Origin of the sequence: Larkinella punicea (assembly GCF_003334855.1) — a bacterium.
GTDB lineage: Bacteria > Bacteroidota > Bacteroidia > Cytophagales > Spirosomataceae > Larkinella > Larkinella punicea.
In genome coordinates, this window is sequence record NZ_QOWE01000003.1 from 171,540 (window position 1) to 286,882 (window position 115,343).

Annotated in this window: 97 protein-coding genes and 1 pseudogene (2 of these 98 cut by a window edge); 52 read left to right on the plus strand and 46 right to left on the minus strand. The window is 51.2% G+C overall.

Going from position 1 to position 115,343, the window contains the following annotated elements; genetic code table 11:
- Nucleotides 1–270: the 5' portion of a murein L,D-transpeptidase catalytic domain family protein gene (locus DUE52_RS04325; protein ID WP_114404741.1), read on the minus strand. The gene continues 411 nt to the left of window position 1, outside the view; the window shows 270 of its 681 coding nt (coding positions 1–270); its start codon is at nt 268–270; its stop codon lies off the left edge, out of view.
- A gap of 129 nt (nt 271–399) precedes the next feature.
- On the opposite strand from DUE52_RS04325, the gene DUE52_RS04330 reads away from it, so the two are divergent.
- Entirely contained in the window at nt 400–1,806 is a 1,407-nt protein-coding gene (locus tag DUE52_RS04330; RefSeq protein WP_114404742.1) for a hypothetical protein, read from the plus strand.
- A 21-nt stretch (nt 1,807–1,827) separates the two neighbouring features.
- Nucleotides 1,828–2,571, plus strand: a complete 744-nt coding sequence (locus tag DUE52_RS04335) for an EcsC family protein (protein WP_114404743.1) — start codon at nt 1,828–1,830, stop codon at nt 2,569–2,571.
- Between the two features lie 128 nt (nt 2,572–2,699).
- Here DUE52_RS04335 and DUE52_RS04340 read toward each other — a convergent pair whose 3' ends face one another.
- Nucleotides 2,700–3,290 (minus strand): hypothetical protein, encoded by a 591-nt coding sequence (locus tag DUE52_RS04340; RefSeq protein WP_114404744.1) that lies wholly within the window; start codon nt 3,288–3,290, stop codon nt 2,700–2,702.
- A gap of 108 nt (nt 3,291–3,398) precedes the next feature.
- A complete protein-coding gene (locus tag DUE52_RS04345) occupies nt 3,399–3,869 on the minus strand; it encodes an FKBP-type peptidyl-prolyl cis-trans isomerase (protein ID WP_114404928.1) in 471 nt (156 codons plus the stop codon).
- 224 nt (nt 3,870–4,093) lie between these two features.
- Between DUE52_RS04345 and DUE52_RS04350 the strand changes: the two genes are divergently transcribed.
- Nucleotides 4,094–4,759, plus strand: coding sequence for a fasciclin domain-containing protein (locus DUE52_RS04350; RefSeq protein ID WP_114404929.1), 666 nt, complete (start codon nt 4,094–4,096; stop codon nt 4,757–4,759).
- Between the two features lie 327 nt (nt 4,760–5,086).
- Here the strand turns inward: DUE52_RS04350 and DUE52_RS04355 are convergent, their stop codons facing one another.
- Together DUE52_RS04355 and ric are read right to left on the minus strand one after the other, a co-directional pair.
- The gene (locus DUE52_RS04355) at nt 5,087–5,548 is read right to left on the minus strand and encodes an RrF2 family transcriptional regulator (RefSeq protein ID WP_114404745.1); all 462 of its coding nucleotides are present in this window, start codon (nt 5,546–5,548) and stop codon (nt 5,087–5,089) included.
- A 95-nt stretch (nt 5,549–5,643) separates the two neighbouring features.
- Nucleotides 5,644–6,372: an iron-sulfur cluster repair di-iron protein gene (gene ric / locus DUE52_RS04360; RefSeq protein ID WP_114404746.1), complete on the minus strand. Its 729-nt coding sequence runs from the start codon at nt 6,370–6,372 to the stop codon at nt 5,644–5,646.
- Between the two features lie 203 nt (nt 6,373–6,575).
- Here ric and DUE52_RS04365 point away from each other — a divergent pair, with 203 nt between their 5' ends.
- The 9 genes from DUE52_RS04365 (at nt 6,576) to DUE52_RS04405 (ending at nt 16,983) form a co-directional block, all read left to right on the plus strand.
- Nucleotides 6,576–7,040 (plus strand): c-type cytochrome, encoded by a 465-nt coding sequence (locus tag DUE52_RS04365; RefSeq protein ID WP_114404930.1) that lies wholly within the window; start codon nt 6,576–6,578, stop codon nt 7,038–7,040.
- Nucleotides 7,041–7,070: 30 nt separating this feature from the next.
- Nucleotides 7,071–9,065, plus strand: a complete 1,995-nt coding sequence (gene nosZ / locus DUE52_RS04370; protein WP_114404747.1) for a Sec-dependent nitrous-oxide reductase — start codon at nt 7,071–7,073, stop codon at nt 9,063–9,065.
- 60 nt (nt 9,066–9,125) lie between these two features.
- On the plus strand, nt 9,126–10,157 hold the full coding sequence (locus DUE52_RS04375; protein WP_114404748.1) for a nitrous oxide reductase accessory protein NosL: 1,032 nt from the start codon (nt 9,126–9,128) through the stop codon (nt 10,155–10,157).
- Nucleotides 10,158–10,169: 12 nt separating this feature from the next.
- A complete protein-coding gene (locus DUE52_RS04380) occupies nt 10,170–11,387 on the plus strand; it encodes a nitrous oxide reductase family maturation protein NosD (protein WP_114404749.1) in 1,218 nt (405 codons plus the stop codon).
- The gene (locus tag DUE52_RS04385) at nt 11,384–12,187 is read left to right on the plus strand and encodes an ABC transporter ATP-binding protein (RefSeq protein WP_114404750.1); all 804 of its coding nucleotides are present in this window, start codon (nt 11,384–11,386) and stop codon (nt 12,185–12,187) included. The genes DUE52_RS04380 and DUE52_RS04385 overlap by 4 nt, the downstream gene beginning before the upstream one ends.
- On the plus strand, nt 12,184–12,951 hold the full coding sequence (locus tag DUE52_RS04390; RefSeq protein WP_114404751.1) for an ABC transporter permease subunit: 768 nt from the start codon (nt 12,184–12,186) through the stop codon (nt 12,949–12,951). Before DUE52_RS04385 ends, DUE52_RS04390 begins: the two co-directional genes overlap by 4 nt.
- A gap of 29 nt (nt 12,952–12,980) precedes the next feature.
- Nucleotides 12,981–14,018, plus strand: coding sequence for a DUF8744 domain-containing protein (locus DUE52_RS04395; protein ID WP_229312061.1), 1,038 nt, complete (start codon nt 12,981–12,983; stop codon nt 14,016–14,018).
- A gap of 144 nt (nt 14,019–14,162) precedes the next feature.
- On the plus strand, nt 14,163–15,068 hold the full coding sequence (locus DUE52_RS04400) for an EamA/RhaT family transporter (protein WP_114404753.1): 906 nt from the start codon (nt 14,163–14,165) through the stop codon (nt 15,066–15,068).
- Nucleotides 15,069–15,222: 154 nt separating this feature from the next.
- On the plus strand, nt 15,223–16,983 hold the full coding sequence (locus tag DUE52_RS04405; RefSeq protein WP_114404754.1) for an ABC transporter ATP-binding protein: 1,761 nt from the start codon (nt 15,223–15,225) through the stop codon (nt 16,981–16,983).
- 56 nt (nt 16,984–17,039) lie between these two features.
- Here the strand turns inward: DUE52_RS04405 and DUE52_RS04410 are convergent, their stop codons facing one another.
- From DUE52_RS04410 to DUE52_RS32035, 7 genes are all read right to left on the minus strand, one after another.
- Nucleotides 17,040–17,315, minus strand: coding sequence for a hypothetical protein (locus DUE52_RS04410; protein ID WP_133299755.1), 276 nt, complete (start codon nt 17,313–17,315; stop codon nt 17,040–17,042).
- Nucleotides 17,316–17,418: 103 nt separating this feature from the next.
- Entirely contained in the window at nt 17,419–19,992 is a 2,574-nt protein-coding gene (locus DUE52_RS04415; protein ID WP_114404756.1) for a penicillin-binding protein 1A, read from the minus strand.
- Between the two features lie 234 nt (nt 19,993–20,226).
- Nucleotides 20,227–20,715 carry a peptide-methionine (R)-S-oxide reductase MsrB gene (msrB, locus tag DUE52_RS04420; protein ID WP_114404757.1) on the minus strand — a complete coding sequence of 163 codons (489 nt, stop codon included), beginning with the start codon at nt 20,713–20,715 and terminating at the stop codon, nt 20,227–20,229.
- Between the two features lie 97 nt (nt 20,716–20,812).
- Nucleotides 20,813–21,367 (minus strand): fasciclin domain-containing protein, encoded by a 555-nt coding sequence (locus DUE52_RS04425; RefSeq protein ID WP_114404758.1) that lies wholly within the window; start codon nt 21,365–21,367, stop codon nt 20,813–20,815.
- Between the two features lie 374 nt (nt 21,368–21,741).
- Nucleotides 21,742–22,617: an anti-sigma factor gene (locus DUE52_RS04430; protein ID WP_114404759.1), complete on the minus strand. Its 876-nt coding sequence runs from the start codon at nt 22,615–22,617 to the stop codon at nt 21,742–21,744.
- The gene (locus tag DUE52_RS04435) at nt 22,614–23,162 is read right to left on the minus strand and encodes an RNA polymerase sigma factor (protein WP_114404760.1); all 549 of its coding nucleotides are present in this window, start codon (nt 23,160–23,162) and stop codon (nt 22,614–22,616) included. Before DUE52_RS04435 ends, DUE52_RS04430 begins: the two co-directional genes overlap by 4 nt.
- Before the next feature lie 167 nt (nt 23,163–23,329).
- The gene (locus tag DUE52_RS32035; protein WP_133299756.1) at nt 23,330–23,608 is read right to left on the minus strand and encodes a hypothetical protein; all 279 of its coding nucleotides are present in this window, start codon (nt 23,606–23,608) and stop codon (nt 23,330–23,332) included.
- 202 nt (nt 23,609–23,810) lie between these two features.
- Here DUE52_RS32035 and lysA point away from each other — a divergent pair, with 202 nt between their 5' ends.
- Together lysA and DUE52_RS04450 are read left to right on the plus strand one after the other, a co-directional pair.
- Nucleotides 23,811–25,070 carry a diaminopimelate decarboxylase gene (gene lysA, locus DUE52_RS04445; protein WP_114404762.1) on the plus strand — a complete coding sequence of 420 codons (1,260 nt, stop codon included), beginning with the start codon at nt 23,811–23,813 and terminating at the stop codon, nt 25,068–25,070.
- 77 nt (nt 25,071–25,147) lie between these two features.
- Complete coding sequence (locus tag DUE52_RS04450) at nt 25,148–25,861, plus strand: YebC/PmpR family DNA-binding transcriptional regulator (protein WP_114404763.1); 714 nt, start codon at nt 25,148–25,150, stop codon at nt 25,859–25,861.
- Between the two features lie 34 nt (nt 25,862–25,895).
- Here the strand turns inward: DUE52_RS04450 and DUE52_RS04455 are convergent, their stop codons facing one another.
- The 3 genes from DUE52_RS04455 to DUE52_RS04465 form a co-directional block, all read right to left on the minus strand.
- A complete protein-coding gene (locus DUE52_RS04455; protein ID WP_114404764.1) occupies nt 25,896–26,135 on the minus strand; it encodes a hypothetical protein in 240 nt (79 codons plus the stop codon).
- A 137-nt stretch (nt 26,136–26,272) separates the two neighbouring features.
- The gene (locus DUE52_RS04460) at nt 26,273–29,149 is read right to left on the minus strand and encodes a T9SS type B sorting domain-containing protein (RefSeq protein ID WP_114404765.1); all 2,877 of its coding nucleotides are present in this window, start codon (nt 29,147–29,149) and stop codon (nt 26,273–26,275) included.
- A gap of 201 nt (nt 29,150–29,350) precedes the next feature.
- Entirely contained in the window at nt 29,351–30,337 is a 987-nt protein-coding gene (locus tag DUE52_RS04465) for a glycosyltransferase family 2 protein (RefSeq protein WP_114404931.1), read from the minus strand.
- Between the two features lie 858 nt (nt 30,338–31,195).
- On the opposite strand from DUE52_RS04465, the gene DUE52_RS04470 reads away from it, so the two are divergent.
- The 12 genes from DUE52_RS04470 (at nt 31,196) to DUE52_RS04525 (ending at nt 44,972) form a co-directional block, all read left to right on the plus strand.
- Nucleotides 31,196–31,855, plus strand: coding sequence for a sugar transferase (locus tag DUE52_RS04470; protein WP_114404766.1), 660 nt, complete (start codon nt 31,196–31,198; stop codon nt 31,853–31,855).
- Between the two features lie 138 nt (nt 31,856–31,993).
- Nucleotides 31,994–34,291, plus strand: a complete 2,298-nt coding sequence (locus DUE52_RS04475; protein ID WP_114404767.1) for a GumC family protein — start codon at nt 31,994–31,996, stop codon at nt 34,289–34,291.
- Nucleotides 34,292–34,347: 56 nt separating this feature from the next.
- Complete coding sequence (locus DUE52_RS04480; protein ID WP_114404768.1) at nt 34,348–35,277, plus strand: nucleotide-diphospho-sugar transferase; 930 nt, start codon at nt 34,348–34,350, stop codon at nt 35,275–35,277.
- Between the two features lie 41 nt (nt 35,278–35,318).
- A complete protein-coding gene (locus DUE52_RS04485; RefSeq protein ID WP_165840861.1) occupies nt 35,319–36,587 on the plus strand; it encodes a lipopolysaccharide biosynthesis protein in 1,269 nt (422 codons plus the stop codon).
- Nucleotides 36,584–37,747: a glycosyltransferase family 4 protein gene (locus DUE52_RS04490; protein ID WP_114404770.1), complete on the plus strand. Its 1,164-nt coding sequence runs from the start codon at nt 36,584–36,586 to the stop codon at nt 37,745–37,747. Before DUE52_RS04485 ends, DUE52_RS04490 begins: the two co-directional genes overlap by 4 nt.
- A 7-nt stretch (nt 37,748–37,754) precedes the next feature.
- Nucleotides 37,755–39,278 (plus strand): O-antigen ligase family protein, encoded by a 1,524-nt coding sequence (locus DUE52_RS04495; RefSeq protein WP_165840862.1) that lies wholly within the window; start codon nt 37,755–37,757, stop codon nt 39,276–39,278.
- Nucleotides 39,279–39,290: 12 nt separating this feature from the next.
- Nucleotides 39,291–40,169, plus strand: a complete 879-nt coding sequence (locus DUE52_RS04500; protein WP_114404772.1) for a glycosyltransferase family 2 protein — start codon at nt 39,291–39,293, stop codon at nt 40,167–40,169.
- Nucleotides 40,170–40,547: 378 nt separating this feature from the next.
- A complete protein-coding gene (locus DUE52_RS04505; protein WP_165840863.1) occupies nt 40,548–41,315 on the plus strand; it encodes a glycosyltransferase family 4 protein in 768 nt (255 codons plus the stop codon).
- 7 nt (nt 41,316–41,322) lie between these two features.
- Nucleotides 41,323–42,111 (plus strand): WecB/TagA/CpsF family glycosyltransferase, encoded by a 789-nt coding sequence (locus DUE52_RS04510; protein WP_114404774.1) that lies wholly within the window; start codon nt 41,323–41,325, stop codon nt 42,109–42,111.
- Nucleotides 42,104–43,126 (plus strand): Gfo/Idh/MocA family protein, encoded by a 1,023-nt coding sequence (locus DUE52_RS04515; protein WP_114404775.1) that lies wholly within the window; start codon nt 42,104–42,106, stop codon nt 43,124–43,126. The genes DUE52_RS04510 and DUE52_RS04515 overlap by 8 nt, the downstream gene beginning before the upstream one ends.
- Nucleotides 43,127–43,138: 12 nt before the next feature.
- Nucleotides 43,139–44,020 carry an aldo-keto reductase family protein gene (locus DUE52_RS04520; protein ID WP_114404776.1) on the plus strand — a complete coding sequence of 294 codons (882 nt, stop codon included), beginning with the start codon at nt 43,139–43,141 and terminating at the stop codon, nt 44,018–44,020.
- A 52-nt stretch (nt 44,021–44,072) separates the two neighbouring features.
- The gene (locus DUE52_RS04525; RefSeq protein ID WP_114404932.1) at nt 44,073–44,972 is read left to right on the plus strand and encodes a glycosyltransferase; all 900 of its coding nucleotides are present in this window, start codon (nt 44,073–44,075) and stop codon (nt 44,970–44,972) included.
- A 252-nt stretch (nt 44,973–45,224) separates the two neighbouring features.
- Here DUE52_RS04525 and DUE52_RS04530 read toward each other — a convergent pair whose 3' ends face one another.
- Nucleotides 45,225–48,566 carry a right-handed parallel beta-helix repeat-containing protein gene (locus DUE52_RS04530; protein ID WP_114404777.1) on the minus strand — a complete coding sequence of 1,114 codons (3,342 nt, stop codon included), beginning with the start codon at nt 48,564–48,566 and terminating at the stop codon, nt 45,225–45,227.
- 241 nt (nt 48,567–48,807) lie between these two features.
- Nucleotides 48,808–50,292, minus strand: coding sequence for a circularly permuted type 2 ATP-grasp protein (locus DUE52_RS04535; RefSeq protein WP_114404778.1), 1,485 nt, complete (start codon nt 50,290–50,292; stop codon nt 48,808–48,810).
- Nucleotides 50,293–50,509: 217 nt separating this feature from the next.
- Between DUE52_RS04535 and DUE52_RS04540 the strand changes: the two genes are divergently transcribed.
- Nucleotides 50,510–52,066, plus strand: a complete 1,557-nt coding sequence (locus tag DUE52_RS04540) for a DUF5723 family protein (RefSeq protein WP_133299757.1) — start codon at nt 50,510–50,512, stop codon at nt 52,064–52,066.
- Nucleotides 52,067–52,070: 4 nt separating this feature from the next.
- Here the strand turns inward: DUE52_RS04540 and DUE52_RS04545 are convergent, their stop codons facing one another.
- Nucleotides 52,071–53,636, minus strand: a complete 1,566-nt coding sequence (locus DUE52_RS04545) for a hypothetical protein (RefSeq protein WP_114404780.1) — start codon at nt 53,634–53,636, stop codon at nt 52,071–52,073.
- A gap of 110 nt (nt 53,637–53,746) precedes the next feature.
- Here DUE52_RS04545 and DUE52_RS04550 point away from each other — a divergent pair, with 110 nt between their 5' ends.
- Nucleotides 53,747–54,301: a Uma2 family endonuclease gene (locus DUE52_RS04550; protein ID WP_114404933.1), complete on the plus strand. Its 555-nt coding sequence runs from the start codon at nt 53,747–53,749 to the stop codon at nt 54,299–54,301.
- A 63-nt stretch (nt 54,302–54,364) separates the two neighbouring features.
- Here the strand turns inward: DUE52_RS04550 and hslU are convergent, their stop codons facing one another.
- A complete protein-coding gene (gene hslU, locus DUE52_RS04555) occupies nt 54,365–55,762 on the minus strand; it encodes an ATP-dependent protease ATPase subunit HslU (protein WP_114404781.1) in 1,398 nt (465 codons plus the stop codon).
- Nucleotides 55,763–55,901: 139 nt separating this feature from the next.
- Entirely contained in the window at nt 55,902–56,939 is a 1,038-nt protein-coding gene (porQ, locus tag DUE52_RS04560; RefSeq protein ID WP_133299758.1) for a type IX secretion system protein PorQ, read from the minus strand.
- A gap of 540 nt (nt 56,940–57,479) precedes the next feature.
- Between porQ and DUE52_RS04565 the strand changes: the two genes are divergently transcribed.
- Nucleotides 57,480–58,328, plus strand: a complete 849-nt coding sequence (locus tag DUE52_RS04565) for an NHL repeat-containing protein (protein WP_114404782.1) — start codon at nt 57,480–57,482, stop codon at nt 58,326–58,328.
- Between the two features lie 162 nt (nt 58,329–58,490).
- Here DUE52_RS04565 and DUE52_RS04570 read toward each other — a convergent pair whose 3' ends face one another.
- From DUE52_RS04570 to DUE52_RS04580, 3 genes are read right to left on the minus strand one after another with little or no spacing between them, the layout of a single operon-like run.
- Nucleotides 58,491–59,225, minus strand: coding sequence for a hypothetical protein (locus tag DUE52_RS04570; RefSeq protein WP_114404783.1), 735 nt, complete (start codon nt 59,223–59,225; stop codon nt 58,491–58,493).
- Nucleotides 59,225–59,983, minus strand: coding sequence for an LVIVD repeat-containing protein (locus tag DUE52_RS04575; RefSeq protein ID WP_114404784.1), 759 nt, complete (start codon nt 59,981–59,983; stop codon nt 59,225–59,227). Before DUE52_RS04575 ends, DUE52_RS04570 begins: the two co-directional genes overlap by 1 nt.
- An 11-nt stretch (nt 59,984–59,994) precedes the next feature.
- Nucleotides 59,995–60,543 (minus strand): LVIVD repeat-containing protein, encoded by a 549-nt coding sequence (locus tag DUE52_RS04580; protein ID WP_114404785.1) that lies wholly within the window; start codon nt 60,541–60,543, stop codon nt 59,995–59,997.
- Nucleotides 60,544–60,645: 102 nt separating this feature from the next.
- Between DUE52_RS04580 and DUE52_RS04585 the strand changes: the two genes are divergently transcribed.
- The 6 genes from DUE52_RS04585 (at nt 60,646) to DUE52_RS04610 (ending at nt 68,019) form a co-directional block, all read left to right on the plus strand.
- Entirely contained in the window at nt 60,646–62,202 is a 1,557-nt protein-coding gene (locus DUE52_RS04585; protein WP_114404786.1) for an acyl-CoA carboxylase subunit beta, read from the plus strand.
- Nucleotides 62,203–62,220: 18 nt separating this feature from the next.
- Complete coding sequence (locus DUE52_RS04590) at nt 62,221–63,342, plus strand: AAA family ATPase (RefSeq protein ID WP_114404787.1); 1,122 nt, start codon at nt 62,221–62,223, stop codon at nt 63,340–63,342.
- On the plus strand, nt 63,339–63,941 hold the full coding sequence (locus DUE52_RS04595) for a DUF3226 domain-containing protein (protein WP_114404788.1): 603 nt from the start codon (nt 63,339–63,341) through the stop codon (nt 63,939–63,941). The genes DUE52_RS04590 and DUE52_RS04595 overlap by 4 nt, the downstream gene beginning before the upstream one ends.
- 220 nt (nt 63,942–64,161) lie before the next feature.
- Nucleotides 64,162–64,767, plus strand: a complete 606-nt coding sequence (locus tag DUE52_RS04600; RefSeq protein ID WP_229312062.1) for an RNA polymerase sigma-70 factor — start codon at nt 64,162–64,164, stop codon at nt 64,765–64,767.
- Nucleotides 64,768–64,872: 105 nt separating this feature from the next.
- The gene (locus tag DUE52_RS04605; protein ID WP_114404789.1) at nt 64,873–65,970 is read left to right on the plus strand and encodes a FecR domain-containing protein; all 1,098 of its coding nucleotides are present in this window, start codon (nt 64,873–64,875) and stop codon (nt 65,968–65,970) included.
- Nucleotides 65,971–66,042: 72 nt separating this feature from the next.
- Nucleotides 66,043–68,019 (plus strand): STN and carboxypeptidase regulatory-like domain-containing protein, encoded by a 1,977-nt coding sequence (locus tag DUE52_RS04610; protein ID WP_133299759.1) that lies wholly within the window; start codon nt 66,043–66,045, stop codon nt 68,017–68,019.
- A 3-nt stretch (nt 68,020–68,022) separates the two neighbouring features.
- Here the strand turns inward: DUE52_RS04610 and DUE52_RS04615 are convergent.
- Nucleotides 68,023–68,184, minus strand: a pseudogene (locus DUE52_RS04615) (LytTR family transcriptional regulator DNA-binding domain-containing protein); the annotation flags it as partial.
- A gap of 251 nt (nt 68,185–68,435) precedes the next feature.
- Here DUE52_RS04615 and DUE52_RS04620 point away from each other — a divergent pair.
- The 3 genes from DUE52_RS04620 to DUE52_RS04630 all read left to right on the plus strand — a co-directional run bounded on the left by DUE52_RS04620 (nt 68,436) and on the right by DUE52_RS04630 (nt 73,336).
- Nucleotides 68,436–69,626, plus strand: coding sequence for a thioredoxin family protein (locus tag DUE52_RS04620; RefSeq protein WP_114404792.1), 1,191 nt, complete (start codon nt 68,436–68,438; stop codon nt 69,624–69,626).
- Nucleotides 69,627–69,725: 99 nt separating this feature from the next.
- Entirely contained in the window at nt 69,726–72,077 is a 2,352-nt protein-coding gene (locus DUE52_RS04625; RefSeq protein ID WP_114404793.1) for a TonB-dependent receptor, read from the plus strand.
- A 173-nt stretch (nt 72,078–72,250) separates the two neighbouring features.
- Nucleotides 72,251–73,336 (plus strand): M20/M25/M40 family metallo-hydrolase, encoded by a 1,086-nt coding sequence (locus DUE52_RS04630; RefSeq protein ID WP_114404794.1) that lies wholly within the window; start codon nt 72,251–72,253, stop codon nt 73,334–73,336.
- A gap of 188 nt (nt 73,337–73,524) precedes the next feature.
- Here DUE52_RS04630 and DUE52_RS04635 read toward each other — a convergent pair whose 3' ends face one another.
- The 4 genes from DUE52_RS04635 to DUE52_RS04650 all read right to left on the minus strand — a co-directional run bounded on the left by DUE52_RS04635 (nt 73,525) and on the right by DUE52_RS04650 (nt 78,809).
- Nucleotides 73,525–74,436, minus strand: a complete 912-nt coding sequence (locus DUE52_RS04635; protein ID WP_114404795.1) for a DUF4249 domain-containing protein — start codon at nt 74,434–74,436, stop codon at nt 73,525–73,527.
- Between the two features lie 5 nt (nt 74,437–74,441).
- Nucleotides 74,442–77,129, minus strand: coding sequence for a TonB-dependent receptor (locus tag DUE52_RS04640; RefSeq protein WP_114404796.1), 2,688 nt, complete (start codon nt 77,127–77,129; stop codon nt 74,442–74,444).
- The gene (locus DUE52_RS04645) at nt 77,126–78,130 is read right to left on the minus strand and encodes a FecR family protein (RefSeq protein WP_165840864.1); all 1,005 of its coding nucleotides are present in this window, start codon (nt 78,128–78,130) and stop codon (nt 77,126–77,128) included. Before DUE52_RS04645 ends, DUE52_RS04640 begins: the two co-directional genes overlap by 4 nt.
- Before the next feature lie 73 nt (nt 78,131–78,203).
- Nucleotides 78,204–78,809 (minus strand): RNA polymerase sigma factor, encoded by a 606-nt coding sequence (locus DUE52_RS04650; protein WP_114404798.1) that lies wholly within the window; start codon nt 78,807–78,809, stop codon nt 78,204–78,206.
- Between the two features lie 465 nt (nt 78,810–79,274).
- Here DUE52_RS04650 and DUE52_RS04655 point away from each other — a divergent pair, with 465 nt between their 5' ends.
- A complete protein-coding gene (locus DUE52_RS04655; protein ID WP_114404799.1) occupies nt 79,275–80,240 on the plus strand; it encodes a fasciclin domain-containing protein in 966 nt (321 codons plus the stop codon).
- An 85-nt stretch (nt 80,241–80,325) separates the two neighbouring features.
- Here the strand turns inward: DUE52_RS04655 and DUE52_RS04660 are convergent, their stop codons facing one another.
- From DUE52_RS04660 to DUE52_RS04675, 4 genes are all read right to left on the minus strand, one after another.
- Nucleotides 80,326–81,765 carry a DUF1501 domain-containing protein gene (locus DUE52_RS04660; protein WP_114404800.1) on the minus strand — a complete coding sequence of 480 codons (1,440 nt, stop codon included), beginning with the start codon at nt 81,763–81,765 and terminating at the stop codon, nt 80,326–80,328.
- A 91-nt stretch (nt 81,766–81,856) separates the two neighbouring features.
- Entirely contained in the window at nt 81,857–85,201 is a 3,345-nt protein-coding gene (locus DUE52_RS04665; protein WP_114404801.1) for a DUF1553 domain-containing protein, read from the minus strand.
- Between the two features lie 198 nt (nt 85,202–85,399).
- A complete protein-coding gene (locus DUE52_RS04670; protein WP_114404802.1) occupies nt 85,400–88,273 on the minus strand; it encodes an outer membrane beta-barrel protein in 2,874 nt (957 codons plus the stop codon).
- A gap of 9 nt (nt 88,274–88,282) precedes the next feature.
- Nucleotides 88,283–89,128 (minus strand): GLPGLI family protein, encoded by an 846-nt coding sequence (locus tag DUE52_RS04675; protein ID WP_114404803.1) that lies wholly within the window; start codon nt 89,126–89,128, stop codon nt 88,283–88,285.
- A gap of 105 nt (nt 89,129–89,233) precedes the next feature.
- Here DUE52_RS04675 and DUE52_RS04680 point away from each other — a divergent pair, with 105 nt between their 5' ends.
- Both DUE52_RS04680 and DUE52_RS04685 read left to right on the plus strand, forming a co-directional pair.
- Entirely contained in the window at nt 89,234–90,748 is a 1,515-nt protein-coding gene (locus DUE52_RS04680) for a sensor histidine kinase (protein WP_229312064.1), read from the plus strand.
- A gap of 123 nt (nt 90,749–90,871) precedes the next feature.
- A complete protein-coding gene (locus DUE52_RS04685) occupies nt 90,872–91,549 on the plus strand; it encodes a response regulator transcription factor (RefSeq protein ID WP_114404804.1) in 678 nt (225 codons plus the stop codon).
- Nucleotides 91,550–91,599: 50 nt separating this feature from the next.
- Here the strand turns inward: DUE52_RS04685 and DUE52_RS04690 are convergent, their stop codons facing one another.
- From DUE52_RS04690 to DUE52_RS04700, 3 genes are all read right to left on the minus strand, one after another.
- Nucleotides 91,600–92,010, minus strand: a complete 411-nt coding sequence (locus tag DUE52_RS04690) for a type II toxin-antitoxin system VapC family toxin (protein WP_114404805.1) — start codon at nt 92,008–92,010, stop codon at nt 91,600–91,602.
- A gap of 325 nt (nt 92,011–92,335) precedes the next feature.
- Nucleotides 92,336–93,172, minus strand: coding sequence for a recombination directionality factor (locus DUE52_RS04695; RefSeq protein ID WP_133299760.1), 837 nt, complete (start codon nt 93,170–93,172; stop codon nt 92,336–92,338).
- 32 nt (nt 93,173–93,204) lie between these two features.
- Nucleotides 93,205–94,887 (minus strand): ELWxxDGT repeat protein, encoded by a 1,683-nt coding sequence (locus tag DUE52_RS04700; protein ID WP_114404807.1) that lies wholly within the window; start codon nt 94,885–94,887, stop codon nt 93,205–93,207.
- A 227-nt stretch (nt 94,888–95,114) separates the two neighbouring features.
- Between DUE52_RS04700 and DUE52_RS04705 the strand changes: the two genes are divergently transcribed.
- Nucleotides 95,115–95,864 carry an ABC transporter substrate-binding protein gene (locus DUE52_RS04705; RefSeq protein WP_114404808.1) on the plus strand — a complete coding sequence of 250 codons (750 nt, stop codon included), beginning with the start codon at nt 95,115–95,117 and terminating at the stop codon, nt 95,862–95,864.
- Here DUE52_RS04705 and DUE52_RS04710 read toward each other — a convergent pair.
- Nucleotides 95,856–97,124: a hypothetical protein gene (locus DUE52_RS04710; RefSeq protein WP_114404809.1), complete on the minus strand. Its 1,269-nt coding sequence runs from the start codon at nt 97,122–97,124 to the stop codon at nt 95,856–95,858. The genes DUE52_RS04705 and DUE52_RS04710 overlap by 9 nt on opposite strands.
- Before the next feature lie 120 nt (nt 97,125–97,244).
- Between DUE52_RS04710 and DUE52_RS04715 the strand changes: the two genes are divergently transcribed.
- The 3 genes from DUE52_RS04715 (at nt 97,245) to DUE52_RS04725 (ending at nt 99,701) form a co-directional block, all read left to right on the plus strand.
- Entirely contained in the window at nt 97,245–97,760 is a 516-nt protein-coding gene (locus DUE52_RS04715; RefSeq protein ID WP_114404810.1) for a DUF2911 domain-containing protein, read from the plus strand.
- Nucleotides 97,761–97,984: 224 nt separating this feature from the next.
- Nucleotides 97,985–98,623 carry a 3-keto-alpha-glucoside-1,2-lyase-like domain-containing protein gene (locus DUE52_RS04720; RefSeq protein WP_133299761.1) on the plus strand — a complete coding sequence of 213 codons (639 nt, stop codon included), beginning with the start codon at nt 97,985–97,987 and terminating at the stop codon, nt 98,621–98,623.
- 40 nt (nt 98,624–98,663) lie between these two features.
- Nucleotides 98,664–99,701 carry an AraC family transcriptional regulator gene (locus DUE52_RS04725; protein WP_114404812.1) on the plus strand — a complete coding sequence of 346 codons (1,038 nt, stop codon included), beginning with the start codon at nt 98,664–98,666 and terminating at the stop codon, nt 99,699–99,701.
- On the opposite strand, the gene DUE52_RS04730 is transcribed toward DUE52_RS04725, so the two are convergent.
- The 9 genes from DUE52_RS04730 to DUE52_RS04765 all read right to left on the minus strand — a co-directional run bounded on the left by DUE52_RS04730 (nt 99,637) and on the right by DUE52_RS04765 (nt 107,860).
- Nucleotides 99,637–100,056 carry a DUF4260 domain-containing protein gene (locus DUE52_RS04730; RefSeq protein WP_114404813.1) on the minus strand — a complete coding sequence of 140 codons (420 nt, stop codon included), beginning with the start codon at nt 100,054–100,056 and terminating at the stop codon, nt 99,637–99,639. The two genes, DUE52_RS04725 and DUE52_RS04730, sit on opposite strands and share 65 nt — an antisense overlap.
- 114 nt (nt 100,057–100,170) lie before the next feature.
- Nucleotides 100,171–100,629, minus strand: a complete 459-nt coding sequence (locus DUE52_RS04735; RefSeq protein ID WP_114404814.1) for a DUF1569 domain-containing protein — start codon at nt 100,627–100,629, stop codon at nt 100,171–100,173.
- Between the two features lie 57 nt (nt 100,630–100,686).
- Nucleotides 100,687–101,043, minus strand: a complete 357-nt coding sequence (locus DUE52_RS04740; RefSeq protein WP_114404815.1) for a DUF4180 domain-containing protein — start codon at nt 101,041–101,043, stop codon at nt 100,687–100,689.
- Between the two features lie 18 nt (nt 101,044–101,061).
- Nucleotides 101,062–101,982 (minus strand): NAD-dependent epimerase/dehydratase family protein, encoded by a 921-nt coding sequence (locus DUE52_RS04745; RefSeq protein ID WP_114404816.1) that lies wholly within the window; start codon nt 101,980–101,982, stop codon nt 101,062–101,064.
- 12 nt (nt 101,983–101,994) lie between these two features.
- Complete coding sequence (locus tag DUE52_RS32040; protein ID WP_133299762.1) at nt 101,995–102,306, minus strand: hypothetical protein; 312 nt, start codon at nt 102,304–102,306, stop codon at nt 101,995–101,997.
- Between the two features lie 135 nt (nt 102,307–102,441).
- Nucleotides 102,442–103,980 (minus strand): FMN-binding glutamate synthase family protein, encoded by a 1,539-nt coding sequence (locus tag DUE52_RS04750; RefSeq protein WP_114404817.1) that lies wholly within the window; start codon nt 103,978–103,980, stop codon nt 102,442–102,444.
- 97 nt (nt 103,981–104,077) lie between these two features.
- Nucleotides 104,078–105,316, minus strand: coding sequence for a 3-phosphoshikimate 1-carboxyvinyltransferase (locus tag DUE52_RS04755; protein ID WP_114404818.1), 1,239 nt, complete (start codon nt 105,314–105,316; stop codon nt 104,078–104,080).
- Nucleotides 105,317–105,512: 196 nt separating this feature from the next.
- Nucleotides 105,513–106,106, minus strand: coding sequence for a hypothetical protein (locus DUE52_RS04760; protein WP_114404819.1), 594 nt, complete (start codon nt 106,104–106,106; stop codon nt 105,513–105,515).
- 134 nt (nt 106,107–106,240) lie between these two features.
- On the minus strand, nt 106,241–107,860 hold the full coding sequence (locus DUE52_RS04765; RefSeq protein WP_114404820.1) for a DUF4139 domain-containing protein: 1,620 nt from the start codon (nt 107,858–107,860) through the stop codon (nt 106,241–106,243).
- A gap of 175 nt (nt 107,861–108,035) precedes the next feature.
- On the opposite strand from DUE52_RS04765, the gene DUE52_RS04770 reads away from it, so the two are divergent.
- The 7 genes from DUE52_RS04770 (at nt 108,036) to DUE52_RS04800 (ending at nt 115,027) form a co-directional block, all read left to right on the plus strand.
- The gene (locus tag DUE52_RS04770; protein WP_114404821.1) at nt 108,036–109,106 is read left to right on the plus strand and encodes an Ldh family oxidoreductase; all 1,071 of its coding nucleotides are present in this window, start codon (nt 108,036–108,038) and stop codon (nt 109,104–109,106) included.
- Nucleotides 109,107–109,148: 42 nt separating this feature from the next.
- A complete protein-coding gene (gene mltG, locus DUE52_RS04775) occupies nt 109,149–110,186 on the plus strand; it encodes an endolytic transglycosylase MltG (RefSeq protein ID WP_114404822.1) in 1,038 nt (345 codons plus the stop codon).
- Nucleotides 110,187–110,271: 85 nt separating this feature from the next.
- Nucleotides 110,272–110,691: an acyl-CoA thioesterase gene (locus DUE52_RS04780; protein WP_114404823.1), complete on the plus strand. Its 420-nt coding sequence runs from the start codon at nt 110,272–110,274 to the stop codon at nt 110,689–110,691.
- A gap of 26 nt (nt 110,692–110,717) precedes the next feature.
- On the plus strand, nt 110,718–111,671 hold the full coding sequence (locus tag DUE52_RS04785) for a YihY/virulence factor BrkB family protein (RefSeq protein ID WP_114404824.1): 954 nt from the start codon (nt 110,718–110,720) through the stop codon (nt 111,669–111,671).
- Nucleotides 111,672–111,930: 259 nt separating this feature from the next.
- Nucleotides 111,931–112,977 carry a glycosyltransferase family 2 protein gene (locus DUE52_RS04790; protein WP_114404937.1) on the plus strand — a complete coding sequence of 349 codons (1,047 nt, stop codon included), beginning with the start codon at nt 111,931–111,933 and terminating at the stop codon, nt 112,975–112,977.
- A gap of 168 nt (nt 112,978–113,145) precedes the next feature.
- On the plus strand, nt 113,146–113,766 hold the full coding sequence (locus DUE52_RS04795) for an L-threonylcarbamoyladenylate synthase (RefSeq protein WP_114404825.1): 621 nt from the start codon (nt 113,146–113,148) through the stop codon (nt 113,764–113,766).
- 265 nt (nt 113,767–114,031) lie between these two features.
- Nucleotides 114,032–115,027 (plus strand): hypothetical protein, encoded by a 996-nt coding sequence (locus DUE52_RS04800; protein WP_229312065.1) that lies wholly within the window; start codon nt 114,032–114,034, stop codon nt 115,025–115,027.
- Nucleotides 115,028–115,338: 311 nt separating this feature from the next.
- On the opposite strand, the gene DUE52_RS04805 is transcribed toward DUE52_RS04800, so the two are convergent.
- Nucleotides 115,339–115,343, minus strand: partial view of a lysophospholipid acyltransferase family protein gene (locus tag DUE52_RS04805; RefSeq protein WP_114404826.1) — the final stretch only. It continues 871 nt past the right edge of the window; only the last 5 of its 876 coding nucleotides appear in the window; its start codon lies beyond the right edge, outside the window; its stop codon occupies nt 115,339–115,341.

The following is a 115,343-nucleotide window of genomic DNA, read 5'->3' on the forward strand; positions in this document are numbered from 1 at the left end:
AATGACATACAGCCGCTTCTTGTTCGACGGCTGGCTCAGGTCAACGATACTCAGAATGGATTTTGCAAACTTGGTTTTCTGTAAACCACGCAGGGCGTAGTCGAAGACTTCTTTTTGAAGTCCCATGCGTTCCAGGTTCAACCCGTCGTAAACCCCCGCCCAGAGACTGGTTTTGTCGGCCTTAACGTGGGTATTGGCTTTCACCGTGGTGCCAACACTGGCAAGGCTGAGCGGGAGAATGGCAAGGAGAATCAGCAGCGCTTTTTTCATAAAACGTTGGTTAACTGGTTAGTATGTAAAAAGAGATGTACGTAATTAACGCCAGTACTACCATAATAATTCGATAGACCCATGAATTTCTGCCTTATGTCTCGCCATTCCATTTTCATTTTAGTCCTTATGTTCTGGGGGTCAGCGACTTTGGCACTGCCGGTTGTTTCCATTGTAAAGTACAAAAAAAACGGCGAAACTGATTATACACCGGCGGCAGTCCGGGCAATCGCCGATCTAAAAAGGCAGGGTGGCGGCACACTGACTTACCCCGCCGGGCAATTTGTGCAGGGGCCGGTCGAAATCACCGGATCGCACATCAGCATTCAGGGGGCCGGTATGGGCCGGACATTCCTCATCCGGAATTCCCAGCGCGGTTATGCGTTCTGGGCCAACCGAAAGCAGCGGGTTTTTATTCGGGATCTGTCCATCGACTGCGACAAAAGTCCGATTGAGGGCGGTATTTATTTCGGCGGCTGTACGGCCAGCGGGGCTGATCGGGTTTCCGTTCAAAATGCCGATGCCAGCACGTTTGTCGTTGAAAATCAACTGTTCAATGCCGGAAACTCAACTGCGGTTTCGGATCGTAATGTGTTTCGAAACTGCCGGGCCAGTGGCCAGAAACGGTATCACGAGGTCGGCGGAAAATCGCCTTTTATTGCCGGTGGCTACGCCCGAAACACGCGTTTTGAATCCTGCACCGTTACCGACTGTGTGGGCGATGCCTTCGACAGTGACAATGCACCCGGCACCGTGTTTGTGCGTTGTGTGGCCCGAAACAGCAAAGGAATCAGTCCCTATGCCGGTTTCTGGTCGGAGGGCGAGCAAACCGATTCGGACCACCGCGTGACCTGGAACGCTTGCAAGGCGGTCGGCTACCGGGTGGGTTTTGGCGTTTCGGAGCGCGTAAAAGCCACCATTCAAAACGGAGAGGCCGAAAATTGCGTGAATGCCGTAAAAGGGTTACATTACCAATACCGCATTGCGATCACCAATTTTACGGCCCGGAATTGTGGCAAAGGGCTGGAAGCGACCGACACCGATGGCGTTTTGACGTTTAGCGGTCCGGTAACGCTAACCAAAGTCCGCACCCTGAATACCGTCGCCCGAAATTCATTTTCCAACTACGGCGGAGGAACTTCCACCAACGAGGAAACCATCATCGGTCCCGGTTGTGATTTTGACCGGGATGCCTACATCAGTTACGAAAATTCCGGTTCGCGCCGGATTACAGTCGACGGCGTCACTTTTCGGGGCAGCAACATCCGGTACTACAACGGGCAGTTGACCGAGTTGCTGGTGAAAAATAGCCAGTTTATCAACGGTGGCATTGTGGGCGCCCGAATCAAACAAAGCCGGATTACCGCCGGTAGTCGGTTCAGTACGACCGACAGTACCAAAACGGCCATTCAATTGAGTCTGGATTCGTATAATACCACTGTCGATAACGCAACCTTTGAAGGGTATAACCGGGTGTCGAACAACGCAAAAATGGGAACCGGTGTCCGGCAAACGAACCGTCGGCAACCGCGATGAGCCTGAAACCAACCAACAACTATGTCCCCTTACGAAGACGCCGTGGTGCGTGAATTGAATGTCTGGCGACAGAAAATGATGCGCAGACCGTCGGCCGTCAACCGGCTTTCGAAGAATCTGCAAACGCGGATGAATAAGTTCATTCCCGAAAAAGTGCATCAGGCCATTACGGCAATGATCAAACAAATGACGCGGGCGGTGTTGTTTGGTGCGGAGTTTCTGACCCGGCAGCCGGTGCTGGAACCGCTGTCGCTGGAAGAACGGGAGGAGCGGGTTCGGGATCGCATTGCGTTCTACAAAACCGCCGGAGCGGCAGAGGGGGGCGTCACCGGCGCGGGCGGCATTCTGCTGGGGCTGGCGGATTTTCCGTTGTTACTGGCTCTGAAAATGAAGCTGTTGTTCGAAATTGCCGCCATTTACGGCTATCCGGTCAACGAATACAAGGAACGGCTTTACATCATGCACATCTTCCAACTGGCGTTTTCGAGCCAGGAGCGTCGGCAGTTCGTTTATCAGCAGATGCTCAACTGGCAGGCCAAAAGCCAGCAACTTCCCGACGACATCGACCAGTTCGACTGGCGCACCTTTCAGCAGGAATACCGGGACTACATCGATCTGGTCAAAATGGCCCAATTGGTTCCCGGCATCGGGGCCGCTGTCGGTTTGGTGGCCAACTATCGTCTGCTGGATTCGCTTGGCAAAACCGCCATGAACGCCTACCGGATGCGGTGGGCGGAGAGGAGGGAGTTGGGCATGAAGAGTTAAATGGTTTGGGATGGTTTTGATGGTTAAATGGCTCTGATGGTTAAATGGTTGGCTGACGCATTATTTTTCGTGCGTCAGCCAACCATTTAACCATCAGAGCCATTCTGAACCATTTAACAATAATGAACTTACTTCCTTGCCGGATTGATCATGATATGCGCCCGGTGGGTGCCGGGGTCCATGATCCAGGGCATGCCGGGTGCTTCGGCTTTCAGGGGTAGACCGGTGCTCTCGGAGGTGGCATACGGAATGTAGACGACCGACCGGAGGTAGCCATTTTTTACTTCGCCCGTTGCCGCATTGTAGCTGGAGTCGGGGGCCGAATAAACGAAGAGGGAAGATGGCTGTTTGGGCATTTTCCACTTGCCGGCTTTTTCTTCTTCTTCCCGGATTTTCATGATTTCAGCCGGAGATTTTCCTTCTTTTTTCAATTCCCGACCACGGGCCATGAACGGTTCCAGACCCTGGTGGTAGCAGGAAACGTTGAGTCCTTTTTGCGTCGGGTCATCCGCCAGACAGACGTAATCGTTCGTTCCTTTACGAAGCACAATCATTTCATTTTTACCCGAATAACCCAAAACCGTTGCACCGTCGCGTTTGTCGGAGGGAGCGGCCAGTACGGCGGTTTTGATTTGCAGATCGGGCGTCGGAGCGGTCGTCTGGGCCAGGGCATTGAAAGCGCAAAAGCCCGAAAGTAGAAAGAAGGTAAATTTTTTCATGGGATTAAAAAGAGAGGGTTTGTCAGCCATAAATCGATCGATCACCGGCAGTAATTCAAATTTATGAAAAAATACCGGTGATCGACAGACTATTTACGCGGGATAGGATCAGTGATGATGTCCACCCGGTCCGTGTACGTGTTTGTGCGTCACCTCTTCTGCCGTGGCGTCCCGAACGTCGATGATTTCGACATCGAAGTTCAGCTCCTGACCGGCAAGCGGGTGGTTGGCATCGATCATCACCTGATCGTCGTTCACTTCCGTAACCGTTACCACCTGCCCCTGATTGGTCTGAAACTGCATTCCGATCTGCACCGGCTGACCGCCAAAGGCGCTGATGGGAACCGCCTGAATCATTTGCGGATCCGGAACACCGTAGCCATCTTCGGCAGGCACCTTGATCTGAAATTTGTCGCCGACGGATTTTCCGGCCAGTCCGTTTTCCATACCCGGGATGAGGTTCCCCTCGCCGTGGAGATAATATAATGGATCCCGTCCTTCGCTGGAGTCGAGAATATTGCCGTCGTTGTCGCGCAACGTGTAGTGTATGCCGGCAACTTTGTGTTTGGAAATTTGCATGTTTAAAATATTGAATAGAAAAACAAAGGTGATATAGTTTGAGAAAGGATGCAACTAATTGCCCGATTCTACGCTAAGATTACGGTTGTAAGATGACCCAAAATGAAATATTCACTGGTCATGCCCCGTTAACCCAACTACATTTAGACAACAAAAGGAAGGCTGAATGTGTTAAAAAGGGATAGTAAATTCTCGACGTTTTGTTTAACAAACTAATTTTCATCATGCAGAAAAAAGCAGTTTTCGCAGTGGCAGTGGCACTAGGCCTGCTGGTTGGTGCCCACAAAACCGTGGTTGCTCAAACGGTTCAGGACACTACTTCGCGCCCCGCATCGCAATCGAATCCGCTGGGAAGCAGCACGTCGGTTTCGACCCAAAGCAGCGCCAACGCCTACGGGCCGATGGGCGCAGGCCGGGAATCGCGGGGTGGCATGGCTCCCGGTGGCTCAACGGGCCGCGATCTGGCCATCAGCGCGGCCAAATCCGCCGATCATACGGTTTTATTCCGGGCGATGCGGGTTTCCGGATTGTCGGAACAGGCAGCGGGAAAAGGCCCTTACACGGTTTTTGCGCCCACCAACGAAGCGTTTGATAAGCTCCCGGCCGGAACGCTCGACGGGTTATTGCAGCCCGCTTCCAAATCAAAACTGGTGAAGCTGTTGTCGTATCACGTTGTCAAAGGCAACTACACCTCCGATCAGTTGCAGGACGGACAGAAACTGAAAACCGTTACGGGTGGAACACTGACCGTCGGCAAGCAGGGTGACGCCATCACCATTACGGATGGACAAGGCAATGCCGCTACCATCAACCGCGCCGATCTGGAAGCGACGAACGGGGTTATTCACTCGGTGGATGCGGTGCTGATGCCCGCTGAAAAAGGGAAATAGAGGAAGTTTAGCATTTTTTAGTGAGGACTTTCGCTTTCTGCCCCTGAATCCCGGAGTGTAGGCCCGGCCTAAAGGGGACCTGGACACGAATCCTACGGATGCTAAAAATCCGGCACCGGCCTTTAGGGGCAGAAAGCGAAAGTTCGAATGCGTTGTTGATCCTCATAAAGGCTCTGTCCATAGGGCCGACAAAGACAGTGTTCCGAAGGCAGCTAGCGCCATCGCAAGCACAAAACGGTGATCAGCACGCCAATGACACCGGCCACCACCCACCAGCCGTGGGCGGTTTTCCAGACGCCCGGCACCGTTGGTGTGCTAAAAAAAGCTTCATGAAACCAGCGAGGATGGCGTGCCGGGTATTCGTTTCAATACCGAAAAGCCTTCTTCCACATCTGTCACCATAGTTTGAACCGTCAACGTTTCAAACAAATGCTGGAGTGAATTCCGAAAACCAATGACATGATGGTGCATGGGGCAGGGCTTTTCACTATTGCAATCGTGCAATCCCAGAAAACACCGGTGAAATATGGACAGGCCGTCGATCGCATTCACTACGTCGATAATGGGGGTCGCCAGGGTCCGATCGTTGATGAAAAAACCTCCGTTTCGACCTTTGGTCGAGTTGATGATGTCATGTCGAACCAGCCCTTGCATGATTTTTCCCAGAAACGGTTGGGGAACGTTCAGTTCAGCCGCCAGTTCATGAATACCAACTTTGTATGCGTCCGAACTTTTCAGGGCCAGGTACACCAATCCCCGAATTGCATAGCCACTCGTTTTCGAAATCATAGCAGTAAATCAAATTGTTGTTCGATGTTTTTGAAAGACCGCCCAAACGGTTTTTGGCTAAAATAAGCATGCGGAGCCAAAAACAACGATTCATTTCAGTTTCCAAAGGCTAAAGCCTTTGGAAACAGGATGTTATTTTCGAGGTGGATATGCTGCATCAAATCAGCTTCCAGCTCAGCGAGTTTGGCCAGCATCAGGCGGTGGGAGTTGCAGGCATCCGCCGGGGGACTGTATTCATCGGTCAATTCCCGGAGTTGGAACAGCAGCAATCCGGCATCCTGGTGTTCATGTTCCATACAGTCGATGGGAGCCTTAATGGATAAAGGTCGCCCGGCCCCGGCTATAGCCGGATTTCCCTTTGCAGCGGCCAACTCTTTAATGATTGGGAAAAGGGCTATCTCCTCTTTCTGTAGATGCGACAGTAAATCGGCCTTCAAGGCCACGTATGCCTGCTGAACAAGATGCAGTTTTGGGTACCGGTCGCCGTGTTTAGCGGCTACTTTCAACACGAGTTCTTCGATGAGCGGCAGATTATCGTAGAGGTATCCGTGGTGTACGGTTAAGACATAATCAGCCAGAAAACCCAATTCCCATTCATCGAATTTTTCTGAAGAACGGCGCGCTTCGGCGGGCAGTTTGTGCAGGGCTTCCACAACCGTCTCTATTGGTAAGTTGGCCCGCCCACAGGCTTCAACCAGGGTACGTTTGCCATTGCAGCAAAAATCAATACCCAGGCGTTTGAATACTTCGGCCGTCCGAATGTCAGCAGCCACTATTTCGCCTACCGTTAAGGCAGGGGTCTCATCATCAAAAGCCATTTTCATGCTATTTAAAGAAATTATCGGTCAAAAATGTATTCACTAATCCGGATATAAAGATAATTGGGTCTTTTATTCTGATTATTGACAAAGAAGGGTTGACTGGCTGATTTTTATCAGGATTCAGGCAGTAGAGAAGATGTTACTTTGAGCCAAAGATAAAAAGATGATTTACTCTTATTAACCACAGGAACAAAAACAGGATGATCATGAAAAAGACGGTTACAATGCTGGTAGTGGCACTCTCAGTCGGCTGGTACGGGTGTTCATCAGATGGCGCTAAAAAACGGGCCGACGAAGCGCCCACCGACCCGGCTGCGGTTGTATCGCAGGATGAGGTTCACGGAACGGAAGTGAAAGAAGTAACCTTATCGACTCCTCTTGATGGCGCGATGGTAAAACAGGGGCAGGGAATTTATGAAATGAAGTGCAGTTCATGCCACAAACTCGATGAGACGAGACTGGTCGGACCGGGCTGGAAAGGGGTGATGAGCCGGCGTAAACCCGAATGGATCATGAATATGATCCTGAATGTGGACATGATGCTGGAAAAAGATGCCGAAGCCCAGAAAATGCTCGAACTCTGTCTGGTTCGGATGCCAAACCAAAACCTGTCGGAACCTGATGCCCGCTCCATACTGGAATTCATGCGCATGAACGACGGAGAAAAATAAGATCATCCACCCATTTCAACAATTACGAAAATGCAATTAAAATTCCTGACAACCCTTGTCGCCGTTGTGGCAATCGGCATCAACCTAACGGGTTGTAAACCAAAAGATGCGGGTTCGGCCGTATCGGGCGATGCCGCCGAAAAAGTGTATGTAGCTCCCGGAAAGCATGATGAATTTTACAATTTTCTGTCGGGCGGGTTCAACGGGCAGATGTCCGTATACGGCATACCGTCTGGTCGGATGTTGAAAATTATTCCGGTTTTTTCGGTTTTCCCGGAAAATGGCTGGGGCTACAGTGAAGAGACCAAACCGATGCTCAACACCTCCCACGGTTTTATTCCCTGGGACGACCTTCACCATATTTCACTCTCCCAAACCAAGGGTGAACACGATGGCCGCTGGGCGTTCGGGAACGCCAACAACACACCCCGTGTAGCCCGGATTAGCCTCTCGACTTTCCGAACGGAAGAGATCATTGAATTACCCAATTCGGGTGGTAATCACTCGTCTCCTTTTATTACTGAAAATACGGAATACGTGGTTGCGAGTACGCGGTTTTCCGTTCCGGTTGATAATCAGGGTGATGTGCCCATTAGCTCGTTTAAGAAAAACTTTAAAGGCTATATCAGCTTTATCAGCGTGGAGCCAAAAACGGGCCGCCTGGGCATCAAGTTTCAGTTAAAAATGCCGGGTATCAGCTTCGATCTGGCGCGGGCCGGGAAAGGCAAATCACACGGATGGTTCTTTTTCTCCTGCTACAACACCGAACAGGCGAATACCCTTTTGGAGGTAAATGCCTCCCAGAAAGATAAAGACTTTATTCTGGCGGTAAACTGGAAAAAAGCCGAAGAATATCTCAAACAGGGGAAGGGGAAAAAGGTTCCGGCCCAATACGCCCATAATGTGTATGACGAAAGCACGCATTCGGCCAGCTCAACCATCATCAACGAAGTCATGACGCTTGACCCGAAAGAATGTCCTGATCTGGTGTACTTTATGCCCTGCCCTAAATCTCCACACGGTTGCGATGTGGATCCAACCGGCGAATTCATTGTTGGATCGGGCAAACTGGCGGCCGTCATTCCGGTCTTCTCCTTCGATAAGATCCAGAAAGCCATTGCCAACAAAAGCTACGACGGCAGTTTTGACAGAATTCCTGTTTTAAAATACGAAAGCGTATTGTACGGCGAAGTGCAGAAACCGGGTCTGGGACCGTTGCACACCGAATTTGACGGACGCGGCAATGCCATAACGTCGTTCTTCGTATCGTCGGAACTGGTGAAGTGGAACATCAAAGACCTGAAAGTCCTCGATCGGGTACCGACCTATTATTCGCCGGGTCACTTGAGCATTCCCGGTGGACCAACCAGCAAACCGCACGGTAAATACGTGATCGCCTACAACAAAATCACGAAAGACCGCTACCTGCCAACGGGTCCGGAATTAGCGCAATCAGCGCAGCTCTATGACATTTCGGGTGAAAAAATGAAGCTACTTCTCGACTTTCCAACGGTGGGCGAACCGCACTACGCGGAAGCCCTTCCGGCAGCTTTGATTGAGAAAAACTCGAAGAAGATCTTCAAAATTGAAGACAACCACCATCAATACGTAGCGAAAGGCGAGAAGGAAGCCAAAGTGATTCGCGAAGGCAACAAGGTGCATGTGTACATGACTGCCATCCGGTCGCACTTTATGCCCGATAATATCGAAGGCATTCGCATGGGGGATGAGGTGTATTTCCACCTGACGAACCTCGAGCAGGATTGGGATGTGCCCCACGGTTTTGCCGTAAAAGGCAGTAGCAACGCCGAGATTCTGATTATGCCGGGCGAAACACAGACGTTGAAATGGGTGCCTGACCGTGTGGGTGTCATCCCCATTTACTGCACCGATTTCTGTTCGGCACTCCACCAGGAAATGCAGGGATATGTTCGGGTGTCATCCGCTGGCAGTACCGTTCCGCTGACATTCAGCACCGGTAAAGTGAATGCTCCGGAAGTAGGGGAGAAGGTCGTTAAGAAGTAATTGTATGAGTTTCCCGGACGCGCAACAACGTCCGGGAAGCTTATTTTTAAATGAAAAATCATGAAAACGTTTTCGCGCCTGGTCGTTTTGCTGGCCACCCTGTCACTGATCGGTACCTACTTTCTGCCGCTATGGCGGATAGACCTGTGGGCTCCCCAATATCCCGAAGGGCTGGTGATGCATATCTGGCTCAATAAACTCTCGGGTGATGTGGAAATTATCAACGGTCTCAATCACTACATTGGCATGGCACACATCAAGGAATCCATGTTCCCTGAGTTTACCTACATGCCGTATCTGGTCGGGTTTTTCATTGCCTTCGGCCTGCTGACGGTCGCTTTGAAAAACCGCACCCTCTTACTCTTAAATCTAAGCCTGTTTGTGCTGGCGGGTATTCTGGCATTGTACGACTTCTGGAAATGGGGCTACGAGTACGGCCATAACCTCGACCCTAAAGCGCCAATTCGGGTGCCCGGCATGTCGTATCAACCCCCCATTCTGGGTTATAAAGCCCTGCTCAACTTCGGCGCTTTTTCGATCCCGGACTGGGGAGGCTGGCTATTTCTGGTCGCTGGTCTGCTGGTGGCCGGGGCGGTGGTCTATGAGTGGTTTTTGCGTGGCAAAGCTTCATTGACGACGAAGAAAAGCGTTTCAGGCCCCATCGTTTCAGCCCTGTTCCTGGCGGGCGTTGTGACGCAGGGATGTCGTGTTCAGCCTGAACCAATCCACTACGGAAAGGACGCCTGTGAACATTGCAAAATGACCATCGTCGATCAGAAGTTTGCGGCCGAAATCGTCACCCAAAAAGGCAAATCGTTCAAGTTCGATGATGTGGCTTGCCTGGTCAACTACCTGACCGAAAGCAAGGTTTCTGAAGCCGATCTGGCGTTCATCCTCGTAGATCAGTACAACAAACCGGGCGAACTGGTGGATGCCCGTCAGGCCGTTTATGTATCCGGCGACGGAATTCGCAGCCCCATGATGGGCAATACCGCTGCTTTTCCGGATGCCGAAGCCGCCCGCGCTGCCCGAACTGAGTTGGCGGCTGCCAAACTACGTACGTGGCACGACCTGTTGCACAAAATCCGTTAATCAAATCGTCTTATGAAAGTCTGTTGGCTTCTGCTGTTGCCGTTGCTGTCGTCGGCCAAAACGATTGTGGTTGGCCCTGCCGAATCCATTCGGACCGTGCGGCAGGCACTGTTTGTTGCGGCTGATTATGACACCATTCTGGTGCGTCGGGGACTCTACCGTGAGCGAAATTTGCTGGTCGAAAAGCCACTGGTGATTCGGGGCGAGAACTTTCCGATTATTGACGGACAAATGAAGGGCGAACTTTTTACGGTTCGCGCCAGCAACGTTACCATTCAGGGCTTCGATTTGCGCAATGTGGGCATGACCAGCACCATCGACTGGGCCGCGGTAAAAGTGCTCGAAGCCCGGCAGGTTCGGGTGATTGGTAACCGAATCCGCAATGCTTATTTTGGCGTCTATTTTTCGGCCTCGGATCATTGCCTGGTCAGCCGCAACGACATCAAGGGCAATCCCCACGAAGAGCAAACGACCGGCAATGGCATACACGCCTGGAAATGTGACAGCATCCGGGTGGAAAACAACCGGATTAGCGGCCACCGCGACGGGATCTATTTCGAGTTCGTCACCCATTCGACCGTTCAGCGAAACAGGAGTTTCGGAAACATTCGCTATGGGCTTCACTTCATGTTTTCGCACGAAAATAGCTATTTCTACAACACCTTTCAGCACAATGGCGCGGGGGTGGCCGTGATGTACACCCGCAAGGTGATTATGCGGCACAACATTTTCGAAAACAACTGGGGCAGCGCTGCCTACGGGATGCTGCTGAAAGATATATCGGACAGTAAAATTGAGGATAACATCTTCCGCCGGAATACCATTGGTATTCATATGGAAGGCACCAGCCGGATTATGACGCAGCGCAATCTGTTCATTGATAACGGGTGGGGGATGCGGATTCAGGCGAGTTGCAACGACAACACCTTCACCCGGAATACTTTCCAATCCAACACCTTCGACGTGGCCACCAATGGACAAACCGTTCTGAACACCTTTGACCGCAATTACTGGGACAAATATGAAGGCTACGACCTGAACCGTGACGGCACCGGTGATGTGCCCTTTCATCCGGTAAGTCTGTATTCGATGATTATCGAGAAGATTCCCTACGGAGTCGTGCTGCTGCACAGCTTCATGGTCACCCTGCTCGACCGGGCCGAAAAAGTAATGCCCAGCCTGACTCCCGAAGCCCTTGTCGATGCCAAACCCTTAATGAAACCACGATGATTACCGTTACGAATTTACAAAAATCATACGGTCGGCTGAAAGTGCTGGATAACCTGTCTGTTCAACTGAATGCCGGACAGGCCGTTTCGCTCATTGGTCCCAACGGATCTGGCAAAACAACCTTTATCAAGTCGATTCTGGGCATGGTTATGCCCGACGGGGGTGAAATCAGCTTCCTGGGCGAACCGATTCACAATGGGTGGCAGTACCGGCAGCAAATCGGCTATATGCCCCAGATAGGTCGCTATCCCGACACCATGAAGATCCGGCAGGTGTTTGACATGATCAAGGACCTGCGGCAGAGTACGCAGGGAAAGAACTCGCTTCTACAACTCGATGAAGAACTGATCGAAGCTTTTGAACTGTCCAAACTATATGATAAAACCATGCGCTCACTATCAGGCGGCACCCGGCAGAAAGTGAGCGCATGTCTGGCGTTTCTTTTCAACCCGAAAGTGCTGATTATGGATGAGCCTACCGCCGGTCTCGACCCACTGGCGGCTGAGTTGCTGAAGGCAAAAATTCTACGCGAAAAGGCCAAAGGAAAACTCATTCTCATCACCTCCCACGTTATGAGTGACCTCGACGAACTGACTACGGCTGTGATGTATTTACAGGATGGGCAGTTGCAGTTCTTCACCGATGTTGACCGGTTGAAAGCGGATACCGGCGAGGAGAAACTAGGCCGTGCCATTGCCCGTGTGATGAGCCGGGGAAAACTATCAGCGTATGAGCGATTGAGTGAAAGTTTCGCCGTCACAAACACGCACTCAATCGTTCAATCATCCAATCAAAAATGATCAAAGTCATCAAATACGTCTGGCTGGATATTTTACAGAACCGAATCGTGCTGGCCTACACGGTTTTTCTACTGGTGATATCAGCCACGCTTTTCGGGATGGAAACCAACCCCGGTAAAGGGCTGATGAGTCTGCTGAACATTGTGCTGATGGTGGTTCCGTTGATTAGCCTCATTTTTACAACCATTCACTTTTATAATTCCTACGAATTTATCGAGCTGCTGCTCGCCCAGCCTATTAACCGCAGTAAGCTGTTGCTGAGCGAGTTTTCGGGTGTGGCCAGCTCCCTCGTAACCGCCTTTCTGGTGGGTGTAGGTGGCCCGGTTCTCTATTATGCTCCGGGTGCTACGGGCGCGGCATTGCTGGCGGCTGGTGTCGCCCTGACGCTGGTCTTTGTCGCCCTGGCCTTTCTGGCCTCCGTTTGCACCCGCGACAAAGCCAAGGGGATTGGGCTGGCGCTGCTCATCTGGTTTTATTTCGGCCTGCTCTACGATGGGCTGGTGCTAACGATCCTGTTTACCTTCAGTGACTACCCACTCGAAAAGGCCATGCTGGTGCTGACAACCCTGAATCCGGTCGATCTGGCGCGCATTTTCATCATGTTACAAATGGATGTGTCGGCGCTCATGGGCTTTACCGGGGCGTTGTATCAGGAGTTTTTCGGTAGTGCGGCTGGTTCGCTGTATGCACTGGGGGTAATGCTGATTTGGATCGTGGTGCCCATCTGGGCAGCGGTGCGGGTATTTTGTAAAAAGGATTTATAGTGGCCGTGAAATCATCCTCTTTTGTTTCCGTGCTACTACCCCTCGCCATGCTTTCGCTGGTGCTGGGTATTCTGACGGGCCTGGTGCGGCTGGGTTGGGGCATTTCTGTTTCCGAAACGGCCGGGCAACATGGGGCGCTAATGGTGGGCTCTTTTTTAGGAACGGTAATCTTACTGGAACGTGCCGTGGTGTTCAAAAACCGCTGGACCCTGCTGGCTCCGGCTCTGAACGGATTGAGCCTGCCCGCGTTTGTGTTGGGTTGGCCCGTTGCCGGGCTTTGGTTGCTGATCGGGGGGAGTATCGGTATGGCTTTGTTGACTTATGTTTTTCTTATTCAATATCGCTACAATTACTACTACGTGCTATTTGGCGGAAGCATTTGCCTGGTTATTGGGAACGGACTGGCCCTCAAAACCGGTTTTTTCCCATTTGCCGTCCCCTGGTGGATCGCATTTTTATTGCTGACTATCGTTGCCGAACGGCTGGAACTGAGTCGTTTTTTGCCTGTTAAACCGGGTCAGGGGCTGCTGCTATGGGGTGCTATTGGCGTATTTCTGGTTGGTGTATTGAAGCCCTTTCACGGGTCAGGTCAGGGGTTAACGGGCGTCGGTATGATGGCGGTGGCCGTTTGGCTGCTTCGGTTCGACATGGCAGTTAAATCACTCCGAAAAGCAGGTCAGCCGCGCTACAGTGGAACGATGTTGCTGCTGGGTTATGGCTGGCTGCTGCTCAGCGGGTTGTTATTTGCGTTACCGCTTGGGTTCTCATTCATCTACGATGCCGGGTTACATACGTTCTTTGCGGGCTTCGTCTTCTCCATGATTTTTGCCCATGCGCCGATCATTTTACCGGGTATATTGGGCAGGCAAGGCGTTTTTTTTCACCCGATCTTGTACGTCGGTAGTATCGGGCAACTGTTCGGACTACTGATTCGTACCCTGGGCGACTGGCAGGGCGATAGTGTTTGTCGGATGGCAGGTGGACTTATCCAGGGAATTGCTATTGGTATCTTCCTGATTTGTATGGTTGTAATCGTCGTTCGTTTCCACAAAAAGCCCACTACGTGACCAGGAATTTCTAATGCGCGTTAAAAAGCTACCTGTAAAAGTGTTTCGCCCGCAGCATTTCACTTTTACATTTAGCATTTTACATTCTTCATTTTACATTTATCACTACCTTTCCGGCAAAAGAAAATTCCTCCTTCCTTTGCCATGCTTTTTCTGTTCCTAAGCATCCTGCTTTCGGTCGTTTTGCTGCTTAATTTCCGGCTTTTCCCCCGCTATCGGGTCAATACCGTTCAGGCTATCGTTTTCAACTACCCGGTGTGTTTCCTGACCGGTTTTCTGCTGCTGCCCCGCAACCAGCCTTTTTCCATCGATTTCTCCCAAACCTGGACGTGGCTGGCCCTGGGTCTGGGTGTTGGGTTCATCATCACGTTCATCCTGTCGGGTCTGTCGACGCAGCGAATGGGCATCACGGCCACATCGCTGGCCAACAACATGTCGCTGGTGATTCCGGTTTGTTTCAGTCTGTTCGTCTTTCAAACCGGTGGAAAAACCTTCGATGCGCTGAATTACCTGGGGTTAATTCTGGCCGTGGTGGCCGTCGGATTAAGCACGTACAAGAAGCAGGAAGGCCAAACCGTGAAAGCCCTGGGCTGGAATACACTCTTGCCAGTGGCGGTTTTTGTGCTCTACGGCGTCACCAATACGATGATCAATTACATGAACATCCGGTATATTCCATCGACTGATCAAACGTTGCAGGTGACGTTGACCATGGTACTGGGTGCCATTGCTGCCGGTCTGGTGTTGCTATCGAGCCGATTGATTCTTGATAAAGAAAAGATTGAACGCCAGACCTTCGTGGGAGCCATCACCCTGGGCATTCCGAATTTCCTGAGTTTTTACACCCTGTTGCTGGCACTTTCCGAATTTGGTGGCAACGGTGCTTTCGTCTATCCGCTCTATAACATCGGTGTCATTCTGGTGGCAGCCTTGGCGGCCCTGCTCTTTTTCAAAGAAAAACTGCTGGTCGTCAACCAGATCGGGCTGGCACTCGCCATTCTGGCCATTGGTTTAATCTCCTGGCAGGAACTGGCTCAAATGATGCATTAAACGGTTGGATGGGAACGCGGATGGAACGGAATTAAACGGATTTACACCGATTAAAATCCGTTTTAATCCCTTCCATCCGCTCAATCCGTGTTCCCATCCAAACTCTTCACCCAATATTTCTGTTACTCCGAAAAACCTTCCAACTGTTTTCTTTGTGAATACCGAAACCAAGAGCGGTCAGATTTTTGACTGGATTACCCTGCGACGGCTTTATGCCTTTGTAAAACCGTACCAGCTCCAATTTTACGGGCTTATTCTGATTATTCTGTTGAGTGCGGTGCTGGCTCCCGTTGGCCCCTTGCTGATTCGCTACACCATCGACTCCAAAATTGCCACCGGCGATTATCCGGGCCTGACCAAAATGCTGATTCTGATGATCGGGATTCTGGTTTTGCAGGGCATCATTCAGTTTTTCAATACCTATCTCTCCGGCTGGCTGGGACAGAATGTGATTCGGGATATCCGGGTTCAGCTCTACCAGAAAGTCCTGAAACTCCGGCTGAAATTTTTCGATAACACGCCCATTGGCCGACTGGTAACCCGTACCATTTCGGACGTTGAAACGCTTTCTGACGTCTTCAGCGAAGGCATGGCCGCCATTGTAGGCGATATTCTGCAACTGGTGCTGATCATCGCCGTCATGTTTTACACCGACTGGCGGCTTTCGGCCATCAGTTTGTCGATGATTCCGCTGATGTTACTGAGTACGTACGTCTTCAAGGAAAAGATCAAAGTATCGTTCAATGAAGTGCGGACCGCCGTGGCCAACCTCAGTTCGTTTGTGCAGGAGCACATTACCGGCATGAACATCGTGCAGATTTTTGGCAGCGAAAAGATTGAAGAGGAGAAGTTCCGGAACATCAACGACGAACACCGGAAAGCCAACATCCGGTCGATCTGGTACTATTCCGTCTATTATCCGGTGGCCGATATTCTGTCGGCAGCCGCAACGGGCCTGGTGGTCTGGTACGGTGCCAAAGCCATTCTGAACCAGGAGGTTACCTACGGAACGGTGACGGCTTTCATCATGTTCATCAACCTGTTTTTTCGCCCCATCCGGATGCTCGCCGACCGCTTCAACACCCTGCAAATGGGCATTGTGAGCACCGACCGGATTCTGAAACTGCTGGACAGTGATGATTTTACGCCCAACACCGGGACGTATGCGCCCGCAACCTGGCGGGGTGAGGTGGAGTTTAAAAACGTCTGGTTTGCCTACAACGACGATAACTACGTTTTGAAAGACATCAACTTTACCGTGAAAGAAGGCGAAACCGTTGCCTTTGTCGGCGCTACGGGGGCCGGGAAGTCGTCCATTATCAACTTGTTAAGCCGGTTTTACGACATCAATCGGGGAGAGATCAAAATCGACGGCATCGAGGTACATGAGTATAAACTGGAAGCGTTGCGCCAGAGCATTGGCGTTGTTTTGCAGGATGTTTTTCTGTTTTCGGATACGATTGAAAACAACATTACCCTCGGCAATAAATCCATTGGCCGGGAGCGCATTGTTGAAGCGGCCAAACTGGTGGGCGTGCATGAGTTCATCGAGCGATTACCGGGCGGTTATGAGTATAACGTCATGGAGCGCGGTTCGACGCTTTCGGTGGGACAGCGGCAGTTGATCTCGTTTGTTCGCGCGATGGTTCACGATCCCCGCATCATGGTCTTGGACGAGGCTACGTCGTCGGTCGATACCGAAACGGAAGGGTTGATTCAGGATGCGATTGGAAAACTGATGAAGGGGCGCACAGCCATCGTAATTGCCCACCGGCTTTCCACCATCCGCGAAGCCCATAAAATCATCGTCGTCGACAAAGGCCACATTGTGGAACAAGGCACCCACGAAGAACTGCTGCAGCACGAAGGCACCTACGCGAACCTGTACCGGATGCAGTATAAGGAGATGGTTTAGTTTGAATGATGAATGATGAACGATGAATTAATGCATCGTTCATCATTCATAACTCATCATTCTTTTCTATTCGGTTCCGCGCCAACCAGGGCGTAGGCGATTTTCTCGTTTAGATTTTCATCGTTGGACGGATCGTTGTCCAGGCCTGACGGGATGCGCCCGGTTGGTTTCGGGCTGGGTTGCAAATCCGTTTCTTCCTTGCTGGGCATCGGCCCGGTTTGATCGATTACTTCTTCATCGGCATTCGGATCGTTGTCCATATCCGATGGAATATCCTTTAAAGGAGTCGTTTCCCTGACCGGATGAAGGTTCGGATTTTGTGATGGTGTCATAGTCCTGAGTTGATGGTATCCCCCTATAACCACCGCTTTGCCCGGGTTGTTTACAGAACTGGACTACAAAAAAGGTCAACCCGGAGGGAGTTGACCTGAAATCTTAGCGGAAAGGCTGGGCGCGTTGGGTGGTATCGGGCGGATCGACCTGCTCCGGAGCCGACGGTTCAATGAACAGCGAATCGGCTGGAATGTCGACACCCGTTGAGTCCGATTCATCCTCTTCGTCCTCATCGTTTCCACCGGGACAATTCAGATAATCCTTCGTTATTTTAACCGTCGGTTTATCAAAAGGACCTTGATACAGCTTCAGTGCCTTGTCCTGATAGACTTTCTCCAAAAACCGTCCTACCAGCGGCAAGGCGGTTTTGGCGCCCTCACCCATGTCGGTTGACCGGAAGTGGATGCTGCGGTCATCGCCCCCCACCCAGGCTCCCACCACCAGATCGCGGGTGACGCCCATAAACCAGCCGTCGGAGTTGTTGGAAGTCGTTCCGGTTTTTCCACCCACCTGGTTGCGGTTTTTAAATAAATCGTACGACCACAAATTCTGCGACGTGCCGCCCGATTCTTCCAAACCGCCTTTCAGCATGTGGAGCATCAGAAAAGCGGACTCTTCCCGAATGGCCTGTTTCTTCTCCGGCACAAATTCTTCAATAATTTTGCCGTTGCGGTCTTCGATTCTCGTCACCAGCAACGGTTCGGTGTGTACGCCGTTGTTTGCGAAGGTGCAGTAAGCTGCTACCATTTCATACAGCGACACATCGGAAGAGCCCAACCCGACGGACGGAACAGCCGCCAGCCGGCTTTTAATGCCCAGCCGGTGGGCGTATTCCACCACCCGCTGGGGCGTTGCGACGTCATTGGTCAACTGGGCTGTCACCGAATTGATGGAGCGGGCCATGGCCCGGCGCAGCGTCATATTGGAATAGGAGAATGATCCGGCCGAATTTTTGGGTGCCCAGAAATCTTCCTCGCCTTTTTCGTTGATGTATTCCTTCCGGAACGGTTCATCGCGCCGACGGTCGCAGGGGCCTAAATTGATCGTTGAATCGTCGATCACCGTGGCATAAACGAACGGTTTAAACGTCGAACCCGGTTGCCGTTTTCCCTGTTTGACGTGATCGAACTGGAAAAAGTTATAGTCGAGGCCGCCCACCCACGTCCGGATAAAACCGGTATGCGGGTCCATAGCCACCAGACCGGCCTGCAAAAACCGCTTGTAGTAGGCGATGGAATCCATGGGCGACATGTACTTCTTCTTCGGTCCGTTCCAGGAGAAAACCGTCATGCTGTCTTTTTTCTCCTTCATGTAATACTGGATGGAATCCGGCTGATTCGGAAATTTCAGTTGGAGGGCCTTATATCGTTCCGTCCGCTGGGCGACTTTGTCCAGAAAGTCCGGGATTTCCTTGCCATCTTCATCCGTCCAGGGGTTTCGGCCCGACCAGTGGTTGTCGAACGTCCGCTGCAACAACTTCATTTTCTCCGCAACAGCCTCTTCGGCCAGGGCCTGCATCCGGGAGTCGACGGTGGTATAAATTCGTAAACCGTCGGTATACAGGTCATAGCCGTTTTCTTCGCCCCACTTTTTGACGACCTCCACCACCGCATTTTTGAAATAATTGGCTGGACCGGAATACGGATTGTCGGGGCTGTAGCGCGTTACAAGCGGCAAATCGCAAAGGGAATCGGCTTGCGCTTTGGTCAGGTACTTGTATTTTTCCATCTGCCGGATCACCACATTCCGGCGGTTGCGCGACTTCTCGAAGTTTCGTTTGATCAGGGGATTATACGTCGTCGTTGCTTTCTGCAAGCCCACGAGTACGGCGGATTCCTGCACATTCAGCGTCTCCGGCGATTTGCTGAAATACGTCCGGGCCGCCGTCTTGATTCCGTAGGCATTGCTGCCAAAATCGACGGTGTTGAAATACATGGTCAGGATCTGTTCCTTCGAAAAATTCCGTTCCAGTTTAATGGCCATCAGCCATTCTTTGGTTTTCAGAATGATCGTTTTCACCAGCGGAACGTTGTACAGCAATCCTCGCGATTGCCGCCGACGGGTTTTGAACAGGTTTTTGGCAAGCTGCTGCGTAATCGTGCTGCCTCCGCCGGAATTGTTACCGGTTAATACGCCGTAAACCGCCCGGCCCAGACTTCGGGTATCGATGCCCGAATGTTCGTAAAACCGTACGTCTTCGGTGGCAATCAGGGCGTGAATGAGGGAGGGCGACAAGTCTTCGTATTTGATGGGGGTGCGGTTTTCGGTGAAAAACCGGCCGATCATGACTTTGTCGTAGGAATAAATTTCGGAAGACTGGGAAACCTTGGGGTTTTTCAAATCCTCGACGCTTGGCATTTCACCGCTGAGGTAGAGGAAATTGGATTCAATGGAAAGGATGTACAACAGAACCAGCACAAAGCCGAAAATAAGCGTTTTGGTAGTCTGGTAAAAGATGCGAAAAGCAAGTGATCGGGTGTCGAAGCGGGCGTTGATCCAATTTCGGTAGCGTTGTCGAACTCCCCGGTAGTGACCGATTGCTGAATCGACACGCCCTTTTCCTAGAAGACCCGACATCATGCGGTAAACCAGTCGTCTAAAGCCATTGCTTATGAGACCGAAAAAGCCGGTGATGCCTTGCCAAAGGGTACGAAGCTGCCCCCAGAATTTACTCATGCCTGGTATTTTGACGGTTAAAATTGAAGAACGGGTTCAGTTGACGTCGCACCACTGAGAGGATGCGCCTGATGTCCGTCTGATTTCAAAAAAGTAAAATTAATTCGATAGGCAAAAAAGACGGATTGAAAAATCCGTCCCTTAGAGCAAATATAACGGAAATTTGGACGATATAATATGAAAAAAGCCAGCCCGTTCATCGGGTTGGCTCAAAACCAGGGGGTTAGCACCCGCTTATTTCTTTTCAAATTCCAATGCTACGCCGTTCATGCAATACCGCAGACCGGTTGGCTTGGGACCATCGTCAAAAACGTGTCCCAAATGCCCGCCACAGACGCCACATTCGACCTCCGTGCGGACCATGCCGTGGCTGCGATCCACCTTCTCGGCCACGTTCTGTTTCGACAGGGATTTATAAAAACTCGGCCAGCCCGTCCCGGATTCAAACTTGGTGTCGGAGCTGAACAGGGGCGTTTTGCAGCCTGCACATTTGAATACGCCTTTTTCGTGGTTATCCACCAGCGGACTCGTAAAAGGCCGCTCGGTACCTTGCTGGCGCAGGACGTAAAATTGCTGAGGTGTTAGGATTTTCTTCCACTCCGCTTCCGTTTTGACCACTTTGCGGGGTGTAGCATCGTCGATACGTGGAGTCAACGAAATGGATGCGACGGAGCCGGTGAGCACCAGCCCACACAAAACTCCAAGAAAAAGGTTGCGGTTCATGGTTAATTAACGCAAGAAATGGCAGGATAGTTTGCGAGGTAAAAAAGCCACAGCGCAGTTGTGCGTGTGGCTTTTTTAGGTTTTCAGTTGCCTTCAGTTACATCGGCATCAAAACCGTATCGATCGAGTGAATTACCCCATTCGACTGGTACACATCGGAAATGGCAACGGTGGCGGTTCCGCCTTTGGCATCGGTCAGGATCAGTTTTTTTCCACTCATTTTAGCGGTCAGGTCACCACCGGCTACGGTTTTCAGCGTGGCGGTTCCGTTACCGGCTTTGATGAGCTTGCTGATTTCCTTCGCGTCCAGACGACCCGCAACCACGTGGTAGGTCAGAATGCCGGTCAGGGTTGCTTTGTTTTCGGGCTTCACCAGCGTTTCAACGGTACCGGCTGGTAACTTGCCAAAAGCGTCGTTGGAGGGGGCAAAAACCGTGAAGGGACCAGCTCCCTGTAACGTTTCGACTAAGCCCGCAGCTTTCACGGCAGCAACCAGGGTGGTGTGGTCTTTCGAGTTGACGGCATTTTCAATGATGTTCTTGTTTGGATACATCATGGCGCCACCGACTTCTTTCGGTTTTTGAGCGTAAGAAACCGTAACGAATGCGCAAAGAATAGCGGCAATAATTCCTGTTTTGATGAAGGCTTTCATGATTAAAATACGAAATAATTGAAGATGGGAAAATAAAAGAACCGGGTTGTTCCCGACTCACAACAATACCTACGCCATCGCCTTCTATTTGGATTTTTAATTGTTGGGAAAAAAACCTGTATAGCATGAAAAATGGCCCAGACAACATTGCCAGGGCCATTTTTAGAAAGGAAATGTAATTATAAAAACTGAATAAATTTTTGAATGAGTCGACGTATAAGTGTCCTTTGGAAAACGTATAACCCTGGAGTAAAAAGAGAATAATAAATCTCAAATGGTAAATGTAAAAGCTTATGCAAACCTGCTATTTTTACATTTATTATTTATCATTTTACATTTATGATTTAAATATTCTCTTTTCAGATGAGGAAAAATCAGGAGGTCACATTTCCGACCACCACCATCGTGGAGAGCGTGGGAGTGGGGCTGCCGCCCCGGCGTTCGAGCGTGATGGCAAAGGCGTCGGCTTTCAGGAATTTTTTAGCCTGCTGCACCACCCGGGTGTTGTCGCCCACATCGAAGACGCCGGCATCGACCGGTTTTCCGTCAACAATGGCCCAAAGCTGGTATTGCTGGGTTTCGGGCGGACGAACCAGCGAATCAATTTCGAGATTGACCTGGCCCGTGCTGGCATTCCAGTAGATGGTTGCAAGGTTGGCAGTCGTGGTGTCGGTGGGATTCAGCCGGATGACCCGCGTGCCCGGTTCTTTCAGGATGGCCAGCGTTTGGTCGGCCTGCGACTGTTGCGCCCGCAGAACCCGAACCTCTTCGGTCAAGGCTTCATTCGAATTGCGGAGCGAACTGAGCGTTTGCTGACTTCCCTGCAATTGGGAATACAGGAAGTAGGCAAAAAACAGGACAACCAGACCCAGGGAAGCGGCTACCAGCCAGGTAACGCGAAACGTCGGTCTTGAATCGAATGCGTCTTCTCTGGAATTTAATGTACGAATGGGAGTTTCCGTATTTTCTTCGTTGGTGAGGAGGGGCGTTGGGTTACTTTCCTCGACCGCTTCGGCTTCCGGAGGGCCAAATTCCAGTTCTTTCAGAAGCCACTCTTTAATGTCAGTCGGCGGATCACGGCGCAGGGCCTGGGCATACTGTTCCACCGCAGCCGACAGCGTGTCGAGCTCCTGGCGGATCTCAGGGTAAATGCTCGACATGCACTCGACCTCCCGCTTTTCCTGCGGGCTGACGGTGCCGAGCACATACTCTTCCAGTATTCCGGACTCTATGTATTCTTTCGTGTTCATGTGCCGAATAACTTCTTCAATTCCTGTAAAGCAGACCGAACCCGTGTTTTGACCGTTCCGAGCGGCAAATTCAATTTCTCCGCTACTTCTTCATGGGTGTATCCATAGAAGTAGACAAGGTCGATAACCATTCGTCGATCCGGGTTTAATTGATTCACCTTGTCTGGTAAATCAAGTGTTTCCACAGCGGGTTGATAGGCTTGCTGATGCTGATCGACAATATCTACGATATCGGTGCTGGTTTGGATTGACTGACCTGAATGGCGGGTGCGGATGGCGTCAATGGCGGTATTTCGGGCAATGTTCAGTAACCACGTAAACAGACGGCCTTTCTGAGCATCGTAAGATGGAATATTCCGCCAGATCTTTACAAAAGAGTCCTGTAAAACGTCGCGGGCGGCTTCTTCATCACGAACGACCTTCAGGATTACGCCGTACAAAGCCGGTGAATACTGGTCGTAGAGTAAGTGAAATGCCTGTTCCTCTCGCTGCTGGAGCTTCTTGACCAGTACGTCTTCCGTAAATGGGAGGTTTGAACGCTTCAAGGTAATGGAGTAATTCAGTAACCAAAAGGGTCGGTGTCAAAAATACGAATAAAATGATGCGGGCAAACATATGAATGCGTATTTAGTCCTGAATTTCGAAAAAAAAGCCATTCCCTTCATCGAGAAATAGCTTTTTTTTCGAAATCAAGAATGCATTTTTCCGGAGGCTAATCAACTGGTTTTTTCGTTTTTACGGTTTTTGTCGTTTTCTTTCGTACCGTCGTGCTTTTTATCGTCTTGGCATCCTCCGACCGCCGGGCATTCCGGCTCGATTGGGTGCCCTTGATCAGTTTGCTTTTCAGGGAATCCTGTTTGGCAGTTGGTTCGCCTTGCGGGAACGTTTGCGCAGCCTGTTCCGGCGCGTGGGTATTGGGCGAAGGGGTCTGGGCTTGTCCATGACTGGCAATCCAGAGCAGGGCGGCAGTAAAAAGTGCTATTTTTTTCATAACCGTGCAGTTCAGCGTTGAGTAAGAATTTAACCCGAATACCGGCGAATTGTTCGATGCGCGCTTGCTGAACGTTCGGATTTCGGAATTGCTTATTTTCGGGAAAAGTAAATTCAGAGCCGGATTGGGGTCGGGTAGCGTTGCCAGAAATGGCATAAAATCGCTTATATTTGCACCTCAAAATTGGCAGACACCCCTGCGTATGCAGCTCGATCAAAACCGTTATCAAATTCAGGGCATCGACGTTCTGGAGATGGCCGAAGCGTTTGGCCTTCCCTTATACGTCTATGATGCCGACAAAATTATTGAAAAAATAGGCACCCTCCAGTCGGCTTTTCAGGGCGTCAATCTGAAAATCAAGTATGCCGCCAAGGCATTGACCAACGTGTCGATTCTGAAGTTGATGCGCAGCCGGGGAATCGATGTGGAAGTGGTTTCGGTGAATGAAATCCGGATGGCGTTGCTGGCCGGTTTCGATCCCGAACAGATCATGTATACCCCGAGTGGCGTTTCCTTCGCCGAAATTCAGGAGGCACTCGCACTGGGCGTTCGGCTGAACGTCGACAGCCTGCCCTTGCTGGAATTCATGGGGCAGCAGTACGGCAGCCGCAAACCGGTCGGCATCCGGATCAACCCCCACATTGCAGAAGGCGGAAACATCAAAATTCAGACGGGTCACGCCGATTCCAAGTTTGGTATTTCGATGGAGCAACGGAGCCAGATTCGCGCACTGGTCGAACAGTATGCCATTCCGGTGGTCGGACTGCACATTCATACCGGCTCGGATTTCAAGAATGCCGATGCGTTTCTCAAAGGTGCCGAGGTGCTTTTTGAGCTGGCCAACGACTTCCCCAACCTGCAGTTCCTCGACTTTGGCAGCGGTTTTAAGGTAGCCTACAAAGAAGGGGATCACAGCACGGATGTGGTGGATCTGGGCCGGAAAGTGACAGCGGCCTTTCAGAATTTCTGTCAGCACTACGGGCGGGAAATCGAACTGTGTTTTGAGCCCGGCAAGTTTTTAGTGAGCGAAAGCGGTGTGCTGCTGGTGAATGTCAACGTGGTGAAGGAGAACCCCAACCGGACGTTTGTGGGTGTCGATTCGGGATTGAACCACCTGATCCGGCCGATGATGTACGATGCCTACCACGAAATTGTCAATGTTTCGAATCCGACGGGCGAAAAACGGACCTATAGCATCGTGGGGTATATTTGTGAAACCGACACGCTGGGCTGGGATCGTTCGCTGAACGAAGTGCGCCCCGGCGATGTGCTGGCCCTGAAAAATGCGGGAGCCTACGGTTTTAGCATGAGTTCCAACTACAACTCGCGGGTCAGACCCGCCGAAGTGCTGGTGTACGACGGAAAACCGCACCTGATCCGCCGACGTGAAACCTTCGAAGACCTGGTGCGGAACCAGATTGAAGTGGATTTTGAAGAAGAAATAACCATTAAAAATAATTAAGAGTGAAGAGTTAAGAGTTAAGAGTTAATGCGTCAGCCAACTCTTAACTCTTAACTCTTCACTCATCACTCTTTACGATGGGACGCGCATACGAATACCGGAAAGCCAGAAAATTCAAGCGGTGGGGGATGATGGCCAAAACCTTCACCAAAATTGGAAAAGACATTGCCCTCGCAGTGAAAAGTGGTGGTCCTGATCCGACAACGAACGGACGACTGCGGGCCATTATCCAGAATGCCCGGGCCGCCAACATGCCGAAAGAAAACGTCGATCGGGCAATCAAACGGGCGGTTTCGAAGGAACAGGAGGATTACAAGGAAATTACCTACGAAGGCTATGGCCCACACGGCATTGCCATTGTAGTAGAAACCGCCACGGACAACATCAACCGGACGGTGGCCAACCTGCGGAGTTACTTCAGCAAATGTGGGGGCGCCCTCGGAACTTCCGGGATGCTCGACTTCATGTTCGACCGCAAATCCGTTTTTCGCATTCCGGCCGGTAACATCGATCTGGATGAACTGGAACTGGAAATGATCGACTTTGGCGCGGACGAAATCTCACTGGACGAAGAAGCCGAACAGATCGTAATCTACGGCGAATTCACGGCTTTCGGGGCGATTCAGAAGCACCTGGAAGAAAAAGGCTACGAACTCAAACAGGCGGAATTCGAACGCATTCCGAACGATACCAAGGAACTGACCGAAGAAGAATCCGCCGATCTGGAAAAACTGCTGGAGAAGATCGAAGAAGACGAAGATGTTCTGAACGTCTTCCACAACATGCGGTAATCAAAAAAGATGCGGTAAGCGACCTCATAACCGTTTACCGCATCTTGTTCAATAATTGCGTTCGGGTGGGGCGCTCGCTGACCACTTCATAGTCCAATCCTTCCAAATCCAGGGCATCCACAAAATGCCGGTAGTTATTGCCTTCCACTTCGAACAGGCAGAGATTCTCATACGGTTCGTTAAAAAGCTCAACCTCCGTCAAAACCGCTTTCTGTTGTAGCAACTGGCACTGCTGGTTGGATAAATCGTTCTTCCGAATGGTGAAATACCACATAGCGTTTGTGTAGATGAAAGAAGATGGAGGATTGACCATAGACCATAGACGATAGACCATTGACGATGGATGGAAACATCTTATTCCTCGGTCTATCGTCTATAGACGATGGTCAATCGTCAATTGTCCATCCTCCATTAATTCGCCCCTGATTCGCGCAGCAGTTCGACCCAGCCTTTGACAATTTCGGCGGGGGCGGCACAATTGAGCCGTTTGTATTTGACGGTTACCTGATACAGATACACGCCACCCGGCACGTCTTTCCCCTGGTTGTTCTTGCCGTTCCACTGGAGGGAGAGGTCGCTGCTTTGGTAGACTTTAACTCCCCAGCGGTTGACCACCGTCAGTTCCGCCGACTCAATAAAACGGGGGCATTGGGCGGGCTGAAAAATATCATTTCGGCCATCGCCGTTGGGCGTAAACACATTTGGCATCATCAGATACGGGCAATTGTCCTTGCAAACCCGGTTGGAAGCCGCGCTTTCCCGGCCGCTCCGACTCACCGCCCGGACTTCATAACATCCTGCAAAGGAAGTCAGATTCTGATGCCGATACGTTAGTTGAGGGGCACTGACGGAGTCGATCAAAACGAGATCCTGGCCTTCACAGGGACTGTAGTAAATGCGATATTTCACCACGTTGCGGTCGCAATCGCCCGTGGTCGGATTTTGCCAAGTCAGGTTGTTGGCAAACGTCGTCTGGTTGCAGAATGAGGTGGGTGTCAGCGTGGAACAGTTGAGCGTATCGACAGCCAGTTGGGGGGGACAGGGGCGGGTGGTGTCGATCGGCGACGCACAAACGCCCTGCGAGAAATTGTTCAGCAGAATCGTCGTGAGCGGGGCTGCATATTGGCCAACGGTTTCGACCCGGTAACAATAGCTGCTGTCCACCGACATCATAACCGGCTGAACCCCATCGCCCGCAAAGGTATCGGCTCCCTGGTCGAGGTAGGCGTATGTATTGGCCGTGGTGACCGGAACAACGGCCACCAGGTTGAACGGGCCGTTGGGGCCGGTTTTGCTGCGATACACCCGGTGTTGCTTGTTATCATTGCTCCAGGGCACATTGGCCTGCCAGGTAAGCTGGACGCGTCGAACGCCGGGGGTCGCCGTAAGCCGGACCGAACTGGCGTTATCGGTTGCGTCGAGCCGTTGCAATTGTCCCGTACCGGGATCGGTGTAGTAAAACTCAATGCGATACCGGTAGGCGTTGGCAACGGTATTGATTCCCCGGTCGATAAATACCGTGTCCGCAACCGTGGATTGCAGGGTGGTGTTGATGGCGGCAATCTGGGTAAAATCGGTGCCGGTAAGCCCGGTGGCCCGGAACAGGCGGTATTGGAACGGGCCGGTGCCGTCGTTGGGGTTAATGCCGGGAGGGCGGGTCCAGCGGACGGTGATCACCCCCCGCGTATCGAACGTACTGTCGACGGTGACGTGCGTAATCAAGGGTACCTGCTGGGGTAAATTCACACAAACCTGTTGGGAAATGACGCTTTGCCCATTGTTGGGACGGGGCAGCAAGACGATAATTCGGTAGCTGTACTGCACACCCCGCTGCAGACCCTGGTTGTTGTTGTTATCGGTGTAAGAAGTCTGGTTGATGCCCACAGTATCGACCCGGACATAGCCATTGGCTTCCAGTTGACCGGGGTCGCTGCACGGATCGAAAGGGGTGTCTTCACAGCCTATCTTGCGATAAATGGCCATTCTGGTGTTATCAGGCAACTGAGCCGCACAGGAGTACGCTGCCCAGTTGAGCAGAATGGCTCGCCCGGCCGCATCGGCGGCTGGCCGGGCCGTGAGGTTCTGGGGTTGGGGTGCATAAATCTTGATGCGGAACGACTCGAGGGTTGCCAACTGGGTTTGCCCGGCGGTTCGGGGTAGATCGATCACTCGAAAAACGACATCATAGGGTTCGGCGCGGACGTGGGCGCAACTGGTTTGCCAGCGGAACGTACCGGTAGCCGGCGAGTTCTGGGCGGTTTTCGGCGCAAAAGTGGCGTATTCGGGGGAAATAATGTTGATCGGGGTTGTTCCGTCAGGACCCACATTGAAAGGACCACCGTAGGCCGAAAGCTCCAGACGGTTGTTGTCGGGGTCGGTGGCGGTTATGGCTTGCTGGATGAGCGTTCCAGCTTCTATGCACAGATCGGGCGGCACCACGATGGCCGGCCGTCTGTTGGTTGAAGGGGTAACGATGATCTGCATATCGCGGATGATCTCCCCAATTTTGACACCATCGCGCCATTCCTCCACGATAAAAGCGATGTTGTACTGGCCCTGTTCGGCGGGCGCATCCCAGCAGACATCACCGGTGATGGCATTGACGGTCAGCGTGGCCGGACCGGTTCCGGCTTCGTTGATTCGGTTGACCCCAATCAGTGTAGGATCGGAGTAACCCGCTACATTTCTAAGGGTACAGTTGCCCTGTTCGTCGGCTATACGTCCGGAAGGGACGTATAGCCGGTAGGCCAGGCTATCCCCGTCGGCATCGAAAGCCGCCGGGTTGTGGCACCATTTCTGGCCGATGCGGGCAGAATCCAGTGGCGGGTTCAGCAGAACCGGCGTACTGTTCAGGCCCAGAGCGGCATTGACGACGATGGTGGTCTGGAGTTGAAAGCTGGTCTGAATGGAAGACGGAATGTTCCGGACGTTTTCGTTGCGGTTCGTAATGGTACAGGTAATGCGGTAGGTTCCGGGTCCCGGATAGGTAAAGGTCGCAACGTAGGTATTGGCGGTGGTGGCCCGGTTGATGATCGTCCGGCTCCGGCGGGGAACGGCCACGGCATTTCCGATTCCAAAACAAAAATAGGAGGGATCCTGCTGGTCACTCGCCGTTCGTCCCCCGATTTCGTCGTGGTAGGTGGTCATCGTAACCTCATAGGTCAGGGAAGTACTGGAAATACGGCGGGTGGTAATTTCACCGGCCCGCAAGTGCGTGGCCTGCGTTTCGGATATTGCCAGGATTCCCAGCAAAAAGACCCACAAAAACGTGAGGAAATATGTTTTCATAACCAATTAATTTCTATACCTACAAGAACGTACAAGTGCTTGGGTTGTGTATACGGTTTTCGGCCACCGGGGACAATTATAGCAATAAAGTTTGGGAGTTGAAGGGTTTCGACAGGCGGCTTTACCCCTAAATCCCCTGAAGGGGACTTTATCCATCCGATGTGGCGGTGTCCAAGTCCCTTTCAGGGGATTTAGGGGCATTTAAATTTTATAAAATCCCTTTTGATTGAAGACGGTTTTCCAGAAAAAACGCAGGAAAATACCCACATGCCGGGCAAATTCCCGCTGGTTTTCCAATTCCGAAAAAGGGGGGCGCAGCTTGAGGAGGTTAACGCCGATTTTCCAGCCAAAAATCACGGGGATCAGGGTCAGGTAATGCAGAATCAGGATCAGGTAAGCCCCCACGCCGTATTGTTTCCGCACCCAGAGCAAATTGGAAACGTGCATTTGCGGTTTGAATCGGTTGATGTGCGTCACCTTCCGTTCCTGATAATCGGTGCTGCTGCCATATTCGAGGTGAATGTAGAAAGCATCGCGGAGGAGCAGCATTTTGCCGTGTTTGCCCAGCCGGTAACACCACTCTACATCTTCGGCATACATGAAAAAGTTATCGTCCAGCATCCCGGCTTTCTGAATCGTTTCCCGGCGGGTCATGATGAACGAGCCAATGAGCCAGTCCACTTCGTCCGGATCAGTATACTGGTTGTCGGGCAGCAGACGATGAAGCAGCTTTTTGAAAAAGCCGGAACCGGGAACAATGTAAAAATACCGGCGCAGTTGGGAAAAACCGTCGTAGGCTTCGGTATGCACCTGGCCGTCGCGCGTAATCTGCATGGGGCCAACGGCAGCCACTTCCGGTCGGCTGTCGAGCAGGTCGACACAACGTTTCAGCACATTGTCGATCAGTAGCGTATCCGAATTGAGCAACAGAACCAGGCGGCCTTTCGACTCGGCGATACCCCGGTTGTTGGCGCGGGAGAAACCGGCGTTGTACCCCATTTCGATCCAGCGGGTGGTGGGGAAGGCGTTCAACACAACTGCCTGGCCGGAAGGGTCCGGGTCATTATTGACGACCAGTACCTCGTAGGTGATTCCGGAGGTGTGTTTTTCAACCGAATGAAGGCAGTCGACAATGAGATGCGGGGTTTTGTAATTGACCAGAATGATGGAGATGTCGGGATTTTGCATATCGAATGCAAAATTAAGCATTAAATCAGGTCAAAACACATCCTGATTCCGACTGCCGCTTCATGTTGTCCCAAATTGGGAAGCTTCCCTTCTGAAAGTGATAGTATAGATCGGCTATGAATCAATTTAAACTACCATTTGATTCGGAATCTATAAATGAGGTGCCCCGATTCATAAAAGATTTTTTTTAATCTTTATTTGAATGGGTGGAAAAAATAACAAGTAATTTTTATGTCTGTTAAATAATCTAGTTATCAGACAATATTTTGATAGATAATGAATTGATGTACAAAATAATGTTACTGTAACGTATATAGTAAAAACATATGTATTTAGTATAATTCATATATTATTTTGACTTAATTGGTAGTTGAGTAGTATTTGTAAAATTGTCATTTTTATAACAACTATATTTTACGGGAGTATCGATTATGTGGGTTCTTTCATATTATGTCTGATAATACCATATGTGCCAGAATGGTGACTTTATTCGGAATAAAATTCGCTTTTATTTTAAAATAGATATATTAACTTTGGAATACCGTAGCACATATAAAAGAGTATAAGTAGTTATTTGTCACTATTCAACTACTAAAGACTGATTGTTAAATAGTATTTATTACTTAATATTTTAAGTAAATTTATATAATTGAGTATAAGTACTCAATTATATCCTCTTATGATTTATATTTAACTGATTACCTGCATTTTAGAGTTTTTAGTGCTTCTCTATTAACACTGAATTAATTAGAATTGGGAATTAAGAAGAACCCACACTTTTCTAGTACTGAAAGTGGATGATTCTTATTACTTTATTCGCGTACATTTCTACTCTCTAACTTATTAATCATAGGTTTTATGGTAACTTATACTGGTCTTAAAGCTGTTAAAATTAATAAAATAAACTCTTATTCCGGTAGGTCTAGTGGTAGTATTTCTAAGCGGTTATTCGATATAGTTGCTGCATTTTTTATAGTGTTTCTAGTGCTCCTATGGATGATTCCATTGGTTGGCCTGATTATTAAATTCACTTCTCCCGGCCCTGTTTTTTTTGTTCAAATGCGTACGGGACGGCATGGGCGAACCTTTCGTTGTTTCAAATTCAGGACGATGGTTCATGATCGTGGTAAGGCATTTAAACAGGTCACCCGAAATGACCCGGGCATCACCGCCATCGGTCGATTTCTCCGAAAGAACAATTTGGACGAGATGCCGCAGTTTTTGAATGTCTTACTGGGTGATATGAGCCTGGTGGGTCCACGACCCCATGCGGTTGATCACGACAAGGCCTTCTGGACTTCCATACCGTACTACCCGAATCGCTATACGGTTCGACCGGGAATTACGGGGCTAGCCCAGGTTCGCGGGGCCAGAGGGTTGACGGAGACGCCGAAAAAAATGGAGCGCAGGTTGCGCTATGATCTTCATTACATCAAAAATTGCTCGTTTTCATTTGATATGCTAATCTGTTGGTGGACCATCAAAACCATGTTTCAGGGCGATGAAAATGCCTGGTAATAGGTGAACCAGATAATGGTAGCTCAGTCATTTTATAGCGAAAAAGCCAGGTCATTATTTAGAATATATAGATAGCAACCATTGCATTTTGTACCGGTCGAATCCAATGTCACACTATCATTAAATCGTATTAAAAGTATGGTATCCAATCAGTTCTATTATGAATCGTCGTCCTCGGGAAAACCGCAGAGCCCCAATTTGAGCTCTATAGTGCTGCGTTACAGGCAATACTGGAAATGGTTTATAGGATCGGTTCTGTTAACGGTTGCCCTGACGATTATTTATGTCCTGTATTTGCCACCGGTTTACAGCATCCAGGCCAGCCTGATGATCAACGATGAGAAGAAAGGAAGCTTTGAAGAGAAGGTGCTAAAAGAACAGCAGATTTTCATTCCCAAGAAAGTGGTGGAAAATGAAACGGAAGTGCTGAAATCCACCATGCTGATGACCAAGGTGGTGGAACGGCTCAATCTGAATGTCTTTTATTCGCGCCCTTCGACGTTCGGAAACCGCCAGCTCTACGACGACTCGCCCATCAGCCTGCAAGTGCTGAAACCCAACGCAACCCTGTATGCCACGGCGCTTTCCATTCAATTTGCTGATTCCCAGACCGTTTTTGTCAATCAGAAACGGTATCCCCTCAACCGGGTGATCACCACCCCATTTGGTCAGTTACGGATTGCAACCCGCAAAGCGGTTGGTCCGCAAATGGAGCCCCTGGATGTGCAGGTAGTGCCGGTCGCCAAGGTTGCCAGTCAGTATCTGAAAAGTCTAAAAGTGGAGCCCACCAGCAAAACTTCCACGGTTCTGTTGTTATCGATCGAAGAAAGCATTCCAGAAAAAGGGCTCGCATTGCTGACGCAGTTGATTGAAGAATACAACCGGGCGGCTATTGAAGAGAAAAACCGCATGGCGATCAATACCCTCAAGTTCATCGAATCCCGGCTTTCGTTGATTGGGAATGACCTTGAAACGATCGAAAAAGAAGTAGAATCGTATAAGTCTGCCGAGGGGATTACAGAAATGAGTTCCCAGGCTGGCCTGTTACTCGAAACCGTGAAAGAAAATGATGAACAGTTGAATCAGGTCAATATTCAGTTGCAGGCCCTGAAAAGTATGGAGGATTATGTTGAGCGCAAAGCCAGTGATGTGGGAACCGCCCCGAACACCCTGGGACTCAATGATCCGGTTTTGCTTCAATTGGTTACAAAGCTCAACGAACTCGAATTGCAACGGGCCAATCTGGCCTCTACCATGAGCGAACTAAATCCGCTGGTTCAGTCACAGGATGATCAGATTAGAGCGATCAAGGGGAGTATTCGTGAAAATATCGAAACCTTACGGCAAACCCTTACGGGCACACAGCGTGAATTGATGGCGGTGAGTCAGCATAACGAAGGGTTGATCCGGCGGGTGCCAAAGAAAGACCGGGTACTTTTAAACATCACGCGTCAGCAAAAGATCAAAAACGATCTCTATACGTATTTGCTTCAGAAACGGGAAGAAGCTGCTCTATCCTATGCTTCAACGATTTCCGACAGCCGGGTCGTCGATAAGGCCTACTACAATGGAATACCAATCAAGCCCAAGAAAAGTTACATCGTTCTACTGGGCGGATTACTCGGTTTTTTGCTGCCCATCGGTTTTATCTTTACCCGGGATTTGATCAACGGCCGGATCTTACGTCGCTCGGACGTCGAACAGGCTACACAGGTTCCCATCGTGGGAGAACTGGTTCAAAACCCCGGCATCCCGTCCGTTGGGTTGCTCCCCCAAAGCCGCTCGCTCATCGATGAACAGATTCGGATGCTGCGCACGCGGGTCCAGTTTTTGGGAAACGAGTTGACGAACCCGGTTATTTTAATCACCTCCAGCGTTAGTGGAGAAGGGAAATCGTTTGTTTCAGCCAATCTTGGCGCTAGCCTGGCTATGGCCGATCAGCCCACTGTGGTGCTGGAGATGGATTTACGCAATCCGCAGATTCATCCCACCCTGGGGGTCGAAAATTCAGTCGGTATTACGGAATACCTACAGGGAGAGGCCACCCTGGATGCCATTCTTCGGGAAGTGCCGGGACGCAAGAAGTACTGGATGATTACCAGCGGGCAATTGCCCACGCACCCGGCCGAACTACTTGGTAGCCCGCGTTTGCATACGTTGATTCAGGAATTGCGTTCCCGGTTTTCGTATGTGCTGATCGACTCGTCACCGGTCAGTCTGGTTACCGATGCACAGTTGATTGCGGCCCATGTCGATGCAACCCTTTTTATTGTTCGATGCGATGTCACGCCCAAGAAATCACTCAAAACCTTAGAGACTCTTTATCAGGAGCAACGGTTCCAGCGGCTGAATGTAGTGCTCAATGGCGTCAATGAACAAAAACCGTATTACCATTACTATGCCACCGCCAGCCTGAAGCGGAGCCAGCCAACCTAGACGAACCTATTCTCGTGGTTTAATCAACTCTTTTCTTTAATCCTATTTGTTACGCGATGTTCAACAACGTTGACATACCGGTCCTTTTGTTGCTTTTCAATCGGCCGCACTACGCTTTTGAAGTCATTTCGGCTTTGGAAGCGGTTAGGCCTGCCCGTATTTATGTGGCTGTCGACGGTCCCCGTGCGGGCCATCCGACGGATGCGGAAAACGTTGAAAAGTGCCTTGCACTGCTGGCGCGGATTGACTGGCCGTGCCGGGTTGAAATTCTGAAACGGGAAAGGAATCTGGGTTGTGGACTGGCCGTTAGTGAGGCCATATCCTGGTTTTTTGAACACGAACCGATGGGCATCATTCTGGAAGACGACTGTGTTCCGACAACTGCCTTTTTCGGGTTTTGTGCGGAAATGTTGCTGCGGTATCAGGACGATGAACGGGTCATGCACATTACCGGAACGCGCTGGAACGAGGAATATCCCATCGGGGAATCTTATTTTTTTACGGCCATCGGGCACATCTGGGGTTGGGCTACCTGGCGACGCGCCTGGCAGCATTATGATTTCCAGATGTCGACATGGCCTTCGGAGCGACATACCGATCTGATCGCGCAACAGTTTCCCTCTCACCGGCATGTACTGTATTGGGAAACCAATTTCGATACGGTTTACCACCAAACCGAAAAACACACCTGGGACTACCAGTGGCAATATGCCCTCTTCCGGAACGGTGGTCTTTCGGTTACGCCACAGAAAAATCTGATTCGGAATATTGGGGCCGAAGGTGTGCATGATAGCGAGTCCGATGAATTTCGTCATCGGCGAACTGTTCATCCGGAATTTCAAATCAAAGAAGAATCCATACCACTCAGTCGGCACCCGTTTTTCGACGGATACAACATGGACCATTATTTTTTACGCAAGGATCCACTCTGGGTCCGGTTGAAACGGAGGGTTCGAAAAATCTCCGAAAAACTTTCCGTAGCCTGATGAAACGTATCAAACATAACGGCACTAATCGAAGCCTTTTTATGACCCGATCCATTCTGGAAAAGCTTAAAAAGACGGCCTGGTATCTGGGAGTTCCAGCCGTCAACTTTGCCGTATCTACGATAACGTTCCCGATCTTGTCCACTTATCTGTCCGCATCAGACTATGGGGTCATTGGCTATTTTGGTTCGTTAATTCTGTTTATCAACGTCTTTTATGGTCTCTCTTTTAACACCTATTTCATGTCGGTTTATCATCGCTACGAACCAGGTGAAAGGGGGGTGCTGATTCGGAAACTCGTATCCGCTTTGCTGGTCTGGAACGTGGTCTTCTATCCGGTATCCGTTGGCCTGTTGGCTTTATTTCTGCATTTTAACAACGTCCGGATTCCCCTGGTACCGTTTGGGGTTTTAGCCCTCGCCATTGCCGGTGCTTCATTCTTTCGGAACTTTCTGCAGGTTAGCTATCGGCTGGATGGTGCGGCTTTTCGGTTTTTTGCTTTCATGAGCAGCCAGAAAATTGTGTTAACAGCAGCGATCTTGTTTTTTGTCGTCTACTGGCGACTGGGCGCACTGGGACATTATTGGGGTACGCTGGTGGCAGAAGGCGTTTTTTTGCTGATCGTATTGAGAATTTACTTCCGAAGCCACGGCCTCGCCTTCGACAAGGTGCTGACCCGCGATGCTTTACGGGTCAGCCTGCCGTTGTTGCCGGCGTCTTTGCTCTACATCCCCTGTGTTAGTTACGACACCATTGTATTGGCCAAAGTCGGCACTCTTTCGGAACTGGGAATTTATAATGTCGGCAAGAATATCGGCACCTATTTATACACGGTTGGCTACGCCCTGTATCAGGTTTTTGAGCCCGTTATTTACCGCGCGGTCAGTGAACGAAACAGCAAAGCGCTCGTAAAAACCGTCGTCCAGCTTACCCTGGCAATTGGCTTTTTAGTTGTGGTGTTGAATGCAGTTTTGCCGCAGGTAGTCGCTTATCTGACCAATAACCGCTTCAACAACGCCGTTCCATACGCCCGGATTCTGCTGCTTTCCTCCGGTCTGATGGTCCTGTTTTCCGTTGGCGATGCCATTCTGGGGGCATTGCAGAAAACGAAAACCATTCTCTGGATTCATGCTACTGCGGCCGTACTCTGCCTCGTCTCGCATACCTACTCCGCTACCCATTGGGGACACATAGGGGTAGCCTGGTCCACCGTATTGGTCTTTGGCTATGTTTTCCTGATGAGCGCTGCCATTGGATTTTATGAACTGAAGCGCGCGACGCCTGCCGCTTTTAAACTGCAAACCGCATGAACGTTCTTTGGTTAGGCCACTATCCGCACCCGCTGAGGGGAAACCCCAACCAACACCCGGTTCCCTGGATGACCATGTTGGCGAACGGCCTGGTGTCCAGCAACGGCCTGGGGCTGACTATCATGAGCTATTCCTCCGCAATTGAACAGGATGAAGTATTTTCAACAGGCGGCATCAACTATATCTATCTCAAAGTGCCCGAGGATAAGTGGGACTTGTTAACTGCTTATGCCCAGCGAATCAGTCGGTTACGTAGCTACCTGTCGGCTATAGAAAGAAGTTTTGATCTGGTGCATATCCACGGTTCGGAGCAGCAGTATCAGGTAATCGGAGCGAGCCTGTCAATTCCGAAAGTTCTGTCAGTACAGGGTATTGTTACGGAGTACTACAAAATTCTTCCGGCGAGGCCCGACTACCGCCACGTTTCGTGGCTGGTGGCTGGCTACTATGAACGGAAATACCTGCGTTCGGTCCGGCATTTCATCTGCCGAACCCATTGGGACCAGTCCCATACGCTTCGGATGCAGCCGAACGCCGTGATTCATCACAATTGGGAGCCCATTCGGGCCGAGTTTTTCGAGCCGGTTTCCGTCAGTGCCAAAACCGCCCAAACGCTACTTTTTGTCGGAGGCACCAACCGGATCAAAGGCATTCGGGAAGCGCTCCGGGCGTATGACTCCCTGTGTCGCACACTGCCGCTGCGGTTTTGTGTCGCAGGATCCGGTGACAAAGCCGACCTGATTCAACTCGTTCATTCGTTGCAACTCAGCCATATTCGGGCGGAAAACATTGAACACAAAGGGTTTCTGAACGGGCAGAAACTCCGGGAAGCCTACCGGGAAGCGTTCTGTTTGATTCATCCGTCCTACATCGACAACAGTCCAAACAGCGTTTGTGAAGCCCAGGTCGCCGGTTTGCCGGTGGTGGCTTCCGATGTCGGTGGAGTCAGCTCGCTGATTGACCACGGACAGACTGGATTGCTCACTACCCTGGAACCGGAGTCGATTGCCGACGCGGTGATGACGCTCTGGGAAAATCCGAACCTGCACCAGGCGATTGCTTTCAATGCCCGGGCCGTGGCCCGAAACCGCCATGACAAGCAACAAATTGTCGACAAGACGGTGGCTATTTATCAGGAAATCATGAGCTATGCTAACTAACGTGAACATGCTGCCAGGAAACGGCGTAGCGCTGCTCTCTTTACCGCAACTGCTCCTTCATATCGTCGGCCTGCTGATGCTGGGGCATTTGTGTCTGAGTGATCTGGTGAATCCGGCAATCGGGTATCCGATCGGTTTTACGGTCATCCTGTTTCTGTTAATCCGGCTGCTATTCCGTCGCAATTACCTCGATTATGTCCTGATCATTTTTGCCTGTAGTCATTTCTATTATGGCAACAACCACGGGGGATTGTGGAACTACGTGAATGTGATGGCGTTGCTGGTTTATTCGTTCGTTGAACCGTGGTGGGAGGGAACTTCGAATATGTCGCCTTTTCAGAAAACGGTCCTAGGCGGGTTGTTCCTGTTCAATGTGCTGGGGCTGGTCTTTGTGGCCGAATCCTCACTCGCCGGGCGAATCGAAGGTTTTATAATCAGTCTGTCCTACGGTCTACTGTTTCTGTTTATCCTCCGGTTGCCGGCCACGACCCTCTTATTCAGCCGCTTGTTGCTGGTGGTGGCAGGAGTAGGGCTGTGGAGCCTGGTGATTGCGCTTAGTCAGAAAACCCACTTCCTGGAATCGGTCTCGCCCTTATTGCCAAAAGGCAATGGCGATGGACTGGAAAACAATGGCTGGGAGACCTACGAAAATAAGTCCGAAAGAGCCGATGGTCCGTTCAAAGACTTCGAACTCTTCGCCGAATACGCATCGCTCCTGTATGCCGTGTTTTTTCCGATCCTGATCGGCCAGGTTAGCCGGTATTTCCGGTTGAAAGCCATTATTCCGGCTCTGGCGGTGATCGGTTCTTTCCTGTGTGTTCTGATGACAGCCACGCGATCGTCGATCCTGCTGCTGATTCCGGTGACTTTCTTTTACCTCTTGTATTACCGCAGTCAATTCATTCGGAAACCTGCTCTGCTGGCAGCAATAGGTGCTTTTATCGGTTTCATTGTGCTCATCGGCCCCTACATCGGCCTGGATTATTTGCTGGAACGACTCGGCGAACTGGACGTAAATCGATTAAGTTCCGGTTCGGCAAAGAGTGCGGAAGCTATCAATCGGGGCGAAACCTATCAAGCTGGATTGGAAAGACTGATGGACAAAGATTGGCTGATTGGGTATGGCTACGGCGTTTCCGAGCATTATTCCATGGCCTTTTTTGGAATCCCCAACAGCGAAATGCGCGATTATCACAACTTATACCTGAGCCTGCCCATTACGCTGGGTTGGATCGGAACCGGTCTCTTCATTCTGCTGCTTCTCGATCACGCTTTTCAGACCCTAATAGCCTGCCGATCGGCCACACAGCCGCATCTGGAAGCCCTGGTGCTCGGGATGGCCGTTTTCTGGGGCGTGTTTTTTATCAACGAATTCAAGATTCAGGCCATCCGGGAGCCCAATTACCTGATGCTCGTCTGGTGTTGGTTAGGATTCAGTATGCAGGCGAACTGGTTAGCGAGCAGTTCCGTAAAAAATGAATCGAAACTAAAATCCGTCGTGCGGCCAGAACCCGCATTCCAGTCACTATAAACCGGACACACTATGATTTTTATTGTCATTCCCGTTCATAACCGAAAGCACTTGACCCGCCGTTGTCTCGCGTGTTTAACCCGCCAAACGGTTGCGGAAATCACCATTGTGGTGGTCGATGACGGCTCGACCGACGGAACCGATGAAATGATCCGGACCGAATTTCCGGGCGTGGTGGTGTTGCCGGGTGACGGAACGCTCTGGTGGACCGAGGGCACCAACGTGGGCGTTCGGTACGCGTTGCAAAACCGGGTGGCAGGCGAAGAGAATTTCGTACTGACGATTAACGACGACACCGAAGTGCGTCCGGATTATGTGGCTTCGCTACTCGCCACCTACGCGCAGCATAAACCGTGTCTGGCGGGTTCGGTCAGCGTTGACATTGCCAAGCCGGACTCCCTGCAATATGCCGGCATGAAATTAAATCTGTATTCGGCGAACGAGACCTATCTGGCCAATTCCCGTTTTCAGAACAGTTACAGCCGTTTAAAAGAAATAACCGATGCCATCGACTCCGACAGTTTGCCGGGCCGGGGTGTGCTGATTCCCTTCGGGGTTTTTGAAAAAGTCGGACTCTACGATACGGAACATTACGTCCATTACATGGCCGATATTGAATTCACAGTTCGGGCCAAACGGGCGGGGTATCGACTGGTTATATCGCCTTCCAGTATCGTTTATGAGCACGTTGAGGCCACCGGACTTCAGATCAACCACCAACTGCCGATCCGCAAGTTTTGGAAAGGATTATGGGGACGATATTCGCCCATCAATATTCCTATGCGCTACCATTTTGCGATGCGACATACCCACACCAAACACCTGTATTTAGTCCTGGAAGTGGGCCGGATCGTTACCGGCTATTGTCTCCGGAAACTTCGCCTGATTTAGAATAGAATAACTGTAGTAGACACAAAAATGATACAACCCATGAAAAAGCCCCGTAAAATTCTTTTCCTGACGCAACTCCCTCCACCGATCCACGGAGCGTCTAAAATAAATGAGTATATAAAAACCAGTATACCAATCAATGAAAAATTCGATACGGTTCATATCAATGTGATAACGGCAAAAGACCTTAACGATGTTCAGAAATTTAGCTGGTCGAAAGTAGCCGTTATCGCGAAACTTTATTTGAAAATTATAAAATCCTGCTTATCGACTCGTTTTGATTTGGTATTTGTGACCTTAAGCACGGATGGAATTGCTTTTTATAAGAGCGCACTAGTCTGGATTATCGCAGCGGCTTTTATAAGAAACCGGGTGATTATGCTTCATGAAAAAGGTCTCGAAATGACCGCTCAGAAAAATGGGTTCAATCGCTTCATTACCAGGTGGATGATCAACGGCTCTAACCTGATTGTTACCTCGAAACTCCTGCTGGCAGAATTCGATTCGTACACCGCAAAAAAATACGTCGTCTGTAGCGGAACCCCCGGTACCAGCACCGTACGAAATGGTTCGTTTACCGGCAAGAATGTTCCTGAACTTTTATACTTATCCAATTTAATTGTTGAAAAAGGGATCCTGTTTTTTGTCGATATCTGTGCTGAATTAACCCGAAGAGGTTTCGCTTATCACGCAAATATTATCGGAAAAGAATCGGATATATCCATGGCCGAACTTCAGGCATTGATTCACGAGAGAAACCTGAATCGCCAGGTCACCCTGGTTGGGGCGAAATACAACGAAGAAAAAGATGCCTATTTACGGAATTCTGATTTTCTGATATTCCCGACGTTTTATAAGCGCGAAACCACGCCATTAGTCATTCAGGAAGCCTTCAAATTTGGCCTTATTCCCCTCTCTTCTCCCGAAGGAGGCATTCCGGATTTGATTGAGGATGGCGTAGACGGATTCGTGATCGACCCGGAAGACGTGGCGCAATACTGCGATAAAATTATGTGGCTGTCGGCCCATCACGAACGGTTGAACGCCTTCCGGAAAGCCGGTCAGGCCAAGTTCGATAACCGGTTTAGCTTACCGGTTTTTGAAAAAAATATGGTCTCGGTATTGGACTCCGCACTCAACTACTAATCAGTCGATGAATACAACCTTTGTTCAGAACGCTACGCCGGTAACCATAAATCCGGCACTTACTACGACGGTTATGGGCTATCCGGTTTTTTCGGGTAAGCTGGATCAGCTTTCGATGGGTAGCCAGACTCCTTTGCTGATCAACACCATGAGTCCCAATTCGTACGGGCTCGCTCAGAGGGATCCACTCTTCGAAAAGTCTCTTAAAAACTGCGATGTGCTGACGCTGGACGGTATTGGTGTGGCCCTTGGTTCGCTTTTGCTGAACGGTAAAAACATCAAGAAAATCGCCGGTGCCGACACCTTTGATTATCTGGCGGCCTATTTCAACCAGCGGGGTGGCCGTTGCTTTTTCGTGGGATCGACGGAAGCCACGTTACAAAAAATCGTGGCGCAACTGGCCAAAGACTTCCCCCGGCTCGAAGCAGATTATTATTCCCCGCCGTATAAAGACGAATTAACGGCTGAAGATTCGGCGCCCATCATCGCGCGGATCAATGCCTTTAAACCGGATGTCGTTTTTGTGGGCATGTCGGCACCGAAACAGGAAAAATGGGCGTACCAAAACAAACCGTACCTCAACACGAAGGTGATTGCAACCATTGGCAACGTCTTCGACTGGTATGCTGGTAACAGCAAACGGCCGGCCAAAATCTGGATCACGCTCCGGCTCGAATGGCTGGTGCGGATTTTCCACCGCCCGGAAATATTCCGTCGGAACACCGGGAATCAACTCGTTTTTTTGAAAGATATGCTTCTGTGTTTTACCCGTTTAAAAAAGATATCAAATGATTGATCAAAAAGTAAAAATTGCCATCATTGGCCTGGGCAAGATGGGCATTTCGCACCTGGCCATTCTGAATGCCCACCCCGCCCTGGAGGTTGTCGGCGTTTGCGACACGTCCGGAATCGTTATGGAAGCCCTGAAACAGCATTCCGTCTTCGAATGCTTTACCGACTACAAGAAGATGGTTGATAAAGTACGTCCGGAAGCTGTGTTGATTGCCACGCCGACGAAGCTCCACTTCGAAATGGCCCGTTTTGCCCTGGAGCGCGGACTTCACGTGTTTATGGAAAAACCGTTTACGCTGAACATGAGTCAGGGCGAGGAACTGGTTCGGCTGGCGGATGCCCGCAATCTGGTGACGCAGGTGGGCTATCACAACCGGTTTATCGGGGTTTTCAACGAAGTCAAACGGCTGGTTGATCTGGGGGCGCTGGGGGAAGTCTACCATTTTGTTGCCGAATCCTATGGCCCGGTGGTGACGCGGAAAAAAGAAGAAACCTGGCGGTCGAACCCCAGCGAAGGGGGCGGGTGCCTGCTGGATTATACCTCTCATGTGGTCGATCTGCTTCAGTTTGTACTCGGTCGGGTGGATACGGTGGATGGCAGCACGCTCAAAAAGATCTACTCAACCAGCGTTGAAGATGCCGTGTATTCGACCCTGCACCTGGATAGCGGTATTTCCGGGTTTTTATCCGTGAACTGGAGCGACGAGACCTACCGGAAAATGTCGACCCAACTCACCATTATTGGCATGAGCGGAAAACTGGTGGCCGATGCGCAGGAAATGAAAGTGTACTTCAAAACCGCTCCGGCCATTCCTGGCTACGAAAAGGGCTGGAATGTAAAATACATCACCGATCTGACGCCCGGCGTCGATTTTTACCTGCGGGGTGAAGAGTACTCGGCTCAGATCGATTATTTCGCCCGGTGCATCCAAAACCGGAATGCCCACGGAATCAGCACCTTCCGGAGTGCACTGGAAACCGACCGGGTTCTCAATTTATTACGAACATATACTCAATAGCCCCTTCGTATCATGGAACGAATCTTATTTGGAGATAACCAGTTTTTTGCCGTCAACCACCTTTCCGACGAAAAATCAAGGGCGCAGGCCGTTCGCTTCAAGGACGACAGCGCGATTATCAAGGTATTGGATACCGTCATCGACTGCGACATCAACACGTTTATGTGTACGACGCACGACCGGATTGCCAACATTTGCGACCACATTCGCCGGAATCCGGACCAGTATGCCAACTTCCAGATTTACCCCTGTATGCCTTACGCGCACAAGTATGCCAATGCGGTGACGGAACTGGGAATTATGGGAACGCTGAAAGAATATATGCCGAGTTCGAATTTGCTGGGCACGCTGGCGAAAGGCGGTTTGGCGGTTTTTAAGAAGGACTTCATCAGCATCATGGAAATTCTGGTTGACACCGAGATGAAGATGTTCAAAGGCGTGCGAACCGACGTCATTTTTATCCAGAATGTCATTACCGACCTGATCCTGGGTCTGGGTATGTACGATTTTTTCCGGGCGTTCAGTGATTACGTCAAGAAAAAATACAAGGCAGAAGCCGGTTTTATTACCATGAATCTCCCCATGCTGTATCAGGCGCTGGAGAAAGTAGGGGTCGAGAATCCGATCATCTGTGCTTCGATTAACAAAGTGGGTTTCCGGATGACCGGCGGGGTTGAACTTTATGAGCGCACTTTGCGGGAAAAACAAATGCGCGTCATTGCCATGCAGGTGTTTGCCGCGGGGGCCATTCCCCCCAAAGAAGCCCTGGAGTACGTCTGCAATCTGCCGCGCATCAGTTCCATTCTGTTCGGTGCTTCGTCGCGGAGCCACATCGAGCAAAACCGGGATCTGATTAATCAATACTGGAAAAATGACGAAGCGGTTTTGGTCTGATCGTTTTCAAATTCCATTTCCCGCTGCTTTTTCCCGACTTGAACGCAATTTTATGATAGCACCCATTGCCCTGTTTGCCTACAAAAGACCGTCCGAATTAACGAAGACCCTAGCGGCTCTTCAGGCCAACCATTTAGCTTCCGAGAGTGAACTGTACGTTTTTGTGGACGGCCCAAGATCCGAAAAAGACGTTCCGAAAGTGGAACAGGTTCGTCAGCTTGTCCGGGAAATCACCGGTTTCAAAAAGGTTCACCGGATAATCAGTGACCACAACATCGGGTGTGCCGACTCCATTATCCAGGGCGTTACGCAGGTTTTGAAGGCGCACCCGACCGTGATTGTGGTGGAAGACGATATTGTTACCACCCCCAATTTTCTGGATTTCATTAACCAGTCCCTGACGCAATATGCCGATGATAAACGGGTTTTTTCGATTGGCGGGTTTACATTTCCGTTCAAAAAGCCGGAGGGTTACCAGGCTGACGGTTATTTTTTCGGACGCCATTGCGCCTGGGGGTGGGGAATCTGGGCCGATCGCTGGCAGGAGATCGATTGGGAAATTACAGATTTTCAGAAGTTTATGAACGATTCGGGCCAGCGCAAAGCCTTCAACCGGGCCGGTATGGACATGGTCCGCATGCTCCGGAAAACAATGGAAGGCAAACTCGATGCCTGGGATATTCGCGTTTGTTACAACATTTTCAAAAAGGGAAAGCAAACCTTGTATCCCACGGTTTCCAAGGTCGAGAATATCGGATTTTATTCAAAAGACGGCATGAATACGAATGAATACAATCGGTACAAAACCGTACTGGATCCGGGTTTAAAACGGGAATTTTCGTTTACCAAACAGGTGACTGAAGAAGATCTTTTTGCCCGGCAATTCCGCTGGAAATACAGCTTGCAGGTTCGCATTTTCGCGCGACTGTTGACGTATGCGGGTATTCGGTAATGATAATTGTCTGATAAGCAGGACGCAGTAAAAAGATTCAGGACTTTCGTTTTTTGCCCACCAGCCCCCTAAATGGGGAGCTTTCTGGCACTCCAGGCTCCCCTTTAGGGGGCTGGTGGGCAAGCGGAAGAACTTAACTGCCCGGCCCTAAAGGGGACTTGGACGCAGCTTAATCCGGATGTTTTAGCCCCCTTTAGGGGGTTGGGGGCAAAAAGCGAAAGTGTAATGAATCATCAGACGTAAGTCCTAAGATCATTGGTGAATTAGAATCTTTTTACTGCGTATCTGATTTCCTTGTCGGATCAAAACAACATAGGAACCACTTGCTCCTTGCAGAATTATTTTCTGCCGGTGATAGCCTGCGCCTTCGACTATTTTCTTGTACCACGAACGCCCTAACTGATCTACAACAGATACTTCACTGTCCATCGGTTGTGCCGTGTAAAAAGAAACCTCAAACTCCCGATCGATTGGATTCGGCGTTACTTTGAAATCGGAATCATCTAACTCAATCGCTTCCGAGGCAATCAACCGGGCGTTGGGCGCACAAATTAATGTTTTGGGCGACCAGGACAATGTAAATGTGCTGTTTTGTACTTTGGCACTGATCAGATACGACACCCCGGTTTTGATCGAAGCCGGGGTCGTAAAACTATACCCGTGACTGCCATTGCCCTTGCCGGCAGCCGCAAGGTCAGCGCGGTAGAGGTCAGCCCTGGTGGTTCCAATTGATGTTCCGTTGGCAAAGAATTCGAGCATCAGCGGGTCGTTGGGTTTGTTGCGATCCCACACCCAGCCGCGAATCGAACCACATTCAACTTTATCCAGATAGCCTTCGAAATTGCCGGTGACAGTAACCGGAGGGCTGGGAACTGGATTGACCTGAATGGTAAGAGCGGATGAGGGCACACTTTTACAGGCATCCGTTTGTTTGCAGATGGCCGTATAACTCGTGGTAGCCGTCGGCGTTACAAACACCGGAGAACCCGTTTGGTTGGTGCTCCAGATAACGGTGTGTGCGCAATTACCGGCGGTCAGGGTGACACTTTGTCCGGCGGTAATGGCTAAGGAACTGGCACTGATGGTCGGCGCATTGGGTGGAACACAAGCCGTTGGTGGAGGAGAGGCTACATCCGGTTTTTTTAGTAGAATAACCGATGACCAGGGTGCCAGGGTACCGTTTCCCTGGTAGGTTCGGTTTTCAAGATCGACGAAGGTGCCACTCGGCAAGTTGAAGCCTTTGCTAACCGATGAAGCGTTGTATTCAAATCGAATGACATCGTCGGGATTTGTGAAAGAAAGATCGGCTTCGACTACCTGCAGATTATCGACAAAAAAAGTACCATCGGCCTGGTCAACCTGAAAAACTAAAAAAGCATTGTTTTCCGAAACGGGAACCGAAAAAGCAAACTCATTTTCAGTTCTGGATGTACTTAGACTGCAATGGTAGCGTGTTGTTAGATCATTATAAGGCGAATCACGCTTTCTCAAATAAACCTGAAAATTTCGCTGATTTCGCGTACCCAGTAGACTGAATTTAAGAATATATTTCTTTGCAGCACTTACCGCTCCAATTTCCATGGTAATCAATGCACTCCGGTCTTTAACCGAAGGATTAATGGTGGTATTGAAAGTGGCCTTCATACAGCCTGCGTCCAAACCGCCCGCATTGCTCCAGCCTAGTGCAATATTACCTGACTGTGACCAACTGTAAGCGTTGTTGATATGACTCATAAAGCTGCCATTGGGAAACTTATTATTGCCTGTCAAGGTGTTGAGTCGGTATGAAGAGATTGGGACTGGTGCTTTCCTGGAATTGGCATCAAGGTTGAATGCAGTCTTCCAGTCGGAGAGGGTATAAATTCCGGAACCGCCTGAATTGGAACTTGCATTGATTACAAATCCATCGTCAAGAGGACGAGAATAAAAATTATTATCGAACGTGCCAAATTGGTTGATGTCATTTAAATTAGTAACAATTCGGGAAGTTAGTTGATCGCTTTTTTTGGCAAAAAACTTATTTTGATTGATGGAATTATTTCGAATCTGATGCACTCCGTTTTGCTGCATAAACAACTGCCATCCATTACTGAACAACGTATTGCCCGACACGTCGATGTGGTTTGCATTGTGCAGGAATATACCGCTCCCGTTGCAAAATGCCACCGTATTGCCCTTGACTTCAACTGAACCCGTATTATCATCCATATAAATGCCGTGCGAAGTAAGGTCTGCGGGTTTCGACGTGCCACCACTGGCGCCGATTCCGTTCAAGACGATGTTGTTCAGTACCTTAGATCCTTTTTCCGGGTAAGTCGCATCGCCATTCCAGGTGTAAATTCCTCCGCCATCGTCTTTCACCAGATTAAAGTTCGAGACAAAATTATTTTGTAAAATGGTGTAATCCCCTTCAAACCGGAGCGCTGAATACCCTGTGTTGGTAACCGTGTTTTTTTCTACCAGATTACCCGAACCCCGAATGATTACTGCCTGGTACGTATCATCTCCATTTGATCCCATACCGCTTATTACTCCGGTATTGGTAATGGTGTTGTTACGCAGAATCGCTTTGGTTGCAGCGGTAAGATAAATTCCAGTATTGCCCGAATTTAAAATTTCTGTATTCTCAATCAGGACCGACGTATTGTTCTGGCCAACGATGCCATTGATGCCGGATGTTATCGTGCAGTTGCTCACGGTTATGGTGGATGTGCCCGACAACTCAAAGCCGTTGGTATTGGCCCCCTCAAGTTGCAGGTTTTGGAATTTTATATGATTTTTCCCCACAATTTGAATCAGGGTGTTAATGAACGAAGCCTTAATCTTTTGATTATTCGGATTGATACCGGAATTTAGTAATAGAGAGACTTTTTTCGTGGCTTTGTTTAAATACCATTCCCCCGTTTTATCCAGGGTAGACCGGTGATTTTGAATGAAATATCCAAAGTTATCTTCGGCCTGATAAGGTGACGAACCTGTATACGTAAGCGAGGTGCCCGAATGCTGGGTAATAGTCCCTTTATCCAGGATCCACCGGTTTTTACGGATGACGACTTCCGCTCCGATCCAACTGGGACTGGACGCTAACTGGTTATCCGTAATTCGCGTATTGCCACTATGACTTTCGTACGTTAGGTAGCCTTTATTCGCAGCGTCGGCATTCGGGTAGCGGCCCATCGGTTCTATCTTGCCATCGATGGTAAGAATGTTGACGCTACTCGTTAAACTGCTATTCGTTGTTTCCCATATGCCACTGCCAACCGAGGTCCAACCACTTAGATTGATAAATCCGGAAATCACCGGTTTTGCTCCTGAGCCATAATCGCCCAGTACGATGGGCAGATTTGGTGAGCCGGATTTTCCGATTATAATCTGGCCATAAAAGGTTTCACCCCGTTTGAATAAAACGGCATCACCCGGTTGTAAATTCGGGAAATAGGCATTGAGTTTTGCAATGGTTTTCCAGGGCGTAGCGGTATTTTGAGCCTGGGAACTGGTCCGGGAATCATCACCGGTTAGGGAGGAGAAATAATACGTTGCTGCCTTTACCGAAACAAAACAATTTATAAAAATAGCAAGAAAAAATAGCCTCATAAAAGTATATTGATTGCCTGTTTATCCGTTCAATTCCAAAGTATTATGGTGTCATTATAAGACAGCAAAGCAGATGCCAAAACAATGGATCAGGAAACAGGTAAATCGTTTATTTTACATTATTAGAAGTAAAGGTCAGTCGCAAATAGATCGAACGGAAAACGCCGTCAGCGAAGGATTAACTCATCCTTCGCTGACGGCGGATATTATTTTGTGGTTACTTTTTGATTAGACTTTCTCCTCAGTATAAAACCCACGTATCCTTTCCACCCCCGCCTTGCGACGAGTTGACCACCAGCGAGCCTTTGCGCAGGGCGACGCGGGTCAGTCCGCCGGGAATCACGTTGATGCCGTCGCCGTAGAGGATGTAGGGCCGGAAATCGACGTGGCGGCCTTCCGTGTGGTCGCCAACGATGGTCGGAACCCGGGAAAGCGAAATTGTCGGCTGGGCAATGTAGTTGCGGGGGTTTTCCTTGATCTTTTTCCGGAACAGCTTGTGGTCGGCTTTTGTCGCTTTCGGGCCGATCAGCATACCGTAGCCACCGGCTTCGTTGGCTTCTTTCACCACCAGTTGCTCGATGTTTTCCATGACGTATTTGCAATCTTCCTCCTCCCGGCAAATGTAGGTTTTTACATTCGGAATGATGGCTTCTTCGCCCAGGTAGTATTTGATGATGCGTGGCACATACGCATAAATCACCTTGTCATCAGCCACGCCGGTGCCGGGCGCATTGGCCAGCGCCACCCGTCCTTTTTTGTACACTTCGAAGATGCCCGGTATGCCAATCAGAGATTCCGGATTGAAAACATGGGGGTCGAGGAACGTGTCGTCGATCCGGCGGTAGATCACATCCACCGTCTGGAAACCTTTGGTGGTGCGCATCTTGACATAACCGCCCGAAACGACCAGATCGCGGGAGTCGACCAGTTCGACGCCCATTTGCTGGGCCAGGTATGAATGCTCGAAATAAGCGGAATTATAAATACCGGGGGTAAGCACCACGACGGTCGGATCGGGCCGGTCGGCAATGTGTTGCAGCAATTGCAGCAGGCGGGTCGGATAATCGGAAACCGGCCGGACGCCCGTGCGGGCCAGCACTTCGGGAAACGTCTGTTTCGACAACTCCCGGTTTTCGAGCATATACGACACGCCCGACGGACAGCGGAGGTTGTCTTCCAGCACCATAAACGCCCCGTCTTCGCCCCGAATCAGGTCGGTTCCGGTAATGTGACACCAGATGTCTTTCGGCGGTTTGAGTCCCATGCAGGCCGGGAGAAAACACTTACTCGACTCGATCAGGTCGCGCGGCACCACGTTATCGTTCAGAATGTGCTGATCGTTGTAAACGTCATGAATGAACATGTTAATCGCCTGGATGCGCTGAATCAATCCGCGTTCCACCCGGTTCCATTCTTCCGACGGAATCACGCGCGGAATGATGTCGATGGGCATGATGCGTTCGGTTCCTTCCCCTTCCGAATAGACGTTGAAGGTAATCCCCATCGACATCAGTGCCCGCTCGGCCGCATGTTGACGGGAAATGACATCTTCACGACTCAACTGCTCCACCCGCTGTTTAAACTGTTCGTAGCCGGAGCGAACCTGACCGTCGGCCGTAAACATTTCATCAAAAAAATTATCCGTCTGATAGTCAGTGAATGAGAAAGAATTTCCCTGCGCTTGCGACTGTGTTTGGTTTCCTTGTGACTGCGATTGAAATTGCATAGGTGGGCTGGTGATTTTGGCGAATAAACCCTTAAAATTGCAATAATATACAAAATTATATATGGTTGGCGTTGAAAGGAGATAGTTTATTATTTATTTCGGTGAATCAATTCCAGATTTACCATTCAGTAACTGTCTCTTCATTTCAGTAAACATCCTGTATCTTTAAAGGCTCAACAACGCATAAAAAGTTTGAATCATGTCTATTACTAGTTGAATGAGAGAGAGATACGGTCGACTACTCGCAACGTTGGCAATTCTGGGAATTTCGATTCCGGGCAGCAGCCAATACCTGATGGGAATTGCCAACAGCAATTACGGAGGAACCCAGTCCATCTATCGTCATCCGTCGGAAGCTGCCGATTCGCGCTACCGGTTTTACCTGAATCTGGCATCCGTCGATCTGTATGCTTCCAACAATCACGTGCGTTGGGTGGCCCCCTTTTCGGTGGTGCGCTACATGACCGGACAGATTCCGGACCAATACCGCAGTGAGCGCGGGAAGAGCCTGGGCCGAACCGGTTACCTCAAAGAGCAGTTAAATGGCCGCGACAAGCGCTTATCATTTGGGGGCGAAGTCCGGGGACCGTCGGCACTGATCACCCTGAACGACCGGTTTGGCATTGCTCTATCGACGCGGGTCAGAACGGCCGTCACCTACCGGAACACGTCGGAGGCCACCGCCCGGTTGATGTTATACGGTACGCAGATTGTGGAACTGCAGCGGGTTCTGAACGAAAACCAGCATGGCATGGCCAACGTCAACGGCTATGGCGAACTGGCCGCAACGTTTGGAGCGGTTATTTTCGATAATGACGATCAATTCTTGAAAGCTGGCGTGACCGTCAAACGGGAAGTCGGATTTTACAACGCCCACGTTCGGGTCGACGATGGAACCCACCAGATTGTTCGGGACCCCAGTCTCTCCGGGTTTCAGGCCCTGCGCATTCGCCAGTTCAACGGTGCTTATGGCTACACCAGCGAGCTGGCCTTTCAACGGGCGGGCTTTTCGCCGGGCTGGTTGTTCGGGAAACAGTCGGCCGGTGGTGGCTGGGGATTCGACCTCGGCATGACCTACGAATACCGTCCGAACTTCCGCAAGTATACGTACCGGGAAAAGGGGGAACTGCGCCGGGATCCGACCAAAAACAAATACCTTTATCGCATCTCGGCTTCGCTGGTCGATCTGGGGGGAATCCGGTTCAGGAACCCGGAAATGGTCAATCTGTACCCGGTTTCGGTAACCAACAGGCTCATCACCAATACGACCTTCGAGGGGGTCAAATCTCCCGATGCCATCAACGAACGGATTGTGAATACACTCATGTTACCGCTGATGGAAAAGACGACCTCGTACCGCTCCGGATTGCCAACGGCCCTGAATGTGAGTGCTGATTATCAGGTGAAAAATAACCTCTACGTCGGCCTTTTGTGGACGCAGAGTCTGGTGCCGTCCAACGCTGTCGCCATGATTGCGCCCTCGATGGTGGCCGTGGTTCCCCGGTGGGAGAGCCGTTGGGCCGAGGTGTCGATGCCGGTGGCTTTGCAGGACAATTATTCGATGCCGACGATTGGGCTGGCGCTGCGGGCGGGACCGGTTTTTGCCGGCACCGATCACCTGGGCGGACTGGCCAACATCGGCAATCCGCGCGGGGCGAATTTTTACGCCGGAGCTACCATTCCGCTCTTTCGCCGGGGACCCAAAAATCCGACCGATTGTTATTTTCCCCCGCAGGAAGGGGGCTATTGGAAACGATTCGGCAGAAAGCGATAAGCCGTTATTTCCGGAGCAAATACCGGTAAAAAAACGACTCTCTTTTTCCGACATACTGAAGGGCATAATCCGCGTCGGCATCGAAGGTTTCATGGGGCTTCATGCAACTCATATCTGCTTCCCCGAAATTAGTGGTAGCATTGCCCATCGAACGTTCGATGGGCTGCGGAACGTGAACAGACCAGACTTTGTAGGCCAGAACCCGCAGTGGCACATACAGCCCGATCATGACCCAGACAGCAAAGACCCAACCGGCCGTTGTTCGTTTTGACGACCGGTACCAATGCACCAATCCGTTGGCAAGGGCCAGATAATAAACAAATTGCGCCGGAATGATCGTGCGGTTTTGGAAGTCGTTCCAGCGTCCCATATAGATCAAACTGAGAAGTTGAATGGAAAGAGCGGCAGTAAAAGCCGCTTTTACCCAAACCGAGTTTTCGCTCGTTTGCCGGTTATACCAGCGGTAGAGGAAAGCACCCACCCAGAGTTGCAACCCCCAGAACAAGACGTACAAAACCACATCGGCGGGTGTATTGAATGCTTCGATCAAAAAACCGCTATCCGGTATCGGCTCATGGGCCTGGTAAAAGAAGCCCAGAAGCGCGCAAATTGCCAGACAATTGCCCAGGAAAACCGGATGCAACCAGGCCGAAACCGTAAACACGCTGCGTTGCGTAAATAGCAACCACAAACCCAGACCAATGCTAACAAAAGGCGACCATAAGAGGGTGGCCGCCACGACAAAAGCCAGGGCGACGGGCGAGGCATTCCGGCGTTGCCAATGAACGATCAGGCCGATGGCAATCCAGCCACCGAGGGCATGTTGCGGAACCGCCTGTAGCTGCATGACGAGGGGAGCGGGGTCGAGACTCTGCGCCCAGTTGTGGTTGCTGAACGCCAGCCGGGGTGTTTCGTAGCGGGTGTAGCCCGGAACTTGGTTGGTAAAAACGGCGGTGAGCCAGCGGGCGGCATCCCAGTTAAAATCAATGAATAATGACCAGACCAGCCGAAAAGCCACTTCGACACCGGACAGAAATGGCAATCCCACGGCAATCCAGGTCCTGAGCAGTTTGCTCAACCGGGCCGCCCAGCCAAACGCCAGGAGTATGCCCAGCCAGCCCCACAGGAAAGAAATCCATTCCGCCGATTGAAACGACAGATGGGCCGCTTTGGCAATGACTGCGGTTGGCAAATAATAGGCGATGTAATAACACAGGAAGGGATTGTCGAGACGCAGATTCTGGTACAAAACCGGCCAGGGACGGGTGATGAGGTCGTGGAAAAGCAGATTGTGTTTGTCGTAATCGCCATACTGCGGCACGAAGGCTCCGATACCGCTCACCCAAGTCCAGAACAACGCACCCGTTGCCAGGACTAGCCATTCGGTTCGGGAAAAAGGCACCGGCGATTCGGTGGAAAAAACCGGCTGGCGGACAAATTGCCAGACACCCAGTGTAACCAGAATCAAAAGTGGAAGGGCGATCAGGGGAATGATCCAGAAAACCAGAAACAGGCAAACCGGGACATAGAGATAACCGAGTGAAACAAGCGTAAATCGATCGATTTTCATCGCGGAAACCGGGCCTGTGGGTGGTGTAATTCAAATTTGTATGAACAAAAGTAAAAAAGGCCGGGCGAATTTTTGACGTTTTGATTATATTCGTTCAAATGAAAATCGCTATGCAACACACTACGGCTCCGGCATTTCCTCAGACATTCGATGAATTCCTGACGTGGGAACCCGTCGATGGGTATAAATATGAATGGAAAGATGGGGAAATGATCCGATTCTCTGGTATGAAGAAAAAGCAATATTACATTTATGATGTATTGAATACTCTTTTTATTACGAAAGGGTACCACAAAGCAGGAACCTTCATGGCAGAACCTGACGTCATGCTTACTGCTCTCCAAATGCGTCGGCCTGATATTGCTTATTTTACAAAAGAACAAATACAACAGGGTCGGAAAGGCGAGGATGTAATTCCGGCTTTTGTCGTCGAGGTGCTGTCTGAAACAGACCATGCGTATCGAATTGAGGAAAAAATTGCCGAATATTTCAAAGCAGGTGTACAGGTGGTCTGGAACATCTTCCCGGAAGCGGAGGTCGTTTACGTCTATACATCCCGCAAACACGTCACCATTTGTCTGGAAAGTGATGTCTGTTCAGCCGCCCCGGTATTACCCGATTTTTCGATCCGTGTGAATGACTTGTTTGCACCCACTCCTGCATAAACGATAAAACCGCCATTCCCACGAGTCGTACTGAGAATGGCGGTTTGCATAGCACAGTAAAACTTACAAAATAAACTGACTCAAATCCCGGTTTTTTACCAGCTCGTTCAGTTTTTCGGAAACCATTTCTTTGGTAATAACGACTTTAGAACCCGCGCCAATGACGTCCGGAATATCGAACATGAAATCGTTCAGCAAATGGCTCATGACGGTTTGGAGACGGCGGGCGCCGATGTTTTCGACTTCGGAATTGACCTGAAACGCGATCCGGGCAATTTCGCGCAGCGAGTCTTCGTCGAAGGTCAGCTCGACCTGCTCCGATTCCATCATGGCGACGTATTGCTTCGTCAACGCATTTTTCGGGGCCTTCAGAATCTGGAAAAAATCATCTTCCGACAAGCTTTGCAACTCCACTCGAATCGGAAAACGTCCCTGTAACTCCGGAATCAGATCCGACGGTTTCGAGACGTGAAACGCCCCGGCGGCCACGAACAGGATGTGGTCGGTGTTGATGCTTCCGTATTTGGTATTGACGGTTGTTCCTTCCACAATCGGCAGCATATCGCGCTGCACGCCTTCGCGGCTCACGTCCGGCCCACCCGAACCGCTGCCCCGGCTGGTGGCAATTTTGTCGATTTCGTCGATGAAAATGATCCCGGTATTTTCGGCTTTGCGGATGGCTTCGTCCTTCACTTCGTCCATGTCGATGAGCTTGGCGGCTTCTTCTTCCAGCATGATTTTCTTGGCTTCGGCAATGGTCACCTTGCGTTTTTTGCCGCGCCGGGGCATCATGCCGCCAATCATTTCCTGGATGTTCATCATCGACAGTTCATCCACCGTTCCGCCGATCATGCCGATGTTGGGGGCGGCATTCTGTTGCACGTCGATCTCGATTTTCCGCTCGTCCATCTCGCCTTTGCGGATTTTTTCGCGAAACCGTTCACGCGTCCGTTCGTTCAGTTCAGCGTCGGTGTCGGGAACGTCATTTTTATCATTCGGCTCGTCCAGCATAAAACCGGACGGTTGTTTGATGGGCGGAATCAGAATGTCGAGGATCATGTCTTCGACAATTTGCAGGGCACGGGTTTTCACCTGCTCTTTTTTGGCGGCTTTCACCATGCTGACCGACTGCTCGACCAGGTCGCGCACCATGCTCTCGACATCGCGGCCCACGTAACCCACTTCGGTAAATTTCGAGGCTTCTACTTTGGTAAACGGCGCATCGGCGATTTTGGCCAGCCGCCGGGCAATCTCGGTTTTTCCGACGCCAGTGGCCCCAATCATCAGGATATTATTGGGCGTAATTTCCTGTTGCATTTCGGGCGTACTGTTCATGCGTCGCCAGCGGTTGCGAAGGGCGATGGAGACGTATCGTTTCGCATCGTGCTGACCAATAATGTATTGATCCAGTTCCGCAACAATCTGCCGGGGGGTTAAATCTTTCAGTTCCTGTGTCGTCATTCGTAAGTTAGTTGCATGGTGCAGAGGGCATGGGGTACGGGGTAAAGGATGTCGATTGTTCATTGTCCTTTGCCCGGTATCCCATGCCCTCTGCTCTTGCAAAGAAACGTAGGAAACTGCAATTTGTACCGGGATTTGGTCATTTTTTTGGCATTATTCGATTTAAGTTGATCGAAAACGACAAATGGCTGCTACCACCCACCGCTGGCGTTGCCAGGGCGCGGGCATAGGTTAACTGAAATCCTTTGGCCTGAACCGCAACGCCAAACGACAACCCGGCGGCTCCCGAACCCGTCGCCAACTTCGCTTCCTGTCGGCGCAAATGATTGTAGCCCGCCAGCAGGTTGACATTCCGGTGAATCAGAAACTCCAGCCCAACGGCCAGGTGCCGCAGGATTTTTTCGGGAAGGGCGGTTTTCTGCGGAACCGGATTGCCGTTCAGGTCATAGGTCACATTCAGGGCCGGGTCGTTGTAAACAATGTCGAACTGGTGGAGATGGTGGGCGGTCAGGGTCGCGCGAATGGGCAGGTGCTCCGGTTTGACAGTAACGCCCGCTTGTAAATCGAACGGCAAATCCGGTGATTGTCCGGGCAAATACGTTTTCAGACGAAAACCGGCATTTTTAGCCACTAACCCAAAAGTGAGTTCTTTTTTTGGGTGACGCCACGTTCCGCCAACGTCGAATAAAACCGCAAATGCCGAATAGGTTTCGATGGACGAACCAACGGCTTTGAGCGTTGCGCCGAGGGTGAAATTGCCTTCCGTTCGGGCGTGCGTCAGGCTCAGGGCGTAATCACTGGACGTGAAGGTTCCGGTTGGGTTGCCCAGCAAATCCGTCTGGTCGAACGTGCCATAGGTCAAATACTGCAAACCGGCTGCCCACTGGCCTTTGGTTTTGATGGGCAAACCGTAGTGCAGTGTGATAAACCGGGTGTCGGCGAAATAGGGGACAAAGGTCATTGCCAGATGGTTGCGACCCGACGAATCGAGCAAAGCCGGATTTTGGAGAAAAAACAGAGCCCCCGGTTGGGTATTCGATGCCGCCAGTCCACCCAGTGCGGCCACGCGGGCGTGGGTTGGAATGGACAGAAAAGCAAAGCTGCCCTGTCCGCCCGGTGGTTGGGCTATGGCAGTGCCTGGAATCAGAAAGAAGAAAAACAGGAGAAGCGATCTCAAAGGCTATTTTTTAGTTCACGAACCGCTTGCACGACGGGTTGCTAAAGTACAATTCTTACCGGATCAAGCAAAATCGTCCAGTTCCCGTATCGACGGCCCGGCCTCATTAATTTAAACCAAATAACCACTGAATTACTCGTTTGCCTGATTATTGGCCGCGTAGCGGACTGATGTTTGTAGTCAAATGAATCACCCGAATCCTCCGCGTACCTTTGGGTACGCAACCAGTGCAGCAGATTGCGTACCCAGAGGCACGCGGAGGATTTGGGTGATTCGTTCGGCTACAAACATGTCGTACCTCTGGTACTTAATGGGCCTATAATCAATCAATCTCATAGTTCGCATTTTGTTCACTATTCATCAAGGGACTTTTAGCATCCGGATTAAGCTGCGTCCAGGTCCGGCAATGGCCGCCCGGTAGGGGAACAGGGCAAAATGCGAGAGTCCTAAGAATAATTGCCCGAAATTATTTACATTGGCGGGGTATAGCAAGTCTAGCTAACAGCCGGTTTTTTAATTCTTATTGTAACCTTATTCCGTATGAAAAAAATATTCGTCATTGCACTGATTGGTCTGGCATTCCGTACAGCGTCGTCTGTTCAGGCGCAAAAAATCGAACTGACACCCGTCTGGGAAACGGATACGACGCTGCGGACACCCGAGAGCGTTTTCTTCGAACCCGGCAAAAAAGTATTGTATGTTGCCTGTATCAATGGCGGTCCGTCACTGGAAAACAAAGGCAGCTACATCGCCAAAGTGGGCCTGGATGGAAAGGTGATGCAGATGAAATTTACCGAAAATCTGAATTCTACCAAAGGCATGGGCGTTTTGGGGAATAAACTGTATGTAACCGAAATGACCCAGGTCGTGGAAATCGCGCTGGCAACCGGCAAAATTCTTAACCGCTATCCCGTCGAAGGTGCCAAATTTCTCAATGATATTGCCGTCGATGCCAAAAAGGGAGTGGTCTACATCACGGATTCGGGCAACGGCAAAGTGTGGGCCTTGACCGGGGGAAAAACCAGTCTGGTTCTGGAAGGGGCTCCGCTCAAAGGCACCAACGGTCTTCTCGTGGAAAATGGTCAGGTGCTGATCGGCAACGGTGACGGTTCTTTGCTGAGCATGAATCCAACAACGAAGGAACTGAGCACGATCGCCAAAGTATCGGGTGGTATCGATGGCATTGTGGCTTTAGGAAACAAGCAGTACATCGTCACCGAGTGGGGTGGAAAGATTTGGCACGTTCAGGCGGATGGATCGACCGAGCTGAAATTGGACACGTCAAAAGAGAAAATCAACTCGGCTGACATCGGGTATAATCCAGCAACCAAAACGCTGTTTGTTCCTACTTTTTTCCACAATACCGTAAAAGCGTATTCCCTCAAATAAGCCTTAGAGAACTTGCGTCTGAATTCTGGTGCCCTTTCGCTTTTTGCCCCTAAATCCCCTAAAGGGGACTTGGACGCAGCTTGACCCGGATGCTAAAAGTCCCCTTTAGGGGATTTAGGGGCAAAAAGCGAAAGGGCTAGCCTTATCTCAGACGGTTTGCTACTACAAAACATACCCCAATTTTATACCCAGCGTCGCACTCGGGAACAGGCCGCCCTGGCGGGTATTCCAGGTGCCGAACGTGTTGGGCGTAATGACATTGTCGTTGGTTGAATTCAAAAAGTGATAAGGACTGACATTCCGGAAGCCCAAACCGACAAAAAAATCCAGCAGCAGACGGTTGTCGCCCGGCATGGTGAGCACATACTGACGCCCGAACTTGCAGTGAACGCCCCAAACCGTTCGGTACATCGGGAATGTGCCGCGTTCGAAATAAGCACAGGTGCCATTGACGCACTCCCGGCCGACGGCGGTGGTTTCCAAAACCGTGCGTTGTTTGAAAAACGTTTCGATCGCAAAATACCGGCCGATGGGCGGAGTAGCGAAGTGCGGTCGGCGGTAGCCCCGATACCGTCCGGAATACCGTCGCCATTCGGCCCGGCCACGCCAGACTTCAAAATTTTCGAAGTCGCTCCGACGCTCCGGATGCAGGTTGATGGCCTTCCAGCCGTAGCCAAACTCCGCCTGAACGGTGTGTCGCCCGCCAAAAAGCCGCTCGGCACCGAACTGAACCGTATTGTCCAGATCGAACAAAGCCAATGGCGCAAACTTGACCACCCAGCGCGGAGGATGATTCATGACCGGCGTGAGCGTATCGGGCAGCATCAGCGACTGAGCCAGTGCGTTCAGCGGAAGCCAGAACAACCACACGAAAACAATCAGGAAACGGTGTTTCATCAGTTCTCGACCGGTAATGTACTGAGCAGCGTCAGTTGTTGGGACGCATCGTAACGGTATTGGAAAATACCGTCTTTTCCGGTAACGATCAGTACCGAGCGGTTCGGGATCACGTCGTACGAACGAATATCCTCGAAGGTTTTGATCGGTTTCAGCTTGACCGGATCGCTGGCGTCGAAAACTTTCAAACCGGCATCGCCTTCGCAAACGAACAGCAGATTACCGTCGATGCCCAGGCCGTGCGGATTGATCATCGAAATCTCATTCACCTGCACGGGGTTAGCAAGGTTCGAGATGTCGACGACCTCCAGACGATTCGGGCCGGTATTGCAGGAGGTTCCGCTGCGGAGGGTGACGTAAGCGTAATTACCCTGCGCCACCACCGGATCGCAACTGAAAATGTGCCGGTATAAGGCGGTTTGCTGCGGTTTGGCCGGATTTTCCAGGTTCATGATGTACATCCCGGTTTGCGTTCCGATAAACAGGTGGTTGTTATACGGAAAAATCGTTTCGACGCCGAAACCGAGCGATACCTTGCTCAAACTGTTGGGGTCGGCACTTTTTTGCACATCGTAGACCTGCAAACTATGCTGATTGACGACGTACAGGAAATTGCCCGCAACGGCAAACCGCGCCATGGAACCGCCTGTTCCGCTGCCGCCGTTGGGATTGACGGAAGCACTGTCTTTGCTCCCCATTTCAGAACATCCCGCCAGAGCAGTCAGTCCGATCAAGATAAAAAGTAGATAATTTTTCATGGTGCAGGATCTTAGCGGTAGCATTTTGGATTGGTGAGCTGGGCGGTTTCCCAGCGAACGACCACGCCCTTTTCAGGATTGGCGCATTCAAACTGCACCCCGCGTTGCTGTGGATAAGAAGGATAGGGGTAGGCGTCTTTTATTCGCTTCAAAACCGTTACCTTCCGGGGATCGGTGATGTCGAGGGCAACCAGATCGACGGCATTGTCGACGTAAAGCACATTTTCCTTCACGGCCATGTCGACATTGGCGGGAACCGAAACGAAAGCCAGCTTTTTGGGAGTAGCCGGGTCGCTGTTGTCGACAATGTGAATCCCTTTTCCCGGTTCGTTGATGAATAAATACGAGCCTTTGACGTAAATTTTGCCGGGATTTTTCAGCGGTTGGGGACCCAGCGTCTGGATCGTGCGGATTTCTTCGTAGGTGGCATACACCGGGCGGAGGCCCTGAAATGTTCGGTCGGGGTCGCTTTCACGGTTGATTTCGCAGCCGAAAACCGCCAGCAGCAGCAGCGGGCTCAGGAATCGGCGAAGGCAGAGAGGAGGGAAGAGGTGTTTCATGGAAGGTGCAGGTTTTTGCAACAAGGATTCAAATTCGTATAAAAACGTTGGATTCCGTAATAAAAATTATTTTTGTCGCTATACATTCAATTCAGCCCTTGCATGGACGCAGAAATTAAGTCAGCCAAAACCGAAATTCTTGATCATAAAAATGCCGAAGCCGAACTGGGCGGAGGTCAGAAGCGCATCGACGCCCAGCATAAAAAGGGGAAACTGACCGCCCGCGAGCGCATTGCCCTGTTGGTCGACGAAGGTTCGTTCGAGGAAATCGGCAAGTTCGTCATGCACCGCACCCGCGATTTTGGGCTGGACAAGGAACACTACCTCGGCGACGGTGTGGTGACGGGTTACGGCACCATCCACGGGCGACTGACTTACGTTTTTGCCCAGGATTTTACGGTTTTCGGGGGTGCTCTATCAGAAACGCACGCCGAGAAGATTTGCAAGATCATGGATTTGGCCATGAAAAACGGCGCGCCGGTGGTCGGATTGAACGATTCGGGGGGCGCCCGGATTCAGGAGGGCGTATTGTCGCTGGCCGGATATGCCGATATTTTTTACCGCAACACGCTGGCTTCCGGCGTCATTCCGCAGATTTCGGCGGTGATGGGGCCGTGCGCGGGCGGGGCGGTTTATTCCCCGGCCATCACGGATTTCATTCTGATGGTCGAAAATACGTCTTATATGTTCGTGACCGGGCCGAACGTGGTGAAAACCGTGACCCACGAAACCGTGACGGCAGAGGAACTGGGTGGAGCCAGCACGCACAGCACCAAATCCGGGGTCACGCATTTTGCCTGCGCCAACGAACTGGAGTGTGTCCAGTACATCAAAAAGCTCTTGAGCTACGTTCCGCAAAACTGTGAAGACGACCCGATTCGGTTGCCGTATGAACCGGCGGACGAAAACCGCCCGAAACTGAACGCGATCATTCCCGAAAACCCGAATCAGCCGTACGACATGCGCGAGGTGATCGAGGAAATTGTCGATGCCGACAGTTTTTTTGAAGTCCACAAAGCGTTTGCCGAAAACATCGTCGTTGGTTTTGCCCGGCTGGCGGGGCGCAGCATTGGCGTTGTTGGCAATCAACCGGCGATTCTGGCGGGGGTTCTGGACATCGACGCCAGCACCAAAGCCGCCCGGTTTGTGCGGTTTTGCGATAGTTTCAACATTCCGTTGCTGGTGCTGGAAGACGTCCCCGGTTTTTTGCCCGGCACCGATCAGGAGTGGAACGCCATCATTACGAACGGCGCGAAATTGCTTTATGCTTTCTGCGAAGCGACGGTTCCGCGTGTGACAGTGATTACCCGCAAAGCCTACGGTGGGGCCTACGACGTGATGAATTCCAAGCACATCGGGGCCGACATGAACTACGCCTGGCCGACTGCCGAGATTGCCGTCATGGGCGCAAGCGGGGCCGCCGAGATCATTTTCAAGCGCGAAATTGCCGAAGCCACCGATCCGCAGGCTCGTTTGCAGGAGAAGGTGCTGGACTACACCACCAAGTTTGCCAACCCCTACCGGGCGGCACACCGGGGCTATATCGATGAGGTGATTTACCCCGAGCAAACCCGTCAGAAACTGATCCGCTCGTTTCAGATGCTGGAAAACAAAGTGGCGACTTTGCCGAAGAAAAAACACGGGAATATTCCGTTGTAAATCGAATCGTTTAGCGAAATGGAAAAGCAGCATTTAACCTACTTCAAGATTGAGAATTTCAAGCGATTCGATTCGTTTGAAATGTCCAATCTGGGGCAATTTAATTTGATTGTTGGGGATAATAATGTAGGGAAGACGTCGGTTTTGGAAGCCTTGTGTTATGATTCTGATATTACTAATCTGGCATTGAGATATCTGTACTCTACTTCAATCAGGGAGGGGAAAATTCCAGAATATACAGAAGTTGATATGAATAATTTTTCTTCAATTAATACGTGGGAAAGACTTTTTAAAGAAATTAACAAACCAATTGTGATTAGATATTTAGAAGTATCACATAATAATGAATCAATATACAATCTTAAATATAAAATTTCTAACCAGCTAACACTGAAAGAACGAAGCTATATAAAAGATTTTTTTTTATTAAAATCTGCTCCAAAGGCTTGGTTATCATTATCAAAAATAAATGATGAACACGGTGATTTTAATATGCTTCCAGCTTACTTTGAAGGAATATATATAGATACAAACGGCAACGATAAAAGTAGCGTGTCTTTTATAACTGCTAGTCAAAATTATGGACAAGACTTAGTCGATTTTTATTATTCGTATATAAATGGTGATAAAGATAGTATAAAATCTTTACAAGATAGCTTGAGGAATTTCATTACAGATTTAGAAGAAGTTAGAGTTCATAAATACAGCAATGGTTCAGAAATATTGGGTGTTTTTCTAACGAAAAGTAATGATTTTTACCCTATTACTAGGTATGGAGATGGATCAATTCGTTTTGTTAGGGTAATAATTGAAGTAATTCTCTCAAAAGGGAAAAGAATAATGATAGATGAAATGGGGTCTGGAATCCATTTTTCACGTCTAAAAGATTTTTGGAGAATTATTATTGAGCTTTGCTTTAGGTATCAAGTCCAACTTTTTACCACAACTCACAGCCTAGAATGCCAGCAAGCTTTCATTGAAGCTTTGCAAGATGACGACATGAAACAATTTCAGGCCGATGCTCGAAACATTACGATGTTCGAAGACAAAGAAGGTCAAGTCAAGTCGGTTACATATACATTTGAGGAATTTGAGTTCTCTATTGAGAATAACATAAACACCAGAGGAGGACGCCGATGATTGCTGTTCAATTTTTTGTGGAAGGAATCAGCGACCGTAAGTTTCTGAAGGATTTAATGAAGCATTGGTATGCGGTGGAATTAGGGAATGATGATATTGAGGTATTGGAGGGAAAAGATGCACTTAGGTCCGTCGAAAAATTGAAACGATTGCGTCCTAGTTTTGAAACCAATCTGAAACAGGGTGTTCGCAGTATTGTCATTCTTGATGCAGATAGTGATTTTGGGAATAGGAGAGACGAAACGGCTGAATTGGCTGCCGAGTTTATTTTTGATTTTTATCTTTGGCCCAATCATACCGATTCAGGCGATCTAGAATCCGTACTCGAGAAAATATACAATCCATCGAATCACGATTTCTTTGACTGCTGGCGTGGTTATGAAAGTTGCTTATTGGCTTCCGGAAAATATACAACGCCCAATCGCAAAGCCAAGATTTTTGCTTACTTGGAATCATTGCATGGCTCATCAAAGAGCCAGAAAGAACTTTTAAAGGAAGAAAAGCGGGATTTCTTAAATGAAAAGCTTTGGAATTTGGACGCCAGTCAACCGGTTTTATTGAATTTGAAGGTTTTCCTTGATCGTTTTTTTATCGGATAACCAGCATCAAGCTCCGGCTGTTTCTAACATTCAACCCACCCAACACCCGCCAAGGAAACCCATTCCCCATTCTCAAGCCCGTTTAACGCACTTTTGAGTAAAGCGTGTTAAAATTTACGACCGTTTAGGAAAAAAAATCTACCATTCATGGGGGGAATCAACCATTTGGGTGTCATACCGGTAGTTGCAGTAGATACGGGTTCAAAAAAGAGTAGTAGATTTGCCACGAAAAAACGGACGCAACTACGTGCAACTGACTGATCAGGAATTAATTCATGCGATACGACTGGGCGACGAACCCGCGTTTGAGGCCGTGTTCCGGCAGCATTACGCACCGTTGTGCCAGTATGCCCGCACATTCCTGCACGATTGGGATGATGCTGAAGAAGCGGTGCAGGCGGTTTTTCTGGCGGTTTGGGAAAAACGCGACACCCTGGAAATTACGGTTTCGCTGAAGTCGTATTTATACCGTTCGGTACACAACCGTTGTTTGAACCGCATCCGGCATTTGTCGGTGCAGTCGGAACACCGCGAGCAGGCGGCTTATGAGGTCGAGATGTACCAGTCGTCGGCGGAAGCGCCCATGCAGTCGTTGATTGCCGGCGAGTTGTCGGATCGTTTGCAGGTGGCCATTCAGCGGTTGCCGGAACAATGCCGGCTGATTTTTTCAATGAGCCGGTTTGAAGAGATGAAGTACCAGGAGATTGCCGACCAACTCGGGCTTTCCATCAAAACCGTGGAAAACCAGATCGGGAAAGCCCTGCGCATTTTACGAACCGAACTGGCGGATTATCTGCCGATTTTGATGGTGCTTTTTTTAAATTAAGCAGGTAGAGGAGAGACAAGAGAATATAGACTAAAAAAACGGTTCATTCACTGAAAATCATTTTATCTCTAATCTCATGTCTTGAGTCTTTACTCCAAAAAATAAATGCCTGATCAACCCGAAAACCGAATCGACGACGACCTGCTGGGGAAATTCCTGGCGGGGGAGACCGATGCTGCCGAGTCGGAACGGGTTCAGCGCTGGCTGGATCAGGACAACTCCGAACGTCAGGAATTCGACCGCTTCGAGCGGATTTGGGATACGGCCGGGAAACTGAGCCAGAAAGCCCAATCGCCGTCGATTCCGGTCAATACCGATGCGGCCTGGCAGAAAATGCGGGGCAAAATGCGGTCTTCGTCTGAAACGGAGGATAAACTCAGCCCGACAAAACCGGTCGAAGCCCCGCCTGATCCCGTCATAAAACCGTTGCTCGTTACGCCGGTTCGGAGCAACCGGACCAGTAGCTGGTGGCAATCGCCGGTGTGGGCCGTGGCTGCAACGGTGGTTTTGTTGTCGGGATTGCTGTGGTTTTTTACGAAAGAAACCGAAACCGTTCCGGTGGCTCAGGTGGCCGCCGTAACCGCCGATCAGAAAATTGAGAAAATTCTGCCGGATGGCAGCCGGGTTTTTTTGAACCGCGACAGTAAGCTCACCTATCCCGAGTCGTTTGCCGACGATAGCCGCGAGGTCCAACTGACCGGCGAAGCCTTTTTCGAGGTCAAACCCGACCCAACCAAACCCTTCCGGATTCAGGTTCGCAATACCACCGTTCAGGTGTTGGGAACGTCGTTCAGCATCCGGGCGTATACAGCGGACGTGCGGGTGGCGGTGCGAACCGGAAAAGTGAAATTTTCGACCAAAACGAAAGAGATTACGCTGGTCAAAGATGAACAGGCGGTTTTCGACGCAAAGAAAGACACCCTCATCAAATCACTGCGGTTCGACGCCAATACATTGTCCTTCAAAACCGGGCGGCTGGTGTTTGACAAAGAACCCCTGAGCAACATCATTGCAACATTGAATGAAGTGTATCATGCTGATATTCACTTGGCAAACAAAGAGTTTGGCAAGTGCCCGTTCAACATGAATGTTACGAATGAAAATCTGGAATTTGTGCTGTCTTTGACCGAGGAAACAACTGGACTACACATTCGACGAGAAGGAAATCGGGTTATTCTCTACGGCAAGTCACCGTGCCAGTAATGGTTTTATGTGTCTGCCTGCATAGGGGTAACGACTTTTCAGGGTGTCTTCAACCCAAACGTACCATTGACGATGTACCCAATCCGTATCTTCTTCTTGCTGATTTTCTGTGGTTTACTGCATAAAACCGTTGCCCAGTCGACTCCACCCCTCGAACGGGTCGTTTCGGTCGATTTTACCAACGAGCGAATCGATAATGCCCTGAAAATAATCAGCAACAAAGGACAGTTTTCATTTGCCTACAATGTCGCGCTGATCAATCCCAACAGTACGCTGAGTCTGCGGACCACCAACTCCGTCCGCGCCTTGCTGAACCAGATTTTTCGGGGAACCATCACCTACAAATCACGCGGGAACCACATCATTCTGCAAAAAGCGGAGCCGCCCGCCGAGGCACCCAAAAGTTTCATTCTGGACGGGTATATCACCGACCGCCAAACCGGGCAACGGGTCAGTCAGGTCAGTATTTACGAAAAAACCACGCTGGCGTCCACCGTTTCGAACCCGTACGGCTATTACCGCATCAAATTGTCGACCGAAATTCCATCGGTGCGGCTGGAGGTTCGCCGGAAATATTATTTCTCCGAAACCGTCTCCATCAACGCCCGGCAAACGCATAAACTCGACATTGGAATGACGCCCCTGCCTTCGCAAACGGCGCTGCAACCCATGACCGTCCGGACGTCGATCGACACCACGCGCCCGACGCCCATCCTGGCGCAGCCGGTCGCCGTGACCATCCCGGTTGATTCGACGCCCGCGTCCCGCACCAACACGCCCGGCCCCACCATCTGGGACCGCAGCAAGTCGGTGCTGGAAGAAACCAGAAACGATTTTGCCGACTGGTTTAAAACGACCCGGCAGGCCGTTCATGACGCCAACCTGGCGGGTGACACCATTCACCGCGACATCCAGTTTTCGCTCTTCCCGTTTGTGGGCACCAACCACACGTTGAGCGGGCGGGTCATCAACCAGTACTCATTGAACCTGGTCGCCGGGTATTCGCTGGGCGTTACCGCCTTGGAAGTGGGCGGATTTATGAACCTGGTTCGGGGCGATGTCGGTGGGGTACAGGTAGCCGGTTTTGCCAATGTCGTGGGCGAAAACCTGAGTGGGGTACAGGCAGCCGGTTTCTTCAACGGGGTGCGGGGCGAGGTGCTGGGCATTCAGGCGGCCGGTTTTGGCAACACCGTTATTGGAAACGTGCAGGGCATTCAGGCGGCCGGTTTTTACAACATGACGATGGGCAAAATGTCCGAAAGTATTCAGGCGGCCGGTTTTGGCAACATCGTTGGCAACGACATGAGCGGTTTTCAACTGGCGGGCTTCACCAACATTGCCGCCCGCTCGATGACGGGTTTTCAGTTGTCGGGGTACGGAAACATAACCGGTGGTAACATGGCGGGTTTTCAGTTGGCGGGCTTCACCAACATTGCCGTGGGCGAACTGTCGGGCTGGCAGCTCAGCGGTTTTCTGAACTACGCGACGAAGGTGGTCCGGGGTCACCAGATTTCGTTGGTCAACATCGCCGGTTCGTCGGAAACGACACCCTTTGGTCTGTTCAGTTACGTTCACCGGAATGGCTACCGGCGGCTGGAGATTTCGACGGACGAGGTGATGACCACCAACCTGACTTTCAAAACCGGCGTACCGCGGTTCTACAACATCTTCACCGGCGGCTCTAATTTAGGCGTAACCGGAAAACCGCTCTGGAGTCTGGGCTACGGCCTGGGAACGGCGGTGGACTTGAAGCGGGGCTGGATGCTGAATTTTGACCTGACCGGAAACGTACTGAGCGCGGATGATCAGTTCAATTGGGGCGAGTGGAATACGCTGGTTCGCCTGAACATGGGCATCGAGAAAAAACTGACTCGGGGCATTGCCCTCGCCGTTGGGCCTTCGGTCAATTTATACCTGAGTGACTACACCCGCGCCAAACCGGCCACACGCTTCGATGTGCCGCTCTTCAACAATTCCAGCAACATGGTGAATACGTTTTCGACGGGCTGGGTCGGTTTTCAGGCGGCTTTGCGGTTTTGCAACCGGTAACGTCTATTTTATCCAGAGCTTCGTTTTCACAACCTGTTGAATAATCGGCTCCCGGTAATTTCGGCTGATGGGAATGCGGTGTGATTGAATCACAATCTCATTCCCATCGATGGCTTCAATTTTATCGATGGAAACAATGTAGGATTTATGCACCCGGATAAATGATTTCGAGTCTAACGGAAAAAGGCTCTAAAGAAGAATTGGAGCGGATTCGGAAAGACTGAACGGGAACGTCGAAAAATAGAGATAGTCTTGTTAGGAATTTTCCGGCTTTCACTAAGAGAACGCCAGCCCTCGTAAAGATGGATGGTTTGGGCATCATTTAGATTCTATTTTTGACAGAACCCCCCGATGACTGCCCGGCTTTTTTGGAAAAACGAATGAAAAACGGGGTCAACGCTATAAAATAGACCCGTATGAACCTGTTCAGAGTGCGCAATATCATCCATAAAAATAAACGACTAGTTTTTCTTTTGTGTTTTAGTCTGTTGTGGATGGTTTTTCCGGGATTTGGGCAAGAAGTTACGTTAAAGGAAGCGATTCAAAAGGAACACGAAAGTTTGAAAGTCGAGACCGGAAGTTATGCGGAAATGGTGGCGTATAGTGGGGGAGCAATCAAACCGATTAGTCTATCGATGCTGCCCACGTTAACCGATTCATCGAAAGCCAAAGACAAACCTATTATCCTTTATTTCTTTGCGGATTGGGATCTGTATTCGCATAAAATGCGCAAGGAAACTTTCCGGTATAAGAATGTCAGTGGTTTAGTTAACCAGGAATTTTATTTTGTAGCCTTGAATGAGAAAACAGATGTTGCTAAAAAGCTTTACAAAACGATTACAGGGACTGAGCTAAAATCATTTCCAATGACCGTCTATTTGAATCCAAAAAAGAACTATTCCTTTCAATATCCCGGCTATCAAACGGATCTTATTTATATCAGTAATCTTTTCAAAATAAAGAAAGTTGGCTATACAAAAATAGATAATCGGATTTTAAATAATTTAGGAAAATTGTTTAAAAAAGATTTTAAACTCGCTTATACGATGTTCGATGAACTTGAAGCATTTAAGCAGTTATCGGCTGTTGAAGAAATTTCAAAAAATGCAAAGAGCTTATCGGAAATAGAAGAAGCAATCGATGATGCGCTTTACACTTTAAAAGATGAGGAGTCGTTTGACCGCTTTTTAAAACATGCCGGGTTTGTAAAATTTGCTTCCACGCTTTCCTATGACCAGAAAGACTCACTCCGAACGGATGAATACGTTTCGTTGGATACCGTGAGCCGATCTGTCCTGACAGCGGCAGTAGTATTTAGAAATTTACGCCATTCCTTGAACATAACACCGGGTAGCAAACAGGATAAAAATATTCAAACCTACATGGCTAAGCATCTTATTATGGTCGGTATACCGACCTCTATTCGTAAAACAATTGAAGAGTACTGTAAGAAGAATATGACGTTGACAGAGTCTAAAGAAAATAAAGAAATGTATTATCAGGCGGTTCGGGAAAAATTGTCAATCGATTCGGAAAAAGGACTGATTTATAAAGCCGGTTTCTCAATCTTGTTGACGAAAGATAATGTACTGATTCAGTATAATTAAGCTAGTTAGCGTCGGTTTGGTAAAAATAAATGTACCCAGGGCATAGGGGAAAGGTCGTAGATAGCTGTCATGACGGCATACCTACAACAACAAATCCTCATGCACGTTCGTACCTTACTACTCGTCTTTCTTTTGGGTGTTTTCCTGCAAAATGCCCACGCCCAAACCTACACACAAACCATTCGGGGAACCGTTGTCGACCAAAGCCTGCAAACCGCCCTGCCCGGCGCAACGGTTCTTATTCTAAACTCCAACCCGCTGAAAGGAATCACCACCAACGCCGACGGATCGTTTCGGTTGTCGCAAATTCCGGTAGGCCGACACAGTTTAAAAATCACGAGCCTGGGCTATAAAGAACTGATTTTGTCGAACATCTTGGTCGATGCCGGGAAAGAACTGGTGCTCAACGTGGCCCTCGAAGAAGCCATTGTGACGGTGAACGAAGTGACGGTTCGGCCGCAAATCGAGAAAGACAAACCGCTGAACGAGATGGCCGCCGTGAGCGCCCGGACGTTCTCGGTAGAGGAAACCCAGAAGTTTGCGGCCGCCGTCAACGACCCGGCCCGGATGGCGACGGCCTACGCCGGGGTGGTCAGTGCCGACGATGGCAGCAACCTCATCGTGATTCGCGGCAACGCGCCGACCGGGTTGCTGTGGCGCATGGAAGGCGTCGAAATTCCGAACCCCAACCACTTCGCCAACCTGGGGTCAGCCGGGGGCGGTATTTCCATCCTGAGTGCCCAGCTTCTGGCCAATTCGGACTTCATGACGGGTGCTTTCCCGGCCGAATATGGCAATGCACTCTCCGGCGTGTTCGATTTGCGACTGCGGAAAGGCAACAATGCCAAACGCGAACATACCATTCAGGCGGGTGTTCTGGGGCTCGATGTGGCGAGTGAAGGGCCGTTTTCCAAAAACTACAAAGGGTCGTATCTCTTCAATTACCGGTATTCGACCCTGGGCTTGTTGTCAAAAATAGGCGTCAATATTGGCGGAGCGGCCAATGTTTTTCAAGATATATCCTTTAATCTATACCTTCCGGCGGGGAAAGCGGGCAATTTTACGGTCTTCGGTTTTGGCGGTCTGAGCAACAGTGACCTGGACGCTGTGAAAGATTCGACAAAATGGAAGAATGATTATGAGCGTTACAACGACCATTTTTTTGCCAAAACCGGTGCCGTTGGTGCTACGCACTCGATCAGCCTTAGCAAAAAAGCCTTTCTCAAAACCGTTGCGCTTTTCTCGGGCTACCAAACCGGTTACGAAAATGAATCGCTGGAAACCGGGTATGTGCCGCTGCTGCAAATGCGCGAAGCCTACCGCATCCGGAAACAAATTGCGTCGTCCACCCTGACTTATAAATTTAACGCGCAACACACGCTGCGCGCCGGTGTGACAGGTTCAGTTCTGGGCTTCAATCTGGAGCGGAAGGAGCGGCTGGAAGGGCAAAACGCGCTCACCACGCAAATTCAGACGGACGATCAGACGGCCACGGTGCAGGCCTACGGGCAGTGGAATTACCGCATGACCGAAAAACTCACGTTCAACGCCGGGCTGCATTACCTTCGGCTGATGCTCAATAATACCGACGCTTTGGAACCCCGCGGATCGGTGCGCTGGGCGTTTGTGCCGGGTCATTCGGTGAGTTTGGGCTACGGATTACACAGTCAGATTCAGAACCTGGCGACCTATTTTGCGGCCCAACCGGCGGAAAATGGTGCACCGACCAACCGGAATCTGGGCTTTACGCGCTCGCACCACCTGGTGTTGGCCTACGACTGGCTGCTCAATGAGCACCTGCGTGTAAAAGCCGAATCATATTACCAGTCGCTGTTTAACATTCCGATCAGTGCCGACACGAAGGACGCTTTTGCGATGGTGAACAGCTTCGACGGACTGACCACCGACCGGCTTGCGAACAAAGGCGTTGGCAAAAATTACGGTCTTGAACTGACGCTGGAGCAGTTTTTACACAACAACGTCTATTTTCTGCTGTCGTCTTCGCTTTACGATTCCCGTTATCAGGGGTCGGATGGCATCTGGCGCGACACTCGGTTTAACGGCAAATACGCCTTTAGTTTTCAGGGCGGAAAGGAGTGGGTGCTGGGCGAGTCGGGCCGGAATGTGCTGGGATTTAATTTGAAACTGACTTATTACGGCGGTTACCGAACCACACCCATCGACATTGCCGAGTCCATTCGGAAACAGGAGACGGTGTATGTTGACAGTCAGTCGTATACCCAAAAGTTGCCCAATTATTTCCGGACCGATGTTCGGCTGAGCTGGAAGCGAAACCGCCCGCATTCAACCCGCACGCTGTCGCTGGACCTTCAGAATGCAACCAACCGGCAGAATATTTTCGGGCAGTATTTCGAACCCCGGACCGGCCAGATCAAAACCAGTTACATGACGCCCCTGATTCCGGTTTTGAGTTACCGGGTGGCGTTTTAAAAAATACCGCTTCAAAAAACGGTCGGCAAGATGGGAATTGTCGGCCGTTTTTGTTTGGTTTGGTATTTACACCCCTAAATCCCCTGAAGGGGACTTTTTGCATCTGGATTGTACCGGTCCAAGTCCCCTTCAGGGGATTTAGGGGTTAATAGACCTAATTTATAAATAAGCAAATGACTGAATCCAGTAAAAATTTCCTTTATACCTACCTCAACAATGCCTCGCCCACGGGCTTCGAATCGTCGGGACAGCAAATCTGGCTGGACTACCTCAAACCGTATATTGATGAGTACATTGTCGATACATACGGAACCGTCGTTGGGGTAATCAATGGAACAACACCCGCCGATCAGACACCTTACAAAGTCGTGATCGAAGCGCATTCCGACGAAATTTCGTGGTTTGTTAACTTTATTTCCGACGACGGCTACATTTACGTCCGGCGCAACGGCGGTTCCGACGCCCTGATTGCGCCGTCGATGCGGGTGAATCTGCACACGGCCAACGGTCAGGTGCAGGGCGTTTTCGGCTGGCCGGCCATTCACGTGCGTGATTTGGCGAAAGACGTGGCTCCGAAAGTAACCGATCTGTTCATTGACGTGGGCGCCCTCACGAAAGATGAAGTGCTCGAAATGGGCATTCACGTCGGGACGGTTTGCACCTTTGCCGAAGGACTTTTTGAGCTGAACAACCGGTATTACGTGGGTCGGGCACTCGACAACCGGATGGGCGGTTTCATGATTGCCGAAGTGGCCCGGCAGTTGAAGGAAAACGGCGTACAACTGCCTTTTACCCTGTACATTGTGAACGCCGTTCAGGAAGAAATTGGCCTTCGCGGTGCCGAAATGATTGCCCGGCGGTTGAAGCCCGATCTGGCCATCATCACGGACGTGACCCACGATACACAGTCGCCCAAGTACGACAAAAAGGAGCAGGGCGACCTGAAAGCCGGGGGCGGCCCGGTGATTTGCTACGGCCCGGCGGTGCAGAACAAGGTGCGGGACTTCATCATTCAGGTGGCGCAGGATAAGGAGATTACCTTTCAGCGTCAGGCGGTCAGCCGTTCCACCGGAACCGATACCGACTCGTTTGCCTATGCCGCCGAAGGCAGTGCTTCCGCCCTGATTTCTTTGCCGCTCAAATACATGCACACGACGGTTGAAACCGTTCATATGGACGACGTTCAGGCGGTGATCAAGCTGATTTACGAAACGTTGCTGGCAGTCAAAGGAAATGAAGACTTCCGGTATTTGAAATAACGCGAACGATGGGATTATTGGCCGCGTAGCGGACTGATGTTTCCGGTGATTCGTTTTGCTACAAACATGTTGTACCTCTGGTACTTAATAAGCTTGTGGTTAATGAATAAATCTCATAGCTCGCGTTAAGATAAGTACACAAACGCTACAGTCGGCCGGTTGGAATTACCTAACCGGCCGACTGTGTTTTAGTTGATGATACTGGCGGGGTCATTCAGGGTGACATACGCGCCATTGTAGGCGGCAAACACGCCGTAGCCACCGGCAATGTTGGAAAACAACACCGTCGGTTCCACAAAATACTGCCCCTGGTTGGTAAACTGCTCCCGCAGGGTAGTGTGGTAGCGGTAATAATTTTCGTCGGTCGTCAGCAGCCCCACCCGAATCCGGTTGGTCCGGGTGATCGTGTTCGGTGCGGTGAGCAGCGAGTGCGAACCGGTCATGAGTCGCTCCACGCCAGCGCGGCCGGTTTCGCGGTCGACAAAAAACGTGGGCCGACCCAGCCGGTTTTCCAGAACGCGCCCGGTGCCTTCTTCCCGAATTTCCTGATCGATTTCCGCCCAGCCCCGGTAATAATTGGTTTGGTTTTCAACGGTTTTTTTATCCGGTGAATTCCAGAAAATCGTCGTGGTGTAATTGGTCAGGGCCGCATTGGCGCTGTTTCGGGTGACCACGGAGTCGAGGGCGATTCGGCTGACAGGAACGGCGTGGGGGACGGTGGCTTCGGCCGTCACCCGGCGGTTTCCGGTCATGCTCACCGTCAGGCGGTAGGTCACGCCCGCCCGGATGGAAAACCGCCCCTGGGGCAATGCGCGGTAATAATTCAGCTTGTCGTCATAGATCAACTGAATGGTTCGGGTGCTGTCGCTCAGGAACACCACCGCATCTTTCACCACCAGCGATGGCGCAAAGGAAGACACAATCTGGGGTTCCGACATGGCAATTTTGGCCGCCAAAACCGTGTCTTGCGGAGAAATAAAACAGATTACGTTGGGTTTGGTCACCCGATCGATGGGCAGGGCATCCACAGACAATTCATCGACCGAGCGAATGCAGCTACCCGTCAAAACGATCAGAAACAGGGCGAGGAGTGGGCGCATCGGTTTTAAAAGGAAATCAGGTAGTTGAGCGATGGAACAAACGTAAACAAAGCCACCCGACGGAGTGAAAGCTGCCCGGCGGGATTGATCATCAGGTTGTACGAAAACGGATTCCGGCGTCCGTAAGCGTTGACGGCTCCCAATTCCACCCGGTGTTTAAACCGGCGACGCCCCAGATCCGCCTGGAAATTGACGTCCAGCCGGTGGTTGGCTTCGGCCCGGAAATTGCTGAAAGACGTCCTGACCTGCACCAGCGGTGATTCGGTTCCAAACAGTTGTTCCGTTGGGGTGATAACGAGATCCGCCTTGCCGAGCCCCAGATGACCGAAACTGGGAACGCCCGAAACCGGCACCGAAAACGGGTTGCCGGAGCTGAACGTCCAGGCCGCCGACAACCGAAACCGGGGGCTGAACGTATACAAGCCGGTGACCGAAACGCTGTGACGGCGGTCGTGCAGGGGATAAAACGCGTTGCCGTTGTTGAGTTCGGGAAATTGCCAGCGCGTCATCGACCAGGTATAGTTGAGCGATCCGGTCAGGCGTCCCGAGCGGGATTGCAGCGTCGTCTCCAGTCCGGATGCCTGGCCATTGCCAGCGGTGATGTTGCGCTCCCAACTGACTTCGCTGGCACGAACGGCACTGGTGATGCCGATGAAATCCGCGCCTTCCTGGTAACTGATGACGTGGCGCATCCACTTGCGGTAGCCTTCCACGGTGAGTTGCCAGCGTGGGTTGAAATCGTGGATGAACCCGAGCACGGCCTGCCGCGACCGCTGCGGTTTGATGAGGTCGGTGGCCGGCACCCACAAATCCGTCGGCAACCCCAGGCCCGTGTTGGACAGCAAATGGATGAACTGGTTCATATCGGAAAAGGAAGCCCGAACCGCCTGCTTTTCCCGAATCTGTACGGCCGCCGAAACGCGCGGTTCAGCCCGCAGGAAGGCTTTTTGCCGGATGCGGTATTGGGTGATGCGACCCCCGGCGCTGAGTTTGATGCGTTTGCCGAGGTTCCAGTGGTCTTCGGCGTAGGCGGCTGTTTCAACTGATTCGGTTTTTTCCAGACCCGACTGGTTGCCGAGGGCCGAGAGCGTGACAACCTGGACACCATTGAGTCGATACGCCCGAACGGTATTGATCAGCCCGAACTGGAGGTGGTGGTGGGCGGAGGGGAAGTAATCAAAATCAGTTTTCAAAGTCAGATCCGTGATGCCATCGAAATACCGCCACAAATCCGTGGTTTGCCCGGAGGTTTCGCCTTCGGTGCTGATGTTTTTTCGGTGGGTTTCAAAGTTGTATCGGCTGAAAACCAGCGCGGTATTGCTGAATAATTTTTCGGAAAACAGGTGATTCCAGCGCAGGTTTCCGGTCTGGTTTTGCCACGTCAGCACGTTCACCCAGCGTTGCGTCCGGTTCAGGCTGTCGCCACCGCCGAAGTAATTCCGTCCGAAATACCCGCTGAGATACAGTTTGTTGCGCCGGTTCAGATCAAAATTTATTTTCGCGTTGATGTCGTAGAAATTGGCCCGCCAGGTGGTTCCGGTATAATCCTCGATGACCGAAGCGACGAAGTCACCCAAAACCGGGCTGAGGTTGGAGCGCCGGGCCGCCAGCAGAAACGACGCTTTTTCGCGGATCAGCGGGCCTTCGAGCAAAAGCCGGGAAGCCACGATGCCCGTTCCGACCGCGCCATGCCACTGCTGTTTGTTGCCTTCGCGCATGGTCATGTCGACCACCGACGACAGACGGCCCCCATACCGGGACGAAAAACCGCCTTTTTGCAGCGTAACCGTTTGCAGCGCATCAGCGTTGAAGGCCGAAAAAAAACCGAACAGGTGATTGGCGTTGTAAACCGGGGCCTCGTCCAGCAAAAGCAGATTCTGGTCGGCACCGCCCCCGCGAACGTGCAGGCCGACCTGACCACTCAATCCCGGCTGAATACCCGCCATGAATTGCAGGGTTTTCAGGACATCTTTTTCACCCAGCAAGGCCGGGGTGTTCCGAATCTGGAGGGCCGGGAGCGTCAACTGGCCCGTTTGCGATGAACTGAACGCCCGCGCCCCGGCGGTATTGGTCAAAACCACTTCGTCCAGCAAGGTGTTGGATGTCAGCTCAATATCGAGTGAAACCGAGCCGGAGAGGGGCAGTCGCCGGTAAAATCGCCGGTAGCCCACCATCGAAACCACCAGTTCCACGGTGTCGCGTTCGGCGATGGTCAGGGAATAATACCCGTACGGATTGGTAGTGGCTACGGTTTTGTCGACGTAAACCGTAGCCCCGTTCACCTGCTCCCGACTCCCTTTTTCCCGAACAAATCCGCTGATGGTAAACCGTCGCACAGGCGTCTGGCCGGTGGGCTGGGGGCGGGGGAATGGGCGGGCTTCGCGTTCGATCAGGTAACAGTCGTCGACCCGCCGGAAGGTCAGGCCGGTTCCCGACAGGGCGGTTTCCAGCAGGGTTCGGGTGTCGGCTTTCCACGGGATCGGAGCCGTTACCCGGATGGTTTTCAGCAGCTTTTCATCATATAAAAAATACGTTCCGCGTTTCTGGTTCAGGCTCTTCAGGAAATCTTCCAGGGCCAGACCCGACTGCGCACGGGTCTGCGTTCCGGTCAGCAGTGACCCGATCAGTAAACCGCATAGCCCAATTCGGAACGGTTTGTCGGCAAACCTGAAAATCTGTCGCAGCACCTTCACCGGTTCAGCAAATAGGCGTCTCCCTGTCTGGTTATTTTCAATTGATGATAAACCGCTAGTGTATTCAGTACTTTATCAGGGTCTTTCAGCGGTAAAATACCGGAAAACCGCCGACTACCGGCCGTGGCGGAATCGAATCGAACGTCAATCCCGAACTGCTCTTCCACCTGCCGAACCGCTTCCGGAAGGGTGACCTCATCAAAAACCAGTTGATTTCGAAGCCAGCCATTATAGCGTTCTGCCGAGACTTCCCGACTGGTTAGCTGGCCGGTGGCGGGGTCAAGTTCGGCCAGTTGTCCTGGCACCAGCGTCAGGGCCGGGCTGCTGTCGGAACCGCTGACCTGCACTTTACCCCGGTTCAACACCACGCGGTTGAGGTCGCTGCGGCTGGTCATGGTAAATTCGGTGCCCAGAACCTCCACCGTGAACGCGTTTTTGCTGTGTACCCGAAACGGCACATTGACTTCCAGATGGCGGACCGAAAAAAAGCCTTCGCCGGTGAGCGTTACGTCGCGGTTTGCGCCGGATGCCCAATGCCGCCGGTGGCTGAGTTCCGAATGGCTGTTGAGCGTAACGGTGGAACCGTCGGGCAGGGTAATCGTTTTCTGCTGGCCGTAATCAGTCTGGTACGAAACCGTCTGATTCTGCCAGAGCCAGTAGCCACCCAATCCCAGCATGACCAGAATAGAAGCGGCTGCGACCCACCAGCCGGTTTGGAAACGGGTTCGTACGGGTTGAAAATCGACGATGGTGGGGGCGGTGTCCGCCTGTCGATCGGCCAGCAGGGTTTTCAGTTCCTGCAAGGATGCTTCCAGGCCCGGTTTGTGGCCACTGAGCACACTGTGCAGCCGTTCGGCTTCCCGAAACGCCGGGAGGTTGCCCGGTTTTCGACGCTGCCATTCCGTCCAGTAGGCTGTTGCCGCCGGGTCGGTTCCCTGTCGGTAGGCAACAAAACTATCATCGAGCAAAAAGTCGTCGGCCGTGTAAAGGTCGTGGTTCATTGCGTTCATCGACATCCCGAAAGAGGACCGGGGGTGTTAAATTCAGATAATAGTACGCCGAAGTAACGAAATCTCACAAACCCAGCAGTGAAAAAATGAGCAGCCATAGCGGTACCAGACTCCGTTTTTCTTTCCGATTCAGCGTCTGTCGCAGCAGTTTCAAGGCCGAGGACAGCGTGTTATAAACCGTATTGATGTTCATGCCGGTGGCTTCGGCAATTTCCTCATTCCCCTGATTTCGGAAAAACCGCAGTTCGATGAGTTGCCGCTGCCGGGGTGTCAACTGGCTGAGGGCCTGCTGGAGCGTTTGCTGAAGATGCTGCTGTTCCTGCGCCTGAACGATCACCTCCTCATAAGGCGGTTCGTAGCCTGGTTCGCGTCCGGTCAGCTCCGTAAAACGATCTTCCCGGTTAAAGTCCTTCAACAGTTTCCGGCGCAGGGCTGTGATGAGGTACGACCGGACGTTGCTGACTACCGGTAGCTTCTCTCCACGTTCCCACAATTCCAGAAACACCTGATTGATGGCGTCTTTGGCCACGGTGGCCGAAAAACCAAAGTAGATGCCAAAATTTAGTAAGTCGTTGTAAGTCAACCGGTACAGTTCGCTCAGGCTGGAATCATCGCGGTTGCGAAGACCCTCCCAAAGCGATGGTGGTATTTCCGGTACAGGACTGGGCATACGGCAGAACGGTTTGCTGGGAATTGATTACTGGCTGTAACGGATTGATGAGCCAAAATGTTAGCTGCGATTTGCTTATAAAGCCCCGTTCCCCTTTAGGGCAGGGCTGTTAAGTTCTGGAAATTAGGATCGTTGAAGTTAGCAATATCGATCCGTTTTTCGCCCCCAACCCCCTAAAGGGGGCTAAAACATCCGGATTTCGAAGCCCCCTTTAGGGGGTTGGGGGCGAAAAACGGAAGAACTTAACAACCCTGCCCTAAAGGGGACTTGGACGCACCTTAATCCGGATGCCAAAAGTCCCCTTTAGGGGAACGGGGCTTCAAGGGTAAAGCGAATTTTTTTTGAAAAAAAATCAAAAAAGTTTTGTGAGAAAGCTGCTTGCCTCCGCACTATGGTTCGAAAGCAATCCAAACACCTCCAAAGGTCGATTGCGGAGTTTTTCAACACACAACTTTTAAACTGTTTATGAAACGTAATCCATCCATTTTTCGAAAATTCACCCGCCTGAAGTTTGTTGTAGCCCTGTTGGTAGGTTCAACGTTACTTTCAATGACGTCCTGCAACAATGACGACGATGAAGAAACACCGGCACCCCAAACCATCACTGATATTGTTGTCAACACGGCTGATTTTTCCCTGCTGGAAGCTGCCGTAGTGCGCGCCGGACTGGCCGAAGCACTCAGAACAGGATCGCTGACGGTTTTTGCGCCAACGGATGCGGCTTTTCAGGCGGCTGGATTTGCCGATGTAGCCGCGATCAATGCGGCTCCGGTAGCAACGCTGCAAGCGGTTTTGCAATACCACGTCATCGGTCAGCGGACGGCTGCGGCTGATATCCCGACGGCGGCCAACACGGCGGTGCAGACGCTGGGCAACAGCAATGTGTATATTACCAAAACCGCTTCGGGCGTTTCTGTCAATGGCGCACGGGTAACGCAGGCTGACGTCTCCGCTTCGAACGGCGTCATTCACGTCATCAATAAAGTGCTGATGCCGCCCACCCAGAACATCGTGCAACTGGCGCAGGGCAATCCGAACCTGAGTTTGCTGGTGGCCGCGGTCACACGCGGAGGTGCACCGGTTCTGAATGCCTTGACGGCTGCGGGACCGCTGACGGTGCTGGCCCCCACCAATGCCGCCTTCCAGGCTGCCGGTTTTGCGGATGCGGCTGCGATCAATGCTGCGCCGGTTGCCACGCTGACCAATATTCTGACCTATCACGTTATTGCCGCCCGGGCTTTTTCTACTAACCTAACCGATGGAGCCGCCGTTACCACGGCTCAGGGAACCACCGTTCGAAGCAACGTATCCTCTTCCGGAGTAAGTTTTCTGGGAACTGGAAACGCCAATCAGGCTTCGAACGTGGTTTCTGCTGACATTGTGGCTACCAACGGCGTCGTACACGTGATCGACCGGGTGTTGCTGCCTTAAGTTTAGTTGATTCTGTGGGGATAATTGTATACGGACAACCGGATCTGATCGGTTGTCCGTTTTCGTTTGGCAACAGATTAAGTTTCTACGCCAGAATGGGTTTGACCACTTTCCCGGCCACATCGGTCAGGCGGTAGCGTCGCCCCTGGAATTTGTACACGAGTTTTTCGTGGTCAAGGCCCAGCAGGTGCAGAATGGTAGCCTGTAAATCGTGAACGTGGACCGGCTCTTTCACGATGTTGTAACTAAAATCATCGGTCTGGCCATACGTCATTCCCTTTTTAATACCGCCCCCGGCCATCCAGATGGTGAAGCAACGCGGGTGGTGGTCGCGGCCGTAATTGTCTTTGGTGAGCTTCCCCTGCGAATAATTGGTGCGGCCAAATTCGCCACCCCAGATCACCAGCGTATCGTCCAGCAAGCCCCGCTGTTTCAAGTCTTTCACGAGCGCAGCCGTTGGCTGATCGACCGAATCGGCCATGATTTTGATGTCTTTCGGCAAATTACCGTGCTGGTCCCAGCCCTGGTGATACAACTGAATAAACCGCACATCTTTCTCGGCTAATTTACGGGCTAACAGGCAGTTGGCTGCGTAGGTGCCCGGTTTTCGGCTTTCGGGGCCGTACATATCGAAAATGTAATCCGGTTCTTTGGAAAGGTCGAGCGTTTCGGGAACCGACGTTTGCATCCGATACGCCATTTCGTATTGCTGCATCCGGCTGTTGAGTTCGGGATCCAGCACGTGTTTGTACTGATCTTCCGTCAATTTGGCGAGGTAATTCAGCATGGTTCGCCGGGAGGTTTTGTCGACGCCATCCGGGTTGTTCAGGTAAAAAATCGGATCGGGACCCGACCGGAACACCACCCCCTGGTGGGTGGAAGGAATGAAACCGTTGCTCCACAATTTGGCATACAGCGGCTGGTCTCCACTGCGCGCCCTGGACAGCAGCACGACGAAAGCCGGCATGTTTTTATTTTCCGAACCCAGCCCGTAACTCACCCACGAACCCATCGACGGACGTCCGCCAATCTGGTTGCCGGTCTGGATAAAGGTCACGGCGGGGTCGTGGTTGATGTGTTCGGTGTGCATGGATTTGATGAAACACAGGTCGTCTACCATCGTACTGTGGTGGGGCAGCAGTTCACTGACCCACGCCCGGCTTTTCCCGTATTGCGCGAATTTATACACCGATGCCGCCAGTGGAAATGAGCTTTGCCCCGCCGACATGCCCGTGAGCCGTTGGCCCTGCCGCACCGATTCGGGCAGGTTTTGGCCCCACATCTGCTCAAGTTTCGGTTTGTAATCAAACGTTTCCAGTTGCGACGGTGCCCCACTTTGCAGCAGATAAATCACCCGTTTGATCTTGGCCGGGAAATTGGGCAAATCCAGACCGGCACCCGCACTGGCTACGGCATTTTGGGGCAACAGGGAAGAAAGTGCGGCCGCGCCGAGACCCAAACCGCTACTTTGCAGAAACGTCCGGCGGCTCATCTGGTCGTGTAATTCGTCTTTGAAATTGTTCATGGCTTTAACCCAGTCAGCGGTCGGAGACCCTGACTGCGGTTTACTGGTTCAATATTAAACCGCAGTCAGGGTCTCCGACCGCTGACTGGGTTTATCGTTTGATCGTCGCTTCGTCGTAGTTCAAAATGGTGTTGGCAACCATCGTGTAAGCTGCCAGTTCCGGGCTTTTCAGCGTCGGATCGCGTTCGTACTCACCGGTTTTCAGGAGCGATTCGGCCCGTTGCGGTGCTTTTGCAAAACCCTGATAGGCTTCATCGTATAAGGCTTTCATCAAGGCCAACTCCCTAGGACGCGGGTTTCGGGAAACAATCGCCTGGAAGAAATACCGGATTCGCTCGTCCGCCGACGGTTTGACCCGCATCGTTCGCTGGGCCAGCACCCGGGCGGCTTCCACGAACTGCGGATCATTCAGCGTTACCAGAGCCTGCAAGGGCGTGGCGGTTTTCTGCCTTCGAACCGTGCATAAACTCCGGTCGGGCGAATCAAAATTAAGCATCATCGGCGGAGGGCTGGTCCGTTTCCAGATGGTATACATGCTGCGCCGGTACAAACTGTCGCCGTGTTGCTGCCGGTAACTAATCGTATTGCGGGTGGCCAGGGCTTCCCAGATACCGGCAGGCTGGTACGGATACACACTTGGTCCGCCAATTTTACGAACCAGCAAACCGCTGGCGGCCAACGCATTGTCGCGTACCTGTTCGGCCGAAAGCCGGTAGCTGCTGCCCCTGGCCAGCCACTTGTTGTCGGGGTCGCGTTCAATTTCTTCCGGCGTAGCTTTGGACGACTGCTGATAGGTGGCCGACAGCACCATTCGTTTGACAAACCGCTTCGTGTCCCAGCCTTCCTCCCGGAACTGAACCGCCAGCCAGTCCAGCAATTCGGGGTGTGACGGCAAATCGCCCTGACTGCCAAAATCTTCCTGCGTTTTGACAATCCCGTTGCCAAAGTAGTTCTGCCAGAGCCGGTTGACCATCACGCGGGCGAACAGCGGATGATCGTCGGCCAGCAACCATTGCGCCAGTCCCAGGCGGTTTTGCGGATATTCGGCGGGCAGTTTCCCCAGGCGGAGCGGGGTTTGGGACGAAACCGCTGCGCCGGGCGCATCATAAACCCCCCGGTTCAGAATGAAACTTTTCCGCTGCTGACTGGTGGGCAATTCCTGCATGACCATCACTTCGGGGATGTCGGACAAAACCGCTACTTCCTGCCCGCGTACGACCGACAGTTGCCGGTTCGTCTGGGCGAAGGTCGAATCGGCTGTGAGCATATAATGTTCGAGCAGATTCTGCTGTTGCCGGACTGTTCGTTTGCTTTCAGGGATGCGTACCAGATCGGTCACAGAATTGGTGCCATCCGCCAGCGACTCAACTTCCAGCGCCGATAGCCGCCGGTTGTAAATCCGGAGTTCGTCGACGGCAACCCCGTGGAGGGTCTTTTCCTGGGAGTCGTGACCGAGTTCAAAACCGAAAAATTTGCCCTGCTTGTTGGAGTTGAATTCTCCGTGCAGAAGGCCCTTGGTCAGATTGTCGGTAACGACATTCATGCGGGCGGGTTTGCCATCCACAAAAAAACGCACACCAGCGGCTTTCGCTCCACCGTCATACGTGAGCGTCAGGTTTTGCCAGCGATGGAGTGGTAGTTGATCGACGGTTTTCAGTTCGATGCAGTTGGCCGGCCAGACGTAACTCAGCAAAACCGTCACCGTTTGATCCGGATTGAGTTTGACCGAATAACCGCGATACCCTTCATTGGCGTAATTCGTTCGGCGGAAAATGGCCCCTTCAACGCCTTTCTGGGCCGGATTGACCCAGATGCTGACCGAAAATTCCTGATTCCGTTCAAAATTGAGTCCTTTGCCAAACCGCTTCGGCGATTCCACGATTTTTCCGTTCACGCGGTCGATCGTTTCTGAAAGAATGCCAATGCCGCACTCGCCCCGCAACGCCATCGCCTGACCGACTTTTCCGGCGGTTGGCAGCGGTTTTCGCTCCTTATCACCGCTGAGGAAAGCGACAAAAGACTGGTCGGCCCGGTTTTCGTAGGTGCCGTTTACCTCGCCATCCAGCGGTAAATGCACCAGCAAGCCACGGTTGAGCGTAGAGGTAAGAACCGGATTCACGGCCCAGTTGGTAAACGATTTTTCGTAAAGTTGCGGTTGCAGGCGGGTTTCCAGTCGCTGGATTTTGGTTCGGATGAACTTCAGCGTCTGATCTACTTGCGGAGACGGCAGCATCACCGTCGGGCAGGCTTCGCCGTTGTGCGTGATTTGCCCGGTTTCCTTGTTCTGGTTGAAAAACGCGAACAGCGAATAATAGTCTTTCTGGCTGATCGGGTCGTATTTGTGATCGTGGCAGCGGGCACACTCCATCGTTAGGCCCAGAAAGGCTTTGCCAAACGTATTGGCGCGGTCGGCCACGTATTCGATGCGGTATTCTTCGGGAACAATGCCGTTTTCACCACTTTGCGAATGCAGCCGGTTGAAAGCTGTAGCCAGTTCCCGCTCGCGTTGAATCGTCGGATTGGCCGATTTGGGCATGAGATCTCCCGCAATCTGCTCTTTTACAAACTGGTCGAAGGGTTTGTTCTGGTTGAACGAGTTGATCACCCAGTCGCGGTAGGGAAAGGCGTTTCGCATCGGGTCGTCCTGGTAGCCCTGCGAGTCGGCAAACCGGGCCAGGTCCAGCCAGCTAACCGCTTGTTGTTCACCATGCTGCGGAGACGCCAGCAGCTTGTCGACCACCTGCTCGTAAGCGTTGGGGGCCGTGTTTTTCTGGAACGCTTCGACCTCGGCGGGGGTCGGTGGTAGGCCCGTTAAATCCATGTAAACGCGCCGGAGCAGGGTTGCTTTTTCGGCTTTGGGCGACGGTTTTAAGCCCAGCTCCTTCATTTTCGCCAGTGTAAACCGATCGATTTCATTGCGAACCCAGGCGGTTTCATCGTCGGAGGTGACGCCCCAGCGCGACAGAAAACTTTGCCCCACTTTCGGAACCGCCGGTTTTTCGATTTTCGTCAACGACCAGTGTTCCTTGTATTCCGCGCCCTGTTCGATCCACTTGATGAGAACGGCTTTTTCTTCCGCCGTCAACGTCAGATTCGACTTGGGGGTGGGCATCACTTCTTCCGGGTCGTGGCTCAGAATCCGCTTCACCAGCTCACTTTTTCCGACGTCGCCCGGCACAATCGCCCGGCGTCCTTTCTTGTTTTCCTGCGTAGCGCCTTCAAAGTTTGCCAACTGCAAATCGGCTTCGATTTTGGCCTTGTCGGGGCCGTGGCATTTGAAACACCGGTCCGAAATGATGGGTTTGACGTGCAGGTTGTAGTCCACCGTTTCGGGCGTTTTTTCCAATGCCAGCGCCACCTCTTCCGGCAGTTGATCGGATTGACAGCCCACCAGACCCAGTGCCGCAAAAAACAGGAAAAAGTGAATCGTTTTCATACGTAAGGGACTACCACCGGAATTACCAGCACCCGGTTTTGGCTAACAGTTGAATCAACCGATCAACCTGTTTTACTACAAAGCCAGGAGCGGAACATTTTTACTACCTTCTCAACCAAACGAATAAACACCCCTAACCAGCCTGAAAGGCTGAAATACCATAGCCCCGGATGCAATCCGGGGAATGCGGGATCCAAATTAATTCATTCGCCCCGGTCGTTGCATCCCCCGTTGCGGGAAATTCTGATCCCGGTTTTGCCGTTCGGTTCGGGGCTGCGGACCACTGCCAAACCTCCGCAGGTTATAGGTAAAGCTGAGCATAAAATACCGGTTCAGAACGCGACTATTCGTTTCTTCGGTATACGTTTCTGTCACATTCCGGCTGATGCTGCGGTTTTGATTCAATAGGTCGTAGACCTGCAATTTTAATTCTCCCTGGCGGTTTTTGAAAAATTGACGGGTCAAAGCCACGTTCCAGAGCGCAAAATTCTGAACCGATCCGGCCGATTTTCCTGAGTAATTATTGTACGTAACGTCCGTCGTAACAACCAGCCGGAAAGGCAATTGGTAATACAGATCGCCACTGAGCGATTTGTTGAAATACTCGGTATTCTGATTCGTTTGCAGAGAGTATAAAGCAGTCTGGTAACTGATATTGCCGCTCAGCCCAAATTCGAGTTTTTCATCGAAATTCGAGTTGATGCGCGCGCCCTGGCTGAACGTCCAGTTTTGCGAGCGGTTTGTCTGGCTATTGACCAGACTGACGCCCCGGTTGAAGTTGATATTACTCGTCAGGTTTACATTGGCTTTGAGGGGTTGAATGCGCCGACCGATGGCCAGGAATGCCATCACGTTGTAATAACCGTTGGTGTTTACGGGTTGCGTCGTTTGCGCTCCCTGGTTAGTAAACGTCGTGGCATTCACGATTTTGTTGTTGGTTTGGGTCGCATTCAACATGGCGAACACGCTGCGGAAGGTCGTTTGCTGAAAATTGTTGTAGTTCAGCGAAACGGTATTGCTAAACTCCTGTTTCAAATCCGGATTACCCAGCCGGATGTTGAGCGGATTGGTGTTGTCGGCTACGGGCTGCAACTGCGATACGGAAGGGGCGTTGGTGCGACTCCGGTAATTGAACCGCAGCGTCCGGTTTTTACTGAAGTTATACGTAAACATCGCATTCGGCAGTACGTTGGTAAAGCTTTTGTTCAGACTGACGTCTCTTGTCTGGTTATCGCTGTGGAGATTAGCCTGTTGCATGTCAAATCCCAGCGCGTAGGTATACTTCAGACGTTTGTTTTGTAAGGTCGAGCCAACGCGATTCGTCAGGTAATTATTCACAAAGTTATTGCTCAACGATGAATTAAATTCCGTGTAGTCTTTGGTCGATTCATCGTAGTCGTTTACCGATCGGTTGGAGGTATTGCGGTTATTGGAATAGTTGTAATGAAACTCCAGGGTTTTGCTGAGCGAAAGCGGTTCGGTATACGTCAGATTAATGGAATTGGTTACCGACTTGCTGGTTTGCTCATTCCGTTGATCGATGTTCTGATTACTCCGGCCACCGGTTTGCCCGAAAAACTGGTTGAGAGATTGGTTGATGCCATCGGTTTGCTGGTTGTTGACGGCAATGTTCCAGTTCAAAGATAACGTCCGCCCTTTTCGTTTGAACTTCCGCATCAGGAGCGCATTATTATTCCCCGAAATCCCGTTTCCGGTCGAATTATAATTCGTGTTGCTGGTGTTGATCAGGTTCGTCGAATCCAGTTGCTCGACGCTGGAAATCGCGTCGTTCGTCAGCGTCTGTGATTGATTGATGCTCTGGTATTCTGAGTTTTGTAAGGTAAAACCGGGTGTAATCCGCAGCGTGGTCAACGAATCGATCTGGTAATTGAACCGCATGTTGAACCGGTGACTCGTGACCTGATTGCGCGACGTGCTGTTCTGGTTGACCTGGTAGGAAGTGTCGGGCAGCGCATACTGTCGGCGGCTTTGCTGATCGGTTACGGTATTGAGGTCGTTCAGGAAATAACTCCCTGCCACGTCCACTTTCTTACCCCACTGGTCGCGGTAGTTTAAACCACCCGCCAGCGTCCGGGTGATGGCGTTGGTATTCCCGCCATTGCCTCCTCCGCCACTCCGGCCACCCGTCGTAATCATGCCCCCACCGCCAAAATTGGCACCCAGTCCGGCGCCCCCGCCGAATATATTCTGCCCGGTGAAGCCCTGCTGGTTGATGTTATTGGCTTGCCCGATCAGTGAAATCTGCTGGTTGCCGTTAAACCGGTTCAGGTTCAGCCGGGCTGCATAGCGGACGTCATCGTTCGTCTCGTTCGGTCCGGCACCGATGGATTGCTGGCCGAAATAGCCCTTCCGCTTGTCTTTTTTGGTGACGAGATTGATGGTTTTGTTCCGGTCACCGTCGTCGATTCCCGAAAATTGCGACTGATCGGACTGCTGGTCGTACATCTGGACTTTGTCGATGATGTCGGCAGGGAGGTTGCGGGTGGCCATTTTGGGGTCGTCGCCAAAGAACGGTTTTCCATCGACCAACACCCGTTTTACTTCCTGCCCCTGCGCCTTGATGGTTCCGTCGCGATCCACTTCCACGCCCGGTAGTTTCTTCAATAGGTTCTCCACCATTGCATTGGGCTGCGTTTTGAAGGCACCGGCATTGAACTCGACCGTATCCTGTTTGATGACAATCGGCGGTCCTTCCTGCTTCACCACCACTTCGTTGAGGTTAACCGCCTGGGTAGTCATTTCAAGTGTTCCGGCGTCGGTCACCGGTTTGCCGGCGGTGATGGCAATCCGTTTTGATTTGTTCCGGTACCCCACATACGTAATCAGCAGCCGGTAGGTCCCCACCGCCACATTCTTGAAGGTAAATTCCCCGTCTCCGTTGGTAATCATGAAGGTGACGACCGACGAATCGCGCACCGACAGCAGGGAAACCGTCGCTTCCATCAGCGGTTTTCGCGTGGTGGAGTCGACCACCGCCCCCCGGAGTTGCGACTGGGCGACCACCGTCGTCAGACTGATCATAAAAAAGAAAACAGGGAGAAGTGAGCGCATGGTAATTGGTCAGTTCCGGTTTTGAAAATCATTCATCATTTGCTGGCGCATGTCGGCCATGGCTTTTTGCCGGATGGTGTTCAGTTCTTCGGGCGTTACCACCCGGGCGGTTTGGGGCGGCATAACGTCACTTTCCTTCACGTCCTGGGCGGCAATTTTGGTCGCTTTAAACGCTTCGTTGTCGCTCTCAATGAGCAAAACCACGCCTTTTTCGGGCGTCAGGCTGCTGATGGGTGAGTACGTAAACGGCAATTCCGTGGTATACCAGACGGTATAAGACATGTTCTTGAAGGGAACCGTTGCTTTCTTGCAGAGATAGCCCGCAATTTTCTTCGTTTTGTCGGTTTCCTGCCAGCCTGTTACCCGTTTCTGCGGGATTTCGGTCTGGTAGTGACTGGTAACCGAATCTTTTTTGATCGCCAACACCTCGACGGTTTTCTGGGACGCCAGATCGAAATACACGGTACGTTCGAAGGGGCGACCGTTGAAATTGCGATTTCCGCGTCCTTCAGGGCCACCTGGTCCACCGGGTCCGGGGCCTGGCCCACCACCACCATCCTGTATCACCTGCCGGACCATGATACCGCCACCGCTGTTGCGGTCTTGTTCTTCCTTGCCGTGGGTTCCTGAGAAAATAAAATGTTGGACAAAAGACCGCGTTTCAGGCATACCTGCGGGGGCATCGGCACCATCCGGCCGTACTTCCTGGCCGTTGATCACCATTCGCATTTGGGAAAAGTCGATTTTTTGCATGACCTCGTACGAAATTTTACCGGAGGTCGGTTGGGCGTTGGCCAGTTGGGCCGCCAAATGAAGCCCGATGAGGGCAGCGGCTACGGTTCTGAACAGTTTCATGACTACGGAAGAGTGAAATGATGACTGGAAAATGATGGGACAAAGATGGGGCGATTGGATGTAAAGCACTGTTATTTAGTGTTAAGTAGTGTTAACGTCGTTGGAATGCCGACGGAAAAGCCGGTATTTTTGTACATGATGAAACAGCGCATCCGGTCGATCTTTGTTCTGATGACGGTTTGTATCCTGGGCGTGATGGCTTTTCAGGGCTATTGGCTGTATACCAGCTACCAACTCCACGAGCAGCAGTTTCGGCGGACGGTGCGGGGTGCGTTCATTTCGGCGGTTGAAAAACAGCAGTTTAACGACGCCCGTCAACTGGTTCGGGGCGAAATCCGTTCCGACGAACCACGTCGGCGGTTTCATTTTCGCCCGATGGAATCGGAAGATGATCTCCCGGTAAGTCGCATTGCATTTGACCGGCGCAGTGACAGTGCTTTTGTCACCGTCACCGATTCGCAGCCGGTAAGCGTCCAGGTGATGAATTTCCGGGTTAAACGGCAATCACGATCGTTGAAAGACAGTATTTTTATCGACACAATGGCCCGGAAAATTACCAAAATGCTGATTTTGAACTGGGCGGGCGACCATCAATTCAACCTTGCAACATTCGATTCGACCTATCGGGCCGAGTTGCATCTGCGCGATGTCCAGGCCGATTATCAACTGGACACGATTCAGTTAAAACCGGATCTATTCCGTCAGCAGATGGACAACCCGATGCGTACCGGTTCGCCCATCAAGACCCCGCCGATGCCCATCAATCCCGTTAAAAACCAGTTTCTGCAAGCGTCGTTCGACAGTCCAACGGGCTATATTTTGAAGAAAATGGATTGGCTGCTGGCGGGCTCGGCCTTGTTGATGGCGTTGACTACCTGGTGCTTTCTGTATATGTTATCGACCATTCTGAAACAGAAAAAACTGTCGGAAATCAAAAACGATTTCATCAACAACATGACGCACGAACTGAAAACGCCGATTGCGACGGTTTCGGCGGCTGTGGAAGCCATGCAGCATTTCGGGGCGCTGAATGACGCACAGAAAACGAACACGTATTTGAATATTTCAAAAAATGAACTGCAACGGCTGTCCGATTTGGTGGAGAAGGTGCTGAACATGGCGGTCGATGAGAAGAAGGAACTGGAACTGAACCGCGAATGGCTCAAGCCTTCCGAACTGATTCAGGAGGTGGTGGGAAATCACCAGTTAAAAGCCTCAGCGGGCGCACCGGTGAAACTCGTGGCCATTGAAGTAGAAACCGTTCCGGAAAATGCCCAGGTTCAGGCCGACCGGCTGCACCTGGGCAACGCCATTAACAACCTGATCGATAACGCGATCAAGTATTCGCAGGAGTCGGTTCAAATCCTGATCAACAGCCGGGCCGATGAAAACGGCTGGCGGCTGACGGTGGAGGACAACGGCAACGGGATTCCGAAAGTATACCACGAGGTGATTTTCGACCGGTTTTTCCGGGTTCCGACGGGGAACCTTCATCCGGTAAAAGGGTTCGGACTGGGGCTGTCGTACGTCCGGCAGATTGTCGAGAAGCATGGTGGTCGCATTGAAGTTTCGAGCGAACCGGGACGGGGGAGTGTGTTTGTAATCTGGATCCCTAATTAAGTACAAAGAGTTGTTTCGCGGAGTTGAGCGGAGGAAAGGGGAGTTAAGCAGAGTAGTTTTTTAAAGAAATCTCCGTTTAACTCCCCTTTCCTCCGCTCAACTCCGCGAAATAGCTTCTCTCCTATGGCAACCGTATTACTGATTGAAGATGAACTTTCGCTGGGCCTGATTGTCCGGGACAGTCTTGAGGTTCGTGGTTTTGCGGTGTTGTATGCCGCTGACGGCGAGGAAGGTTATGCGTTGTTTGTCGCTCATGCCCCCGACGTGGTGGTGGCGGATGTGATGATGCCCAAACTCGACGGTTTTTCACTGGCTGCGCGCATTCGGCAAACCGACCCGTATGTTCCGATCATCTTCCTGACGGCCCGTTCCCAAACCGCCGATGTGGTCCGCGGTTTTGAGTTGGGAGGCAATGATTACCTCAAAAAACCGTTCAGCATCGACGAATTGATTGTCCGCATTCAAGCCCTGCTGAACCGGAACCAGACCGTTCGCCCGACCACGCCGGACCGCTTGCCGATTGGCCATTACCACTTCGATTATCCCAAACAGAAGCTGGCGTTCAACGGAAAAGAGACGCCGATGTCACACCGCGAAGCCGAACTACTGAAGCGATTATACGAACAGCGGAATCAGGTGCTGGAACGCTCCGTCGTGTTGCTGGATTTGTGGGGTGACGACAGTTTTTTCAACGGCCGAAGTCTCGATGTATTCATTACGCGGCTTCGGCGCTACCTCAAAGATGACCCGCAGGTGCAGATTGTGAATGTAAGAGGGGTAGGGTATAAGTTGATTGTGTAAAGCTGGATCACTATTGGTATTTTGAAAGTATCAGATAGAGTCCGGAGCAGTTAATGACCGGTTGGTATTTTATTCGTTTTAGGTTTATAGAGCCGGATCCCTTTAATAAATTTGAAATCCTTCGTATTACGGGTATAGAGTTGCAGATCCATGTCCAGTGCGGTTGCTGCAATGGCGGCATCACCGATCAATAAACGGCCGCCGTAGTATTCAAACAACAATTGAGTGAATCGCTGCGAAATGTATTTATCAATGTGAATGATACTAAATTTATTAATTAACTCTTTCGTCGCCCGGGTTTCCTTTTTGTACATACCTTGATACAGTTCAGCCTCGGTGACAGCACTAATGGAAAGTCGGTCAAAACCGATATGGTCAAGTTCTTTACGAATTGTAGGGTCCTCGCGGAAATAATCAACGATGATGTTGGTATCGCAGAGAATCAGCGCTTTCTTGTCCATGACTTGCGTCGAATCTCCTGAAAATCACGCTTATCACTCTTCCAGGGCCCTGCGTAATCGGAAGGATTTTCGCCAGTGCCTGCTTTCGATGGAACAATAAATCTGCCAGTTTCCTCAGATACTTCGACAGAGGGAATCGTTTTAAGCAAGTCACTAACGGTTTTATACTGGCTATCCGGTACTATTACCTGTAGGGTACGCATCGTACGTTGAATTTAGATGGTTTATAAGTAGCGATGTAACGTTTCTATTTTCAAATCGGTTTACAGATTATATACTAGTTTCCAAATATAGCAAGATTCCTGATTGTTTGAGCAAACCTTAATTATTCGGCAACCGACGGCAATTGCTCCGGTTTGTCGCCATTTTCGCTCAGCCAGTGACTCACATCGGCCTGCGGATTTTCGCGGAGGTGACGGGCCAGGCGGTGGGCGGTTTCGAACGAAAACTGCGGCACCAGATCGACAATCGGGTACTGATACACCATGCCCGGTTTGTTGGACTTCACCTTTTTGACTTTCAGCAAAAACGGCAAATACTGCACGCTGCCGAACAGTTTCTTGTATTCATCGAACTTGTTGCGCAGGTTCGGAATGGTGGTCTGGACGGCGCGGGTGCTGAACTGCCAATAACCCAGCAGCGGAATGTCGCGAATGACAAACCGCAACGTCAAAACCGGCAACCACTTAATCAGCTTCGCTTTGCCGGGATGTAGGTTTTTCTGCAAAAAAGTAACGGTTTCGTCCCGAATTTGCGGGCGTTTTTCGACGGTCGTGACGGCGTATTTTTTCAGTTCGTCGTTCCAGATGTGGAAAGTGTGGTTGTCTCCGTAGCCGAACAGTTTGCCCTCGGCAGTACGGATTTCGAGTCGCTCATTGCAGACAATTTCTTCCTGATCGGAATAAAACAGGATAGGCAATTCGGTGATGGTTTCGCCGTAGACTTTGTGGACGGCTTCGGCATGATCCCCGCGAATGCGAAAACTGTCGATGCTGCTCGGAACCAACTGACCCGACCGCTCCACTTTCTCTCCCACGGCGATCCGCCCTAATTCCGTTAGCGCCGAAGATGGCGACGGGGTATTGTCCGATTGAATACGCATGTTGTTGTTTACCTTCGATTCGCTGGACAAATATAGGCATTCGGCAAGATCTATCAGCATGTTTAAGCGGGTCGGTGGGGCGGATATAACCGTCAATCCGACTTCAAAGCCTTAACCGTCTGCTCCTGATCCCCCGCCCTGGCGCGCAGCAACAACAGCCCCGTTGGCTGTCGGCTTACGTCAAACGTCTGCCGTTCGACGGCTTGGGGCTTGGCAATCTGCCGGTTTTCGATCAGTTCTCCTTTCACAGTCATCAATTGAAGCTGGATTGGCTGATGGGCGGCTCCGCGAATATCGACCGTCAGCGCGTTTTGCACCGGATTGGGCAGCAGGGTTAACTGGAGCGCGGTCGGAGCGACTTCCTCTGACGAAGCCGCCACCCGGCCTGCCGGACAAATGTAACATTGAGCGTATTTGTACAATTCCATACCGGTCGTTCCGTCGGTGGCCCAGAACAAAACCGTCGTGCTGCTCAACGCCATAAAACCGGTGGAAGCCGAATTGCCGGTCGGATTGATGTCGTCGAGCATCGCGGTTCCGGCGACGGTTCCCGTTGATTTCCACGGCTCCAGGTAGTGAAAAAACAGTCTGTTGTTGACCGAACGAAGGCTGGAAAAAGTGGTCAAGCCAGCCCCCAATACGAGATCGGCTACCTGAACGGTTCCGCCCACAGTTCCGTCTGTTTTCCAGAGTTCGGTGCCTTTGATTCCGTCGTTGGCCGTGAAATACAGGGTGTTGTTGACGCGTGTCAGATAGGAAGGAAACGACGCGCCACCGGCATTGATGTTTTTGACCAAAACCGTTCCGCCCGAAGTGCCGTCAGACTTGTACAATTCCGCGTCGCCACTCACCGTTGCCCGGAAAAAAAGGGTACTGTTGACTACTTTCAAATCCTGCGGCTGACCACTGCTGCTACCGGCTGCCAGATTTTTGACCATTACCGTTCCGGCCAGCGTGCCGTCCGATTTCCAAAGTTCCGTCCCGTTCGTGCCATCGTTGGCGGTCATGTAGAGCATCCCGTTCATCACCACCATTTCGAACAGATTGCTCGAACCGGCGGGATGAATGTTCTTGACCAAAACCGTACCGGCGTCCGTTCCGTCCGACTTCCATAGTTCTTCCCCATTGACGCCGTCATCGGCCACAAAATAGGCAGTACTTCCCAGAACCGCCATTTTACGCATATAATTCGGAACCGAATTGCCCGAAGGATTGATGTCTTTTACCAAAACCGTACCGCCTGCGGTTCCGTCCGACTTCCAGAGTTCTTCGCCGGTTGTTGCGCCGGTTGCCACGAAAAAAAGTGTTCCGTTTATATTCGTAAGGCCACGCGGATTGGCGTCTCCGCCCGGAAGAATGTCCTTGACCAAAACCGTTCCGGTCGCCGTCCCGTCCGATTTATACAACTCCCGGCCCGAACTGCCAGTGGCAACAAAGTAGAGCGTACCGTTGACCTCCGTGAGCCAGTCCGGAGTAGACGATCCGGCCGGGTTAATATTTTTTAGTAAAACCGTGCTGGCTTCCGTGCCAGTCGTTTTCCAGAGTTCCGCACCATTAGCCGCCGTGTTGGCCGCAAAATAAACCGTGCCATTTATTTCGACAGCGGTGGTTCCATCACCAGACACGTATGAATTTGCGGAACCGGGATTAATGTCTTTTACCCGGGTTAAGTAGTACGACGTCGGCAAGGCCGTAAACTGGGCTATGGCTGGCAATCCACATCCGCCAAAGCACCCAACCAGTACCCATTTGAAGAGATTGTAGTGTGGTTTCATGCTGATTATCTTTACGCATTGATAAGATAAACGTAATGATTATCAGCGGGTTTTAAAAGACAAATTGAGCTTGTGGCAGACCGGGTTGAGGCTGACGAAATATAATTGGCAAGTCCATACGTTTTGGACATTTTATCGAACAGCGATTTGATATATTCCGGATCATAAATAGTTTCGGGATTGTCAGTCATGGATTATCGATATTTGTTACCCAAATCTACAAAAGAATGCCACCCCAACGCATCATTTCCGTCGTTCCTTCCCAAACCGAACTGCTCTATGATCTGGGGCTTGATCAGGAAATTGTGGGGATTACCAAATTCTGCATTCATCCGGCGGAAAAGGTGAAAGATAAGTTCAAGGTTGGTGGCACAAAAACACTGCATCTTGACCAAATTCACGACCTGAAACCGGACTTTATTTTGGCCAACAAAGAAGAAAATACCCGCGAACAAATCGAAGAATTGCAACGTCATTATCCCGTTCATGTCACGGACGTCAATACCGTCCCGGATGCGCTGGCGATGATTCGGGAGGTTAGTGAGCTCGTCGGAAAAGGCCGGAAAGGGGAGAAATTGGCAAAGCAAATCGAAGATACTTTTTACGATTTCAAATCGGTACAATCTTCCGGCCATTCCGTCGCGTATTTCATCTGGCGAAAACCGTATATGGTCGCGGCTAATCAGACTTTCATTCATTCGATGCTGGAACTGGCCGGTTTTCAGAATGCATTTGGGGGCTTAACGCGCTACCCCGAAGTGACCGAAACGGATCTGAAAACTGCCCAACCCGATCTGATTTTTCTTTCGTCGGAACCGTATCCATTTTCGGAAAAACACAGGACAGAATTGCAGGAAATTTGCCCGGCTGCGCGGGTGTTGTTGGTCGATGGGGAGCTGTTTAGCTGGTACGGAAGCCGGTTATTGAAATCGGCTGATTATATTCAACAACTGCGACAGCGTCTCGGGTTACAGTAAAACGGCATTGATTTGATCGTCGTAAAACCGGGCCGATTTCACCGCGCCGGTGCCCTGAAAATAATAACGTAGTCCGACAATCTTGCCAGCATCTTCCTGGAACCGGCCTTCGTAAGCGAGTTTTTCGTTCACAAAGACCTTTGCCAGTTTGTCCTTTACCTCGCAGCGAACGGTTACCCAATCGGAAAAGTCCACGCCAAAAGCGGACAGGTCGGTGGTTTTTCCCGATATGTGTGTTCCGTTAAACGACAGATTCAATTCACCAACACAGCCTTTCCGGGACAACTGTAGAAAGTGCATGCCTTTGGAACACAGTATCATAATGCCCACATGCTGGCAAACGGCATCGAAGCGGTTGAACGTACTTTTTACTTCCGTTTCAAACCCGAATGTACTGCCGGACAATTCGCCCAGGGGCTGCACATAATGCAGGCTGGTTTTCGGAACGCTTTTCTGAAAAATGATTCCCTGTTCGGTTAGATCGGTTTCGGTCAGCTCAATGGCGCCATTCCGCCGGATTTGTTTGTCCGGAAAATAAACCGGAATCGAATCGCGGTTGATGGTGCCGAGCCAGCCGTCGGTTTTGATGTACAAATCGTGTTCCTTCACGATGGAGTCGTTCAACACAAGCTTGGCGCGGAAATAACCGGGGTAAAAATAAGTGCTGGCGTACTGATGTCCGTCTTTATCGACCCGAAAGCGCAGTTTCGGATTCCAGCTTTGCTGGATAAAAACACTGTCGGCGTTGGAGTCCGTGGCATCGTATTGGAACAAAACCGTGTTCGGAAGTCCTTTGGCGACCGGGCGACTGCTGAAGGTCACTTCGCCAATGTGTAACGGTTTTGCCCGCTTCTGAAACGCCCAGATGCCGACCAATCCCAGCACCACGAACACGCCGACGACCCACGGCCAGCGGATCGCGTAAGGGCGGAAAACCGGAACGGGAGCGTTTTGAACCGGAAGGGACGGAGCGGTTTCTTCGGCGATAAGAACCGGCTGCTTCCGGAATTCCCGCCAGTTGTCGTAGCCCACAAATTGCGCGAGCGTATTGAGCGTCGTGGCCGTCGGCGCACTGTCGTAGCGAACCTTGCCCCAGATGCGTTTCAGGGTGCTGACGCTGAGCGAAACGCCGGTTTCGGCGAAAATGCGTTCGCTCAGGGCTTCAAAATCCTGGTTTTGCCACTGGCTGCTGTCGCCCCAACGCACTTTCTCTTCGATCAACAGGCGGCACTGCTGTAAATTATCGTCTTCGGTAGTCATTGGTAATCAGCGTGAATCAACTTGAACAGGCTTGAACAAGGGCCGGACTACCAACTTTCGGAAGATTTTTCCACCTTTGTCCGGTTCATTATTCCAACAACCAAAGTTACATAAACCAATATGAAAAAATTGCTCGTTTTCACAACATTGCTGTTGATCGCCCAGACGACTTTTGCCCAGGACGACAAGTCGAAACGCCCCAGCCCGCCCGCCCAGGCTCAGCAAACGGTGGGTGGAAAAACCATCACCATAGACTACAGCCAGCCATCGGTCAAAGGTCGGAGCGTTTGGGACCCGGCGGGTAAAGTAGCCCCAATCGGAAAAGTCTGGCGGACGGGCGCGAACGAAACCACTACCATCGAGTTTTCGGAGGATGTGAAGCTGGAAGGAAAACCAGTTGCCAAAGGGAAATACGCGCTTTTTACGATTCCCGGCGAAAAAGACTGGACTGTCATCATCAACAAGGGCATCAAATGGGGGGCATTCACCTACAAGGAAGAGGAGGATGTCGTGCGCGTGACGGTTCCGGCGAAAAAGGCCAAAAGTTTTCAGGAAAAATTTATGATCGACATCTCAAAAAAGGGGGATGTCTCGATGGTGTGGGCCGACACGAAGGTTGATTTCAACGTGAAGTAGTCCCGCCGACCGAACTGGTAAACAGCAAGCGTAAGGTGTTGATTGACCGTTTTCTTTTCTTCCCCAATTTTTACTTCAAGCATGTGAAGTGGTTATTCAGCCCCGGTTAAAACCGTGGGTTAGAATAACCATTGCCTGATTTTTTCACCGTACGCGGTTTCAATCCGGTACTAAACAGCAAAGAAATGAATAGACAACATCTTGTAAATCAATCCACTTGGATCATGCTTAGCCTATTGGTCACTAGCTATACGTATGGTCAGAATACCGTGGATCTGGTCGGGCTGGCGCAGCAAAACGGCTATACCCTTGAAAACCGTTCGCTGACCGTTCTGGCGGACGGGTCGAATCCCGGAGTCCGGCTGGAAGAGAAGCAAAATTCAAAGGAAGGGGTTGCGTGGCTACCCGCCCTTTCGTTCAGTGAAGGAACGATTGAGATGGACATTCGCGGCAAAGATGTGCTCCAGCGCAGTTTTGTTGGGATCGCGTTTCACGGTTCCGGCGAGCGTAATTACGATGCGATCTATTTTCGACCGTTCAATTTTCGGGCCGCTGACCCCGTTCGTCACAGCCACGCCGTTCAGTATATCGCCCTTCCGACGTATGACTGGCCGGTTTTGCGCAAAGACTTCCCGGATCAATATGAACAGCCCATCGAACCGGCTCCCGATCCGAATGCCTGGTTTCATGCCCGGATTGTGGTGGAAAAAGATACCGTCAGCGTTTTTGTCAATGGGAATGCCAAACCCAGCCTGGTTGTCAAGAAGTTGAATAACCGCCGGGATGGAAAAATCGGGTTGTGGGTGGGAGCCGGTTCGGGCGGTGATTTTGCGAATCTGAAAATTTCGCCCCGAACGCCATAAAGGGGTGAAGAATGTCGTCAGCCGTTGTATCTTCGTAGACATGACCACTGAGGATACACTTTCTTCCGGTTCTTTCAATCTGATCCTGTATGCTGCCCGGCAGCGAGGGGCTGATTCGTCGGCTTTGTGCCAGGCCGTTGGTCTTGATCCGGCGGTTTTGCAAAACCCCGACGGGCGGGTGCCGATTCGGGCCGTGCAGGCACTCTGGCAGGAAGCCGTTCGGGTAACCGGCGAGCCGGATTTGCCGCTGCAAGTGGGCGAGTTGATCAATCCGTTGTCGATGGGGGTGGTGTCGTACGTCATGATGCACTGCCCGACTTTGGGCAAAGCGATTGATAAACTGTGTCATTATCAGGATATTGCGTGTGAGGGCGTGCAAACCGCCGGGCGGCTGGTCGGCGACCGGTTTTACCTTTCCCTGACGTCGACGAGTAAAGCCATCCAGTATCCTGACTATACCTTTGGCTCTGAGCTTTCGGTTTACCAGTCGGCTTTTCGAGCCATGACGGGGCAGAGGGTGGTGGCCAGAGAAATCCGGTTTGCCTTCCCGGAACCCCAAAACCGGCAGGACTACGAACGGGTTTTTGCGCCGGCAAAAGTCGAATTTGATGCCGCCGAAACCGTCCTGGTGCTGGATGCCGCCTGGCTGGAAACCCCGATTTTGAACGCCAATCCCAGCCTTTTTGGCTTATTCGAACAACATGCCGATGAATTGTTAGGAAAATTACGGACAAAACCTGATGTTTCTCCGGCGCTTTCGGTTCGGGTTAAACAGGAAATCTTCGCGCTGTTGAAAGGTGAAGAACCTGCGTTGGCGGCTGTGGCCGATGGGCTGGCGATGGGCGTTCGAACCCTCCAGTTGCATTTGAAAGAAGAGGGCGCCACGTATCAACAATTGCTGGATGAAGTGCGGCACGACCTGGCCGTTCGGCACCTCCGCGAGCCTCATTTCAGCACGACCGACATTGCCTATCTCCTCGGATTTTCGGAACCCAGTGTGTTCTACCGTACTTTCAAGAAATGGACAGGTTCGACGCCCGGTGCTTTCCGGACTGCGGTGCTTCGTCCGACAGCTTAGCGGCCGTTTTGCCGATTGGCCCCAGGTGAGTATGCTCGAAACTGTCGGAGTATTTCAGACCGTAACCCATCATCCGATCCATGGCCGCGTGGCCGAAAAGCAGAACACCGGTCAACAGCAACGGCTGGCTGTTCAGCAGCAAACCCAAAACACCGATGGCGATGGCGAAGGCTTTGTGGTGAACCAGGTTGTAGGCATAAGCCCCGATTTTTGGGTTGATCAGATAGCCCAACATGCTCAGATCCGGCACCAGAATCAAGGCTGGAAACCACCACCAGGCAAACGGTAACTGGCTGAACAGCACGATGGAGAGACTAAATTGAGCGACTTCTTCGAGTTTTAAAAGCGTTTTCATGGCGGTCTTTGCGTTTTTGTGTAGGACAAAGTTCCGCCAAATAAACCGGGTCTGGGGTGACCGAATGTGAAAACCGGAGTGACGAAAAACGAAAATAGTTTCAGTCAGACGCCATCAGACCCCAAACTGAGTGAGGTGGTGGTCCAGGTGTTTATAAAACATATTGTTCCACTCATTGACGTTCAACTTCCCGAACGAATGGGACGCTTTCTGGTTGAAGTGGGTTTCTCCCAGTTGTTGGGTTTTCCGGATATACGTTTTCAAGCGGTTCTTTTCCGTTTCAAAATTCCGCGTGTCCTTTATTAAAAAAGCCGGGCCGGTCGGCAGGTTGCGTTTGTAGGGACTGGCCCCGACAATCCGTTTTTTGACAAACGCCCTGATGACCAACTGCATCAGAATGTTGTGCTTTTTGTGGATGTTTTCGTAGATTAATTCGTAGGTCACATTGCAATGCGCCAGCATTTGCGCCACATCCATTTTCCCCCAAAGGGGCAGGGTATCGGGAGTCAGCCGGTCAATCCGTTGAATGATTTTGTCGGAAACTTCCTGGGTGAAAAGGTTGGGGAAATCCATGATCGTAAGGTTCAGGTACCGTTTGCGGCCCCTTTCAACCGGGTCGCCGGGCCGAATTTACGACAATCGTTCAATGGCTTCGTCCAATGTACCAACAAAATTGATTTGTCGGCGCTGGTTACTCTCGAATATGAAGTCCTTGATACTCTTGCCCGTATAGGCCGAAAAGTCGCCAATGATCGCCAGCCGGACGCGGTAATTGGAGAATTTCTGTAGGATCTCACCCGCAAGACCGGTTTTTAAATCGAAGAAATCCGGCGTAATCGCTTTTTCGTGCAGGATCATGCGATCGAAGTCCTGGTAATACAAGTCGACGACCAGTTGAAGACCATCTTCCGGATTCGCTATCAGCACTTTGTCAGACAGTACTTCGGCCAACCGAATCCCGTTGACCTCGTGTGTTACAACTTTCATACCATGTCGTTTCGTTCGTTATGCATTCGCCACCGTTCGTTTGACGCCTTCCGCCGGTTTTGTCGGTACAAAATTAAAGGCTTTTTCAAATTTACTGCTGTCGAAGAAGTAGTCCCGGTCGTATTGGTACGCCATTTCCGGAAATTCGCGCATGGCCGGAACGAAGAGCCCAACCAGCCGAATCATCCAGATGGGCAAAACGGAGGTCTTCGGTTTCACGTTCATCTCCTTCGCAAACAGGTCAATCCACTGCTGACCGGTTAGGCGGGTGGCGTCGGTGGGCAGGTGCCAGACCTGGTTGTAGGCATTGTCGGTATTGCCGAGCAGGGCGGTGGCTTTTGCCGCATCCGGCGTATAGGTAAAGGTGTGAACCTTGTCGAGCCGGGCAAACCAATTGGCGGCTTTTCCCTTCCGGAAGTTATTCGCGACGGTTTCCACCAGCACGCTTTTGTCGTTGTTGGGGCCGTAGAAATCAGCGGCCCGGGCAATGAGCGCGGTTAAGGTGCCCCGTTTTACTTCGTTCATTAGCATGGTAACAATTTCTGCCCGTACCTGTCCTTTTTTGCTGGGGGGATTGATCGGTGATTCTTCGGTCATGTGGCCAATGGCATCCACATCGTAGAGATAGACGTTGTCGAAGAACACCAGTTTGGAGCCCCATTTCTGGCAGGCATCGATCGTGTTGCGCATCAGAGCGGGCCACTTTTCACGCCAGATTTTGTGGCTGTATTCGAAACCCACGGTGAGGTAAACGACCTCCGAGCCTTCCACGGCTTTAAAAACCTGATCGCGGCTACTGAGGTCGGCTGGAAACAGTTCGTCGGTCGAATTTACTTTTTTGGGAGTCCGGCTCACCAACCGAATCCGGTCCGTAAAGGCAGGAAGTTCCTTTGCCAAATCGCTGCCGATGGTACCCCCTGAGCCTAATATCGTTTGCATTTTCTTTTCTGGTTAAATACAGATCAAAGGTCCGGCAAAAAAGGGAGAGCAAAGATGACGAAAAACGAAAATCCGACTGACTAAACGCGCCGATCGTTTTGTTTTACTGGCTGGCTGGTCTTCACCAAAAAAACGGCGTTTGATCTGGAAACCGGTAAAAAGGCACCAGAAAATGAAGGTCGTAACAGCGCGAACTTTGGGCTCAACATCTCCCAACTGGCAATAATCACCCGGACAAGGTTTTAGGAGGGCAAAGAAGATTACAGAACCAAGTATAGGCAATGCTATTTTCTTAGTGGTCACTCGTTTGAGGTAAGACATCATCAATATTCATTTTCTGTTCTGAATTTTCGCCGGTGAAACCTTAAACAATAGCCGCTGACAGGGTCTTCGACCGCTGTCAGGGCAAACCACCCTGTCAGCGGTAATGATGTAAATTCAGTGGAACTGAACAGAACGCTAGGTTCGGATCTTCAGCAAATCCGCAATGGACGTAAACGGAACCACATCCTTTGTGTAGCCGTAGGCATCGCACAGCGGCTGAATGCGGTTGTTGTCACCCATGGCCAGATCGACGTCTTCCATCGTAAACTGGCAGGGGTGTTCGTAGCCCGCAGCGTGCGAAATTTCCAGGATTTCTTTGGTCAGCGTCTTGATGTAGTTGTAAAACCGCTCGCTTTTCAAGGTCGGGTCGATGCCGGACTGGAGCCATTTGCTTTGCGTGGCAACACCTGACGGACAGCGGTTTGTGTGGCAAATCTGGGCCTGAATGCAGCCGATGGAAAGCATCGCTTCCCGGCCCACATTCACGAGGTCGGCTCCCATCGCAAACGCCATGATCGCCGACTCAGGCAGCCCCAGTTTGCCGGAAGCAATGAAAGTGATGCGACTGGTTAAGCCGCGTTTTTGAAAAATCTGGTAAACTTTTGAAAACCCGTAGACGAAAGGCAGCGAAACGTGGTCGGCAAAGGAGGGAGGTGCCGCGCCGGTGCCGCCTTCACCACCGTCGATCGTAATAAAATCCGGGCCTTTTCCGGTTTCCAGCATATAGTCGGCCAACTCATGCCACTGCTCAAGTTTGCCCACCGCAGACTTGATGCCTACCGGCAGACCGGTTTCGGCCGCCATCGACTCGATGAAAGCCACCATCGTCGGAATGTCGGAAAACGCACTGTGCGAAGCCGGAGAAATGACGTCTTTGCCTATTTCGACATGACGGATTTCGGCAATTTCGGCGCTGATTTTAGCGGCTGGCAACACACCCCCTTTACCCGGTTTCGCGCCTTGCGACAGTTTCAGTTCCAGCATCCGGACAAACGGATTGGTCTCGACCAACTTCACTAGTTTTTCCATGACAAAATTGCCATTGTTGTCCCGGACGCCGAAATAGGACGTGCCGATATTCACGACCACATCCGCGCCGAATTTGTGGTAGGGCGACAATCCGCCTTCGCCGGTATTGTGGTAGCAGCCGAATTTTTTGGCGCCTTTGTTCAGCGATTCGATGGCGGTTGCCGACAAAGACCCGAAGCTCATGCCGCTGATGTTGACGATGGAAGGCGGGTGATACGGTTTTCGGCGTTTGTGAAAAAGCCCAATCACTTTGGCCCCCGGAGCCGTGTAGGGGTTGCTGTAATTGGGGTTGTCGGGTGCCAGTTTGAGAGGGAGCAGTGCCGGGTTGATGAAAATATACCCGGCACTGGTAATGTCCTGATCGGTGCCAAACCCCTGAAAATTGTTCTCCTGCTTTGCTGAAGAATAGATCCAGGCCCGCTGCTGCCGGTTGAAGGGCAGTTCTTCACGGTTATTAGCCACGATGTATTGCCGCAGTTCCGGGCCGAAACTTTCCAGAAAATACCGGATGTTGCCGACCACCGGAAAGTTGTGCCGAATCGTGTGTTTTTTCTGAGTAATGTCGTAGAGGGCGACCAGAAGCAGGCCGATCAGCAGCCATCCCCACCAGGGAATGCTGCCCAAAAACGCGAGAATAGAATCCAACAGTATCAAGGTTCAGTGAGTGCAGTAAAAGTACGCAAAACCGCTAAGGTCTCCCACGCCATCGCGACTTTTCACCTTGCCCCTCCAGACCGATAAGTTATTTCTCGAACTGGACACCAGCCACCCGCGCCATATCGTCCCAGAACGAGGGGTACGATTTGGCTACTACTCCCGGTTCTTCAATCACCACTTCCTGACGCATCGATACGGGCGCAAAGGCCATCGCCATGCGGTGATCGTCGTAGGTGTCGAAGGTGGGAATAGCGTCGATTGTTGCGGTTTTTCGAACTTCATACCGCGTATTTTTTTCTACTTCCACCAGTTCGGCACCGATTTTCCGGAGTTCGGTTTGGAGAGCAAAAATGCGGTCGGTTTCTTTGATTTTCAGGCTTTCCACACCGGTCAGCGTGAGCGGAATGCCTTTGACGGCGCAGCAAACCGCCACGGTCTGGGCCAGATCGGGGCAGTCCGTAAAGTCCCAAGCCAGCGACGGTTGTGCCTGAGTTTTGGTCAAAACAACACCCGTAGCGTTGAACGTACTTTCGACACCGAGGGGGCGCATGATGTCAACAATGGCACTATCGCCCTGCAACGACGCTTCTTTCAGACCCAGTAATTCGATTTCTGAGGATTCGTCTTCAGCCAGTGCCAGCATACTGAACCAGTAACTCGCGCCCGACCAGTCGGATTCAACGGTGTAATCGGCGGGTGAGTAGGGCGTTGGCGGTACGGATATGGTTTTATTCGGCCAGTCGACAAGCGTATGAACACCAAAGTGTTCCATCTGCCGCAGGGTCATTTCAATGTAGGGGCGTGAACCGATGTCACCGGTCAGTTCGAGCGTCAGGCCATCGGGCAGAATGGGAGCCACCATCAGCAGAGCCGAAATATACTGGCTGCTCACATCTCCCCGAATCGCCAGACGGTTGGTTCCGTTACGCGAGAACCCTTTCGTCGCGATGGGCGGAAAGCCTTCGTTTTTCAGGTAGTCGATGTCGGCACCGAGCGCGCGGAGGGCATCGACCAGAATACCGATGGGCCGTTCGCACATGCGGGGCGTTCCGGTCAGCGTTTTATATTGACCCGTTACCGCATAATAGGCCGTCAAAAACCGCATGGTCGTTCCGGCATCCAGCACGTCAGCCACCGGATCATCCGATTGCAACAACCGGATCATGGTCTGGGAGTCACGGGCCGCCGAAACGTTGTGTAAAGTGCCCCGGAAGTTTGTGAGGGCATTGATAATCAGGGCGCGGTTGCTTTCACTTTTGGAAGAAGCCAGCGGAATCGTGGCCCGGACGGACCCGGCAGGAGGTGTCAGACGTACAGCGTTCAAATCAGAAGTCGATTGGTTAATATTCCGCAAAACTAGTGCAGAGAATGGATAATGAACAAGGAATACTGAACAATGAAGAATGAATATCGAATATCGAATATTGAATAGCGAATAATGAAAGTGCTCCTGTGCCCAACTTCGATATTCGTTATTCAACATTCAATATTCGATATTATACTTTCCATTAAACTGATTATCAGTACGTTTCCAGTACTTTCAGCCGGTGGTTTTTATTGATTCGGTAGCGGGGATAGCTCATTTTGTAGCAAATGGCACCCAGTGCAATCATGACAGCGGGGGCTTTTAAGGCGCGGGAATCGGCGGCCAGTTTTTTTTCGCTTCGGGAAAGATTAATGACATCGGCCATGAAAAAAAGCGTACCGGCAATGGGGAAGAGATAGGTGCCCTGCGTGATGAATGGAATTTGGCGGTTAACGTACACTTTTTCAATCTGATCGATCCGAAAATGGACGGTTTCGGGCAAAAACGTATTCGGATCTTCCAGAACCAGCATCAGCGTCGAGTCCGTAACCCCGTAGACCGGTTCGCGGTATTTTTTGCCCTTATACCGGAACTTGATTTCTTCATTCGGGAAATACCGGTAGCGATGAAAACCGCCGAGTCGCCCCATCACATCCAGCGCCAAGTATTTCTGTCCCGGCCGGATCATCGCCACATACGGCGACTTCTGTTTGATCATCAGCGAGTCAACAGAAAGCGTATCGCTCTGTGCCTGAATGGTGTAAGCAAGAAGCAGAAAAAATATCGTGAGGAGCAGACGATGGATCATAATCTCTAAACGTTGGATTTGAGAAAAAATACCCATAGTCGTGCCAAATTTGAGCTTTTGCCTGTAAAACCTGTAAGGTTTTGGAGACGGGGGCGCCCAGACCTTACAGGTTTCAGGGTGATTTCGCGGATTAGTTACTGCGCATTAACAAGCTGTTTCCCTTTCGGATATTTAATCGTGTATTTAAACAGCAAATCCCGGCTTTCGTTTGGTTTGAGTGACAGATTCCAGGTCAGCCGACCGGTTTCTGTGTTTCGTTCCGCTCCGGCGCTGTCGTCCAGTTCAACTTCAATTCGGTTGTCGGTCGAAACCGGAATCTGGTCGTAAAGCGTCAGATTGACCGGTTCGGATTTAGTATTCCGCACCGTAATCTTGTAGCTGTAGGAATCACGAACGGACGAACTCAGGCCTTTGCGGCTGCTGAAATCCTGCGTTTTTTCCCGCTTCACGATGATTTTCTTGTCACGGCCCAGTCCGAGCGTCAGCGTGTCACCGGCCTGTTGCAGATTCACCTGTGATTCACCGACGTAGGTTCCTTCAAAATACGACCGGGCGGTTCCGTTCAGCAGATTCAGTTTTTCCCAGCCCGACAGGGTTGCAATCAGAAAGGCGTCCGAATCGACTTTAGGCGTGGCCGTATAGCGGTACTTTGCCGGAAGCTCGCCGGTCTGGATGGCAACCACTTGTGGGCGGTTATTGGACAAAATGGTATAGGGCGTGGCGATTTCAAAATTGACACTCGTCGGCTGCTCGCTGACCTGCGTAAAATCGGCGGTGGTGGCCAGGTCGGCGGCTGGTGCAGATTCCTCACGAGCCGCGCCACCCGCGCTCGCATCGGCTTTTCGCATCTGCATTTTGACCTGAGCGGGTGCCATCGCCGGCATGGGCCGGGGTTCGTAAAAGCTGACAAACTGCGTTTCCAACTGCGGTTGTGTGCCGGGCAGGGCGGGGTTCGAGGTCGAAAGCGTCAGCCGGACGTTCTGCCAGTCAAAACCGGTATTCTGGTACACGTTGGCTTTGTATGCCAGCGTCGCCGGGCTTTTCGTGTCGCGAACCCGGATGTCGTAAAACGGCACCCAGCCGGCATTGTCCACCACATAACTCACCTCCAGATCCACGGCGGTTCGGGCTTTGGCCGACAGTGTCACCTCGATTTCGCCAACGGGCCGCTCGCGTTTTGCATTCTGCTCTTTGACCTGTCCTTCGAGCCGGTCTACCTTTTCTTTCTGGGTTTTTACCAGTTTTTCAAGGGCCAGCAATTTTTTGCCGATGTCGGTCAGCCGTGTCCGGAAAAAATCGGCCATGTCTTCGACATCATCGACCACCGTCCCTTTTTCGGCCCCCACTTTCTGATTGGCCAGCACCATTTTCTTTTCGTTTTCGAGCACTTCTTTTTGCAGATTCAGGCCGTCGAAAGTGTCGCGGGCGATGCGCAGGGAATCTTCCAGGCGTTGCAACGACGCCGGTTTGGTTACTTTGGTCAGAAAATTGGTTCGGAACTGTACGCCCTGGATGGTGGCATCACCTTTGCCGCTGACCTGAATACTTTGCGGATCGGTTTGGGCCGAAGCATTCTCGATGATCAGCCGAGTGGTTCCAGGAACGATTGTTGCGCGGGCCTGGGCGTTGATCTGGGCACGGTTCAGAAAAACCGTAACGTGCTGAATGGTTGAACTGACCCGCTGTTCGTCTTCCTGCGCTTTGGCGGTCGAAACCCACAGGCTGATCGTTATGGCAAAGAGGATTATTTTCATGGAGCGATGAGGGGAAAATGGTGAATCGAGAATATAGATACCGTTCGGAGCGGTTTCGTTTAGTCTGTCGGCTATTTTTGCAAAAAAAAGTCGGGCCGATGCGGTTTCGATTTAGCGAATAGTTTGTAATAACCGCTTTGCCGGACGCAAATTTCCGGTGGTTTCCGCTACGCATATGATTCCAGTTCAACAACTTAAGGCATTTACCAAACAGGTTTTTCAGAAAATAGGCTTTTCCGACGCCGACGCCGACCTGGCGACCACGGTTTTGGTCCAGGCTGACCTCCGGGGGGTCGATTCGCACGGCGTAGCCCGGCTGGCGGGGTATGTCCGTCTATACGATCTTGGACGGTTGAATCCGACTCCCTCAATTCAGGTCGTTCACGAAACGCCGTCGACGGCCGTGGTGGATGGCGACCGGGGTGTTGGGCTGGTCGTCGGGCCGAAAGCGATGCAGATTGCCATCGAAAAAGCGCGTATGGCTGGCACGGGCTGGGTGGCCGTCCGGAATTCCAACCACTTCGGCATTGCTGGCTATCACGCGATGCTGGCGCTCGAACACGATATGATCGGGATGACCATGACCAATGCCGCTCCGCTCGTAGCTCCCACGTTTTCACTCGATAAATTGCTGGGAACCAATCCGATTGCGGTGGCCGTGCCTGCCATGACCCAACCGCCTTTCGTCGCCGACTTTGCCTCCACCGCCGTTGCCTATGGAAAAATGGAGATTCTTCAGCGGAAAGGCCAGGAAGCCCCGCTGGGTTGGGCACAGGATGCGCAGGGCCAGGCGTCGACGGATTCGAATCCGATCAAAAACGGTGGCGCTTTGCTGCCGCTGGGTTCCGACCGCGAACACGGCAGTCACAAAGGCTACGGGTTGGGCGCCATTGTCGATATTTTTTCCGGCGTGTTGTCGGGCGCTAATTACGGTCCCTGGGTACCGCCCTTTGCCACTGCCGGTTTCATGGCCGCTCAGGAAGGCGTTGGGGCCGGAACCGGTCACTTTTTCGGTGCCATGCGCATCGACGCGTTCCGACCCGCCGATGAATTCAAGCAGCACATGGACAACTGGATTGGCGCGTTCCGCAACGCCCGCGCCGTGGAAGGCAAGCAGGTGCTCATCCCCGGCGACCCGGAGCGCGACATGGAAGCCGAGCGCGGAGCAAATGGATTACCGCTGATTGAACCGGTGATGCAGAGTTTGCGGGAATTGGCGGAGCGGTTTGGATTGCAATGGGATTAGAACACCTTCCTTACTACCTTTGTAGCCCCAACAATTACTTGTATGTCCCGCACAGTTGTAACGGCAATTCTGATTATTGCATCGGTTTTACTGGCCACGTTTTCGTTTTATGGCTGGCAAATTTTTAAAACACCTAATCTACAGGTGGGTGAAAACGACAAGGATTTTGAGTTGTTCATCCCGCGTGGGGCGACGTTCAAAACCGTCATGGATTCGTTGGACGCCCACGATGTAGTGCACGATAAAATGTCGTTCCGGTTTCTGGCTCGTTTCATGAAATATACCGACAATGTGAAAAATGGCCGGTATGTGATCAAAAAGGAGATGAGCAACCAGGACGCGATTCGAAAACTGCGGTCGGGTGCTCAGGATCCGATGAAGCTGACATTCAACAACATCCGGTTGAAAGATGAACTGATTGCCAAACTGGGCAGCAAATTCGAATTCGGCCCGCAACCCCTGGACTCGCTGCTGAAAGACCCGGCGGTGTGTGAACGATACGGTTTCGATACGACGACCATCATGTGCATGTTTCTGCCGAATACCTACGAATTTTTCTGGACCACCAGTGCCACGAATTTTCTGGATCGGATGGGGAAAGAATACAAGAAATTCTGGACGCCGGAGCGCCAGCAAAAGGCAAAGAACATGGGGCTGACCCAAACGCAGGTGCAAACGTTGGCGTCCATCGTGGAATCGGAAAGCAAAAAGACCGACGAAAAACCGCGTGTGGCCGGGGTATACTGGAACCGTCTGCAAAAAGGAATGTTGCTGGAAGCCGATCCGACCCTGGTTTTTGCCCACCGCGATTTCTCCATCCGCCGGGTACTGAACGTTCACAAACTCATTGATTCACCGTACAATACCTACCGGTTTAAAGGTTTGCCGCCGGGGCCGATCAACCTGCCGACGCTGAGTTCGATCGATGCGGTTTTGAATCATGAAAACCACGATTACCTGTATTTCGTCGCAAAAAGTGATTTTTCCGGGTATCACACCTTCGCCAAAACCTACGAAGAACACATCAACAACGCCCGGATTTACCACGCGGAGTTGAACAAACGGGGGATTATGAAGTGAAAGAGAAGATAGAGGTGAGACAAGAGAATAAAGAGAAACGCCCTCAGTCTTTATTCTCTTGTCTCACCTCTCACATCTAAGAAAAATGTTCATCTACGACGTTCCACCCATTCGAGTGCGGTATGCCGACACCGACCAGATGGGGTATGTATATTACGGTAATTACGCCCGGTACTACGAAATCGGTCGGGTGGAGGCCTTGCGGAGTCTGGGGTTTCATTACAAGGAAATGGAAGCGTCGGGTGTGATGATGCCGGTGTATGAAAACCGGTCGCGGTATTTGCGCCCGGCGCGGTACGACGATCTGTTGACGATCCGTGTGTCGATTCAGGAAATGCCCGGCGTGCGGATTGTTTTTCACTACGAAATTTACAACCAGAACGGCGAGCACCTGAACACGGGCGAAACCACGCTGGTTTTTATGATGACGGTCACGGGCCGGCTGACCAAATCGCCGGCTGAACTCAACGAAAAACTCAAACCTTTTTTTGAAACGACGGTTTAATTTTCGTCCAGTAACGAATCTTCATCATGTTGGAAAAATTGATGCGGTATAACTCGGTTCAACGGGTTATCATTTACCTGCAAAAGCACCAGGCCTTTGATTCGCGGCAGAATTGGTTTGATTTTCTCAAGTGTTTTATTCCGAAAGTGACCGACAACGACACCAGCGAGCGGGCTGCGTCGGTAGCTTTTAGCCTGATTCTGGCGGTTTTTCCGGCTATCATCTTTCTGTTTACCCTGATTCCGATGATACCGATTCCGAATCTGGAAGGACAGGTGATGGATTTTTTCTCGCAGGTATTACCGGCTTCGACCTACGAAACCGTTAAAACGACGATTTACGACATCATTAGCCGACCGCGGAGCAATGTACTATCGTTCGGTTTTCTGCTCGCCCTCTATGCCGCCACCAACGGGATTCTGTCGCTAATGATGGCCTTTAACTCGTCGCACAAAACTGGTGAACGGCGCGGTTTTTTCAAAACCCGGCTGATTGCCCTGGGGTTAACCATCATGCTGGCCTTAGCCCTGTTTCTGGCCATTGCCGGGCTGGTGGTCGGCGGGGTCGTTACGGACTATCTGATGCACATCAGGATTCTGGATAATGTGGTGGTAACCACGCTTTTGAACATTGCCCGGTATCTGGTGGTTTTCGCGGTTTTTGTTGCTGCCATTTCGATGATCTACAAGTTTGCGCCCGACATCGACATGAAGTGGAAGTTCGTCAATCCCGGTTGTATCATTGCCTCCGTGCTGGTGGTACTGACTACCTATGGTTTTTCGTTTTACGTCTCCAATTTCGGTTCCTACAACAAACTTTACGGATCCATCGGAACGCTCATCGTGCTGATGATCTGGATCAATCTGGTCTGCCTGCTGCTAATTATTGGTTTTGATCTGAACGTTGCACTCTATCAAATGGAGGGCGACAAAAACCCGCAGGTGGGGGAGAAAACAATAAATGCTCCCCAAACCGCTTAGAGAGCATTTACAATAACCCTAACCCAAAATAATCAGAAGCCCAGCTCTCGGCAAGAACTCTGACTGTTTCTTGCTGACAATCAGTATAAAAACCGTGCCAGTCCCGCCGAATACTTAGTATGCGGTTTCCCGCATTTGCATTCTTCCCACTCGCCGTTTGCTAAAAAATGTTGCATTTATGGTTTGAATAATCCATACTATTGTCGCAGAAAGAGTTACGGTCTCTTTGTCCGGTAATTACCTATTCTTCATCATCATTATGGCTGAAACTCTAGTCGTGGAATCACAGGGCCTGCTGGCGGATTACCTGTCGTCGCTCAGGCCGCTGGTAACGGTAATCTGTACCAGTTACAACCACGAACGGTTTATTACCGAGTCACTTCAATCCGTTCTTGACCAGACGTACCCGATGGTTGAACTGATTGTGATCGATAACCACAGCAGCGATCAATCGGTCGATCGGGTTGAAGACCTCCGGCAAAAATATCCCCAAATTCAGTTGATTCGCAATACCGAGAACCTGGGCATTTGTCGGGCGTTCAACCAGGGCCTGAAACTGGCCAAAGGAAAGTATGTCATTGACCTCTCCGCCGATGATGTGATGCAACGCGAACGCATTGCCCGGCAGGTGGCCGGTTTCGAGCGGCTGGCGGGGGATTATGCGGTGATCTTCAGCAATGCCGCCTACATCGACGAAAACAGTCAATTGACCGGCTACCACTATCCGATCAATGCCAGCGGCCTGTCTACCATCACTGTGCCATCGGGCTGGGTCTTCAAGGAAATACTGGCTTCCTACTTTGTTTCGACGCCCACCATGATGATGCGGAAGGATGTGCTGGAAAGCGTGGGTGGTTACGACGAATCGCTAAGTTATGAGGATTTCGATTTCTGGGTGCGCACCGCCCGGAATTATCGCTATCACTACCAGGACGAAGTGTTGACGAGCAAACGAATGGTTCGTAATTCCCTGTCGACTTTGTTTACCGACCGGCAGAATTCCCTGCTGAGTTCTACGCTGAAAGTGTGTTACAAGGCCTTCGACCAATGCCAGACTACGGAAGAATACCAGGCGTTGGCCAAGCGGATTCGCTGGTTTATCCGGCAATGCTTTTACGCCGAGCAGTTTGAATTGGCGTTCCGGTTTAAAGAACTGCTGGAATTCATTGAAAAGCCCGACTTCCAGACAGCCTTAATCTTGCGCCTTTGCAAGTGGCGCATTCCGGTCAATGCACTTTACCGGCGGTATGCTGAATGGCAGCAAAAACGGCAGATCGCTAAAGGTGATGTTCGGTTATTGGTTTGACAAGCATGAAATAACGGGTGGTTGAGAGTGGACAAGAGATGAGAGAATAAAGAGAAGAGAAGGGCGCGCTTCGATCTTTATTCTCTCGTCTCTTCTCTTTTGTCTCCGGTACTCGTTATTTGCAACCAAAATGCGCCAGGTTAGTTAAGCAAATAAGCCATTGAACCTATGTCAGCCGAGTTTTTACGGATTCATCCCGATACCCCTGAAGAGCGAAAAATTCGCCATGTTGTTGATATCCTGCGTGATGGGGGCGTTATCATCTACCCAACCGATACGATTTATGGGCTGGGTTGCGACATTCACAATACCCGCGCCATCGAGCGCATCGCCCGGTTGAAAGGCATCAAACCGCAGAAAAATGATTTTTCGTTTATCTGTCACGATTTGAGCCATATTGCGGATTATGCCAAAGTCAGTAACATGGCCTTTAAAATGATGAAACGGCTGCTGCCCGGACCCTACACTTTTATTCTGGATGTGAGCCACCGCGTGCCGAAAATCCTGCACACCAACAAGCGGACAGTAGGCATCCGGATTCCGGATCACAGCATTCCGCGGGCCATTGTGAAGGAACTGGGCAATCCCATTATTACGACGACCATCAAAGACGATGACGACATTGTCCAATACATCACCGACCCGGAAATCATCTTCGAACGGTTTCAACACCTGGTCGACCTGGTGATCGACGGGGGAATGGGCGGCAACATTCCCTCGACCATCATTGACGCCACTACCGATGACTTTGAAATTGTCCGCCGGGGGCTGGGAGAAATCGAAGCGTAACTATTTTTTTAGATCGGAGAAAAAACGCACCTGTTGCTCATTATTTTTAGATTTCCCTTCCGATTTACGGCAGAGTTTCTATTTTTGGTGCATCTACGGGTTTTTAATCTGTATTTAATTTTAAAGGGTGTGCGGACTGACGTTCGCAGGTAAGTAATATTTCACATTTATTCATCAAAGCACAGTGGTAAACGGAGGGTGTAAGTCGTGCCGAACGGCATGGAAATTGGTTGCAATTACTACAATTCTTATTCAATTCAACGCATTGACAGGCTGCTCGGGCAGCAATGGAAGCGGAGACGAAACGAAAAAATCCGACAGCACGGCGGTTCAAACCCCGGCTCCGGTCACGGACTCGGTTCCGACAGCAACCCCAACCGCAGCCGTAGTGGTTGATACCACAGAAAAAGACCCTCTAAAAGCCGATACGTTGCAATTTGCGGGGACCTTACCCGACACACTGCTACCGAAACACCGGATTCTGGCTTATTACGGTAACCCGCACTCCAAGAGAATGGGTATTTTGGGCGAGTTTCCCCGGGCGGAAATGCTGCAGAAACTGGATCGCGAAGCGGAACGCTGGCAAAAAGCCGATCCGTCGAAACCCATTATAAAAGCCCTTCACCTGGTTGCTATTTCGGCCCAGGGAACCCCCCAGAAAGACGGAAAATACCGTCTGCGGATGAGCGATAAAACGATTCGCAAGGTGATTAGCTGGGGTGCCCAGCACGGCGCAATTGTGTTTCTGGACATTCAGGTGGGTCTGGCGGATTTGAAAGGTGAGCTGGCTTTTCTCGAAAAATACCTGAAACTGCCCTATGTTCACCTCGGCATCGACCCCGAGTTCTCTATGAAAACGGGCGCCCGTCCGGGCACCAAAATCGGAACTTATGATGCGGCTGACATCAATGATGCCGTGCAGTTTCTAAGCCGGGTGGTGAAAGAAAATAATATTCCGCCGAAGGTGCTGGTGGTTCACCGGTTTACACAGCGGATGGTTACCAACTACAAAAACATCAAACTGGATCCGCGGGTTGCCATTGTGATCGACATGGATGGCTGGGGGCCGCCTTCCCTGAAAATCGATTCGTACCGCGATTATATTGTAAAAGAACCCGTGCAGTACACCGGTTTCAAATTGTTTTATTACAACGACAAGAAAAAGGTCGATCACCGGTCGAACCACAAAGTGCCGCACGTGATGGAACCGGCGGAGGTGCTGGCCCTGGAGCCTAAACCGCTCTACATCCAATATCAATAAATACTATTCCCAACAAAGCCTGAAAGGCTTGCATCCATTAACCCCGGGCATCGCCCGGGGCTTTCCCTGTCCTCCATGATGATCGTTGGGCTGGGGATGCCCCGGGCGATGCCCGGAGTTAATGGATGTAAGCCTTTCAGGCTTTGCTGGTCTGCGGGAGGCTATTATTCTGGCAGCCCCGGGCGATGCCCGGAGTTAATGGATGCAAGCCTTTCAGGCTTTGCTGGTCTGCGGGAGGCTATTATTCTGGCAGCCCCGGGCGATGCCCGGGGTTAATGGATGTAAGCCTTTCAGGCTTCACCGAATTTTTGCTACC

Coding starts and splice junctions, on each gene's coding strand:
- DUE52_RS04330 (WP_114404742.1), top strand. CDS start 400: ATGTTCTGGGGGTCAGCGACTTTGGCACTGCCGGTTGTTTCCATTGTA.
- DUE52_RS04335 (WP_114404743.1), top strand. CDS start 1,828: ATGTCCCCTTACGAAGACGCCGTGGTGCGTGAATTGAATGTCTGGCGA.
- DUE52_RS04340 (WP_114404744.1), bottom strand. CDS start 3,290: ATGAAAAAATTTACCTTCTTTCTACTTTCGGGCTTTTGCGCTTTCAAT.
- DUE52_RS04345 (WP_114404928.1), bottom strand. CDS start 3,869: ATGCAAATTTCCAAACACAAAGTTGCCGGCATACACTACACGTTGCGC.
- DUE52_RS04350 (WP_114404929.1), top strand. CDS start 4,094: ATGCAGAAAAAAGCAGTTTTCGCAGTGGCAGTGGCACTAGGCCTGCTG.
- DUE52_RS04355 (WP_114404745.1), bottom strand. CDS start 5,548: ATGATTTCGAAAACGAGTGGCTATGCAATTCGGGGATTGGTGTACCTG.
- ric (WP_114404746.1), bottom strand. CDS start 6,372: ATGAAAATGGCTTTTGATGATGAGACCCCTGCCTTAACGGTAGGCGAA.
- DUE52_RS04365 (WP_114404930.1), top strand. CDS start 6,576: ATGAAAAAGACGGTTACAATGCTGGTAGTGGCACTCTCAGTCGGCTGG.
- nosZ (WP_114404747.1), top strand. CDS start 7,071: ATGCAATTAAAATTCCTGACAACCCTTGTCGCCGTTGTGGCAATCGGC.
- DUE52_RS04375 (WP_114404748.1), top strand. CDS start 9,126: ATGAAAACGTTTTCGCGCCTGGTCGTTTTGCTGGCCACCCTGTCACTG.
- DUE52_RS04380 (WP_114404749.1), top strand. CDS start 10,170: ATGAAAGTCTGTTGGCTTCTGCTGTTGCCGTTGCTGTCGTCGGCCAAA.
- DUE52_RS04385 (WP_114404750.1), top strand. CDS start 11,384: ATGATTACCGTTACGAATTTACAAAAATCATACGGTCGGCTGAAAGTG.
- DUE52_RS04390 (WP_114404751.1), top strand. CDS start 12,184: ATGATCAAAGTCATCAAATACGTCTGGCTGGATATTTTACAGAACCGA.
- DUE52_RS04400 (WP_114404753.1), top strand. CDS start 14,163: ATGCTTTTTCTGTTCCTAAGCATCCTGCTTTCGGTCGTTTTGCTGCTT.
- DUE52_RS04410 (WP_133299755.1), bottom strand. CDS start 17,315: ATGACACCATCACAAAATCCGAACCTTCATCCGGTCAGGGAAACGACT.
- DUE52_RS04415 (WP_114404756.1), bottom strand. CDS start 19,992: ATGAGTAAATTCTGGGGGCAGCTTCGTACCCTTTGGCAAGGCATCACC.
- msrB (WP_114404757.1), bottom strand. CDS start 20,715: ATGAACCGCAACCTTTTTCTTGGAGTTTTGTGTGGGCTGGTGCTCACC.
- DUE52_RS04425 (WP_114404758.1), bottom strand. CDS start 21,367: ATGAAAGCCTTCATCAAAACAGGAATTATTGCCGCTATTCTTTGCGCA.
- DUE52_RS04430 (WP_114404759.1), bottom strand. CDS start 22,617: ATGAACACGAAAGAATACATAGAGTCCGGAATACTGGAAGAGTATGTG.
- DUE52_RS32035 (WP_133299756.1), bottom strand. CDS start 23,608: ATGAAAAAAATAGCACTTTTTACTGCCGCCCTGCTCTGGATTGCCAGT.
- lysA (WP_114404762.1), top strand. CDS start 23,811: ATGCAGCTCGATCAAAACCGTTATCAAATTCAGGGCATCGACGTTCTG.
- DUE52_RS04450 (WP_114404763.1), top strand. CDS start 25,148: ATGGGACGCGCATACGAATACCGGAAAGCCAGAAAATTCAAGCGGTGG.
- DUE52_RS04455 (WP_114404764.1), bottom strand. CDS start 26,135: ATGTGGTATTTCACCATTCGGAAGAACGATTTATCCAACCAGCAGTGC.
- DUE52_RS04460 (WP_114404765.1), bottom strand. CDS start 29,149: ATGAAAACATATTTCCTCACGTTTTTGTGGGTCTTTTTGCTGGGAATC.
- DUE52_RS04465 (WP_114404931.1), bottom strand. CDS start 30,337: ATGCAAAATCCCGACATCTCCATCATTCTGGTCAATTACAAAACCCCG.
- DUE52_RS04470 (WP_114404766.1), top strand. CDS start 31,196: ATGGTAACTTATACTGGTCTTAAAGCTGTTAAAATTAATAAAATAAAC.
- DUE52_RS04475 (WP_114404767.1), top strand. CDS start 31,994: ATGGTATCCAATCAGTTCTATTATGAATCGTCGTCCTCGGGAAAACCG.
- DUE52_RS04480 (WP_114404768.1), top strand. CDS start 34,348: ATGTTCAACAACGTTGACATACCGGTCCTTTTGTTGCTTTTCAATCGG.
- DUE52_RS04485 (WP_165840861.1), top strand. CDS start 35,319: ATGACCCGATCCATTCTGGAAAAGCTTAAAAAGACGGCCTGGTATCTG.
- DUE52_RS04490 (WP_114404770.1), top strand. CDS start 36,584: ATGAACGTTCTTTGGTTAGGCCACTATCCGCACCCGCTGAGGGGAAAC.
- DUE52_RS04495 (WP_165840862.1), top strand. CDS start 37,755: ATGCTGCCAGGAAACGGCGTAGCGCTGCTCTCTTTACCGCAACTGCTC.
- DUE52_RS04500 (WP_114404772.1), top strand. CDS start 39,291: ATGATTTTTATTGTCATTCCCGTTCATAACCGAAAGCACTTGACCCGC.
- DUE52_RS04505 (WP_165840863.1), top strand. CDS start 40,548: ATGCTTCATGAAAAAGGTCTCGAAATGACCGCTCAGAAAAATGGGTTC.
- DUE52_RS04510 (WP_114404774.1), top strand. CDS start 41,323: ATGAATACAACCTTTGTTCAGAACGCTACGCCGGTAACCATAAATCCG.
- DUE52_RS04515 (WP_114404775.1), top strand. CDS start 42,104: ATGATTGATCAAAAAGTAAAAATTGCCATCATTGGCCTGGGCAAGATG.
- DUE52_RS04520 (WP_114404776.1), top strand. CDS start 43,139: ATGGAACGAATCTTATTTGGAGATAACCAGTTTTTTGCCGTCAACCAC.
- DUE52_RS04525 (WP_114404932.1), top strand. CDS start 44,073: ATGATAGCACCCATTGCCCTGTTTGCCTACAAAAGACCGTCCGAATTA.
- DUE52_RS04530 (WP_114404777.1), bottom strand. CDS start 48,566: ATGAGGCTATTTTTTCTTGCTATTTTTATAAATTGTTTTGTTTCGGTA.
- DUE52_RS04535 (WP_114404778.1), bottom strand. CDS start 50,292: ATGCAATTTCAATCGCAGTCACAAGGAAACCAAACACAGTCGCAAGCG.
- DUE52_RS04540 (WP_133299757.1), top strand. CDS start 50,510: ATGAGAGAGAGATACGGTCGACTACTCGCAACGTTGGCAATTCTGGGA.
- DUE52_RS04545 (WP_114404780.1), bottom strand. CDS start 53,636: ATGAAAATCGATCGATTTACGCTTGTTTCACTCGGTTATCTCTATGTC.
- DUE52_RS04550 (WP_114404933.1), top strand. CDS start 53,747: ATGCAACACACTACGGCTCCGGCATTTCCTCAGACATTCGATGAATTC.
- hslU (WP_114404781.1), bottom strand. CDS start 55,762: ATGACGACACAGGAACTGAAAGATTTAACCCCCCGGCAGATTGTTGCG.
- DUE52_RS04565 (WP_114404782.1), top strand. CDS start 57,480: ATGAAAAAAATATTCGTCATTGCACTGATTGGTCTGGCATTCCGTACA.
- DUE52_RS04570 (WP_114404783.1), bottom strand. CDS start 59,225: ATGAAACACCGTTTCCTGATTGTTTTCGTGTGGTTGTTCTGGCTTCCG.
- DUE52_RS04575 (WP_114404784.1), bottom strand. CDS start 59,983: ATGAAAAATTATCTACTTTTTATCTTGATCGGACTGACTGCTCTGGCG.
- DUE52_RS04580 (WP_114404785.1), bottom strand. CDS start 60,543: ATGAAACACCTCTTCCCTCCTCTCTGCCTTCGCCGATTCCTGAGCCCG.
- DUE52_RS04585 (WP_114404786.1), top strand. CDS start 60,646: ATGGACGCAGAAATTAAGTCAGCCAAAACCGAAATTCTTGATCATAAA.
- DUE52_RS04590 (WP_114404787.1), top strand. CDS start 62,221: ATGGAAAAGCAGCATTTAACCTACTTCAAGATTGAGAATTTCAAGCGA.
- DUE52_RS04595 (WP_114404788.1), top strand. CDS start 63,339: ATGATTGCTGTTCAATTTTTTGTGGAAGGAATCAGCGACCGTAAGTTT.
- DUE52_RS04605 (WP_114404789.1), top strand. CDS start 64,873: ATGCCTGATCAACCCGAAAACCGAATCGACGACGACCTGCTGGGGAAA.
- DUE52_RS04610 (WP_133299759.1), top strand. CDS start 66,043: ATGTACCCAATCCGTATCTTCTTCTTGCTGATTTTCTGTGGTTTACTG.
- DUE52_RS04620 (WP_114404792.1), top strand. CDS start 68,436: ATGAACCTGTTCAGAGTGCGCAATATCATCCATAAAAATAAACGACTA.
- DUE52_RS04625 (WP_114404793.1), top strand. CDS start 69,726: ATGCACGTTCGTACCTTACTACTCGTCTTTCTTTTGGGTGTTTTCCTG.
- DUE52_RS04630 (WP_114404794.1), top strand. CDS start 72,251: ATGACTGAATCCAGTAAAAATTTCCTTTATACCTACCTCAACAATGCC.
- DUE52_RS04635 (WP_114404795.1), bottom strand. CDS start 74,436: ATGCGCCCACTCCTCGCCCTGTTTCTGATCGTTTTGACGGGTAGCTGC.
- DUE52_RS04645 (WP_165840864.1), bottom strand. CDS start 78,130: ATGAACCACGACCTTTACACGGCCGACGACTTTTTGCTCGATGATAGT.
- DUE52_RS04650 (WP_114404798.1), bottom strand. CDS start 78,809: ATGCCCAGTCCTGTACCGGAAATACCACCATCGCTTTGGGAGGGTCTT.
- DUE52_RS04655 (WP_114404799.1), top strand. CDS start 79,275: ATGAAACGTAATCCATCCATTTTTCGAAAATTCACCCGCCTGAAGTTT.
- DUE52_RS04660 (WP_114404800.1), bottom strand. CDS start 81,765: ATGAACAATTTCAAAGACGAATTACACGACCAGATGAGCCGCCGGACG.
- DUE52_RS04665 (WP_114404801.1), bottom strand. CDS start 85,201: ATGAAAACGATTCACTTTTTCCTGTTTTTTGCGGCACTGGGTCTGGTG.
- DUE52_RS04670 (WP_114404802.1), bottom strand. CDS start 88,273: ATGCGCTCACTTCTCCCTGTTTTCTTTTTTATGATCAGTCTGACGACG.
- DUE52_RS04675 (WP_114404803.1), bottom strand. CDS start 89,128: ATGAAACTGTTCAGAACCGTAGCCGCTGCCCTCATCGGGCTTCATTTG.
- DUE52_RS04680 (WP_229312064.1), top strand. CDS start 89,234: ATGCCGACGGAAAAGCCGGTATTTTTGTACATGATGAAACAGCGCATC.
- DUE52_RS04685 (WP_114404804.1), top strand. CDS start 90,872: ATGGCAACCGTATTACTGATTGAAGATGAACTTTCGCTGGGCCTGATT.
- DUE52_RS04690 (WP_114404805.1), bottom strand. CDS start 92,010: ATGGACAAGAAAGCGCTGATTCTCTGCGATACCAACATCATCGTTGAT.
- DUE52_RS04695 (WP_133299760.1), bottom strand. CDS start 93,172: ATGCTGATAGATCTTGCCGAATGCCTATATTTGTCCAGCGAATCGAAG.
- DUE52_RS04700 (WP_114404807.1), bottom strand. CDS start 94,887: ATGAAACCACACTACAATCTCTTCAAATGGGTACTGGTTGGGTGCTTT.
- DUE52_RS04705 (WP_114404808.1), top strand. CDS start 95,115: ATGCCACCCCAACGCATCATTTCCGTCGTTCCTTCCCAAACCGAACTG.
- DUE52_RS04710 (WP_114404809.1), bottom strand. CDS start 97,124: ATGACTACCGAAGACGATAATTTACAGCAGTGCCGCCTGTTGATCGAA.
- DUE52_RS04715 (WP_114404810.1), top strand. CDS start 97,245: ATGAAAAAATTGCTCGTTTTCACAACATTGCTGTTGATCGCCCAGACG.
- DUE52_RS04720 (WP_133299761.1), top strand. CDS start 97,985: ATGCTTAGCCTATTGGTCACTAGCTATACGTATGGTCAGAATACCGTG.
- DUE52_RS04725 (WP_114404812.1), top strand. CDS start 98,664: ATGACCACTGAGGATACACTTTCTTCCGGTTCTTTCAATCTGATCCTG.
- DUE52_RS04730 (WP_114404813.1), bottom strand. CDS start 100,056: ATGAAAACGCTTTTAAAACTCGAAGAAGTCGCTCAATTTAGTCTCTCC.
- DUE52_RS04735 (WP_114404814.1), bottom strand. CDS start 100,629: ATGGATTTCCCCAACCTTTTCACCCAGGAAGTTTCCGACAAAATCATT.
- DUE52_RS04740 (WP_114404815.1), bottom strand. CDS start 101,043: ATGAAAGTTGTAACACACGAGGTCAACGGGATTCGGTTGGCCGAAGTA.
- DUE52_RS04745 (WP_114404816.1), bottom strand. CDS start 101,982: ATGCAAACGATATTAGGCTCAGGGGGTACCATCGGCAGCGATTTGGCA.
- DUE52_RS32040 (WP_133299762.1), bottom strand. CDS start 102,306: ATGATGTCTTACCTCAAACGAGTGACCACTAAGAAAATAGCATTGCCT.
- DUE52_RS04760 (WP_114404819.1), bottom strand. CDS start 106,106: ATGATCCATCGTCTGCTCCTCACGATATTTTTTCTGCTTCTTGCTTAC.
- DUE52_RS04765 (WP_114404820.1), bottom strand. CDS start 107,860: ATGAAAATAATCCTCTTTGCCATAACGATCAGCCTGTGGGTTTCGACC.
- DUE52_RS04770 (WP_114404821.1), top strand. CDS start 108,036: ATGATTCCAGTTCAACAACTTAAGGCATTTACCAAACAGGTTTTTCAG.
- mltG (WP_114404822.1), top strand. CDS start 109,149: ATGTCCCGCACAGTTGTAACGGCAATTCTGATTATTGCATCGGTTTTA.
- DUE52_RS04780 (WP_114404823.1), top strand. CDS start 110,272: ATGTTCATCTACGACGTTCCACCCATTCGAGTGCGGTATGCCGACACC.
- DUE52_RS04785 (WP_114404824.1), top strand. CDS start 110,718: ATGTTGGAAAAATTGATGCGGTATAACTCGGTTCAACGGGTTATCATT.
- DUE52_RS04790 (WP_114404937.1), top strand. CDS start 111,931: ATGGCTGAAACTCTAGTCGTGGAATCACAGGGCCTGCTGGCGGATTAC.
- DUE52_RS04795 (WP_114404825.1), top strand. CDS start 113,146: ATGTCAGCCGAGTTTTTACGGATTCATCCCGATACCCCTGAAGAGCGA.